We start from the raw sequence: 115,343 nt of genomic DNA, 5'->3' as shown, positions 1-115,343 counted from the left end.
GTCGGGTCCATCCGCATGCCGCCCCACATCCGCCGCTCGCCGGCCGGCTGGTCCCTGCCCGCGAGCAGGCCGCCGAGGGTCTGCTTCTGATAGTTGAAATAGCCGCCCTGCAGCTTCAGCTTGCGGAAGATCGCGTGTGGATGCAGCGGGCTGTGATCCGACAAGACGATCACGTGTTCGCGGTCCGACAGGATCGGATCGGGCCCGGCGGGATCGATCACGATCGGGCCGTAATGCCCCATCTGCTCCTGCAGCCCCGAATGGCTGTGATACCAATAGGTCCCCGCCTGGATCACCGGAAACTCGTAGGTGAAAATGGTGCGCGCCGGAATGCCGGGGAAGCTGATCCCCGGCACGCCGTCCATCTGGAACGGCACCAGCAACCCGTGCCAGTGGATCGAGGTCTCCTCGTCGAGCGCATTTGTCACTGTGAGGCGGACGGTCTGCCCCTCCTTCAACCGGATCAACGGCGCGGGGACGGTGCCGTTGATGCCGATCGCATGCGAAGGCTTGCCGTCGATCGTCATCATCTGGTGCGCGACGGTCAGCGCGATATCGGTGCCGGAGACGGTCGGGAGCGGAGCTGCGATGCCGGCCGAAACCGGTTGCGCCCAGGCCGGCAGCCAGGGCGCCGCAAGCGCGCCGCCGCCAAGCGTGGCGTCGCGCAGGAAGCGGCGGCGGGTCAGTCGGGTCATGCGGATCCTCGGGCAGGCAGCGATGGCGTGTATCGTTCATACGGCTGCGGGGCGCCAATCCCTCACGCCGGCACGGGATTTATCGCCCGCCGACGCGATCGGCGCCTGTCAGGCGCGATCCGCGTCCAGCAGCGCCCGCGCGCGCCGCACCCGGGTCTCGACCGCTTTCACGGTGATACCGAGCGCCTCTGCCGCTTCGGCATGGCTCAATTGCTCGATCGCGCAAAGTATCAGCGGATCGCGGAGAATCGCGGGCAGCCGGCGGATTCCGGCGAGCGTCCGTGCGAGGTCGTCCCGGTCGATCGCATGGGCCTGCGCGTCCGGCGCGGTATCGGCGATCCGTTCGCCCGCCTCGATGGGCAGCACGCGCGCGAGGAAATGGCGGACGCGTCGCCGCCGATGCCAGTCGCGACATTTGTTGATCGCGATGCGCGCCAGCCATGCTCGCAAGGACCGGCTCGGGTCATAGCGTCCGAGTGCCGCGTGCGCCGATACGAAGCTCTCCTGCAACAGGTCGAGCGCGTCGTCGGGGTCGCCGATTTGTGCGACGATCAGGCGGTATAGCGGTTGCTTGTGGCGTCGCATCAGGCCGGCGAACGCAGGCTGTCGTCCGGCCGGTGGCCCCGTCAGATATCGGGCGACCAGCTCGGCGTCCTCGAGGGCGTCGGAGCCGGCGCTCACCGGGCCCCTCACGGGGCGGGAGTCAGCGCCCGCACCACGACCCGGTCGAACGCCGCCGTCTGGCTGGGACGCATCAGCCGGCGCATGGCGAATACATGCGCGAGCGTCGCCTTCTGCAACGTGCCCATCGTGCGATGCGATCGATCGACCGCCGCGGCGACCGCGGGACCATAGTCATGCTCGCGCGCGATCGCGGCGGCGAGGCGCACATTGTCCGCGCGCAACTGCGCCTCGAGCGCGGTGCGCTGGGTCGCAAAGCGCGCCTCCAGCCCATCGAGCGCGACCTCCTGCTGCGCGTCGAGCGTCACGTCGCGGTGGAGCAGCGCATGCAGTTCGGTGCCATGCGAGCTCGGCGACCTGAGCCAGCCGCCGGCCAGAGCACCGGCCACCAGCACCCCGGCGATCGCCGCGAGAAACGTGCACAGGATGATCAACGCGTTGCGCCGGAATGCGGCGGTCATCGGCCGAGCAGCAATGTGGACGGCGCCAGCGCGCCATCTATGCCGATCGGACTCGCCGCCTGCGCGGGCGTCACGCCAATGCCGAAACCGGTACCGCCGACCAACCCGAGCGCTAGCGCCATCGCCACGGACCATGCGCCGATCATGCGGCCGGCTGCGCGGTCGCGGGCGTTTTCGTCGATCGTCGCGAAGACGATCGTCTCGATATCGTCGAGCGACGCGGGCACCTGCATCGTCGCCAGTCGCGCCAGTCCTTGATCGACAGAATCCTGCATCGCTCGCTCCATTCCCCTTGCAGCCATACGCATTCGGCGGGGCAATCCCTCAACGGTTTCCAGGCGCATGGACGATTGTTGCGCGCCTGCCGAAAAGGTCGGTTCAGGACCGAGCCTGAAACGCTCAGCGCGCGAGGGTTCGCAGGATCCTGCGACTGACCGCGGAATAGAGCTCGACGGCTTTCAGTCGCAGGCTGTGATGCCGGTCATAGGGCTGGAGCGTGATCGGGATGAACGGCGCGAGCTTGTCGGCGATCGTCGTCGGCGAGATCCGCGTGTTGCTCTGGATGACGGCAAACAGGCCCTGACCGTCATCGCCGAGATGCTTGGCCGCATCCCAGTTGGCCAGCCCCTGACCGTCACGACCGGCAAACCATACGCTTTCGTCGGCGTGCAGTTCGGGCATCCCGGGCAGGGGCGGCGCATGATAGGTATCGAGGAGGCCTTCGCGTTCGGCGTTGAGCCAGTAAAGCGTGTATTCGGTCCAGTCGACCATGTAGCGCGCGAGCAGAACGCGCATCCAGTCTTCGCTATATTGCTCCTCGAGCCGACGGTGCAGCGAGCGACACAGTGTCGACGACAACAAGGTTGGCGTCCACCAGAGCGCGCTGCGCTCGAGATGCGGTTCGACGCCGAGCAGCGCCCCCGATGCTTCCCAATACCGCGCTTCGCGCGCCCGGGATTGATAATGGGTGAGGGCGCGCCCGCCGGGCAACAAGGTCGCCTCGTCGAACGGGCGGAGCGCGAACACGTCGGGATCGAACACCATGAAATATTCGGTATCGACCATCTCGCCGGCCGCCAGTTTGATGATCTGCTGCCGGTGCCACGGACGGATCTGATGCGGCGCGTTGAAATCCTTGAACGCCGCAAAGCGTGTCGACTCGTCGACCACGACGACTGGAAAGTCGCTCCAGGCCTTCGCATAATGCTGGGCCGCCTCGAACTCGTCATGCGGCACGACGATCAGGATGCGATCGAACAGCGACGCCCCGGCGAAATGACGCAGCGACGAAAAGAGGATGTCGCACCGCGCGATGTTGTCGGCGTAGTGACGACCCTTGGTCTTCAACGGCAGAATGGCACTAATCGTCATGGCGTGGGGGACCGGCGTTCGATGAGCAGGCGATAGAGCAATTGCGGGATATGCTGTCGCCTGCCGAGCAACATCACGCCGAGGATGCCGGATCCCGCATTGGTGGTCTGGAGAACGAGGTCCCGCGCGACCGGCCGGCGCGTGCCTTCGGCATCGAGCACGAGCACGACCGCGTCGACCGCGGTGGACAGTTCGATACTCTCGAACGATGTCGCGGTCGGCGGGGCCGTCACGATGACATAGTCGAAGTGTGACGCCAGATCGGCGAGCAGTTTGGCATCGAGGCGCCGGTTCGAGCACGCCGCGGTGCCGATGACGCCGGTCGCCATCCCCTCCACCATGTCGATCTGCATTTCGCTCCCCGTCGAGGGCACCGGCGCGCCGTCGGCGAAGCGGACGAGCATCACGCGGCCGGGCGTCCGCCTGTTGAGCGCTGCACCAAGGCCCAAGGCAGCCTCCTGCAAGCTCCGGCGGGAATTCGGCGCGAGCAGCAATACGGTACGCGCGCTGTGCGGGCCATGGCCGTCGATGGCCGCGATCAGGCGGCCGAAGTCTCGCCGGCCCGCGCCGATTGCACCGTCGCGGCGCTGGAACGGTGCATAGAGGACGGGCAGGCCCAGCACCCGCTCCACTTCCTGCGGTGCCAGGAACGTATCGCGCAGGCTGGTGAGGACGAGCAGAACCGCGCCGGCGATCATGATCGCCGCGACGATGCTGCCCGCGACCAGCAGCATCGGCGGATTGCTTCGTTTGCTGGGCGTGGTCGGCGCCTCGATGATCCGGACGTTGGGGCTGCCGGCGCTCGTGGTCTGGTTAAGCTGGACGCGGGCCTGTTCGACCTGCGTCGACAGCGTGCGGAACGTGTCGGCAAGCACGTCGCGGTCGAGCCGCAAGCGCGAGATCGTATCCTGGATCGCGATCAGCTGGTTCAGGCGGGTGCGGGACGCCCCGATCTGGGCATTGAGCGCGGTGCTGCGCGCGGCTTCGCCGGCGATGGTTGCCTTGGCCTGGGTCAGGCGATCCTGCGACGAGTCATAATATTGATTGCGGCCGGTTCGTCGTGTCGCGACGAGGTTGCCTTTCTGGCGGGCGATCGCGGATTGCAGCCCGGCGATCTGCTTGTCGACCTGCACGACGAGCGGCGCGCCGGCCATGTAGCGCGACGCGAGATCGGCGCGGCGGCTCTGCAACTGCAGGACCTGAGCCTGCATCTCGCCGATCGTACGCGCCGATTCGGCATTGTCGGAATAGAGTTCAACCTGCGCGGGGACGCTGCGCGCACCCGATTGCAGCGTGGCGACGCTTTGCCGTCCATCGGCGAGCGATGCTTCGGCATCGAGCTTGTGCTGGCGAAGCAGGTCGTCCTGCTGGACCGCGCCGGCGATCTGCGCGGCGATATCGACGACGTTGTTCTGCTGCTGGTAGACGACGATACCGGCATTGGCGGCATCGAGCTGTGCCTTCACCTTGTCGCGCTGTCCGACCAGGAACGCGACGCGCCCTGACGTCAGGACGTTGGCCCGGGCCTCGAAATACTCGGCAAGCAGGCGACGCAGCATGTCGGCGGCTTTGGCCGGATCGCGCGCGGTGTAGCTCAGTTCGATGACGTTGGCGTCGGTCGCCTTGGTGACATGGAGGTTCGCTTCCAGCGCGTTCAGCTCCGCATTCACTTCGGCGGTCGTTGCGCCAGGCCCGAGCGCCTTGCGCACCAGCGAACGGTGAATCTCCATGCTGGCGAGCAGTTGCATCTCGACATTGACGACTTCGAGCGGATCGAGCGCCTGGTTCGGCGACGGGGCGCTGTTTGCCGACTGCATGTCGTAGATACCCGCACTGAGCGGCAGGAGGCGCGCCTCGGCTCGATAGGTCGGCGGCAGAAGAATTGCCGCGATGACGCCGAGCGCGATGATCGTGCAGAAGACGATCGCAACGACGCGGCGATGGTAGAAGGCACTGTTCAGAAGATCACGCAAGGCCGTCTGATTAGCGGTTCCCGTTCGGTCCTGCAAAGTGTTCGAGGCCGAAAAGTCCAGCATGGTTTCGCAACGCTCCAAAGCCCGCACCATCTGCGTGACACGCCAAGCTTATCTATCAGCGCGATTATTTTTCCGTTAAGCGTTCGCGCCTAGGACGACATCATAGCAACGTCGTACCGAAGGATGTATCGTGAGCGACCAAATCCACCCTCGCCGTCGGTCTGTCGCCGCCGCCAATACGCGGGCGTCGATCGCAGTCGCTGGGATCGTCCTGGCAGCGGTCGCTCCGGCCGGTGTGCCGGCACAGACGCGCGATGCCGCGGCGAACCGGTCCGTTGCAGCCGTCGCTCCCGAATATCGGATCAGTCCAGGCGACGAATTGTCGGTGACCTTTCCCTATAATGCCGAACTGAATCATGACGGTCCGGTTGGTCCCGACGGGCGTTTCACCCTGCCTCAGGTCGGCAATATCGTACTCGCCAACGCCACCGTCGACGAGGCGACCGGGACGATCAGTGCGGCACTGCGTCGGCTGGGCATCGTCGAGAATGCGCGTCCGTCGCTGACGATCCGCCAATACGGCGCCAGCGTCTTCGTCGGCGGTGAAGTGCGCAATCCGGGCGCGGTGCGGCTGGCGAGCGGGATGGATCCGTTACAGGCCGTGATCGCCGCGGGTGGCCTGCTGGATACCGCGAAGTCGAAGCGGATCGTCATCATCCGCCGGGGTGCCGACGGCACGCCGATCCTGCGCTACGTCAATCTGCGCGATTACCTCCGCCACGGCGTCGGTACGGGGATCGAGCCACTGCACGCGCAGGAGGTGGTGTTCGTGCCCAAGTCGTCGATCGCGGAGGCGAACGTCTGGGTGGACCAGTATATCAACCGCCTGCTCCCGTTCAGCCGGAGCCTGAATTACAGCATCGGCAACGGCACGGTGAACACCGTCCCTGCGCGGTGAGCCAAGCCCCGCTTGCCATCCGGTCGAATCGGGCCGTGGCTGGCCGCGTCGACGCCCGGGGCGATCTGGACGGGCGTGGTTTCCAAACGCATCGTTCCGAGTCGGCGGCGTTACGGTGGAGCCGGGTGGCCGCGCTGGTCGCGGTGCTGCCGCTGTTCGGGCAGAGCTTCCACTATGTGAAGGATCTGGCCCCGCTCTGGGCGCTGTCCAAGGTGTTTCCGATCGTTTCGCTGCCACTGGCCTTCTTTCTGCTGGCCGGCGATCGGCCGACCGCGGCGCGGCAGGTGTTGATCAGCTGCGTCTGGCTGACGCTGGTGCCGACGTTCGTCGCGATCGGGACATTCCAGCAGACGTTCTTCATCGGGCTTGCAGCACAGATAAAGCTGTTGCCGCTCCTGTATTTCTTCTCGTTCCTGGGGTTTCTCCGCTGGTTGCGGCCGACGATGCGCGAGGTGGCCGCCGGATTTCTCATCTGTGCGGCGATCACCGCGCTGATCCTGCTGCTGCTGTGGGCGGCGGCGCCGCAATCCTGGTACAAGAGCCATTACGTCACCGGTGAATCGCCGATCCTCAGCAACGACAACCGCGGCAACCGCATCCGCATGCCGATGTATTTCGGCCTGATCGGTATCTTCTACTGCTATCGGCGATTTTTCGTCACCCGGCGACCCATCTGGTTCGTGCTGGCAGGGATCGGTTTCGCCATGGCAATGGGGATCGTCCGGACACGATCGACGGTGCTCGGGCTTGCGGCGGTGGGCGCGATCACCGCGTTCGCGGCGGCATCACCGCGGGTGCGCGTGGCCCTGATCGCGCTGATCCCGGTCGCGCTCGCCGCGCTGTTCTCGGTCCCCTATGTCGCCTCCGTATTCAGCACCGACTCGAGTTCCGGGTTCGACGTCCGCTGGATCAGCACGATCAAGGCGATCAGTTTCCTCGGCACCGATCCATTGCGCTGGCTGTTTGGCGTCGGGACGATCAGTCCGGTCGATCCAGCCGGGCTGATGACTTATTTCAACCACTTCTTCTTTCTGGCCGATATCACATGGGTCGGCGTGGTGTTCGAATATGGTCTGTTCGGCGCCGCCCTGATCCTGGCGATCCCCGTCCGCGGCCTCTTCCTGGTGCGGCAGGCGCGGGGCGGTGGGGAGGATCCGTTCCTCGGCGCGTTACAGGATTACCTGCTATACGCTGTGCTGATCTCCGAACTTTATCCGATGACGCTGGCACCGGGCGAATTCACCGTGATCCTGGCGATCGCGGTGTTCGCGATCGAGCAACGCCGGCGACCGATGGTTGGTCAGTGAGCCGGCGGCGGATCACGTGCGCTGCCGCGCTTGCCACGCTGCTGGTGACGGGGTCCTGCCTGCCGGCAACCGCGACATCCGATTCGGGCGACCCGATCGCGATCACCGTCGACGTGAACGCGGAGCGCCATCCGATCAGTCCGCTGATCTACGGCGTCAGCTTCGGCGATGCCGCAACGCTCGCAGACCTCCGGGGTCCGGTGAACCGGGCGGGCGGCAATAGCGCGTCGCTGTACGACTGGCGGAGTGAGGCAAGGAACGCGGGGCGCGACTGGTATTTCGAAAGCCTGCCGATCGCGCCCGACGATCGCTCGCAATACGGCACGCGGTTCGTCGAGCGATCGCGGGCTGGCGGCGCCGCGGCGATGCTGACCGTGCCGATGACGGGTTGGGCGGCAACGCTCGGACCGGACGGCGGCAAGCGCGCCAGCTTCGCACTCTCGCGGTACGGCGCGCAGGAGACGCACGATGGCAACGGGTTCGCCGATGCCGGCAATGGTCTGCGGCCCGATGGCACGCCGATTACGGGCAACGATCCGACCGACGCCGCACGCCGCACGAACCGGGACGAGCAGCAAGATTGGGTGAGGAGCCTGGTCGCGCGCTGGGGCAGCGCGGCGGACGGCGGCGTGCGCTTCTACGCGATGGATAACGAGCCGAGCCGGTGGCACGATATCCACCGCGACGTTCGGCCGGTCGGTCTGCATGCCCGCGAGCTGGCGGCGATGGTCGTCGACTATGCCAAGGCGGTGAAGGCGGTCGATCCGTCGGCGCGGATCGTCGCGCCGGAGGAATGGGGCTGGAACGGCTATCGCTACAGCGGCTTCGACCAGCAGATCGGCGATGCGCACGGCTATGACGATCTGCCCGACCGTCGCGACCAGACCGGCGGCATGGACGTGCTGCCGTGGTTGTTGACGCAGTGGCGTGCAGCCGGGCATCCGGTCGATGTCGTCAGCGTGCATTACTATCCGCAGGGCGGCGAGTATCGCGAGAATGGCGACGATGTCTCGCCGAGAATGCAACGCCTGCGCAACCGATCCACGCGGTCGCTTTGGGACCCGGAGTACCGCGATACGAGCTGGATCGACGACAAGATCATGCTGATCCCCCGGCTCCGCGAGTGGGTGTCGCGCTATTACCGCGCAGGGACGCCGCTTGCGATCACCGAATATAACTGGGGCGGCGAGCGTCACATGAACGGCGCGACCGCACAGGCGGACATTCTCGGGATCTTCGGACGCGAGGGGCTCTACATGGCCAATCGCTGGGTCGCGCCGGCACGGGGGACGCCGACCTATCTGGCGATGAAACTCTATCGGAACTACGACGGACAGGGCGCAGGTTTCGGCGAGACGAGCGTTGCCGCACGATCGCCTGACCCAGATGCGGTCGCGACGTTCGCCGCGGTTCGCGCGCGGGACGGGGCGCTGACGATCGTCGCCATCAACAAGCGACTCGATCGCGTGACCCCGGTCGTGCTGTCGCTTGCGGGCTATGGCCTTGCGGGAACCGTCGAAGGAGCGCGGCTCGCGCGCGGGACGCTGGCACCGCTGGCCACCGCACGGTTCGAGGCCGGCCGTTTCTCCGCCACACTTCCCATGCAGAGCGTCACGATGTTTGTCCTGAAACCCACGACTCTTGGCAAAAAGCATGGTCGCTGAACGTCTTGGCCGGCTGAAAGCGCAGTATGGCGGGTCGCTGGTCACTACCGGCACGCGCCTGATCGACCTGCCGTTCCGCTACGGCATGCATCTGTTGATCGCGCTCAGGCTGCCGCTCGATCAGGTCGGTGCGTTCTATATCGTCTTCGGTACGATCACCTTTGCGGCCGGGCTTGGCCGCCTTGGGATCGACCGCGCGCTGACGCGGGAAATGGCACGCGCGCTGGCACGTGGCGATACGAACAGCGCCCGTCGGGCAATGGTCCGCGCTTTCGTTCTGGTCGCGCTGGCTTCGTTGGTTGTCAGTGCGGTGATCGCCGCGATCGCGTGGCCGCTGGCAACGATGGTGCTGCACAAGCCGGACATGGTGCCGCTGTTCATGATCGGTGCGCTGATGGTGATTCCGCAAAACCTGACCAACGTCGCGGCCGGTGCGCTGGCGGGGCTGCACCGGGTGACGTTGAGCCAGACGGTCTACACATGGCTGTGGCCGGCGGTGTTCTGCGCGACGGCCGTGCTGATGCCGATGAGCGACGCGCATGCGCTGGGCGCGATCACGTTCGGCATGACCGTGGCGATGCTGATCGGTGGCACGATCCTGCTCCGGTCGGTGCCCGCCAAGGACGATGCCAGCGACGCTGTGCCGATCCCGCCCCCCGCTCTCTTCAGGACGGGCCTGTCGCTGTTCAGCCTCGAACTGGTCCAGCTGCTGATCAGCGCTGCGCCGACGTTCGTGCTCGGTATCGTTGCGCCGACCGAGGCGGCAGGCCTGTATTCGATCGCTTGGCGCGTGGTGCTGGTGATCTACATGTTCGTCGGCGGCGTCGCGTCGATGGTATCGCCGCGGTTCGCGCGCCTGTACGCGCTCGATGACAGGGAGGGGCTGAAGCGGGAAGTCGCGCGGGCGCTCGGGTATGCACTTGCCTTGTCGCTGTTGCCGATCGCGCTGATCACGATCGAATCGTCGCGTATCCTCGCCCTGTTCGGGCCGAACTTCGTCGTCGCCACCTCGACGTTGCGGATCCTGATCGTCGGTCAGCTTGCGGCGACGATTTCGACGACGACCCCGGAATTGCTGGGGATGACCGGCTACGCGACATCGTTGTTCAAGATCAACATCCTCGCGCTGATCGCGCTGATCGTCGGGCTGGCGTTGCTGGCTCCGCCGCTCGGGGCCGACGGCGCCGCGCTGGCGGTGTCGTTGACGATGGTGGTGAACGCGATCAGCGTGACGATCGTCGCAAAGCGGCGCTTCGGCTTCGTACCGCTTGGCGCGCTCTATGCGATGGTGCGCGGTCGCGAGAGCCACGCCGCGGCACCGGCAACACCGTGATCGAGCGGCGTCCAGTCGATCTGGAAAACCGCATCGGCACGGGTAGGGTCGAGCCGGATATCCTGCGCCCATAGTCTCACCAGCGACGGCGGAATCGCGGGCGGCAGCCGGCCGGTCTTTTCGGCGAGCTTGAAGGGCACGGCCAGCAGCTTGGTTTCGAGTTTCAGGCGCCAACCCGGGACGCGCGCGACAGGGACCGCGCCGAGCGCACGCGCGAAGGCGAAGAAATAGCTGTTCCAGTCGGGTGCGCCGGGCATCGCCAGGTTGAACGCGCCCCTGTCCGCCATGCGCACCGCGGCAAGGATCGCGGCGACGACGTCGTCGATATGGACGAGGTTGCTGCAGCCATCGCCGCCGGCGCCGAGATCGCCGATCCGGCGGGCGTTGAGCAGGTCCGCGATGCGCGTCGTCCACTGGCCGCTGCCGGGACCGTAGATGCAACCGGGGCGAAGCAGCGCGAGGTTCTGGCACGCGGCGAGACACTGCTCGGCCTTCGCCTTCGCCGCGGCGTATGCGCCGGTGTCGGCAAGCAGCGGGGCGTCTTCGGCGATTCGGCCGACCGCCGAGCCGTAGACCGCCATCGAACTCAGGTGGACGATCCGGCGCGACCCGGCGGTCGCCGCAACCGCCCCGGCGTTGGCGAGGATCGTGGGCGCGGCACCGACGACCGCGTTCACCACCGCGTCGATACCGTCGAGCGCGGACGCAAGCGACGAACGATCCGTGGCATCGAGCAGGACCCGCTCGACCGATCCGCCCGATTTTACCCGGCGAACCCCCGCCACCGGGATCGCCCAGTCGGAGGCGTCGAGCGCATCGATCACGCGACGACCGACAAATCCGTCGGCACCCAGCACCAGAACCCGCATCATGCGACCAACTCTGTGAGGCGATCGGCAAGACGAAGCGCGAGCGCCACCGCGGTCAGCGTCGGATTCGCCTGGCTCGATGTCGGAAAGACGGCGGCGCCGGCCACATGCAGGTTTGCGATCCCATGGACGCGGCAGTCGGCATCGACCACGCTATGTCGCGGATCGTCGCCCATCCGGGCCGTACCGATATGATGGCCGCCATACGCGCCGTAACGGGTCATCTCGGTCTCCACATCCTGGGGATCATAGTCGAAATGCCCGCAGCCCGAGCGATCGAGATCTTGCGCCAACAAGGCGAGGGCCGTCTGGACGGTGGTCACGTCGCCTCGCGTGTAGCGCCAGTCGACCGCGAGCCGCGGCACGCCCCACGCATCGCGATCGCTGCCCAGGCGGACGCGACTGTCGCGGTTCGGCTCCTGCTCGGCATGGAAATCGAGGCTGAAGCTGCCGTTGCGGGGACGGACGATGATCGAGGGATATTTGCGGCCGGCCAGCTTGCGGCCGACGAGCATGCCGCCGGCAAAGCGCAGGACGCCCACTGGATCGCGGATGATGTTTGCCATGTGCCGAACGGTGCCCGCGGCGCCGGCGGGGTCGGCATCGTCGAGTCGTTTGCGATATTGGCGTGGGACCAGCAACCGGCCGAGATACAAGGCCGACAATATCCCGGTGCCGTGCCGCGCATCGGCGATCCGCGGGTGATGCAGCCGCGCGACGAAGTTGCCGATGCGATGCGCGCGCTGCGCCGCAGGGTCGAGCGCGAACCGGCGGCGGCAATAGGTGCCGTCGTCGGCGACGTCATAGCCGTGCCAGACCGCCGACTCACCGCCGGCGGCGACAAAGATGCCTATCGTTCCGGCGATGTGGCACATGTAATAGCGGCCGAGGACATCGTGTGCGTTGCCGATGCCGTTCGGATGAACCTTGCTGCTTGCCAACATCAATCGCGTGGTCTCGAGCCCGCCCGCGGCGAGCACGACATGGTCTGTGGCCACCGCGATTCTTGCGCCGCTCGCACTGCGGACCGCCAGACCTGTGACGACGCCGCCAGCGGTGTCGGTCTCGATATCGGTGACGGCTGCATTGAGGACCAGCGTGATTCGCGGCGAGGCGTGCAATCGCTCGCGATAGCGTCGGCCGAAGTCCGTCGGGCAGCTGAACCGTTCCAGGGTATCGGTCGAAAAATCCTTGCCGGCGAAGTCGGCGATCATCGGCCGCGTCGGTCGATCGAACGCGCTATCAACCGTGTACGCGAATTCGCCTGCTTCGCAGAGTCGGTTCGCCTGCGGGTAATAGGCGGCGAGCGCGCCTGCCTCGACCGGCCAGCCGCTGTTCGGGATCCAGTCGCGATCCTCGAAGTCGATCGGATCGAACGGCATGCAGCGGCCGCCCCAGATCGTCGACGATCCCCCCAGGCGCCGTTCGCGATATTCATCGAGCGGACTGTGCATCGCCGGATTGGCGACCGAGCCGCGGTAATGATCCTGGCTGTCGTCGGTCCTGTCGGTGCCGCCGGCCTCGAGCAGCAGGACGTCGATTCCCCGATCTGCGAGCGTGAGCGCCAGGGCGATCCCGACCGGCCCGGCCCCGACGATGCAGATCGTCGCCGACAACGCTGCCGTGTCGAGGATATCATTTGCGTCAGTGATCATGCATGGCGCCTATCGAACAAATGCTTAGCGCAGGTTAATCGGAAACACGGGACGATCATGAGGACAGTCACCGTGCGGTCGTGTCAGGAAAATATTAATTCCCCGACTCTAGCGTGCGTTGACAGTGACTTGCCGTGTCACATCCTTGCCGTAGGGATACGGCGTTACACGATTCGCTTGGGACACGACAATGGAACAACAGTCGGGCGATAGATGGGCTTCGCCTGACCAGCAGACTCCGGCGCCCTATACCGGCGTCGAGCGCAGGCGTCGGACGCCGCTGCTGAGCATGCGACTGCGGGATTTCACGGTCGACGAATGCGTCGACTATATGCTGACGACTCCCAGGTCCGCTCGAGACGGGGTCGGACTGTTCGTTACCCCGAATATCCAGCATGTCGCCGCGATGCGATCCGATCCCGAGTTCGCCGCGGCGATGCAGGGCGCGCAGATCATCGTGTGCGACGGGTTCCCGGTCTTCCGCTACGCGCAGATGCGGGGGCAGTCGCTACCTGGCCGCGTCACGGGCCGCGACGTGGTCGCGCGCATGATGGCGGACATGTCTCGCCTCGAAGGGCACCGCGTCTTCCTGATCGTCGACACGCAGGAAACGGCGACCGCAATCCGCGACTGGCTCGCCGCACTCGCGCCGACGTTGGCCGTCGAGACGCTTGTGCCACCTTTCGGCTTCGGCAACGATCCGGCCTATTGCGCGGATCTGGTCGGGCGGATCGGCGCGTTCGGAACCACGCTGCTCTTCCTGTGCGTCGGTGCGCCGCAAAGCGAAGTCTTCGTCCATCGCTATCGGGCGCTTTTGACGCCGTGCTGGGCACTGTGCGTGGGGCAGTCGTTCAAGATCGTTCTCGGGATCACCGCGATGCCGCCGGCGCTGATGGTGAAGCTCAATCTCGAATGGCTTTGGCGGATCATGCTCGAACCCAAGCGCATGATCGCGCGCTATGGGCCAAGCAGCGTCGGCTTCCTCGCGTCGGTCCTGACCGATTTGCGGCGGCGGCGATGACGGGACCGGGGTTGGGGCGAGGGCGGCATCCGCCGCCGCGCCATCGGAAGCTACATCGTTATTCCGGCGGGCCGAAACGAACGGCACGTGCGACACGACATTTATCAAGGGCGTTATGATGGAAGAACAGCTTCGCAAGATCCTCGGCGACGTCGGCGGGCTTGCAGTGCCTGCGGCGGGCCTCACGTCGGATCAGGACCTGTTCGAGGCGGGTTTGACGTCGTTCGCCACGGTGACCGTCATGCTGGCGATCGAGGAGGCCTTCGAGGTCGAATTCCCGGACGACCTGCTCAACCGGGCGACGTTCCGCAGCCTTTCCTCGCTGCGTCGGGTCATCGCCTCCCTGCAGGGCGACGATCATGCTGCATGATCCTGCGTTCCCCGCTGCCGGTGTGAACGATGCGGTCGAGCGTGTCGTCGCTGTCGCGGCGGCGCATGCGGATGCCGTGGATCGCGACGGGCGCTTCCCGGCGGAAGCGGTCGCCGCGCTCCGCGCGGAGGGTTTGCTCGGCATGATGGTGCCGGTCGAACTGGGCGGGTTCGGCGCGACGATGGCGACGATCGCCGGGCATGCGCAACGGCTCGGCGGCGCGTGCGGATCGACGGCGATGATCTTCGCGATGCATCAGATCCAGGTTGCATGCGTGCTCGAATATGGCCTGGACCACGACTGGTATCGTGATCTTGCGCGTCGCATTGCCGTGGATCAGATGCTGGTCGCGTCGATCACGTCCGAGGTCGGGACCGGCGGGGACATGCGCTCCAGCGTCTGCGCGATCGAGGTTGCGGACGGGCGGTTCACGCTTACCAAGCAGGCGCCGACGGTATCTTACGGCGCGTATGCCGATCTGTTTCTCGTCACCGCGCGCGCAGGGCCGGATGCCGCGCGATCGAACCAGGTGCTCGTCGCCGTTCCGGCGGCCGAGTGCACGATGACATCGACCAGCGGCTGGGATCCGCTCGGCATGCGCGGGACGTGCAGCACGGGCTTCACCTTCGCCTCGTCCGGGACGGCCGACCAGATCCTGCCCGCCGACTTCGCCGATATCGCGGCAGAGACGATGACGCCGGTGTCGCACATGCTCTGGGCCGGGGTGTGGACGGGGATCGCCGCCGATGCCGTGAGCCGCGCGCGGACCTTCGTGCGGGCCCAGGCCCGGAGCCAGCCGGGGACGATCCCGCCGGGTGCGGGACGGTTGATGAAGGCGGTCGGCTTGCTCGAATCGATGCACGGCCGGATCGCCGACCTGCTCGCACGCTACGACGCCAGCCATGCGCTCGGTTCGGATCGCGTGGTCGTCTCCGAGGACGAGGCTGGCTGGCCGTCTGGCATGGTCCGCGCGACGACGCTCAATATGCTGAAGCATGACGTGTCGGAAATGTGTCACGAGGCGGTGCTGCAGGCGATGCGGATCTGCGGGATGGCGGGATACAAGAACGGTACCGAATACAGCGTCGGCCGTAACCTGCGCGACGTGCTGTCGGCGCAATTGATGATCAACAACGACCGTATCGCGACCAACACCGGCGCGATGCTGTTGGCGCAGCGATCCGCGCTGGGGAGACTCTGATGGACATGCAGACCGGTTTTCGCGAGCGACTGATCGCCGAAGGGATCGTGTTTCCGACCGGGGTCGACGGGCTTTGGGGACGGAGCGCTACGTTCGAGCGTATCTATGCGGGCCTGGAAGCCAAGATCACCCGATTGGGTGCCGCCGACGGCGCGGAGACCATGCGGTTTCCGCCGGCGATGGCCCAGGCCACGTTCGAAAAGAGCGGCTATATGAAGAACTTCCCGCATCTCGCGGGCAGCGTGCACTGCTTCTGCGGCGACGATCGCGCGCATCGTGCGCTGCTCGGCCAGATGGAGCGTGGCGAGAACTGGCTGGAGGGGCAGGAACCCGCCGAGATCGTGATGACCCCGGCGGCCTGCTACCCGGTCTACCCGATCGTCGCCGGACGTGGGCCGCTCGGGGCCGACGGCCATCTCGTCGACGTCGAATCCTATTGCTTCCGACACGAGCCGTCGCTCGAACCGACCCGGTTGCAGCTTTTCCGGATGCGCGAATATGTCCGCATGGGCACCGCCGATCAGGTGCTGGCGTTCCGCGAACGATGGATCGAGCGCGCGCAGAGCTTCGTCGGCGATCTCGAACTACCGTTCACGGTCGATATCGCCAACGACGCGTTCTTCGGTCGTGCGGGCAAGTTGATGGCCGACAGCCAGCGGGCCCAGACGCTGAAGTTCGAATTGCTCATTCCGGTGAACGACGCTCTCGAACCGACCGCGTGCCTGAGCTTCAATTACCATATGACTTATTTCGGCGATACCTGGGGGATGCGGACCGCCGATGGCGACGCCGCGCAGACCGCGTGCGTCGGGTTCGGCATGGAGCGTCTCACGCTGGCGTTGTTGCGCCATCACGGCTTTGCTATCGACAGTTGGCCCGCCGGCGTGCGCGAGACGCTCTGCCTGGGTTGAGAGATGATGCTTGGGGGGGCATCGGCATATGCACAATCATCTGATGCGGTCGACCGCGTTCCGGTCGGACAGCGGCGCGTGACGCCGATCTTCTTCGAGGGTCGCTTCGGCTGGTTGCACGATGCGGCGCCCCGCGATCCGTCGCGGGTACCGCCGCTGGGTGTCGTTCTTTGTCCGGCCTTCGCGCAGGAGGAGATATGCTCGCACTACGGGCTGATGCTCCTGGCCGACCGGCTTGCCGCGGCGGGCATGCCGACGTTGCGGTTCGATTATGGCGGCACCGGTGACAGCGTCGACGACCCGGTCACGCTGGCGGGATTCGAGCACGACGTCGTCCGCGCGGTCGACTGCCTGCGCCAGCAATGCGGGGTCGGCCCCGTCGTCCTGGCCGGGCTCAGGCTGGGAGCGGCAGTCGCGGTGCGCGCGGCATCGCGGATCGAGGGCGTGCACGGCCTCGCGATGCTGGCGCCGGTGATCGCGGGGCAGGCGTTCCTGCGCGAAACACGCGCGGCGGCGAGCGTGTCCAGCCTGGCCCTGCTCGACCCCGTTCCGAAACAGGATGCGGACAAGCCACTCAACACCAATGGTTTTCACTGGAGCAGTGCGTTTCAGCGCGAGATCGCGGCGATCGACCTCGTCCAAACGCCGCCCGCCGCGCCGAACGTCCTGCTGGCGACCATCCGTTCGGATCGCCGCGGCGCCGCCTTCTGCACTCTGTTGCGCGATGCGGGGACGCACGTGACCGAACGGCCGTTCGCCGATTACGAAGCGTTCGTCCGCGATCCCACCACGCACGAAATGCCCGAGGCGACGTTCGCGGCAGTCGAAGCGTGGCTGGTCGAACTGCGCGATGCGGACCGCCGGGTTCCGGTTTCGTTGTCGACGCCAGCGCCGGTCGCGATCGGCGCGACTCTCGTCGAGCGCGGCTATGAGGAAGTGCCGATGCGGTTCGGGCCGGACTCGCGCGTCTTCGGCATGCTCTGCCGGCCACCCGCGACGTCCGGGACCGCTGCCGCACCGATTGCGGCATTGCTGCTACATGAGGGGAGCAGCCACCATATCGGCAATGGTCGCGCCTATGTCGCGCTCGCGCGGCAACTCGCTGCTGCCGGGATCGCGTCGCTGCGCGTCGATCTGACGGGCATGGGCGACAGCCCTGCCGGCGACAATACCCGCAGTCCGTATTTCGATCTCGAACGCCAGTGCGAGATCCATGCCGCGATCGATGCGCTGGAAACCGCGGGCTATCCGCACGCGTACGCGTTCGGTTTGTGCTCGGGCGCGGATGCCGCGTTCCAGATCGGCCTCGCCGATCCGCGCGTCGTCGGCATTGTGATGGTCAACCTCCAGAAATTCGTCTGGCGCTACGGCGACGACCTGCGGATCGTGGCGCGCAACAGCAAGCGGACGATCCGATCCTATGTGCGGTCGATGCGCAATCCCGCGGAATGGCGGCGGGCGTTGAGCGGCAAGGCAGATCTCATCGGGATAGCGCGCGTGCTGGCGCACCGAGGGCTCACCCGCGGTGTTCATGCCGTGCGCAGCCTCATGCCACCGAAGCCCGGCTCGGACAGTGCGCGGGTGCGCGACCAGATGCGCCAGCTGTCGGCGCGCGGCGTCGCCACGCTGCTCGTGTTCAGCGACGACGACACCGGGCTGGCCGATGTGGCCATGCATTTCGGCCGCGGCGCCCGTCGCCTGAAGACGTACGGCCCTGCGCGGATGGTGGTGTTCGACGATGCCGACCATCACTTCAATGGAAGCCGGGTGCGCGAACGGTTCCACCAGTTCGCCGAGACGATCATGCGCGATGCCGTCGCCGCGCTTCCGGGTGCCGCCCGGTGAGGCCTGCATGACCGTCGACCGACGCATTCGGGCAGTCGACGACCTGCCTGATCCGGTCGGGTCGCTCGACGATCGGCGCACTCTGCGCCTGCGCACTTATCTGCTTCTGGCGGTCCTGGACCTCGCCGCGATCGTCGGGGCGTTCGGTATCGCCAACCTGCTGCGGTTCGACGACCTGCTCGCCCGTCCTGGCGCCAATGTTCTCTTCGCACTGCTGCCGACCTATTTTGCCATCGTCGCCGAGCGCCGGCTTTACTCCGCGACGTTCTTCATCAGCTGGCGGCGCAACGCCTTTGCCGCGATACGATCGTTCGGCACCGCGCTGGTCGCGGTCCTGCTGCTCGCGTTTTACCTCCAGGCCGAATTGCAGATGTCGCGCACCGTCGTTTCGATCGGCGGCATGCTCGGTGCGGGCGCGCTCGTGCTGACCCGCGGGGGCGTCCATTACTGGATGATGCGGATCACCGGCGGCGAGACGGTGAGCACGTTGGTCGTGACCGATCGCACGCGGATCGCGACGACCGGGGCGGCCGTGGTGGTCGATGCGGAGGATCTCGGGATCCGGCCGGGTATCGGCGCTCCGCAGATGCTCAACCGGTTCGGGCTGCTCGTCCGCCGTGCCGAGCGGGTCGTCATCGCCTGTCCGCCGGATCATCGGGAGGGCTGGGCGATGCTGCTGCGCGGTGCCAATGTTCAGGGTGAGATCGTCGTCACCGAACTCGCCGCGCTGGGGACGTTGCGCGCGTCCCGCTATGCCGGACAGCCGACGCTGGTCGTTTCGGTCGGCCCGCTCGATCTGCGGAACCGGGTTCTGAAACGCGGGTTCGATCTGTCCGTTGCGCTGGTGGTGGCCATGTTCGCCAGCCCCGTTCTACTGGTGGCCGCCGTGGCGATCCGGCTCGACAGCAAGGGGTCGATACTCTTTCGCCAGCCGCGGATGGGACGCGGCAATCGACTGTTTTCGATGTACAAGTTTCGCAGCATGCACGACGATCTCTGTGACGTGGACGGCAACCAGTCGACCAGCCGAGGCGATCCGCGCGTCACGCGCGTCGGTCGGGTCATCCGGCGGTTGAGCATCGATGAACTGCCGCAGATTCTCAACGTGCTGCGTGGTGACATGAGTATCGTCGGTCCGCGTCCGCATGCGCTGGGCAGTCTCGCTGGCGAACAGCTTTTCTGGGAAGTCGATGGCCGCTACTGGGATCGCCACGCGATCAAACCGGGGATTACCGGCCTCGCCCAGATCAGCGGCTTCCGCGGCGCGACCTCGCAGGCTTCCGATCTCGAAGGGCGGCTGGACGCCGATCTCGCCTATATGCGCGGATGGACGATCTGGCGCGACCTGCGGATATTGCTGGCAACGACGCTCGTCCCGTTCCATCGCCACGCGTTCTGAAGCGTGGAGTCACGAGACGCGGCGTCAGGGAATACCGCGGCCTGCAGAGCCCGGTGCCCTAGACATGTACTACCCGATCATCTCGATCGAGGAAGAAACTGGTGCTGCCGGTGAGGATTGAACTCACGACCTCAGCCTTACCAAGGATGCGCTCTACCACTGAGCTACGGCAGCACTCGCTGGCATCGCTGCCGGCGGAGTGGGGCTAAGAGACGAGGGCGCGATGATTGTCAAGGCACGGCGCCGCAATGTAGGGCATATTTATGGATGATCGGGATCGAAAAGCGGCGGAGAAGGCCGAACGCATGGCCGCCGCGCTGCGCGAGAACCTGCGGCGCAGGAAGGCGCAGGCGCGCGCCGTCGGGGCTGCGCCTGCGACCAAGGATAAGTCTTCTAGCTGACCGCCCTTAAGACAATGGGGCGCATTTGGCGGTGAGCCAGGCGCGATCCTCCGCGTCGGTCATTTCCGGCGCCAGCACCGCCAGCACCTGCGCGTGATAATCGTCGACCCATTGGCGCTCTTCCGCGGTCAGCAACGCCGGCTCGATCAGCGTGCGCTCGATCGGGCAGAAGGTGAGCGTCTCGAAGCCCAGCATTTCGCGGTCGGCGCCGGGAATCGTGCGCGGCTCGATCAGGATCAGATTCTCGATGCGGATGCCGTATTCGCCAGCCTTGTAATAGCCCGGTTCGTTCGACAGCATCATGCCGGCGCGCAGGGGCTCCATCGCCGCGCCGCCGGGATAGTTGGGCGAGGCGATCCGCTGCGGGCCCTCGTGCACCGCGAGGTACGCGCCGATGCCGTGGCCGGTGCCGTGTGCGAAATCGAGGCCGGCTTCCCACAGCGGACGGCGCGCGAAGGCGTCGATCTGGCCACCCATCGTCCCGTCAGGAAAGACCGCGGTGGCGATGCCGATATGCCCCTTCAGGACGCGCGTGAAACGGTCGCGCATCTCTTCGGTCGGGTCGCCGATCGGCATGACGCGGGTGACGTCGGTGGTGCCGTCCGCATATTGGCCGCCGGAGTCGATCAGGTAGAGCTGGCCGGGTTCGATCGGCGCGCTCGACTCCTCGGTGACATGGTAATGGGGGCTCGCGCCGTGCGGACCGGTCGCCGAGATGGTGTCGAACGAGGTGTCCTTCAGCAGGCCGGTCTGTTCGCGGAAGTCGAGCAGCTTGGCGGCGGCACTGAGTTCGGTTTGCCCCCCCTTAACGCATTCGGTTTCGACCCAGCGCAGGAAGCGCGCGAGCGCAGCACCGTCGCGGGCGGACGCAGCGCGGTGGCCGCTTATCTCGACCGGGTTCTTGATCGCCTTGGCGAGGACGACGGGATCGCGCAGCGGCAGGATCTTCGTGCCGCCCGCTTGCAACGCCTGCGTTATCGCCGCGACCGCGCGCTCGGGATCGGCGGCGACGCGCTTGCCCGCGTAGGTGGCGAGCGCGTCGGCGAAGGCGGTGCGGTCGTGCAGGCGGACCGCGTTGCCCAGATGCTGGCGAACCGTATCGTCGAGCTTGTCGGGGGCGATGAACAGGTCGGTCGTGCCGTCCGCGCCGACGATCGCATAGGACAGCGCGACGGGCGTGTGATCGACGTCGCCGCCACGGACGTTGAGCGCCCACGCGATCGAATCTAGCGCGGAGAGAATGACCGCGTCGGCATTCTGCTCGGACAGCCAGTCGGCGATCTTCGCACGCTTTTCGGCAGACGAGGCACCGGTGAACTCGTCCGGCTGAACCGTCAGCTTCGCCGGCGAGGGGGCGGGGCGGTCGGTCCAGATCGCATCGATCGGGTTGGTCCCGACCGCGACCAGCGTGGCGCCGCGCTCGGCTAGCGCGGTGGTGGCGTCGGCGACCCAGGTGCCGGTGTGCAGCCATGGGTCATAACCGATCCGACCGCCCTCGGGGGCATGCTTGCCGAGCCACGCGGCGGGGCTGGTCTGCGGCACGGGCTCATAGTCCCACTGCGCGCCATCGACCTGCTCGCGGACCTGGATCGTGTAGCGGCCATCGGTGAAGATCGCCGCACGGTCTGCCAGCACGACCGCCGTGCCGGCGGAACCGCCGAACCCCGTGAGCCAGCCGAGGCGCTGCGCGTAGCCGCCGACATATTCGCTCATATGCTCGTCGGTGAGCGGGATCACAAAGCCGTCGAGGTTCGTGCTAGCAAGCCGGGTGCGAAGGGCGGCGAGGCGGTCGGTCAGGGTCGGCATGGGACGGATCTCTGATCTGAAATGGCGTGTGTTCGGGGCAGGCGATAGCAGAGCGGCAGGTTTCGAGCGATCCCGAACGCCGGCTTGGTTCTTGGTGGGGTCAGGGCGGAATAGCGGAAGTATCTGAAGAGAAGACGGCCACCTCGAGGATGGTCTGGGCCTTCTTTTTAGTTGTCCGTGAACAGGCATCGGCCATGATGCCAGCATGACAAGTTCCCAGCGTTCAGGCCGTGCTAGCGCTAGCCGAGTGCATTGGCTGCTTGGGGCATTGATCGCCGCCGTGCTCGCGCTGATGATCGCCATCATGCTCCACAACGCTGGACCCGATCGCCTGAGCATTCTGCAACCGAGCGGTTCGGGTGCCGACCTGTATTTCGCAAGCTCGGCGCACCGCTTGGTGCAGGTCCGCCAACCGACTTCCGCCATGTCGACCAGGACGGCATGGTGAGTGACCATGCGTCGGGTACCTACCGCGTACTGCATACCCGCGAGGATGTGTTCGGCTATTATCGCGCCGGCCTGTCGACGGGCTGGACTGACCTCGCCCGCATCGTTGGAAACGCTGATCTATTATCACGAGGCGCTTTGCAGCGGCGCGGCGATCGTGACCATTACGCCGCGGTGCGCCGGCTCGAAGTGCACCGTTTTCGCCGAGGTGACCCGCTGATGACCGATCGAAGTGGCTCGACGCCCGATGCCAGCCGCCAAGCTGGTGCGCGCGATATGATCCGTGGCGTATTCGCGATCGCGATCGCGCTCATCCTCGCCGGATGCAGCCGCAATACGGGCGGTCCTCTCGACCCCGTGGAGGCGCCAGGCGTTCAACTATCGAAGGATGCGAGGGGCAATCGGACTGCCACGGTGCAGGCAGGCGCGGTATCGGCGAAAGCATCGGCCCGCTGGTCGGATACTGGCGGACAGTCTGCAATGCTTGTCTATACGAACCACGGCGCAAGAGCCGTCCGCATCGAACTCGGTTCGTTGGCGATGTCTGGCCCGGCGGGCGAAGCTGTGGTCATGTCCGCAGCCGACGTTACGAACGTCGATCTCGTCGACACGCGAACGGACAACGACGACGCTTGCGTTATCGTGCAGCGCGACGACAAGGGCGTGGCCCGTGGCAGTTTCGACCTACCCCCAGGCGCGAAGCGACGTGTCGATGCTCAACTCAGCCCGTTCTCCAACATGAAGGCGGCCGCGACGGGGAACGAAGTGACGCTCCGAGTGCCCATGCCAAGCGCCTCGCGAACGATCGGATTCGTCGCGCGCCGTCCGTCCCTGCTGCCTTTCTGATTTCCTCTCGTTGACGTCTGGGTCTCGCGACCAATCGGCGGACGTTGGCTTCCACACCCGGCAAGGCTAACACACCGGCATGACCACGCCCCCCATCGCCGAACAGCGCCCGCACAGCTTCACCACGCACGGCGTAACGATCGAGGATCCCTACGCCTGGCTGAAGGATCCGAACTATCCGGAGGTCGATGACGCCGACGTGCTGGCGTATCTCGCCGCCGAGAACGCGTATTTCGAAGAGCAGATGGCGCCGCATACCGCGCTCACCGACACGATCTACGAAGAGATGAAGGCGCGCATCAAGGAGGATGAATCCTCGGTGCCGCAGAAGGATGGCGACTGGCTCTACTGGACTGCGTACGAGACTGGCGGTCAGTACAAGAAATGGTGGCGGAAACCCGTTGCGGGCGGTGACGACGAGCTGTTGCTCGACGAGCCGGCGTTGGCGGAGGGGCACGAGTATTTCCGGCTCGGCGCGTTCTCGGTCAGCAACGACGGGCGCTATCTCGCCTATGCGATCGACGACAATGGGAGCGAGCGGTTCGAGGTTCGGGTCAAGGACCTGGATACCGGCGAGCACCTGCCCGACGTGATTCCGGGGATGCTCAGCGAGATCGTCTGGACCGCGGACGATGCGGGGTTCCTGTACGGGCTGGCAAACGAGCAGTGGCGGACGGACAATGCGCGGTTCCACCGGTTGGGGACGCCGATCTCCGAGGACGTCGTGCTGTTCCACGAGGAGGACGAGGGCTTTCGCGTCGGCGTCGGCGAGACGAGTTCGCGCAAGTGGATCGTGATCGCGACCAGCGACCATGTCACGAGCGAACTGTATCTGCTGCCGGCGCACGAGCCTCTGGCCGTGCCGATCCTCGTTTCGGCGCGTAAGGTGGGCCGCGAATATGATGTGGACGAGCATGACGGGACGCTGTTCATCCATACCAACGACGTCGATCCGAACTTCCGGCTGTGCACTGCGCTGGTCGAGGAGCCGGATGCGTGGAGCGAGCTGATTCCGGCCTCGCCGACGTTCTATATGACCGGCGCGGAGTGTTATCAGGACTTCTTCGTGGTCGATGGGCGCGAGGACGGGTTGGATCAGATCGCGATCCACCGGTACGAGACGCCGACCGAGGGCAAGCGCATCGATTTTCCCGAGGCGAGCTATGTCGCTGGGCTGGGGGATAATCCCGAGTACGACATGACGGTGTTGCGGCTTGGGTATGAGTCGATGGTCACGCCGGGGACGGTATATGATTACGACGTCGATACCGGCGAGCGGACGATGCTCAAGGTGCAGGAGATCCCGAGCGGCTACGACGCCGCGAAATATGCGACCGAGCGGCTCAAGATCACCGCTCGGGACGGGACCGAGATTCCGGTTTCGATCGTGTATCCGGCGGGGTTCGTTCGCGATGGGTCGGCGCCTTTGTTCCTCTATGCGTATGGCGCGTACGGCTATGCGATCCCGCCGGGCTTCTCGACGGGCCGCATGAGCCTGCTCGATCGCGGGTTTGCCTATGCGATTGCGCATATCCGCGGCGGCGATGATCTGGGCCAGCAATGGTATCTCGATGGCAAGCTGGAGAAGCGCGCGAACACCTTCAACGATTTCGTCGATGTGGCGAAGGCGCTGGTCGACGCGCAGTGGACGTCGGCGGGGAAGATCGCGATCGCCGGGCGGTCTGCCGGTGGCGAGCTGATGGGGGCGGTGGTCAATTCCGATCCCGAACTGTGGGGCGCGGTAATCGCGGACGTGCCGTTCGTCGACGTGCTGAACACGATGCTCGACGAGAGCCTGCCGCTGACGCCGGGCGAGTGGCCGGAGTGGGGTAATCCGATCGAGGACGAGGCTGCGTTCAAGCTGATCCGGTCGTATTCGCCGTACGACAACGTGAAGGCGCAGGCTTATCCGCCGATGTTCATTTCTGGCGGCCTTAACGATCCGCGCGTGACCTATTGGGAGCCGGCGAAGTGGGCGGCCAAGCTGCGGCTGATGAAGACCGACGACAATGTGCTGCTCCTCAAGACCAACATGGGTGCGGGGCATGGCGGCAAGTCGGGGCGGTTCGAGTCGCTGCGCGAGGGCGCGGAGGAACACGCGTTCGTACTGTGGCAGCTGGGCGTCGCGGGGTGAGCCGGTTCACGCTCTCGATCACCGCTGAAGGTGAGGATATCGATGAACTGGGGCACGTAAACAACGCGGTCTGGGTGCAGTGGATCCAGGCCATCGCGACTGCGCATTGGGAGGCTGTGGCGCCTGCCGAGCATAAGCTGGCGTATGTGTGGGTCGTGACGCGGCATGAGATCGATTACCGCGGGAGTGTTGTCGCGGGGGAGACGGTCGTTGGCGAGACGTGGGTCGAGGGGGCGCCGAAGGGGGCTCGGTTTGATCGGCATGTTCGGTTTTTGGGCGATGATGGGAAAGTGAAGCTGGAGGCGGTTACGACCTGGGCTTTGCTGGATCGGGCGACCGGGCGGTTGATGCGGGTGCGCGAGGATGTCGCTGCGCCGTTTTACTCCTAGTCCCTCGCCCCTCCGGGGAGAGGGAGGGAGCGACGCAGGAGCGGAAGGGTGAGGGGTGTGAGGCTCGGGACGTTCATCCCAACGCCCCTCTCCCTTCCCACCGCAAGCGCGGCGGGCCCCTTCCCTCTCCCCGGAGGGGCGAGGGAGTTTTTAGCCGCTGTTTCTCAGGGCGGTGGCGATGGCGTTGATGGATAAGAGGATGCCTTCGCCTATCCGCGGGTCGTCCTCGCCGGCGCGGCGGCGTTTTATGAGTTCGATCTGGAGGAGGTTTAGCGGCTCGATATACGGCAGGCGGAGGCGGATCGAGGCGTCTAGGGCGGGGTGCTTTTCTAGCAGGCGGGACTGGCCTGTTACCGTGAGAAGCCCGTCGTGGGTCTGGTGCCAGCCGTCGCGGATCGTGGTGAAGATCTCGCGGAGCTTGTCGTCCTCGACGAGCCCGGCATAGCGTTCGGCGATGCCGATGTCGGACTTGGCGAGCACCATCTCGAGGTTCGCCAGCGCGGAGGCGAAGAGCGGCCAGCCTTGCGCCATGTCCTTCAACAGCGGCTTGTCTTCGAAATCGGCGATTGCGCGACCGACCCCGTACCAGCCGGGGAGCATGACGCGTGCCTGCGCCCAGCTGAACACCCAGGGGATCGCACGGAGGTCCTCGATCCGGTCGGACTTGGTGCGGCTGGCGGGGCGGCTGCCGATCTTGAGGCCGGCGATCTCGGCGATCGGCGTCATCTGGCGGAAGAAGGTGCGGAAGCCTTCCGTATCGTAGACCAGGTCGCGGTAGCTGTGGAATGCGGTGTCACTGAGCGCGTCCATTGCGGCGGAGAAGCTGGCGTTGTCGGCGTTGGAGAGGCGTTCGGGTTCGAGGCTCGCGAGCAGCGTGGCCGACGCGATCGCCTCTAGGTTAGTCATCGCGGCGTCGCGCGTGCCGTATTTGGCGGCGATGACTTCGCCCTGTTCGGTGATGCGGATGCGGCCCTGGACGGTGCCCGAGGGCTGCGCGCGGATCGCGCGGAACGCCGAACCGCCGCCGCGCCCGACTGCGCCGCCGCGGCCGTGGAACAGCTGCATGCCGACGCCGGCCGCGGCGAAGACGGGTTTGAGCGCGGTCGAGGCTTTCGAGAGCTGCCAGGTGGAGGTGAGGTAGCCGCCGTCCTTGTTGCTGTCGGAATAGCCGATCATCACTTCCTGATGGCCGCGCGCCTTCGAGATGGTCGCGATTTCAGGGAGTGCGAACCAGGCGGTCATGACGGCGGGGGCGGCTTCGAGATCGCCGATCGTCTCGAACAGCGGGACCGCCATGATCGCTGCCGTCGGCGTGTCGCCGGGGCGGTAGAGGCCGACTTCCTTGAGCAGGAGGTTCACTTCGAGCAGGTCGCTGACCGACTGCGCCATCGAGACGATGTAGTTGGTGATGCATGCAGGACCGTAGGCGGCGTGCGCGTCGGCGGCGGCCTGGACGATCGCGAGTTCGCCGGCAGTTTCCTCCGAATATTCGGCGAAGCGCGAGGTAAGCGGGCGGGCGTTGGCGAGCTCGCGGCGGAGCAGCGCGACGCGCGCGTCTTCGTCGAGCGACAGGTAATCATCCTCGACGCCGGCGACTTTCAGCAGTTCGGCGACGACGCGTTCGTGGACGGCGCTGTTCTGGCGGAGGTCCAAGGTGGCGAGGTGGAAGCCGAACGTCTCGACCGCGCGGATCAGCCGGCCGAGCGCGCCGCCGGTCTTCAGCGCGATGCCCAGGCCATGCGCGAGCGTGACGAGGTCGGCGCGGAAGTCAGCGGGGTTGGCATAGGGCTCGCCGACGAGACGGCCGGGGCGGGGGGCGTGCTTGCCGGTGAGTGCGTCGTGCGTCGCGGACAGGCGAGCGTAGATGCCGGAGAGCGCGCGGCGATAGGGCTCGTCGCTGCGGCTGGCGGCATCGTCGCCGCTGGCGTCGGCGAGCGCCTGCACCGCGGCATCGGCGGGGGCGTGCTCGGTCGAGATCGAGAGCTCGGCGCCGAGTGCGTGCACTGCGTCGCAGTAATAACCGAGTACGGCTTCGCTCGCCTTCGACAGCGCGGTCTTGAGCGAGTCCGCGGCGACGTACGGGTTGCCGTCGCGGTCGCCGCCGATCCAGCTGCCGGGGCGCAAGAAACTGGGGGTGCGTTCGCCGAGTGCGCGGTCCCAGCGCTGGTAGAGCGCGGGGAGCGCGGGGAGGAACACGTCGCGCAGGTAGCTGAGCGCGGTGTCGACTTCGTCGGTGACGTAGAGGCGGTCACGGCGCAGGACGCGGGTTTGCCAGAGCAAAGCGATCTGGCGGAGGATCGCGTCGTCGACGCTGTCGCCATCGGGCGTGGTGTCGCGGCCGAGATCGCGCAGGCCCATCAGCTCGGCGATGCGGTTGCGGTGGTCGATCATGCTTTTGCGGCGGACTTCGGTCGGATGCGCGGTGAGCACGGGGGCGATCAGCGCGTGGTCGAGCAGCGTACGGATCTGCGCTCGGTCGATGCCTTCGGATTCGAGTTGTGCGATCGCGGAGGCGAGGTCGGCGCCGTCCTCCGCCGCGATGCCCTGGCGGTCCTCGGCGAGATTGGCGAGCATCGAGAAGAGCATGAAGCCGCGGACGAAATCGAGCGTCTCGTCGAGGCTGAGCTTTTCGAGGCTGAGATCGACAGCAGTGTTGTCCGCGGCCTTGCCTTCGGAAACGTCACGATGGCGCTCGACGGAGGCCTTGCGGATCGTTTCGGTAGCCTCGAACAGACGCTCACCGCCATAGGCGCAGATGACGTCGCCGAGCAGTTTGCCCAGGAAACGTATGTCGGAATTGTTCGCGATTGCGGGGAGGCTTGCCATGGGGCCTTGCTGCGCTGCGGCAGGGATCAGGTCAACTGGGTTTGGTATCGTAAAGGAGTGAGTTCGAATGAAAAACGCTGATCACGTGTAATTTAATGTCGCTTATCTTCTCCCGTCATCCTGACGAAAGTCAGGATTCAGAGCCGATAAAGCTGCATGCTATTACCTTGGATCCTGACTTTCGTCACGATGACGGAGCAGTAGATGCCTAGCGCTTCCGCGACTCCGCGCGCTCTTCCGACGTGACGGTGCCGTCGTGGTTCAGGTCCATCCGGTCGAACCAGGCGAGCGTGCCTTCGCTCCACTCGATCGCGGTGATCACGCCGTCCTTGTTGCGGTCGAACGCCTTGATGCGAGCGTTGGGCGAGGGGAGTTCGTCCTTGGTGACGCGATCGTCGCCGTTGCGGTCGAGCGTGCGGAAGCGGCGTTCCATGCTGGCCCCGAAATCGAGCCGCGACGTCACCGAGGGCGGCACGAAGCCGACCGCGTTGGCGTCGGCCTGCGCCCGCTGCTCGTCCTTGTTGCCGCACGCGGACACCATAATTCCCGTCGCGGCGAGCGCCGCTACCAGTTTCACCTGCATAGAATCTCCCGTCGTATCGATGCCGTCAGGCCTCGAGTTCGATGTCCCAGTACAGCCAGTCGTGCCACGTGTCGTGCAGGTAGTTGGGCGGGAAGCTGCGGCCGTGTTCTTGCAGATGCCAGTTGGTCGGGCGGATCGCCTCGATATGGAGCGGCATCGCCGCCTGTTTCGGCGTGCGCCCGCCCTTTTTGAGGTTGCAGGGCGAGCAGGCGGTGACGACGTTCTCCCATGTGGTACGACCGCCTTGCGCGCGGGGGACGACATGGTCGAAGGTGAGATCGCGCAGCTTGCCGCAATATTGGCAGGTGAACTTGTCGCGCAGGAACAGGTTGAAGCGAGTGAAGGCGGGAAATTGCGACGGTCGGACGAACTGTTTGAGTGCGATCACCGAGGGCAGCTTCAGCGCGAAATTGGCGCTGCGGACTTCGCGTTCGTAGGTGGCGACGATATCGACACGGTCGAGGAAGACAGCCTTGACTGCGGTTTGCCACGGCCAGACGCTGAGCGGATAGTAAGAGAGCGGCGTGTAATCGGCATTCAGCACGAGCGCCGGACAGCCATCCGGGTGACGCATCAGATCGGGGTGAAACACGGCTCCTCCCACTCAGGCTTCGCAGAGCGCCCTATGGACGACAGCGATGACACGGCCATGACAGCACGCCGCGTGGCGGTCGGTCAAGCATGCTGAGCGACGGACCGGTCGTAACGCGGTTCGCGCCGAGCCCGACGGGGCGGTTGCACCTGGGTCACGCGGTGTCGGCGATCCGCGCGCACGACTACGCGCGCGAGCGGGGCGGGCGGTTCCTGCTGCGGATCGAGGATATCGACGGGACACGGAGTCGACCTGAATTCGTGGCGGGAATTCTCGCGGATCTGGCGTGGCTTGGACTGCGCTGGGACTCGCTGGTGTTTCAGTCGGAGCGGCTGGCGACGTATGATCTTGCGCTGGAGCAGTTGAAGGCACGCGCGCTCGTGTATCCGTGTTTTTGTACGCGGGCTGAGATCGCGGCGAGTGCGTCGGCGCCGCAGGGGGATGTCGGGCCGGTCTATCCGGGGATTTGTCGCGGTCTGAGCGCGGAGGAGGTCGCTGCGCGGGGGGATGTGGCGCATTGCTGGCGGCTCGACATGGCGAAGGCTGTGGCGATTACCGGCGTGCTTGCGTGGCATGACGCGATTGCCGGGACGGTTGTCGCCGATCCGATGGCGCAGGGGGACGTCGTGCTGGCGCGGAAGGATGCGCCGGCGAGCTATCATCTGGCGGTGACTCTGGACGATGCGGCGCAGGGCGTGACGGATGTCGTGCGCGGGGTGGACCTGTTCGCGGCGACGGACGTGCACCGGGTGTTACAGGCTTTGCTGGGGTTGCCGGTGCCGCGCTATCATCATCATCCGCTGGTGGTGGATGCGGCGGGGCGGCGGTTGGCTAAGCGGGATGGGGCTTTGTCGCTGGCGGAGATGCGGGCGGCGGGGGAGGATGGGGCGGTGTTGGCGGCTCGGGTACGGATTGGGTGATGGCGATTGGCTTGCGCTGCTGATCGTCAACGTCCGAGTCAGCCGCAAGGTGTGCTGAGAAACGGACGGCAGCCTATGCCTCCTTGTTCTCCCGCGAAGGCGGGAGCCCAGTCTGGGTCCCCGCCTTCGCGGGGAAACATGAGAATAGCAGGGTGTGGCGCCCGTAACGTGCCACCACCCCGGCGGAGGCCGGGGCCCAATTGGGGGACGGTGATAATGACGCTTATCGCTTCGTTACCTTGGCTTTCCCAATTGGGCCCCGGCCTGCGCCGGGGTGGTGCTCTTGCTTAGAGTGGGTGCGCTAAAGCTCGATCCCCAACCTCGGGGCCGCCCAAGTCATCGCCGAATACAGCGCGATCGTCAGCACGCACCCTGCGACCAGTGATACCCAGAACGGCGCGCCGTGGCGGAGCAGCGCCGGGATCAGCAGGAACATCGGCAGCGACGGCAGCACGTACCAGAAGGTCGCGCCGGCATGCGCAGCCATCGTCCGCGGGTCGGGCTTGTCGCGCCAGAGCCAGATCATGCCGAGCACCGATACCAACGGCAGCGAGGCGACCAGCGCGCCGAAACCGGGATAGCGCTTCGCAATCTCCGATGCAGCAGCGATAAGAATGCCCGAGATCAAGGCTTTCAACGTCAAGTATAACATGCAGCATTTGCGCGCGTTGCACAGGGGTACGCAACACTGTTCAAGCCATTGCTAGCGTCGGCGCGCGCGCTTACATTCGTTTCATGAACACATTCCTCGTCATCCTCCTGATCGCGGCCATGATCGCGACCGTCGTGGCCCTGGTGCGGGGCGTCGTGTCGTTCCTGCAGGAGGGGACGGCGCAAGTCCGCGACGGCAATGGCCCGAGCGCGGCGTCGCTGAAATCGAATCGGATGATGCAGCAGCGGATCTTCTTCCAGGCGCTGGCGATCCTGATCGTCGTCGTAATCCTGTTCGCGGCGGGACGGAACTAAGAGCTTTTCTTACGATCCTCCCCCGCCAGGGGGAGGTGGCTGGCTCTTGCCAGACGGAGGGGGCGGCCAGGAAAACGTTTGTTCCGTGTCCTCCCCCTCCGTCGCCTTTGGCGCCACCTCCCCCTGGCGGGGGAGGATTGCAAGTTGCGGGGCGTCGCGATTGACGAGGGATGCCCTGGTTTTTGCCGGGATCACGGCGTCAGAATGGCGCGCTAGCTGGAAGATCGATGGTCAAGCTCAACAAGATCTACACGCGAACGGGTGACGACGGCACGACGGGGCTGGTCGACGGCTCGCGTGTGTCGAAGGCCAGCGCGCTGATGCAGGCGATCGGCGATGTCGACGAGGCGAACTCGGCGATTGGCGTGGCTGTGGTGGCGCTCGGCGACGATCCGCTCGCCGCTGCTCTGGAGCGGATCCAGAACGACCTGTTCGATCTTGGTGCCGACCTTGCGACGCCTGCAACCGACGACGGGTTCGCGCCGTCCGAGATGGTGTTGCGGATCGTGCCGGCGCAGGTCGAGCGACTCGAGCGCGAAATCGATGCGATGAACGCGCATCTCGCGCCGTTGCGCAGTTTCATTCTGCCGGGCGGGTCGCCGCAGGCCGCCGCACTGCATCTGGCCCGCGCCATTTCGCGGCGCGCGGAGCGATCCGCGGTTGCGGCGACTCACGATATGCCGTTGAATCCCGCGGCATTAGCGTATGTTAACCGGCTATCGGATTTCCTGTTCGTGGCGTCGCGGGCGGTGAACCAAAACGGGGCCGGCGACGTTCTATGGCGACCGGGGGCTACGCGCGCAGAAGCGTGATCGGCGTTCGCGCGTTGCGGTACTGGGCGACGCATTGAAGGATAACCGATGCCGCAGCCTATTCGTCCCGAACTCACCCCCGCTCGTTCGTCGGATTTGAGCGAGCGCTTCTCGACCGTACGCGCGCTGACACTGGCGCTGGCCGCGCCGCTGTCGGATGCAGATGCGACGGTGCAATCGATGGACGACGCCTCGCCGACCAAATGGCATCTGGCGCATACGACATGGTTCTTTGAAACCTTCGTATTGCGTGATCATGTCGCCGGTTACGCTCTGCACGACGAGCGGTTCCCGTTCCTGTTCAACAGCTATTACGAGGCCGAGGGGCGGCGCCACGCGCGCGATCGGCGCGGGATGGTAACGCGGCCGTCGCTTGACGAAGTGCGGGCGTACCGCGCGCATGTCGATGCGGTGCTGCTCGATGCGCTGCCCGGCTTGTCGGCGGATGCGCAGGCGCTGGTCGCGCTTGGGTGTCATCACGAGGAGCAGCACCAGGAATTGCTGGTGACCGACATCCTCCACATGTTTTCCGAGAACCCGCTGGAGCCGGCGATGTGGCCGGCGCCGCGGAAAGTGCCGGTCGAGATGCCGGGGCCGATCGGCTGGACCGCGCGCGAGAGCGGGATCGTCGAGGTCGGGCATGACGGCGACGGGTTCGCGTTCGATTGCGAGGGGCCGCGTCACGCCGCCCTGCTGGTGCCGCATGCGATCGCGGACCGTACCGTGACGAACGGCGAATGGGCGGCGTTCATTGCCGACGGTGGCTACACCGAAGCGCGGCATTGGCTGGCGGATGGCTGGGCGTGGGTGAAGGCTGAGGGCATCGTCGCGCCGCTGTATTGGGAACAGGGCGAGGCAGGCTGGACGCGGTTCGGTCTCGATGGCCGACGCGCGATCGATCCGGCGGCGCCAGTAACGCATGTCAGCTTCTTTGAGGCGGATGCGTATGCGAGCTGGGCTGGCGCACGGTTGCCGACCGAGTTCGAATGGGAGGCTGCTGCGGCTTCGCACGACGCGAACGGCGGCAACCAGATGGACGTGGCGGGGCCGGTCGAGCCTCGGCCCGCGACGAATGGCCCGGCGTTTTTCGGCGATGTCTGGGAATGGACCGGCAGCGCATACCGCCCGTATCCCGGTTTCGTGACCGCGGCCGGCGCGGTCGGCGAATACAACGGCAAGTTCATGAGCTCGCAGTTCATCCTGCGCGGTGGCAGCTGTGCGACGCCACGCGGCCATGCACGCGCGAGCTACCGTAATTTCTTCTATCCGCACCAACGGTGGCAGTTCACCGGCGTGCGTCTCGCGAAAGATATCTGATGTTGAAGCCTGAGATCGAGGACGGCCAGCAGATGCTTGCCGACCCGCAATTCCGCGCGAACGTGCTGGATGGCCTTGCCCGGCGCCCGCGGGCGATCCCGGCGCGCTGGTTCTACGACCGGCGCGGCTCGGAACTCTTCGAGAAGATCACCGACCTGCCCGAATATTATCCGACGCGGACCGAGCGTTCGATCCTCGAGACGGCGTGCCCCGAAGTCGCGACGCTTGCAGGCGAGGGTCGTGCGGTCGTCGAGTTCGGCTCGGGATCGTCGACCAAGACGCCGATCCTGCTCGATGCCGTCGCGCCGTCTGTGTACGTGCCGATCGACATCTCGGGCGATTTCCTGCGCGAGTCTTCGAAGGTGCTGGGCGATCAGTTCCCCGACCTGCTGGTGCTGCCGTTCGAGGCGGACTTCATGCGGCCGTTGAGCTTGCCTAAGACGATCGCGGATACGCCCAAGCTCGGGTTTTTCCCGGGGTCGACGATCGGCAACATGATCCCGTTGATGGCGGTCGACCTGTTGCGCGCGATGCGGTCTTCGCTTGGCGTGGGCGCGATGCTGTTGATCGGGATGGACCGGATCAAGGGCGAGGACGTGCTGGTGCCGGCGTATGACGATGCGCAGGGCGTGACTGCGGCGTTCAACCTAAACCTGCTAGAGCGGATCAACCGCGAACTGGACGGCGACATCCCGGTCGACGCGTTCCGCCACAAGGCAGTGTGGAACGACGATCGCGCGCGGATCGAGATGCATCTCGAAGCCATGCGCGACGTCGCGTTCGAGGTCGATGGTCGGACGTTCGAGGTCGCTGCGGGCGAGACGATCCACACCGAGAACTCGCACAAATACGGCGCGCGCGATGCACGGATCCTGCTGCGGTCGGGTGGATGGACGCCGATCGCCGCGTGGACCGATCCCGAGGGACTGTTCGGAGTGTATCTGGCCGAGGCGCAGGTGGAGCGGCCTGCGCCCTGAGTGGGGGGCGATCGCTTGATGCTGGTATCGCCCATTCTCGGACATTCCAATTGAGGCTAAGGTAGCGCGCGATAACAACAGGATGCGATGGTGCTGGGACTTCTTGCTCTTGCTGCGGCGTCTGCCGGCTCTTGTCCCGTCGAGCGCGCACAATATGTGTTGCGCCACCATTCTGGTTGGACCGCTCGTTATCGACAGGTCGCCAGCAGTCCCGATTGGCCCAGCGATCTCGCTCTGGCGGTTTACAATCCCACGACTGGCGCAACGTCTTGGTGGTTACCATGGCAGGGCGGAACCGATGGGCTGCAAAACTTCGCCGGAACGGAAGATGTTACGGAGAAAAAGTGGCGGGTGCCTCATCCCGATTCGAGTCCACGTCCGAAAGGTAACAGGCAGTATCAAGGCTTTAATGCTGCCTATGATCTAATCGACGGCGTTCCACGAAAGGGTGACCCGGCACCAGCTCATATGCTTTTCCCGGACTCAGCGAGTGCGGGGGACAGTACGTTCGGCTGGAAGGACTTCTTCGACCTGGTGAGTTGCTCTGAGAAGGGCAGCTAACCTCCCATAGCGGACGTTCCGCTTACGCCCTCCGCCTTCCCAACAGCGGACGTTCCGCTTTCCTCCCTAATCAGCCATTTAGCTACTGTTGGATATACCCCCCCGGAAGGGGGAGGGGGCAAATCAGGGGCGCACGACCTTCGCGCGCCAGGTCGTGATGTAGGCGATGTTGCCGCGGCATTCGCCCATGTCGGCCTGCTCGGAAAGGCGGAAGCGGTTGGCGTCCCAGACGAAGCTCTGGCGCGAGCCGCAGTCACCGAGGCCGCGGCCCTTGGCGTAGCTGGTGAGGACGCCGTCCTCGAACGCGCCGTTGACGACGCTTTTTACAGGGGTGCCAGATTCGGCGCCGGTATCCTCCAACCCCGCGAGGGCGTCGAGTTGGGCTGGCGTGATCTTCGCGCCGTCGACGATGAAGAGCGCGCCGATAAGGTTGTAGGCGCCGGTCGAGCAGGGGAGGATGACGAGTGTCTTGCCGCCGCCCAGCGCGTACGATTCCGGGGTGGTGATCGACCCGCCCGCGCCATCGGGGAAGCTGTCGAGATCGCAGGCGGCGCGTTTGCGCAGCGTTGCGACCTGGGTGGGGATGAGCTTTGCGGCGGTGCCCGACGGGGCGATCGCGGTGATGACCGGGAGCGACGGCGTCGGCGCGCCCGACGGAGCGGGGCCTGTGGCGACGATCGCGTCGATGCTGCCGGCGCGACCCTGCTGCGCGTCGATGTAGCGAAGCGCAGCGGCGGCACCCTTGAGCGAGAGGGTGGCTAGCGTGGCGCCGTTCGCGTCGAGGATCTTGAGCGACGGGGCGTTGGTGATGGCTGCGGCGAGCGCGGCGGTGTCGCGCAGGGCTATGCGCTTGCCGTCGACCATGAAGCTGGCGGGTGGGCGCTTGGTGGCGGCGTCGTCGTTGCTGGTTTCCAGCGCCAGCGAGATCCTGCCGCCGCCGCGCGCCACGGGGCCGGGCTCGCGCGTGAGATTGAGCGTGATGGTGGTGTCGCCGCCACCTTCGGGGAGGAGCGAGCCGAGCGTGCAGCGCAAGCCGTTGTCGCAGCCGACGGTCCAGTCGGCGAAGGTCTTCAGATCCCCCGGTTTCGGGCGCGCGTGCGAGTCGGTGGTGGGCACTGACTGTGCTGCTGTCGCGGCGGCGGGAACTGGCTCGGTTTTCGTCGCCCTCTCGGACGTCGTCTCGGCCGTGGACTGGGACGCCGGCTGTCCCGACGAACAGGCTGCGAGCGGCAGCATGACGAGGGGGCCAAGGGCGGAAAAGATTGGTTTGCACAGCATTGTTGCAGCCTAGCGCTCTAGCTGCCCGGGGAAAAGCGGCTAGGGAGGGGGCAACAAATCAGGAGAGTGATGTGCAGACGATCGGCGTGATTGGTGCAGGACAGATGGGCGCGGGGATCGCGCAGGTTTCGGCGCAGGCGGGCTACCGCGTGCTGCTCGCGGACGTGTCGCTGGAGGCGGCGGAAAAGGGCAAGGCGGGGATCGCCAAGGCGCTTGGCCGGCTGGTCGAGAAGGAGAAGATTGCGGGCGAGGCGCGTGATGCGGCGCTCGCGCTGATCGAGCCGGTCGCGAGCGTGGCGGACATGGGCGACTGTGCGATCGTCGTCGAGGCGGCGACCGAGCGCGAAGCCGTCAAGCGCGCGATCTTCGCCGAGGTCGGCAAGGCGCTGGGGCCGGACGCGATCCTGGCGTCGAACACGTCGTCGATCCCGATCACGCGGCTGGCGCAGGCGGCGCCCGACGCGGCACGATTCATGGGCGTGCATTTCTTCAATCCCGTGCCCGTGATGCGGCCGATCGAGCTGATCCGGGGGCTAGCGACGTCGGACGCGACGTTGGCGGCGGTCGAGGCGTTCGCGGAGAAGCTCGGCAAGCAGGTGGTGCATGCGAACGACGCGCCGGGCTTCATCGTCAACCGCGTGCTGATGCCGATGATCAACGAGGCGTGCTTCGCGCTCGGCGAGGGCGTGGCGAGCGTGCGCGATATCGATCTCGCGTGCCAGCTCGGACTGAACCATCCGATGGGGCCGCTGACGCTCGCCGATTTCATCGGGCTGGACACGTGCCTTGAGATCACGCGCGTGCTGTTCGAGGGAACGGGCGATCCGAAGTTCCGGCCGGCGCCGGTGCTGGTGAAATATGTCGAGGCCGGGTGGTTCGGGCGCAAGACCAGGCGCGGCTTCTACGATTATTCGGGTGCGGAGCCTGTGCCCACCCGGTGATCCACCGAAAGCGCCTTATATCAGGCGGATCGACCCCATTCGCCATGCGATCCCAAGCCAGGTCAGGCCGTGATGCGGCCTCGTCATGCGGATGACGACCAGGGCTTGGTGCGACCCGGTGGCGATGACCGGCTGTTCGGACCAAAATCGGCGGTTCGGGCGGTACACGGCGACTTCGCCACGATGACGATCGGAGGGGGGCTTCGCTGCTGTTGCAGATGCTGCATGCCGCGGCGCTCGCGGGCGCGGGGGATCATCCGAACTTTCGCGCGGACATGCGCGGTGGACTGCAGCGAACCGCGGGGTTCGTCGGCGTCACGACCCGCGGATCGACCGAGGTCGCGGAGACGGCGATCTCGCGGGTGCGGTCGATCCACGACAAGGTGCGGGTACGCTGCGCGACGGCACGCCGAATTCGGCGAACGACCCGGCATTGCTGACCTGGGTCCACGGAGCCGAGAGGTACAGCTTTCTCGCGGGATACCTGCGCTGCCGACGTACCCGCGTCCCGGCACGCTGTGACGGTGTATCTGCACCGGCGCTCAACTGACCGGCGGTCTTAGAGGATCGATTTTCGCACGTCTGGGCCGGCGACAGTCTTTGCTGGCCGGGGTGCCGGGTTGTCATCGACACGGCGTATCGATCCTAGACGGCTGCGTGTTCGCTTTCGTCGAGGGCGGCAGCCAGCCAAGCCGGGATCAGCGCATTGCCCAGCGCATCGACGCGGCGGTGTTCGACTACCAGGCCGCGTTCAGGGTAGGAAGCGCGCGTTCGTGCGTTTGGTTCGCCGAAGGGAGCGACGACGAGACGCCGGTTGACCTTCGCACGGTGATGCATCCGCGCGGTGTTTTCCTGGCCGACGTAGCAACCCTTGGTAAAGCTGACGCCGTTCAGTTCGCGCGCATTGCATTCGAGCCACAGCGTCTCGCCTGCGCCAAGTTCGGCGACACCCTCGGTCACGCCCAGCGACAATCGGTGCGCATGCCAGCCTGATGCTGCGCCAGTGTCGGCTGCGAGCCAGCGATGGCCGAGGGCTGCGAGGCGAGGATCGGGAACGCCTTGCCCGTCAATGAGCGACCAGTGCACCTTGCGCGGATCGGGCTGGAGCGTGATCGCGCGACGCAACCGGTAGAGCGACAGCCGTTTCGTGAGCGCCTCCGCCTGATCGGCTTCGACATCGATCAGTACGTCGTCGCCGTCCGCCCACAGGATGAAGTCGAACAACGCCTTGCCTTGCGGCGACAGCAGCGCGCTCCAGGCTGGTGTGTCGGGCGCGAGCAACGCAGTGTCGGCCGTGACCAGCCCTTGCAGGAAGCCCCGCACGTCGTCGCCTGCGATGCGGATCACGCTGCGATCGGGGAGCATCGTGTCTGATGGCGTGACGGGAATGTGCTGGTCCATATTCGTCACCTAGTGCGTACCGGCCGATTTCCAAGCGGCGCCTTCTCGGCGACGCGCGGCTGGTATCCGCTCGCGTGCGCCGATAGGAGAGCGGGATGACCGACCGCCTCACGATCCGCCGCCCCGACGACTGGCACGTCCACCTGCGCGATGGCGCGATGCTAGGGGCGGTGGCGAGGCACACTGCGCGGCAGTTTGCGCGCGCGATCATCATGCCGAACCTGACCCCGCCGGTGACGACGATCGAGGCTGCGAAGGCGTATCGTGCGCGGATCATGGCGGCGGTCGGCGACAGCGTCGACTTCACGCCGTTGATGACATGCTACCTGACCGACGGCATCGATCCCGCGGAGATCGCGCGCGGTCATGCCGAGGGCGTGTTCACCGCGTGCAAGCTGTACCCTGCGCATGCCACGACCAATTCGGCGCAAGGCGTCACCGATATCCGCGCGCTGACCGGCGTCTTGGAAATGTTGCAGCGGATCGGCATGCCGCTGCTGATCCACGGCGAGGTGACCGACAAGTCGATCGACATCTTCGACCGCGAGGCGGTGTTCGTCGAGCGGACGCTGGCGCCGCTGGCACGAGACTATCCCGGCCTGAAGATTGTGCTCGAGCATATCACTACCGCGGAGGCGGCAGCGTTCGTTACCGAGGCGGATCACCCGATCGCCGCGACGATCACGCCGCAGCATCTGCTGATCAACCGCAACGCGCTGTTCGACGGTGGACTGCGGCCGCACGCCTATTGCCTGCCGGTGCTGAAGCGTGAGACGCATCGGCTCGCGGTCAGGCGCGCAGCAGTGTCGGGATCGCCGCGATTTTTCCTCGGCACCGACAGCGCGCCGCACGTCGTCGGCGCCAAGGAATCGGGGTGTGGATGCGCCGGGATCTTCAACGCGCCGTTCGCGCTGGAGGCGTATGCGCGGGTGTTCGACGAAGAGGGTGCGCTCGATAAGTTCGAAGGGTTCGCGTCCGAGCATGGCGCGCGGTTCTACGGCCTGCAGCTGAACGAGGGTACGGTGACGCTCGTGCGCGCCGACGTTGAAGTGCCAGCGTCGATCGGATCGGGCGAGACGGAGGTGGTGCCGTTCCTCGCGGGGACCAATGCCGGGTGGCGGTTCGAGGGGTAGCGGCTCAAATACGCGTCATCCTGACGAGAGGCAGCATCCGGAGCCAGTCAGGTTGGCGTTCGTGGCCCCCGGGGCGTGACTTTCGTCACGATGACGAAGTTTTGATCCGGTCGAGCCAGAGTCGCGCTTCCTTTTGTTCACCGACTGCGCTGGCGCTGACCGGACCCCGCGCGGCGAAGAAGTCGCGATGGAGCGCGAAGGGTTCCAGCATCAGGCGTTCGCGAATTGTCTCGATGTCCGAGCCCATCTCCATCAGCGACGTGATCGTTGGTGCGATTGCCGCGCGGACACGGCGGTCGGCGCCGCGGTCGAACAGACCGAGCGATCCGGCCGCGGTCTTTTCCAACGCTGCGATCAGAGTGTCGCGATAGTCGGTTTCGAGGTCTTCGCGCTGGGCGTCGAGCCTTGCGAGGCGGTCGGGTTTTGCCATCGGCTTGGGGTAGCGTTTGAGGGCGGCGCGTCAACTTTTACGCTGCGCTTCGAACTCGGTGGCCCGAGCATCGCCGTGTTTCAGCGCGCGCATGAACTAAGCCCGTGTCGTCGGGGGGGCTTTGCCTCGCCAGCCGGGCTTGTCATGGTCGGCTGGTTGGCTGGCCGTCCGACCTCACCTAGAACGGCAGCCACCGACTTTTGTGGGTTATGTTCATGTATCCGACGTTGACGCCCGCGCGCCAGCCGACGCCGAGGCGGATTGGGATGAGGACGACGTTGCCGCGGCGCAGATATGTCGCAGCGAAACCGCCGATCAGGTACAGGCGGCCCTCGACCGCCGGGAACCGCTTGTAGAGCTCCTCGGTGTCGTAGAGGTTGTAGACCAGCACGAAGACCTTGTTCGCGTCGCCGCCCACGTCGAAGCCGACCGACGGGCCGGTCCAGTAGACCGGCTGCTGGCCCTCGACCTTGTGGCTCATGATGCCCGAACCATAGCGGACGCCGAGTACGAACGCGCCCGACGCCTCCCGTCCGGCGATATATGCATTGGGCTGACCCTGGTCCTTGAGGATCTTCTCGAGCAGGCCGCCAAGCCCCGCCGCGCCTTTGCCGAACACGCCTTCGCCCGCCGCGAGCAGATCGTCGCGCTGGTAGGTGTCTGCGGCCTGCATGGTCGCCTCGGCACGCGTTTCCGGAGCCGGCGTGGTGCTTGGAGGCGGTGTCTGCGCAGGGTCGGCTTGTACGTCCTGATCTGCTGGCCGCGAAGGCTGGGTCGTTATCTGCGGGTTCGACGCCTGCGAGGTCGATTGGCCGGCGCGATATTGCGAGGGCCTGGCTGACAGGTCGCCGTCGATCGCCTGGTTAGGATCGATCGTACGGACCTGCGCCGAGGCGCTTCCGCACAGAGTGGCTGCAAGGGCCCCGAGGCCAAGCCAGACGCTACGCATATCAACAATTCCCCGGAACGCGGGCGGCGTCCGCTGCGCTAGGTAACCAAGATGCGCCTTGCCGCGCAATGAACGAACCACCGGCCCGTGTCGATTTCGCGACGGATTAGCGCATTACAGCCGTTGCCCCTTGCGAATACCCCCGCTATAGCCCCGCATCTGCTGCAGCCGGAGACGTGGGTGAGTGGCTGAAACCAGCGGTTTGCTAAACCGCCGTACCGGGTTTACTGGTACCGAGGGTTCGAATCCCTCCGTCTCCGCCAGCGTTCACACTAACGTGTTATAAAAGTACGGTTTTACGGCCTTGCTGCGGCTCCAACCAACAGTCCGACCAACATCGTTATCGGGTGCCTAGCGTGTCTCGTTGCCTGTCCGGAATAGGGAAGATTGGCGCTATGGAACGGATCTTGGGAGTCGGAACGATGACAAGCTTCATTTTTCCTGCGAGCCTGTACTGGATAGGGCCTGCGAACCGCCAGGGGGCTCCGTTTAATATCCCTGACGGTCCGACCGCGGGAATTATGGTAGGCGTCCTCGGTTTTCGCAATCGATCGGGGCTAACACGCGTTACCGCTACATGGCTGGTAGACAGTCCGCCCTACCCTGCCTCCTACAGAATGGAGTATCCGACACCGCGTGAGGTCTTGGATGCTGGCTGGCTGTTGGTGACGCGTAAGAGCAGGATGCCCACGATATGGCGCCCGGGGGTCGTTGCAGCCTACAGACAGCCGCCGGGTAGGGCATCCCAATTACGATTAAACGTGAGCGGTGATCGCAGACCCCCACCCGACCAGTTTGATTAAGTACTCGGTCATGATCTCAGATTAGCGTACCGATATCGTTGGTCTAGTCCGTTGGACGCAATTTCCGTTGTTGCTAACGCGATCAGAGATTTGGGGGGGGCGTCTTGAGCGAGCAGAAACGGTTAAGGCCATTCCTAAAATGGGCAGGGAGTAAGCGTTGGCTCACGCCTTACCTTCGGGCAGCGTTCGAAGGCCACACTCAAGCTTACTATGAACCGTTCCTAGGTTCAGGTACTTGATTTTTCGAGTTCGTTCCGAAGTCCGGCGTCCTGTCTGATATGAATGAGGATCTGATAGATTGCTATACGGCTATCGAACGTGACTTTCGTGGCTTGGAGGAAGAGTTGCGCGCGCTGTCAGTTTCAACCGCATAGTGGATCATGTCGTGGGGAATAATGCCCTGTTTCGGGCACTGGATCATCTCGAGGGGTAAGCCGCCGCGCTCGATCTGCAGATGATCGTACTTCCCGGTGCCTTTAGCAAACGTAAGACGCACCCATTGGTCTCCTTATGCCGAGAATCCAGCGACATCTGCCGCGCATCGGCAGATCGGCGGGTAAAAACTCCCACGATTGGACGCCTGGGTGGGCAATTCCCATTTCCAAAAGCGGACACCCGTTCAGCACGCTTATTCCCTTTCCTCCGTCTGCAACGTTAATTTCGGGCCAGCGAAAAGTCGTCGGCTGTCGGCGCCATGGGAGGGGCCGCTGCCCGCTAGAATCCCTCGGTAGGAGGGCAAATCCGCTCCTCCTGGTAAGGGGGCCGGACTACGCTTCAGCACCGTTATCGCAGCGGCGACCGTATAATTAATCATTTTGCTTCAGTCGGATTTATGGGCTGCGCGGTTACACGCCCCCCAAGGAATGAGGCAGAGCTTGTGAATCTTTCATGGTAACGTCTGGCGACAACCGCGCGCACCAGGGCATACTCATGCGCCTTGTCCGCGACCGGCGGGGCAACACGCTTGCGATGATGGCCGCGTTTCTCCTGCCGCTGCTGGGACTGGCCGGATCAGCGGTAGACGTCGCGCGTCTCTACGTCGTCAAGGCGCGCCTGCAGCAGGCGTGTGATGCAGGGGTCCTCGCCGGCCGCAAGTTCATGACGAGCACGGACAGCACGCTCGACGCGGTTGCCGTGACGCAAGCCAAAAACTTCTTTTCCAACAATTTTAAAACCGGTTGGATGGGAGGCAAAGACGTCACCTTCACGCCGACGAAAACCAGCGATAGCCAAGTCGCCGGCATTGCCGCGGCCACGGTGCCTATGACGCTGATGAAGATATTCAACATGTCCGACGTGACGATCGCGGTCAATTGTCAGGCGCGGTACGACGTTGCCGATACCGATGTCATGTTCGTGCTGGATACGACGGGCTCAATGGCGTGCCTGCCGGGCGGCCCTGACACCTGCGGGACCGGCACATATGCCTACACGCGCCCGACGAGCGGCGGCGTGCCGGGCTATGCCGGCAGCACCGGCTATGCGGTAAAGGAGCTGTTCTCCAACGGAAGCAACGCATCGCGCATTGACGCGCTTCGCAAAGCAGTCCTCAGCTTCTACGACGCATTCGCCGCCAACGCGGATCCGGCTACGAACGTCCGCTACGGTTTTGTTTCCTACAGTTCGGTCGTGAATGCGGGACAAGCGATCTTGGACGTCTCGCCAAGCTACCTTGTCGGCTCGGGGGGATCGTTTGATCAGCCAAACTACCAGTCACGGCATGTCTATGCGGACTATACGATATCGATCTCCGATACGCGCAACAACAAGACGCAAGAAAATTGCACCGCCCCACCAGTTCGTACCCCTTCAGCGGTGCTGACGTACAATCCATCGTCAAGCACCGCTACCAAAACCTACGACATATGGCGCACGCAGGGCGCGTTCAACTCGAATAGCTACTTTTGCTATACGCGTACCGAAACGCTTGGTCCGAAGTGGGAATATAAGAAGCTTCAATGGGATGTGAGCTCCTTGGTCAACGGCGCGTCGTCGATGACCGACCCCACCGCAGTCGACGGCTCCAAAACGCAGTGGCTCGGGTGCGTGGAAACGCCGGTCGAAACGCCCGGTCAGACGATTTTCGTAGCGGGCAGCCTGCCTTCCGACCTGGATCCCGACGCTAAACCGAGCGGGGCGACGCGGTGGTGGCCGCATATGCAGGACATCGAATATTGGCGAACTGCCGCCACCGATTACTCCAATGGGGACGACAACAACTCTCGTCCAAGCCTGGGTTCTCCAACATTGGCGCAGACCGGTTACTCCGCCTGCGGCAAGCCGGTGAAACGCCTAGGCGTGATGGCGCGCAGCGACGTCTACAATTATCTGTATGCGACCGATTTCGTGGCGCAGGGCGGCACCTACCACGATACGGGCATGATCTGGGGCAGTCGCCTGATTTCACCGACCGGCGCTTGGGCGAAGGACACCGCGACGTGGTCCGGTCGTAATCCGCCGAACCGGGTGATCGTGTTCCTTACCGACGGCGTCATGTCGCCAAACAGCAACTCCTATTCGATGTACGGCTATGAGGATTATGACAAGCGGGTTGCCAACGGCGACACCAGCAACCTGACGAGCTATCACAACGCCCGGTTCCTTGCCGCCTGCGCGGCCGCCAAGGCGCGCAAAGTCGATGTGTGGACGGTCGCGATCGCAACCAGCACATCGACGCCATTGCAAACCTGCGCGACGACGACGAACCAGGCGCTTTTCACCCCCACCGGCAACGGCCTGTCGGCAGCGTTTACGTCGATCGCTCAGCACCTTGCCATGCTGCGGATCACAAAGTGACGGCGCTCCTTCGCACGCGGTTGGCGAAAGATCGGCGCGGCGCGACGCTGATCGAGTTCGCTCTGGTGTGCCCGGTCATGCTGTTGATAATGATGGGCCTGGGCGATCTGCTTTACCAAGCCTATGCGCAGTCCATCCTCAACGGCGCCATTCAGAAAGCGGCACGGGATTCGACGATCGAGGGCGGCGCCAGCAACGCCGCTGCCATCGACGGACAGGTCATCACGCTGATGACGCCCTTGATGAAGAATCTAGCAAATAACTGCGCGGCTTCGGGGCCTACCGGTACGTGGTGTTCAACCCGCAAGAGCTACGACACCTTCAGCGAGGTAGCTCCCGAGCCGTTTACCGACACCAACAGCAACGGAGTTCGCGATCCGGGCGAATGCTACACCGACGTCAACGGCAACGGTGCGTGGGACGCCGATCCGGGCTTGAACGGCCAAGGCGGTGCGAGCGCGGTGACGTTGTACACTATGACGATCACCTATCCGCGGCTGTTCCCGGTAGCCGGGCTCATGAAATTGTCGCCGACGCAGACGATTACGGCAACCACGCTGCTGAAGAACCAGCCTTACGCAGGTCAAACTGTCAGCGCCAACGCAACGATATGCATATGATCAAGGGCAAATTACACAACTTCGCCTTACGGTTTCATCGCGACCGCGCTGGCTTGGCGCTGCTCGAGTTCGCTCTTTCTGCGCCGATCGTGCTACTGGTCGGATGCTACGGCGTCGAATTGGCGAATCTCGCAATAATCAACATGCGCGTCAGCCAGATCGCGTTGAATCTCGCCGACAACGCTTCCCGCGTCGGAGCCTATAGTAACCTGGCGACGCAGCAGCTTCGCGAAGTCGATGTGAACGATATCCTTCAGGCGGCGCGGTACCAGGGTGCAAACATCAGTCTGACCGCGAACGGGCGGATCACGCTGTCGAGCCTCGAAAACGTCGCGCAAAGTTATGACACGCAACCGGTACAGCGCATCCACTGGCAGCGGTGTATCGGAGCCCGAGGCGGGGCGAGCTTCAACGGTCAATTCAAAGCCAACGTCGCGACGACAGCCGGCAGTTCGGCTGACGAGGCTGACAAGGGCTACGACCTTCCGCTGGGCATCAGCGACAACGGCTCAACCCCCATCATGGCGCCGGGCGGTGCTGGCGTGATGTATGTCGAGATAAACTATCGCACGAAGCCACTGTTCGGTACGTGGCTCACGTCCCCGCAGTCGATCCACTATATCGCGTCGTTTGTGGTGCGCGACCGCCGAGATTATTCCAAAATCTGGAATCCCGAACCGGCCTCTACGCCATCGACCTGCAACCTCTATACACCGTGACCCTATGCTGTTGCGGATACCCGGATCTGGCGTGGTACGTCATGTCGAAGAGGTCGAGGCCGCCGTGCAGATCGAGGTCGATTCCAGACGGATGCCCTTACCAGCTCGGTGGCGTGGGCGAGCGGCTGCGCGATCGTTAGTCATGCAGCGACCAACGGTGCAGTGCGGAGTTCGTCAGGATAAAGCGGAGTTTCATGGCGAACGCCCGAGTTCGGGCGTGGCGGGATGGGCGAAAGGCGCATTTCGCTAGCGTCGTGGAAGCGGCAATCGCGCTATGGAATTGCTGGCGGGAGAACCGTCGGTATGTTCGCCATATCCGGGTTGGTTCTCTGCGGCCAATCGATACCAGTTGCCCTGTCGACGGACTGCTTGACCGGTATGGGCGCGCTGTCGTTCAGACGCTCCCCCGACGGTATTTCGAGTGGCAAAGTCCGAATGACGTCTGCGAGGGCGGGGTGCGGGAGACGGTCGGCGAGGATCGGCGAGCCGGCGAGCAGGCCGTTGGGGCAGTAGCGATCGTCGTCCCAGCCGGGATGGTCGAGGATGGGGTAGAGGCACACGCCCTCGACGGGTACGCCGAGCGACTGGGCGATCTTCACCTCGCGCAGGATCATGCGGAGCCAGGCGGGGCGGGCGCTGCCTTCGATGCCGGTTTCGGCGATGAAGATCGGGCGGCCGTAGCGGGCATAGGCGTCGGCAAGGATCGCGTGGAGCGGGCGGCCTAAGGGGTGATCGTACGCCAACGGCGGGCCGCCGTGGATCCACTGGTTGTTGTGGTAGAAGTTGACGCCGACGATATCCAGCAATGGCGCGCGGCCGCCGATCTGGGGCCATGCTTTCCCCGCGATCATGTCCCACGCCTGGTATTGTGCGAGGCGGTGACCTTCGGCGGCGGGGGCGTCGTTGGGGCGGGCGGGGTCGGTGATGACGTTGATGACCGGGTCGGCGTGGACGAACCTTGCGGCGGAGTCGACCGCGAGAATCGCCTCCATCGCGGCGATCGAGGCGCGGGCGAGTTGGACCTTGAGTTCGTAGCCCCGGCCGCGCGCGAACGGGTTGAGATAGGCTGCGTCGCCGCCTCCCCAGGCGAAGAACGAGATCTCGTTGACGGGGGCGTAGAAACGCGTCTCGCCGGGCGCGGCCGGGCCGATATGGCGCGCGGCGGCGGCGGCGAAGGCGGCGAAGCGCGTGACGAAGGCGGGCGTCCAGATGTCGATGTCGTCGGGCCAGCCGTAATGGAGCAGGTCCCAGATGACTTCGGTGCCTATCGACTTGGCGGCTTCCAGCTGGCGATCGAGGCTGGACCAGTCGTAGATGCCGGGTTCGCGTTCGATCAGATGCCAGCGCAGGCCTTCGCGGACGTTCAGGATGCCGAGCTTGGCGAGTTCATTGTAGTCATGCGCGGCGAGGGCGTCGTGATGGCTGGCGGCGATGACGTCGACGCGCTTGCGGTCGTGCGCGCGGCGGTGCGTAGAGGATTCGAAGCCGCCTTGCAGGAAGCTCCGGAAGAGTCCGGTCGGGCGAGGTAGGGGCGGTCGGTCGGTAAGGACTTCGGCGAATAGGGATTCCCAGCGGGGGACGACCGCGGCGACTGCATATTCGCTGTCGACCTTGGCGCGGAGGGCGGTGCCGAGGCGGGTTCGGAGTGCCGGGTCTTCGAGCAGTCTGGTGATCGCGGCGGCAACTGCGGGCGGGTGTTCGTGGGGCACGAATAGACCGCTGACCCCGTCGACTATCTGTTGTTCCGAGCCGTTGTCGCGCGTTGCTATAACGGGGAGGCGTGCGGCGCCGGCTTCGGCGATCACGTGCGGCATGCCTTCACCGCGCGAGAGCCAGACGAAGATGTCGAGTGCGGCGAGCAGGTCGGGCACGTCGTCGCGGTCGCCGAGGAAGGTCAGGGCGGTGTCGAGGCCGAGCGCATGCGCGCGGTTGCGGAGGGCGGCGGCATATTCGGGGATGAAGGCGTCCGGTCCGCCGATCACGACGAAGCGGGCGCGGGGCTGGCGGGCGTGGACGAGCGCGGCGGCTTCGATGAAGTCTTCGACGCGCTTCTTGGGGTCGAGCCTGCCTAGCCAGCCGATCAGCGGTACGTCTTCGGCGATCCCTAGCGTCGCACGGACCGGCGCGCGGCGGGCGGGGTCGAAGGCGCGCGTGTCGACCATCGAGGGGATCTCGATCGCGTGCTGTTCGCGGCCGGGCATGCGGCTGGCGGCGGCGTCGCGGATCGAGGCGCAGACGCCGACATAGCGCGCGGTGAAATGCTTGGGGCCGGCGAGCGCTTCGGAGACGAGGCCGCCATGCTCGATCAACGGCGGGCGGAGGTGCATGCGTTCGAGCGCGGGATAGATGTCCGCGACGTTCTGGCACGAGACGACGACGTCGTAGGCGGGCAGCTTGCTCGCGAGGTAGGCGACGGTTTCGTCGAAACCAAGCGCGTAGGGCGTGCGGTCGACGGGGACGTCGATCGCTTCGAGTTGCGCGTGCGTCTGCTCGGGCATGCCGTCTTTCCGGAAGCAGGCGACGACTTCGATCCGGTAGCGCGTCGGGTCGAGCGCCTGGGCGAGCAGGCGCACTTCCGTCTCCTCGCCGCCGACGACGAGCCAGGCGAAGACAAACAGGATGCGGATCGGTCGGGCGTCGGCAGTGAGTGCGGTGCTCAATCGCCGACCTTGAAGACGATCTGGAGGAATTCGGGTCGCTCGCCGACCAGCTTTGCGATGAACTTGGGAGCGTCGTCATAGGGGACGACGTGGGTGATGAGCTGCGCGCGGATCTCCGGGCCACGCGCGAGCAGCAGCTTCACCGTTTCGTTGGCGAGGCGGCGGCGGTCCCATTGGAAGCCGAGCCCGCGGGGGACGCGGTTGATCTGCGCGCAGCGGAGGGTGAGGCCGTTGTGGTGGAACTCCTCTCCGAGCCGGAGCCGGTCTGCGCCGCCCTGGTAGAAGGCGAGGTCGATTACCGTGCCTTGCGGTCTCAGCGCGCGCATCGCGGCGTGGAGGCTGGCGGCGTCGGCGCGGGTCTGGAACACGACGTCCGCGCCGCGATCGTCGCCGCCGTGGAGCCAGCGTGCCTTGACGTAGGCCCAGGCCTGGTCCTCGGTCATCGCAGTAATGCCGAGGCATTCCGCGCGCAGGCGGCGGAAGGGGGAGGGGTCGGCGATCACGACTTCGCTCGCGCCCGCAGCCTGCGCGAACAGGGCCGTTAGCATGCCGACGATGCCTGCGCCGATCACCAAAGCGGGGCGGCCGCGGATGCCGTCGCCTAGGTTGACGACGTTGGGTCCGAGTAGTTCGGCGTCTGCGTGAAGGATACCGTTGGCGGCGATCGGGCCCATCTGGCCGATATAGATGCCGAGGATCGGATCGAGCTCGGACGGGAGCTTGGTCAGCAGGTCGTTGAACGGGTCCGCGGTGTGGCCTGTCTTGTGCCCGAACACCGTGCCGACGACATCGCCGTTGGTGAAATCGTCGACCCGGCTGTCGCTGACGCGCGCGCACTCCATGTACCCGAGGAACGGCACCGGATAGTGCGCGCTCGGCTCGCCGGGGACGAACACGCCGCGGCCTGCGTCCCAGCGCGAGTGGAGATACGGGTTGCTGTTCTTGACGAAGGTGAGCTCGGTGCCGGCGGAAAACCCGGTGTAGAGCAGGTCGAGCCGGACCTGACCGTCACCCGGGGGCGCTTCGTCATAGCCGAAGAAATAGGCCTGGCCGGGACGTTCGACGCCGAGCGAGCGGACGTGGCGCCACTCAGACATGCGCCACCTCCTTGGTTGCCTCCCGCTCGCGGACGTCGATCGCGCGGCCTTCGACGGCGGAGCGTTCGATCGCCAGCGCGAGGCGGAGCGTTTCGAGCGCGGCGGGGTAGGGGCAACGGATGCGGTTCTCGCCGCCGCGGACCGCGTCGATGAAGTCGCGATCCTCGAGCACGACCGGATCGCTGCCGGTGCCGCGGACCGGGCGGCCGCGGCCGATGTCGATCATCACGTCGCGGTCGGTCAGTTCGATCGCGAGGCCTTCGCCGAACAGGTGCAGGCCGACGCGGTGGTTCCAGTTGAGCAAGCAGGTCGATGCGAAGTTGGCGATCGCACCGCTCGCGAAGGTGAGCATCGCGGTGCTGGTGGTGGCGACGTCGAGGCCGGGGAAAGCGGCGCGGTCGATGTGGCCCGACTGGCCGTAGACGCGGACGACGTCGCCGACGAGGTAGCGCGCGAGATCGACCAAGTGCGTCGTCTGTTCGAGCATCTGGCCGCCCGATGCGTCCTTCTTCCACCACCAGCGCGGCGGCGGCGTGGAGTCGAGCCAATAGCCAGAGAGGAGGCGTGCGGGGGTCGTCGAGAGCAGCGCCTTCACCTCGTCGACCGTGTCGAGGTAGCGCCAGTGATAGCCGACTGCGGTGACGAGGCCGAGCCGGTCGACTGCGGCTGCGACATCCTCCGCGGTGCCGAGGTCGAGCGCGACGGGCTTCTCGACGAAGAACGGAAGCTTGTGCTCGATCGCGAGGCGTTCGGGTTCACCATGTGCGAACGGGGGCACGCAGATGTAGAGCGCGTCGAGGTCGACCGCCGCTAGCATTGCGGCGGCATCGTCGAACGCGCGCGCACCGAAGCGGGCGGCGGCTTCGGTCGCGCGCGCCATGTCGACGTCGGCGACCGCGACGATCGCGACGTCGTCGAACTGCTCCAGCACGCCGAAATGGCGATTGGCGATGCCGCCCGCGCCGATGAACCCGATCCGTGTCCGCTCCACGCCGTCTCCCTTTGTGTTTTGGTCTTGCACGGCGGCGTAGACCGCGCGCGTTTCGGCTATCATGCGATAGGCCGAGAATAGGTCCTGCTGGCGCTCGATCGCGGCGCCGGCCATCGTTTTAAGGCTGTCGCGGTCGGCTAGCAGCGTGACGACCGCATCGGCGAAACTGGCCGGGTCCGCAGCGGTGAGGCGACCGGTGACGCCGTCCTCGATCGCTTCGGCATTGCCGGGTGCGACGGTGGCGACGACGGGCAGGCCGGCGGCCATCGCCTCGAGCGCGACCAGCGGTAGGCCTTCGAATGCGGAGGGCAGGACGAGCAGGTCGGCGAGTGTCATCAGGTCGGCGACATCGCTGCGGGTGCCGAGCATGCGGACTGTGCCGGCCAGGCCTTTCGCTGCGATCGCTCGTGCAGTCTGGGTGAGGAGGGGCCCTTCGCCGGCGAGCAGCACGATCACGTCTGGATGCGCGGCGCGGATCGCGGGCAGCGCGTCGAGCAGGAGTACGTGGCCCTTTTGCTCGGCGAAGCGTGCGACCATCAGGAGGACGGGGCCATTGCCGATGCCCCATTCGCTGCGAAGAGCTTCGCGGGAGCGTGAGGGTTTGTGTGCGCCGACGCCGTTGTGGATCGTCGCGACGAGGGCTGGATCGATACCGGCTGCGCGGTGGCTCTCGCCGACCGCGTCCGAGACGCAGATCAGGCGTGCGAGCGCGGTCGAGGAGTCGCGGTGCTCGTCGCGCTGGGCGGGGTCGGTGAGGAGGTAGGGGAGGTGTTCGGTGCGGATCACGGGGACGCCGGCGGCATGCGCGGCGCGGACGGCGGCGTGGCCTTCCCAGCCTATGCCGGCATGGACGTGGACGATGTCGGGCGCGGCGCGGTCGAGCCAGCGGGCGAGGTTTGCATCGTCGTCGAGCGCTTTGACTGCGTAACCCTTGGCGGCGGCGTGTTCGAGCAGGCCGGTGCCGGGACGCGCGGCGAGGACGATATCGTCTCCGCCCAATCCTTCGGCGAGCGTCATCATGTGCGCGCCGACGCCGGACGGGGCAAGGCTGTCGGTCAGCAGGCAGATACGGGTCATTCGGCGGCCATCACGGGGGTTTCGAGGACGGCAGATTTCGCGATCATGCGGCGGTAGGTGGCGAGCGCCTGGCCGACGACCTGGTCCATATTGTAATAGCGATACGTCGCGAGCCGGCCGACGAAGGTCACGCCCTCCTCCGCATCGGCGAGTGCCTCGTAGCGTTTGAAGAGCGCCTGGTTCTCGGGGCGGGGGATCGGGTAATACGGGTCGCCCTCCGCGCTCGGGAATTCGTAGCTGATGCTGGTCTTTGCGTGGAGTTGGCCGGTGAGGTGCTTGTATTCGGTGATGCGCGTCTGCGGCACGGCTTCGTCCGGGTAGTTGACGACCGCGACTGGCTGGAACTGCGCGACGTCGTGCGTCTCGTGGCGGAACTGGAGGCTGCGATAGGGCAGCTTGCCGAAGCGGAAGTCGAAATATTCGTCGATCGGGCCGGTGAAGACGATGTGGTCGACGTCGATGCGGTCGATCACGTCGCGATATTCCACGCCGAGATCGAGCGTGATGCCGGGGTGATCGAGCATCGCTTCGAACATCCGGGTGTAGCCGTTCGCTGGCATCGCCTGGAAGGTGTCGGTGAAATAGCGATCGTCGGTCGAGGTGCGCGTCGGCACGCGGGCGGTAACGGCGCGGTCGAGCTCGGACGGGTCGAGGCCCCATTGCTTCCGCGTGTAGCCGCGGAAGAACGTCTCGTAGAGATCGCGGCCGACCGCGGCGACGACGACGTCCTCGGAGGTGCGGATGTCCTCGACCGATTCCGCGCGGCTGGCGAGGAAGGCTGCGGCTTCCGCGTCGTCCTCGAGCGACAGGCCGTAGAGGTCGTTGAGCGTGGTCCGGTTGATCGGCATCGGCACGAGCTTGTCGTCGACGTTTGCCAGCACTCTGTGTTCGTAGGGGCGCCACTCGGTGAAGCGCGACAGATAGTCGAACACGTCGGCTGAATTGGTGTGGAAGATGTGCGGGCCGTAGCGGTGGATCAGCACGCCCGCCGCGTCGTGTTCATCATACGCGTTGCCGCCGATGTGCGGGCGGCGATCAACCATCAGGACGCGCTGACCGCTGTCGCTCGCGAGACGTTCGGCGAGGACCGCGCCGGCGAACCCTGCGCCGACGATCAGTGTGTCGTAACGTTCGCGTTTCGGCGCGGCACGGAAAGTGCGTTTCGCGCGGAGTACGCGGTCGATCTCGGTGGCCATGGCGGTTTGCGTGCGGTCCCAGGATTGCGTGGCGAGCAGGCGGTCGGCTTCATCGCGCCAGGCGCCTTCGCGGGGGAGGGCGAGCGCGGCGTCGCAGGCGGCGACGAACGCGGGCACGTCGGCGGCGATCGTCACAGCCTCTGCGTCGCCGTAATGGCGGATCACATCGACGATCGGCGTCGAGACGACGGGCAGGCCGCCGGCGAGATATTCGGGGGTCTTGGTCGGGCTGATGAAGCGCGTCGCGGCGTTGATCGCGAACGGCATCAGCGCGACGTCCCAGCCGGAGAGATAGGCGGGGAGTTCGTTGTAGCCGCGTCCGCCGAGCCAGTGGATATTGGCGCGACGTGGCAAATGCGCGGAGTCGATCTTCACGACTGGCCCGATCATCACGAACGACCAATCGGGGCGCTCAGCGGCGACGGCGTCGAGCAGCGCCAGGTCGATGCGCTCGTCGATGACGCCGAAGAAACCGAGCTTCGGGCTGGGGATGTGGCGCTGGTCTTCGGGTTCGACATTGCCGGCACGCGCCTGCGCGAAATGTGCAACGTCGACGGCCGAGGGGAAGGCGTGGACATCGCGGTGGCGGTCGCGCTTCGCTTCGTACAGGCTGTAGCCGCCAGTGAAGACGAGGTCGGCGCGCGCGAGCAAGCGGGCTTCGCGGTCGAGCAACGCGGGGTCGGCGAACCGGAACGCGGACAGTTCGTCCATGCAGTCGTAGACGATTGCGGCAGCGTCCAGATGCTCGGCGAACGGGAGCATCATCGGCGTGTAGAACCAGAGGACGGGCTTCGCGCGAATGCTCGTCGCGACCAGCATGTCGAGCAGTTGCCGCAAGCCTGCCTCGACCTGTTCGGCATTCCACCAATGCGGGAGGCGCGGGCGCAGTGCGATCACGTTGTCGGCGGGAAACGGGTGGTGTTCGAGGAATGGGAGCGGATGGTCGCAGGGAATGTGTTCTTCCCAGACGAACACGCTCTGGGTTTGCGCGAACCGCTTCATCAGATGCTGCGGGCGCTGCGTGACGAAATCCCAGCGGAGATGCGAGAAGCAGATCAGCGGCGGCGGGGCAGCATCGTCGATCGTGGCGAGGCTGGGGGTAGGTCCGATACCGTGCACGCTCTTCCAATCCGCAAGTCCGCGTTTATCCGCGTTGTTGGTCGAACCTAAGCCCGCGTCTCAACGCTGACTATGCAAATGTAATTGCTTTGCATCATGTATTTGCTCGATAATTGCCCCCAAGCGCGCAACACTGTGCGGCCAGGTCCAGCGGTCCAATACGGCTCGGCGAGGCCGGAATTCAGCGTAGGTTTCGCGCAGTGTCAGGATCGCATCGGCAAACCCGGTCGTCGAAGCGGTCATGCCGGTCTCGGGCAGGATAAACTGCAATCCGCAGCGTAATTCCGCATTGGCGAGCACGGGCAGGCCGGCGAGCATGTATTCGGTCAGGATCGCAGGGGCGCCGTCGTCGATGCCGCAGACGACGCCGAACCTGGCGCGGTTCATCAGGCGGTTGACCTCTTCGATAGGTACACCGGGCGGCCCGACAAACTCGATCGAGAGGGTCTGATCGCGCGCGCGTTGGCGGAGCGCGTTGGCATCCTCGCCGTATCCGAACACGCAGAGCGCGCGCACGTCGCGCGGCAGTTGCGCGAGCGCGTCGAACAGGATGTCATGGCGCTTATACGGCTGCGCGGCGGCGACGTAGATCAGGTCGACGTCCTGGGGCGTCCCGAGCGGGCGGAACTGGTCGATCGCGGCGAACTCTGGACCGACCGGCAGGATCGTCGTGCGCATGCCGGGGTGGCGGGCCTCGACCTCGTCCGATTGCCACTGCGCGCCGGTGAGGACGAGATCGAAATGTTGGCTGATTTCCGACGGTACGCGCAGCGAAGGCGCGTCGATCGAATTGTATAGGATGATGCTGTTCGCACAAAGCGCGAGGAGTTCGGGCGCGACGCCAAGCCCCAGCACAACGAGGATGTGCGGCGCACCGAACGTCTGCACGAAGTCGACCATTTGCAAAGAGGTGAAAGGGGCGCGTTCGTCGTCTATCCGGAATGCGCGACGCGCCATGACCGCGTTGTCCCTACGGAATGGTGGCTCGGCCTCACCGCGCCAGTGATGCCAGATCTCGGCCTGATCGACGATGCCGGCAGCGACCAGCGCGAGGGGTAGCCGCTCGAGATACCCGCCCGTCACGTCCGCGGGGGCAAGATCGCCGGTCCATGGCTGGCTGGCCGGATCGATTGCGTGCATCGGAAACAGGGAGGATGACGGGCGGTCTTGCTCGGGATGCCGGCCATCGACCCAGTCGCTGATGACGGCGACCGATCGCCGAGCCGTCAACGGTGCCGCCATCTGTGACCTCTCCCTCATCGACGGTATCAAGGACCGTTGGTTGCCTGATGCGAAGGTGAGATGGTGCCCGGTCCGATCAGGGCCGGGCACACATCGAATACTGCGGGACCGTCTGGCGGCCCGCCAATCAGTCCTTCGCGCTGCCCGGCTCGGCCATCTTCCGATGCTGTTCGGCGAGCACCGAACCCGGGATGACGTTGGCGAGCACGCCCTGGACCTTCGTCATGAAACCCGAGAAGACCGACGCCTTCCCGCTCATCAGCGCATCCCAGCCATCCTTGGCGACATCGGCCGGATCGCGCTTGTTCGGATCCGTGCCGACCGACGTGTCGTTCATGTCGGCGCGGTCGAAGAATTCGGTGTCGACCGGCCCGGGCATCAACGTCGTCAGCGTGACGCCGTCCGCGTCCTTGATCTCGTTGCGCAGGGCCTCGGTGAAGCTGTCGATGAACGCCTTCGAGCCGTTGTAGACCGCCTGGAACGCGCCAGGGATGTAGCCTGCGACGGACCCCGTCACGAGCACCTTGCCGTCGTTACGCGCGACCATCGCCGGCATCACCTTCTGAAGAAGGTACAGCGTGCCGGTGATGTTGGTGTCGATCACGTTGCGCCAGTCGTCGACATTCTGGTCGAGGAAGCCGTGGCCAAGCCCGTGGCCCGCATTGGCGCACAGCACGTCCACTTTTCGCCCGTTGGTTGCCGCGAGCAGCGCATCGACACCCTCGATCGTCGACAGGTCCGCCTCGACCGCGGCGACCTCGGTGCCGAACTGCTTGAAGTCGGCGGCGGCGGACTGGATCAGCGCTTCGTTGGCGACGACGAGGATGTCGTAGCCGTCTTTCGCCGCGAGCGTGGCGAGTTCGAAACCGATGCCCGTCGAGGCGCCGGTGATGATCGCGAATTTATCGGCCATGTCGTGTTCCTTCTTCACCACTCCCCGGAAGGGAGGGGCAGGGGTGGGTCGGTTCGGGGCGGGGGCTGCGATTTACCTGCGAGCCAACCCACCCCCAGCCCCTCCCTTTCAGGGAGGGGAGCAAAGTCAATTGAAGCCGGGCTTGAGCACGACCTTGGTCACTTCGTTCTGGTTGTTCTTGAACATGTCATAGCCCTTGGGCGCGTCCTCCAGGTCCATCCGGTGCGAGATCAGGAAGGTCGTGTCGATCTTGCCCTCCATGATCGCGTTGAGCAGCGCGGGCATGTAATGCTGGACGTGCGTCTGGCCGGTCTTGAGCGTCAGCCCCTTCTCCATCAGCGCACCGAGCGGGAACTTGTCGATGAACCCACCATAGACCGCCGGCATCGACACGCGCCCGCCCTTGCGACAGGCGATGATCGCCTGGCGGATCGAATGTGCACGATCGGTGCCGAGGAAGGTCGACGCCTTGATCTGGTCGAGCACGTTGTCGACGAAGAAGCCGTGTGCCTCGAGGCCGACGCTGTCGATCACCGCATCGGGACCGATCCCGCCGGTCATCACCATCAGCGCCTCGTAGACCGCGCTTTCCTCGTAATTGATCGTCTCGGCGCCGAACTTCTTGGCGAGGTCGAGGCGATGCGGGAAATGGTCGATCGCGATGACGCGCTCGGCGCCCATCAGGAACGCCGACTGCACCGCGAACAGCCCGACCGGGCCGCAGCCCCAGACCGCGACGGTGTCGCCGGGCTCGATCTGCGCATTCTCCGCCGCCATCCAGCCGGTCGGCAGGATGTCGGAGAGGAACAGCACCTTCTCGTCGTCGACGCCGTCCGGAATGACGATCGGCCCGACATCGCTGAACGGCACGCGGACATATTCCGCCTGACCGCCCGCATAGCCGCCGGTCATGTGGCTGTAGCCGAACAGACCCGACATCGGCTGGCCGTATAGCTCCTGTGCAATGTCCTGGTTGTCGGCGGGCAGGCCGTTGTCGCACGCCGAATATTGATGCTTGCCGCAATGATAGCAGCTGCCGCACGCGATCGTGAACGGCACGACGACCTTCTGCCCCTTCTTCAACGTCGACTTGGCGCCGACCTCGACGACTTCGCCCATGAATTCGTGGCCGAGGATGTCGCCGGCCTGCATCGTCGGGATATAGCCGTCGTACAGATGCAGGTCGGAACCGCAGATCGCGGTCGCGGTGACCTTGATGATACAGTCGCGGGGGTTGACGATCTCGGGATCGTCGACGGTATCGACGCGAACGTCGTGCTTACCGTGCCATGCCAAAGCGCGCATCAGGCCATCTCCTCTTCGCGTTGCTTGCGGTTCATCGCCGCGGTCGCGATCTCGCCGGTTTCCATCAATTGCTTGAAACGGCGCAGGTCGCGTCGTGCCTGGATCGCGGGCTCCCGCTGGAACATCTTGGCGATCAGCTTGCCGACGATACCCGCAGGGGGATCATAGGCGATGGTCGCCATGACGACGGTGCCGCGTGCACCCGCATCGCGAAACTCGACCCGACCACTGTTGGCGACATCGGCGCCGGGTTCGGACGTCCAGGCGATGACGCTGTCCTGTGTCTCCTCGGTCACGACCGCATCCCATTCGACCGTCTTGCCGGCTGGTGCCTTCACCACCCAATGCGACCGCGTGTCGCTCAGAATGTCGATCCGTTCGACGTTTTCCATGAACGTCGGCAAATTGGCGAAGTCGCGGAAATACGCGAACACCTCGGCAACAGGCCGGTTGATAGTGACCGCGCGCGCAACGATCGCATCGTCTTTACGCTCTGAAACAGCCGCCGCCCCGAGAGAATCGCCGTGTTTCCACGTGCTTGGCGGCGCGTCGTCGCTATGTGGCTTGGTATCGTCCATGTCGGATCTCCTGTCGGTTGCGTGCGGCGCCAGGTTCTGGCGGCGGCGCTGGCCGGCGTGCAGGTGCAGCTGCCGGCCGTCGCGCGTCGATCACATCGTGGAAAGTTCTGTGATGTGGGTCTGCACCACCGGCGCAATCGAGGCCGCGACAGTCTTGAGCGGCGCCGCCGTTCCGGCTTGCGCATAGGTCTGGTGCAGAGCCAGCGCACGCTGATGCGCGGCCTTCTGCTGCTCGATGTACAACCGGTCGCGTGCGGTCCCGGTGGTTGCGCGCAAGGCCGCGACGTTTTTCGTACCCATAGCGTCGAGCTTGGGCGGCGCGGGGTGCAGGCCGGCGCGCATCGCCGCAGCCTTCACATCCGCGGTCGACTTGGTGTGATCGGTGACCATCATCGTTGCGAACGACCGCAGCTTGGCGTCCTTGGTCGAGGCGAGCAGCAATCGGCTGGACTGGATTTCATACTGATCGCCGGCACCCGCCTTCGTTACATAGGTCGGCGCGGCCATCGGTGCCTGCGCGACGGCCGCGACGGTGGGCAGTGCGATCATGGCTGCGAGCGTAAGAAGCTTTGTCATGACATTCTCCTGGGGGCTGCGGCGCGTTCGACCCACCGCTACAAACCGAACCGGCACGGATGGGCAATGTTCCAGCGATCCTGGCCATCTCAATCTGGATCAATGAGTTTGCTATCTCGGCCGAGATACTGCGCGAATATCGTGATCTGGTAGCTCGGTCAGGATTTGGGGGGGAGGTCAGCTGCCGTAATTCCGCCCGGCCATTGCAATACTTTGATGCGCGGCTCGCGATAATCTGGCTCGCCCAGACCTTGCCCTTCGCCCGCGGGCCTATGACCCCAACCGCACGACCACCATGCGCTTTAGAACGTCCACATCCGGGTATTCGGTTTCAGCTCCCGTCGAAGGCCCAGCGCAACGTTTTCGCCATTTGTCGTGCACCGGACCGGACGACCGGTTTCATGAATATCGGCGAAGCCTTCAGACCATGCATCCGACGTGCCCAGTTCGGGAGAAGGTCCACCGCCGCCTGCGCGACGATCCGTTGCAGCGGTATCGCCAGAGGGTTGCTCGGTGTCTGATCAAGGACCAACTGCGCCACCTCGCGCGTGCGGCCGTCTGCGACCAGCGCCGGCTGCATGGTGCGAAGCGCCTGATGCGTGCTTGCCCGGTTCCGCGGGAGAGCGTCGGCACCCAGTGCGGCGCCTATGGTGGCAAACTGGGCATAATAGAGATCCTCCTGCGCGGGTGTGAGGGGACGATCCCCATAGTGTTGCCAGGCAGCCAGGAAGGACCACGCCTCGGATATGTGAACCCACGCCAGTAAGGTTGGGTCGTCGGCGCGGTAGGACGTACCGTCCAGAAGCGTGCCGCCGATGTGCGCGTGCACCGCGCGGACTCGCGCTATCGCTGCCTCGGCCTCGGTCCGCTCACCATAGGTAGTCGCAGCGATGAATCGGGCAGTGCGCCGCAGCCGGCCGAGCATGTCGGTTCGGAAATTCGAATGGTCCCAGACGCCTGCCAGAACTGCAGGATGCAGCATCTGAAGCAGCAGCGCGGTCACGCCGCCGACCATCATGCTGACAACATCGCCGTGCACGCGCCAGATCATCGAGTCGGGCGGAAACAACGCATCATCGCTGCGCGTCACCGGTTTTTCTCCGCGTGCCTGATCGTTAAACAGCGTCCGCACCTGTCTGACGATGCTGCTCTTGGTCTGGTCTCGGATCGATAATGGCCTGGCGTTCATGCAGCTACGAACGCCCGAGCCTGTATTAAGCAACGGCGCATGGGTCGTCGATATGCTCGGGTGAACTGCGCAGCCGCAGGCGCTGTCGAGCAAGGTCGCGGCATAGCCTCCATGGACCGGGCCGACCGGATCGAGGGCCCTGCGAGACGACGAGCCTTCGAAGACCACGCGACCGCTCTCGCGCGACCAAGGCGAACTCCAGCGTGTCGCCGATCGGTGGAGTGCGGTTGGCCGCCGTCAATACCGCCAACTGGCCGTGGCCACCGGACATCCCTGGTCGGGGTTCTCACGATGCAGCGGAGACTTCTTCGCGGTCACCGCCCGCTCAGCGGACATGGACGGTATCGGACGCATGCTGGACGGTTGCGGCACCGGCAATCGGAACGACCTGGGTATGGTGGGCATCGAGGCTTTGATCGATGGCGGTGGACAAACCGGTCCAAATATCGTGCGCGCGGCAGCCGCTCTCGGCGTCGACGCTGGTCATGCTGGCGTGGTCGTGAGTGCGAACCGGGGTAGCAACCCCGACCGTCCCAGACGACAGCGCGGTGTCGACGGCGTATGTTACCTGCAATCGGTAAAGCTGGCGGCGTAAGCCTCCGCCTGTCCCGCGGGCCGGCTCCGGTCAGCTCGTGGGGTAGTGATATCGCTGACTGTCTTGCCGCGTGTCACGCAGCGCGACGAAGCGAGCAGCGTTGGTCCTCGACAGCGGCATGACCGAGGCGGACGAGTGCGGCAAGCGTTGCGGATATACGGGGTTCGGCCTTAGATCCCTGCGAGTGGCGTCGAGCTATGTCGGCGCTCGTGAGCGCGATGCCACCGCGCAGGTCTGCCAGAACGGCGGCGGTCTGGCCGATCGGTTCGCGCGGGAAGACGGGCTTCTTCGCCAAGGCCTGCGGCAACAACGCCTCGATTTGCACGGACTTGGCGGTGACGGGCAGCGCGGTCAGGCCCGCCTTGGCGATCTGATAGTCGAGGCGCAGCCAGCGGACCTTGCCCGCCTGTTCCTCGGCATGGCGCTCGGCGTTGAGCGTGACGAGGCGCGTGACGATCTGCTCGTCGGTCAGGGCGATACCGCGAACTGAAAGATGTTCCACTTGCTCTAAGGGAACACGCGCCCGAGCCGATGCGCAGTGGCGATGAAGCATTATCTCAGATGCGCCATCTGATCGCGGGAATCTTGGCTGAACACGGTTGATCCGAACCGTGTTGCCGTTCGGGCGTCATGGCGGTCCGTCGCCATCATGGACGTGGGTCGCCGTGCAGAAGAATGACGCGGTAACGATGCGCGCAATCAGCACTTGGCAAGGTGCTCGAGAAAGTTCTTCAGCTCAAGTCTACGGCTTTCCTCGTTCGCAAAACGGTAATCGACGCCAAGTGCCCAAAGTGCCGTTGTTCGGCTCGGGTCATGCTGCAGTACATCGAGTTGATCGGCGCGGCGTTCGACATCATCCACCGTCTCGGCCAGCCCGGCATCGACGATCTCCGAGGCCTGGCGACGGAGCGCCGCCGCAATCTCACCGGGCGCCAATTCCGGATGATACTGGACACCCCAGAAGATCCCGCCGTCATGCCGTATCTCGACTGCCTGTACGTTGCTGACCGCGTTGCTGGCCAGCAGCGTTGACCCACTTGGCAGCGACTCCACCTCGTCGCCATGGATTGCGGGCGCGTCCCAGCAAGGCTCCCGCCCGCGCAGGAGTGGGTGACTGCGGCCCTCTTCGGTCGGGGCGATGCGGCGCGAAATCCCCGCCTCCATCCGCTCCATCTTGCGGACTGTCCCGCCCGCGGCGGCGACGGCGAGTTGCAACCCGGCACACGAGCCGAACGATGGCGTTCCGGAGGCAAAGACGCCCTTCATGAAGGCCAACTGCCGCCGAACTTCCGGGCTGTCGTCATACACGTGCAGGGGCGCGCCGGTGACGAACACGGCGTCGTATCGCGCCAGATCAGATGGGGTGGGCGGCGTGGCATCTGCGTCCGCCGGCGCGACGATCGTGATGTCTGCGTCCGGCCGCAGCTGCCTGAGAGTGGCGGCGTAGCTTTCGCCCGAGCTCTTGCCTGCATGCTTGCGCCGCTGGTCACGTTCGGTTGCTGTTTCGCTTTCGGCTACCAGGAATTTGGGCAAAGGACGTCCTTGTGAATTGCGCCGAGCCCAAACGCACGGGAGAGCGCATGGGCCCGCGCCCGTAACACGGTATTCGCGGCGGGCGGCAGCAGCATCAGTGCCGCGTCTTGCCGGTGTCGGCGACAGCGTTCAGGCAATCGGCAAGTGCCTCTGACTGGCGCAGTTGGATAGGATCGTCCGGCGGCGGCGTCTGCATCCCCGAAGCGACGAATTGGTATGTGCCATCTGCCCATGGTCGTCGTGACGACGCTGGAGCCGCCATTGGCTGATACTCACGAACGACGTGCCGGCGTGACGATCGGGCAACTCGGCTCTGGTGCGTTCATTTGGCGATACGATCCTCCCTGCTGGGATGCAGAAAGGACTATGGCCAGCACGTGTCCCGCCGCGGCGAGTTCGGCCCGCTGGCGGCGCCGCTCGCCGGAATCAATGGCAAGGTGCTGCTGCCGATCGGCGACACGCCCGGCGTGCGTGCGATGTTCGCCGCGTTTCACAGTACCGAGGCCAACACGTAGACAGTCGGCGCCAGGGCTGCCGTGCTCAGCTTGGTATTTCGAACGTTATTGCTCGCGCTGTCTCATTTGGAGGAGGAGCAAAGTTGATGATCCGTCATGGACCTGCACCTCGCCTAAGTGGCCTTTTCAACCTGATTTTTGGCGAGGAGGAGTAAAAGTCGTTCGATGATATCGGCGACGTCGAGTTCTACGTTCTCAAACGCTTCACGCGAACGACTCACGCCGCGGCGCTCACCAGCGCTTGCAGGCTGCCCGGTTACAAACTCCGGCGTCGGGCTGATTCCCGCCGCCCATGCGCCGGGCGTGGTAAGCGCTTTTCCGTCGAATACTGGTGACGTGTAGACAACGCCAGGCGCATCCGAAAACCAGCCTACTTTGTGTTGAGACGTGCCGAGGGGGGAGAAGTACGCATCGACCTTACTCGCCCAAAGCACGCTTTCTCCCATCGTGTTACCGACCAGGTCGACGACGCGTTCGGGTGCTCTGACGTTCGCGACAATGGTGTTCGAGATCGCACTCACTTGCGACTTGTACGATTCCCACTGCGAAATGTTTGCCTGATCCATCATCGGCAGAGAAAATGCGTCCAATAGGAACAGCGCGTTCGGGTATTGTTCGGATATGGCGTCAATTATCAGGGGAATGCCTTTGGCTTGGCTCACCCAAGACTTGTCTTTGAGGCGTATGCCAATCCAAATCACTGGATAAGCATTCTCCGTGATACTGGCTATGTCGCTAGCGGCATCGGAATAGCTTATTTTCGCCGCCGCGATCAAACGCTCGGGTAGGCTGCGAGCCATAAAATTGCTGCCCGCACCAACCAAGATTTCGGACTGGGAAAAGGGGCAGGGATCGACGATGTTGTTCCGGATCGGTCGATCGATTACGCTACGCACCTCGGGGAAGAAGTCGCCAAGCTCACCAAAAAAACGCGTGCCAGAGAAGACTACTCGTGAAATGTTGGCCTGCAAGCCCATCTCGATCATGTGGTCAAGAGAGCTATAAAAATTCCACAGGTGATGCGCGAAATTCTCGGTCTTTTCGATGTGAACAATGACCGCCTTTGCCTCTACCTTGGAAGCGCTTGATATGGCCGAGTTAAAGGCTTCGTGCATTCTAAAGGCGCGCTTCAGCAAAACGGCATTTACGTTGGAAAGCAGCTTGGTATTAAGCTGGCCTCTGGTCGTCGAGTCGAAAGCTATTGCAATATTTTCCGATGGAACGAATAATCCTAAAGCGTCATTTCCTTGGCGCCCACATATAACGAAAAATAGCTTGCTACCTAAGAACGTATAAATCGTTCTTCCGAATATTCTAAAGGAATCCCGTGCAGCTATCGCTTCGCCGGTCCAGGGATCTTCCAACATGAAATTTCCGGTTTTCAGGATTTCATACTTGTAATACCCGCGCCGTTCCACGGAGATTATCTTCTCCGTGCGCCATGTATCCAGGCCGTGCGACGTAATAATATCGGATAAATCGGAACCGATCCACGAGAAACGTTGCGCGGTAGATTTCATCACTTCGATTTTATAGCCTTTGGACTCCAACGCCAGCAGATCCTTGTTGTTGGACATGACAAAGGTCGGAATCATCGGCGCAAAAACTGCAAAGTATAGCTCGAAAATCTCATGTGGAACTGTCAGCAATCGCGCGACGGCCCCATCTGCCGTTTCGATGGATCCGCGTGAAATCTGCATCCAAGCATCTTTTATCAGTTTTAAATCTTCGCTTTCTGATAGGGCTTGGAAATTCGCGCAATAGTCGGCAACGTGCTCGGAGCCAAAGTCATCGCGCAAAGCCAGCAGCACGGATCTTATCGGCTGCGAGGCCTCAGCTTGTAGCCCTCCCAGTAGATTGCCAATCTCAACATCACTGAAGCGCGACCTGAGACTATCGTTCCATTGCGCAAGAAGAAGTCTATCGTTTGGATTGGCTATAACTGCCGCGCTGAAAGCGTTGTCGATCTCGGCTGCGGGCAAGCCGTTGGCCATCGTGAGTTGTGCGCACTCGGCTAGTTCGGATGGTGTCATTGTCAATTCGCTCCGTCTGGCCTCGGCGTACGAGTGAAGCCGCTGTTGCTGGGAACTCTTCCATCCGGAAAGCCGGGACATCCCTCGCGGTAGAAGGACCCTTCACCCCGTGATGCCCAATCCGCTGTACCAGAACTTCGCGACTGGCATCTGACCGCGCGATTGCGGTCGGCATCCAGCGTTGATGGATCTTTGGCGACAAATGTCCATTCATTTAATCCATCGGACTGGGTGCCCTCCGTGTGCGTCGGGGCGCGGGTGCCGAACTCAGTCGTAGCATGTGCGCAGCGGTATATGGCGAGACCGTTACTGCAGAAATGGGTCGGCGGTCGCTTCGTAACGCCGGCCTGCCAGGGCCGGTACGCATTGCCGTCCTGGCGAAATCCGAACTCTTTCGCGCGGTCGGATAGGCAATTCGTGAAAGTGTTGTCTTTGGCTAGGCCGCCGGCCTGAGGAATGATCCGGAAGCCCGTCTTGCAGCCGATCGCGTGGACATTTGAAATCGCGTTATTGGACCCGGAGATTGCAACAGCACTTGCCATGCCGTTTGTGAACACCGCTCCATCCAGCGTATTGAAATCACCCGACGAGGTGTAGCAGCCGTCGCGGGCATTGGCGCATTCGAGGTCAAAGGCGGCGTTATGATGACTGCTTTGGGCATATGCACAAATATCGCCACCTAAAAATCCGTCCTCTGTTCCACGCTCGCCTTGAATGAGAGCGGTAAAGCGTGGCCCATCGACCCATTTCTTCGCCGACCGAACAACGTTATGATGTGCGCCGCCATCATGGAGTATCCCGGCAAGCGCGCCGTTTCTGATCCGGATGCGTTGAATGATGTTCTTAGACGAACCCTCGCCTTGAAGCCGGATACTCGTTCCCAGCATTTCCGAAAAAGAAATGTCCTCGAGGAGGTTTGCACTGCCCTCGATGCGAATGCCGCTTTCACCGTTGATTATTGACAATTTGCTCAACCGATTGTGGCTCGCATCAGCGTTGAGGATGATGCCATACGCTCGGTTTACTTGGCGGGGTTCGAATTGCAGTCCCGTCCAAGAGCTTCCGCTACCTCCAATCTGAAGATAGCCGTTGATGTCGCCCACGTTGAGTCGCGCTCCTGGCGCACCCACAATGTTTGCACCGCCCATATCAATCAATGGTTCGGTGATTTTGTAAGCGCGGCCAGGCAGCGCCGGCACCAAAACTCGTTTCTTGCTAGCTATGGCAGCAAGAAAGGCTTTCGTATGATCAGCACCAGGCGAATGCAGATCTGCGCCAAAATCCTCGATCGATAAGACCCCAACGCCTCCCGTCGCCCCGATCGCGCTGCGTGCACTTGCCAACGATCCGGCGATCCCTAGCATAAAAGCACGGCGTTCGATCATGATGCCTCACCAAGCATGCGGAACAGTAAGTGCTGACGGATTTCGTTCAGCGTTGGGGGAAAATCTCACTTGAAATTGCGGAGGCGCGATGCGAACCTTTTTGCGTCGATCGGTATCTCGAGAACCTTGCCCCCGACCATTCCAACTTCAGTCGTGTCCACTTGGCCAGCCGATTGATACCACAACACGGCTTCGGGGCGAACGCCGACTTCTCCTCCATTGGGCAAGGCAACCGTAAAGAAATCGCGCGGGGCAATCTGGGATACGTTACCGGCGCTTTCGGCTTCCTGTTCTTCCTGCGGAGATGAAAGCACCGGGGTCAGGGGCGGGGCGGACGTCGGACGGTTGATGGTCGTAGGGCGTTTGGGTCCACGTGACATAAAATCTCCTTTAGGGTAGGTCAGGCTATAACATTTATTCCGTACCTTCCGTAAACCCTCGTTTGATCGAAGTGTGTCACGAAGCCAGCGCGCGGACTGGCATTGGACAAAAATAACCTTTCATTCTTGCCCGTCTGTTTTTCGATCGCGCCGACGGCGTGGGGAAACCGTGTCCAGCCAAATCGTCGCGGCTAGGACTACCACGAAAATTGTCACGAGGATGATCGTTTGAGGGGAACCCCAATCAAGGTGTAGTAAATTCATCAGCCATCATCTTTGGCGCCGGGGAATACGTCAATCACATTATGGCGCCGAACGTCGACCACCCAAGGCGTAACGACGGATAGGCTAGTCAATAATCTCACCTTGGCGTTCTGTGACGTTCCGCCTTGATATGCGATGCTTCTTCTTCTTGGGAGAGACCCATTCCATGCCGATTATGGTTGTGAGCAAGACAAAAAAGAAAACGACCATCGCGATGGTATCAGGGTTTCCCCAATCGAGATTAATCAGCCGCATACCCGGTCTGTATGCAACGCATTATGACGGGTGGGTGACGCCGCCGTGAAAACGCGGGAGGGCCTCTAACTGGCTGCAGCAGGTCGAAATTGCGGGTAGCATCGTCCCGTGCCTCATGCAGTTCGATGGCATGCGAAAGCCCTTGGATCTGATGACACCGGCATGCCGCGACGTCTCGATGCTTTGCTACGAACCTGTTTTGCCGACGTCCGCTGAGACCCGCGCAATCAAGTACAGTTGGAGTGTCGTGGGAAGGCTGGAAGGTGATGCCTGCTTTTCGCTTTCGACTAATTCAGCCGGTGGTTGTCATCCATTTGTCTTCAGCATCCTCCCACGCCTCCCGGTCGATGCCGCTGGCGTGGTTTGCCTGGAGCCACTCGGGTGCCGTGTCGACATCGTCCGATCGCGAGAAGATATGGTCGATCCCCGCGGCGTTGGCCGGTTGTCCGACGAAGCCGTCCGCGTTGCGCTGGGTCATCAGCCAAGCACCGGACGCAATTGCTGGAGCATCAATCGGTTGGTTGGGCGATTGCCCTGCTACCCCTGGTTCTCGTCGGTGCTCCGATAACGCAGGCTGGCTGGGCGCCAACGCGTCTACCGGCAGAGCGTGGGATGCTTCTCGTGTATTGTGTCGTTGTCGGAGCGGCCGCCGTCATCGGATTGGCGACCCTCGGATCATTGAGGAACAGCGCAGCGGGCAGCCCTGAAACAGTTGGTGCCTGCCAGACGGCAGTCATGATGGATTTAACCCCGTTCCATATTGCGAACCCTTTCGCGGGAATCACGAGCCGTAGATCGGCGTGGAAAAGGACCCCGGGAGCGGCGTGGTCGGCGTCGAAAAGGCTTCTCATCCCGATGGCCTTGGCAGTCCGCATAGGGGATGTCAGCTGTCGAGATCGGGATGTCGATGGTGGAAACGGTGTCGAGGATCCGGCGCAAGCTCGCGTCTGGTTGCGCTGCGTTGTCGTGGAAGCTGCGAGGTAGATCGTCATTCAGCGTTACGCGGCGAGCGACCAGGACTTTTCGGCGGGATCGGGACGTAGTTCGGCATCGCCCGACGATCGCGGGTAATCCCTATCGCCCGACATAGGCGGCAAGCTCGTCTGGAGTACCTTTGGGAAAGGCCTCGCGCAGGTATTCGAGAAAGGCCGACACACGCGCGCTCAGCAGTCGCCGCGTCGGATAGAGGGCCCATAGCGATGTCTGCGGCCCTTCGACGTCGCCCCAGCGCACCAGCGTGCCAGCGGCCAGATCGTGGCTGACGAGCGATAGCGGCAGGCGCGCGACGCCAACGCCCATCCGAACGGCATCGCGCACCATGACGTGAGACGACAGGCTGAGGACAGGATTAACCGCGATGTGCGTCCGTCCTGCCGACGTCGTCATCTCCCAGGACCCGGTCTGCCTGATGGATCCACGCACGACCGCCGGGACGGCTGCGCCTTCTGCCATTGTCAGGTCCGGGCGTGCCACGACGACCAGCCCATCATGGAGAAAGACGCGGCCGACCAGGCTTGCATCGGGTTCCGGATTCACGCGGATCACCAGGTCATAGGCTTCCTCGATCATATCGACTGCCCGGTCTTCGGTGGTCACCTCAAGGCGCACTTCCGGATATCTTAGCGCAAATCCGGCTGCGAGCTTGCCCATCGCCGTCTGCGAAAAGAGCAATGGTGCGCTGATCCGCAGCCTTCCCCTCGGATTGTGCCCCCCCGACGCGATCGCGGTGGCCGTTTCGTCGAGTTCGGTAAGCAGCTGCGCCGTCCGCTCGTAGAGTGCCCGTCCCTCCTCGGTCAGTTTCAGCGCACGCGCGCCGCGCTCGAACAGGCGCAGGTCGAGACTGGCCTCCAGTTCCGCGACACGTCGGGACAGCGTCGCCTTGGGGCGTCCCGTGGCACGAGACGCTTTTCCGAACCCGCCATGGCGGGCAACCAGATTGAAATCGGCAAGAGCGAGAAGATCCATGCGTTCCACCTGTGAGACAGTGTGTCTTTATATGCCGTCTATTGCCGCGAATGTGGATCGCTAAATTGAGGACAGCCAAACGGGCTAACCCCAGGAGTGACCATCATGACCATTCTCGTAACCGGCGCGACCGGCAATGTCGGCCGCAACGTCGTCGAACAGCTCATCAACCGTGGCGCCGACGTGCGCGCGCTGGTGCGCGATCCGTCTAGGGCCGACCTTCCGGCGTCCGTGGAAGTCGCCCGGGGTGATCTGCTCGACGTGGACTCGCTGCGCAGCGCCATGTCGGGCATTTCGACGCTGTTCCTGCTCAACGGGGTCGTCGCCGACGAATATACCCAAGCGCTGATCGCGCTCAACGTTGCCCGCGAAGCGGGGATCGAGCGGATCGTCTACCTCTCGGTGATCCACAGCGACGTCTATGTGAACGTGCCGCACTTCGCGGGCAAGTTCGGCGTCGAGCGCATGATCGAGCGGATGGGCATGAACGCGACCATCCTGCGTCCGGCCTACTACATGGACAATGAAATCACGATCAAGGACGTGGTCAGCGGCTACGGCATTTACCCGATGCCGATCGGCGACAAGGGCCTTGCGATGATCGATGCCCGCGATGTCGGCGAGATCGCAGCGATCGAACTGATCCGCCGCGAGCAAGCGTCCGCGCCGCTGCCGCTCGACCGCATCGACATCGTGGGCCCGGACATCCTGACCGGCGCAAGCGCCGCGGCGATATGGAGCGAGGTCCTCGGCCGCGAAATCACCTACCCGGGCGATGACACCGCCGGGTTCGAGCAGAACCTGCGCCAGTTCATGCCGAGCTGGACGGCGTTCGACATGCGCCTGATGGCGGAGCGCTTCCTGAGCGACGGCATGCTCCCGGACGCCGGCGACGTCGATCGGCTGACCACCCTGCTTGGCCGTCCGCTGCGCTCCTACCGCGATTACGTCGCGCAAATCACTGGCTGACCGCCCCCATTCTTCTTCACGCTCATAAGGACCATCGACATGATCTATTCGACCGCAACCATCCCGGTGAATCCGGCAGGTGAAACAAGGCTGACCCGCGAGCAGGTCTGGAAGGGCCTCGAACTGAAGGCGCGCGACGCACGGCTGTTTCTGCCACCCGGCCTGTGCACCCGCTGCGACGTTACGGAGGAGAGCCCGACGCATTTCGTCCGTGAAGCCACGATCGCCGGTGCCGATCTGCGTGAGATCATCACGCTCGAACCGCTCCGTAAGGTGACCTTCTTCCAGGCGACGGGCCCACGCGAAGGGGCAATCGTCAACGAGCTGTTCGAAGACGGGACGGGTGAACTGCAGCTCAAATTCTACTGCTATCTCGGGCTCCGCGGCAAGGTATCCGACGGCCCCGAGGAGCAGGCCGAGCAGGCGCAGTTCGACAGCGACACCGGCTATAAGGCTGCGCTGCTGTCCACACTGAAGCGCACCCGCGAGATGCTCGCCAATGGCACGCTCGATCGAGGATAGATGTGTCTGCAAACCCTATTGGCCGAGCCGTCACCATGCGACTCGGCCAAATTTTTAGTTCTCCATCGCTTCAGGGAAAGACCGCGCCGCGTCATGTCGCCGCGTCGACGGGGTCGGGACAGGCTCGGGACAGGCTCGGGCGAACCATAGTCCTGCGGCGCGTCACGCCGTCAGCCTTCCAACTCACGTGTTTCATCAAGCCATCACAAGCTCGATGTTTCGATGGTCGCCGATGATTTCGAGGACGATCTCGAAATAGGTTTGTCCGGTACCGTGGTCGAGCGCGTCGAGCTGGCGATCGATCGCAACCACGTTGAAAACGTCTGGTCGCTGCAACTTGTCAGTGAGGAACGCCCGGGTCGCCTCGATACCGAGCGCAGGCCGGCTTGCCGCACTGTCTTGCCAGACGATACGGACCGGTTCCCGCCCCTTGATCGCGCCGTAGCCGCCATAGAGTAGGTCGTTCAGCGCATCGAGGTTGTTGGCCAATTGCCACGCTTCGTCCGCCATGAAGACCCGGTTTATCTCGGCATAGAAGGTCGGGATATCGCGGATATTCCTGCCGATGATGGTCAACGTCTTCATCGGATCACTCACTGGCCCCGCTGAGCAACCGCAACCGGGTCAGGCATGGCCCGGCTCGGGCGTAGTATTCGCATGTCGCGCCTGGAACAGCCTTCGTCCCTCCGTGAAATAGACGACGCCCAGAACTGCGACGCCGATCGCCAAATATCCGATGGCGAGCGGATAGGTCGTGCCGTCATAGGCCTGCCCGATGATCGAGCCGACGATCACCGCCCCGACGCTGGTGATGAAGCCCTGTATCGAGGACGCGGTACCCGCGATGTGTCCTACCGGCTCCATCGCCATCGCACCGAAGTTCGACCCGCACAGTCCTATGCAGGTCATGCTGAGGGCTTGGAACAGCATGTACGTCTCCAGCGATTCCCGTCCGATGCCGATCACGACGAGGTGGAGCAGCGACAAGGCGATCAGCGCGAGCAATGCGGACTGGGAGATGAGGCGGGTGCCAAGTCGCTCGACGAGGCGGCTGTTGGCAAAGGATGCACAGCCCATCGAGAAGGCGCAGACGGCGAACAGGATCGTGAAGCGTTCGCCGGCATGGAATTCATCGACGAATATCTGCTGGGCGGAGGAGACGAAGGCGATGATGCCGCCAAACGTCATCGACGCCGCCACGGCGTAGCCGGCGGAGAAGCGGTTCGTCAGCGTCAATCGGTAGGCGCGGCCGAGTGACGCCCGCGACAAGGGAGAACGACGGTCCACCGGCAGGGATTCGCGCAGGCGGAGCGTGGACCAGGCGAGCACGACGGCCGCAAAGGTCGCCAGCGCATAGAAGATGAAGCGCCAGGGTCCAAAAGCCAGCAGGACCTGGCCGAGGCTGGGCGCCATGATCGGCACCAGGAAGAAGATCATCTGGGCGACGGAAAGCGTGCGCGCCATCTGCCGGCCCGAATAGCGGTCCCGCACGATCGCGACCGCGAGTACCCGCGTCGATGCCGACATGAGGCCTTGGAGCACGCGCGCGCCGAGAAGGGCGGGGAACGTCTGCGAACCCGCGGCGAAGATGCTGGCCGCCACGAAGCCGGCCAGGGTGATGAGCAGGATGGGCCTGCGGCCATAGCGGTCCGCAAGCGGGCCGTAGACGAGCTGCCCGGCGCCGAAGCCCAGCATGTAGACCGTGATGATCCACTGACGATGGTTGGCCGTCGTGATGGCAAGCTGATGGCCGATGTCGGCGAGCGCAGGCAGCATCAGGTCCACGCCCAAAGCGTTGACCGCCATCAGCGCGGCGACGAACGCGACGAATTCGCCGGCGCGCATGGAGGTAGAAGGCTGCTTATCGATCATCGCCGTCATCTAGGTCAGCAATCTGCGAGTGACCATGCCTGCCGGCACGCAAAAACGGCGGCTGACAAGCAGCGAATCATGGGGCGGGCGTAGCCGTTCGGCGTGCAGCGCAACGTCCGATCGATCTCGGGACAAGGCTCTGGCTGGCAGTGACCGCAAGCTTCCCGATCGAGCGTCCGAAGTCGGGTGGCGCCAAGGACAGACTGCGTGTCCGCAAACCAGTCACACGGTGCAGGTCCGGACCGCCTGCGCGAGTGCCGTCAATGGATCGCCAACCGGCACGAATTCGTGCGCGAAGAAGCCCTGGAAGCCGAGATCGGCAACGCTGCGCGCTACCGCGTGCCAGTTCACCTCCTGCGTGTCGTCGAGGTTATGGCGTCCGGGAACCCCGCCGGTATGGAAATGGCCGATCCACTGGATGTTCTTGCGGATCGTATCGATCAGATCGCCTTCCATGATCTGCATATGGTAGATGTCGTACAGCAGCTTGACCCGCGGCGAGGCGACTTCCTTGGCGACATTCACCCCCCAGGCGGTGTGATCGGCCATATAGTCGGGGTGGTTGACCTTGCTGTTCAGCAGCTCGACGCAGATCGTGACGTCATAGTCCTCGGCGATCTTCTTGACGCGGTTCAGGCCGGCGATGGCGTTGTCGGCGCCCTCCGCATCGGACATGCCGCGGCGATTTCCCGAGAAGGCGATGACATTGGGCACGCCGGCCTTGGCAGCCTGCGGGATACCGACACGAAACGCCTGTTCGATCGCCGCGTGGTTTTCACGCCGGTTCAAACCATTGGGGATCGTCATGATGTCGGCGGCGTAGCCCATCGTGCAGCGCAATCCGTGCCGGCGCGGCACCTCGTAATCCGCTGGCTGGAGAAGATCGATGCCTTCCAGCCCGATGCGCGCTGCGGCGGCGCACAACAGGTCGAGTGGGATCTTCTCGTAGCACCACCGGCTGACCGACTGCTTCAGGCGGCCACGACGCGCGGGCGCGGCCGCCATCCCCGAGGTCGCGCACATGGCGAGAGAAGAAGCGATGGCGGTGCGTCGTGTGATCATGCCCACACAGTAATCCAGAAGACAAAGGCGGCAAGGTGTATTGCGGCCTGAGGTCGCCAGCCGCCGCTGGATCCTCACCATCACGCGGATGCGAAGGGCGAGCGTACGCCGCTTCCATCGATGACGATGGGCATGCGACCAGGGCCCGGATGATTGGCGAAATTTGCCCCAGGCAGGTCACTTGGCGCAGCTCTGGCTTGCCAAAGGATCAGCGGCGAGGCCAACGTCGAACAAATGATGGAGATGCTGGCGATGTCCGACGAATACGCACGCGGGCGGCGAGACGGACTTCGTCTGGCGTTGTCGATCCTCGTGGCCGAGGAGGCGAAGTGGGAGGCTCTGCTCGGTCGGAGCCCGTCATGGCGAACGAACGCGACGCGCGCGATCCGTCACAAGGCATACCAGGTAGCGGTCAAGCGCGTGCAGACCGCGCTCAACCGTTTACTGCCGAAGTCGGCGTCTGCGTTACCCGCCGAGATCGCATCGATGATCGATCAAGCCGGATTGTAGGCCGATCATCCCGGCCAGCCTGTCACCGCAGTTGCGGACGACAGGTGGACCAGGTGCGCTGATTTCTCGACCAAGCGCGCGCTTATGCCGGCGCGACGCCGTCGGCGCTGACCAATTCGGTGCCGACGAGCGTGCCGGCTATCCTTACGCGCTTCTCGACCAAATCGACGGGCGTCCGCTGCAGTTCGAGCTGATAGCGTCCGCCCGCGTCGCGGCGCAGGTAAAAGGCGCCACCATCGCGTACCAGAATGCCGGTCTCGTCAATTCGGGCGCCAATTTTCGTCACGCGCTCCGATCCCGATGCTACGATGCAAACTGGATCAGCGATCACGTTCCTGGCGCTTGCGATCGGCTTTGCGGGCGCGGCTGACCGCCGCGGCATGCTCGCGCGCGCGCTTTTCCGACGGCTTTTCATAATGGCGACGCAGCTTCATCTCGCGATACACACCCTCGCGCTGCAGCTTCTTTTTCAAGGCGCGCAAAGCCTGATCGACATTGTTGTCACGTACGGTAATCAGCATGTGTGCCTGGCCTTAGCTATGTCGGTGATATCGGCAGCCGTCGTTACCGGCGGTCGGGGCGGCTGCCAAGAGAAAGCAGCGTGTTAGCAGCACACGATGTCGCGGCGCCGGCCTGAATGACCGTCCGAACGCGAAAATCGGGAAGATCGGCGCGAACGTCGGCACCTCGGTCGGGTGGTCCATACGGGTTTATCGAACGAACGCGTCGTCGAAAGCACGGACTTCTGGAAAATACGGGCGAGTCGCCCGTTCGTCCAGCCGCCCACTCGCAGCGGATCGCCAGTTTTGCAGGCCCTCGATTCGATTGGCAAAAGATCGCAGCCTCGTACTGCCTCGATTGCCGGAAGATACGCCGAGCGCCGATGAACGTCCGCACATGGGTCTGGCCGGACGCGTGGAGCCGGCGCGCGTTCATACCAAGCCGATGATCTAGCAAGATAATAGCCCAGCTCGATCGCGGGCGCGGGACGAACTCGCTGGGCTTGCGGCGGATGTGGCGAGCGCAGTTACATACCGTTTCTGCGATCCCGATCGCGACATCTGTCATCGTCTCTTCGCCTGCTTTTAGCCCGGCTATCGGACCGAGCAGAATACCGAGTTGATCAGCTCCCTTCAAGTTACCGCGTTAACCATAGACGCAGATGCTCGCGGTAGATGCGGGACAACACCTGGCAAGACACTGTTCGTCGCCGACTGCGCAACACGTTTTTCCAACGATGCTGCGGGATATTCAGGCGCGCGCAGCCTTTTGCTGGCGACCATGTGTTCCGCCTTGGAAACGAACTTCGACCTTACGCGTTACAGGGCCGATATCTACAAAAGGGGAAGTACGTTGGCAAACATCGTCGGAACGAACCAGGACGACGTTCTCACGGGAACAGCCTTTGCAGACGTTATAAATGGTTTGGCCGGCAATGACCAAATCGATGGTGGTGACGGCAACGATATCATCGACGGGGGCGATGGAAGCGACCAGCTTTCCGATGGCTTCGGCGACGACCAGCTTCAAGGCGGAAATGGCGACGACCTTCTCGCGTCGCAAGACGGCGGAAACGATGTGCTGCGGGGCGGGGAGGGGAATGATATTCTCTACATCATCCGCGAGAACGCCACCGTTGCCGAAACGATTGCCGCGTATGGAGGTGCAGGCAATGACGGCGTGCTCTTGTCCAATGTCAACGCGGGGACGACCGTTATCGATCTCGGCGAAGGCGATGACTCGGTTTCGTTCTACGAAGTTTCCGGTGGCAATGCGCGCGTTACACTGGGATCGGGATCCGACCAGATCTTTCTCGAATCCGGGAGTAAAATCGCGGCGGCCGTGACGGTCACCGATTTTGCGGCTGGCGACGGCGGCGACAGGTTCATGGGAGAGTTCTTCTTCAAGGACAACTTTACTGGCTGGGACCCGAGCAGCAATCCTTTCACTGGCGGTTTCTTGCGCCTCGTTTCCGATGGCGGCGCAGTGCGCATCGATATCGATCGAGATGGCGCAGCTGGGACCAGCTTTGGTTTCCAGACGATCACGATCCTGGAAGGCGTGAATGCTGCTCAGCTGACCGGTTACAATTTCGACGGTTACACGTCCGACGGCGCCATCGTGGGTCGTACCATCAACGGTTCGGCCACCGATGACGATATTCGCGGATCAATGGGAGCGGACGTGATCGTCGGCGGTAACGGCGATGATGTGATCGAAGGCAGAGGTGGCAACGATATCCTGTACGGTGGTGTCGGCAACGATTGGATCGACGGAGACGGTGGCAACGACTGGGTGAGCGCTGGAGCCGGCGACGATACCATTTCCGGCAGCGACGGCTGGGATGTGGCGGTGATCAACGATGCTTCGCGGCTAGCCGCCTTCGATACCAGCTATGCCTTGGCCATTATCGACTCGGCCGAAGGGGTCGACTGGTATTTTGACGTCGAGGAAGTCCGCTTCATCGACGGCACGTATGTGCAATCTTACGACAGCTTCGGCGCGCAGGTTTACCGGTTATACGACACGATTCTCGATCGTGCACCTGATCCGATCGGTCTCGATTCTTCCGTCGATCGATTGGAGAACGGCCTCAGCCTGACCCAACTTGCAACCTCGATCGCCGATAGCCCGGAGTTCAAGCAAGCAACCGGCGGATTGAGCAACGCAGGCTTGGTGGATTACGTATACCAGACCGCTCTGGGCCGCGAGGCGGACACCGCTGGACACGACTACTGGGTCGGACAGCTGGACCAGGGCATGTCACGCGGGTCCCTGCTTGTCGGTTTTTCGGAATCGGCAGAGCACAGGGATCAGACCCTGGCCGCCGTCGCGCCCGGCTATATCCAAAGCGATGACAACGCCCAAGCCGTTGCCCTGTTCTATGACAGCGCCGTGGGTCGCCTCCCCGACGTATCGGGTCTGGCATTCTGGACCAACGAGCTGAACAGCGGCAGCCGAAGTCTTGCTCAGGTCGCACAGGAGTTTGCCCGTTCAGGCGAATTCCAGTCGGCGATCAGCGGCAAGTCGAACGCAGCGCTGGTCGACTATATGTATCAGAATACCCTCGACCGGCCTGCCGATGCCGATGGCCGCGCCTTCTGGGTCAACCAGCTGGATACGGGCATGACGCACGATCAACTCCTGCTGTCCTTCTCGCAGTCGGCCGAGCACGCGACGCTTCTCGCGCCGCAGATCATCGGTGGTATCGCGGTCATCGGCTGATACCTGCAGGCGGATATCCCGGCGGATCCGTAATCCGTCCCGGTGATCGAACACGGATCACACGGGCGGATTACGGGCGCCGCGGTTTACCAGGCCCCCGGGTTCAAGCCGTGGGGACGTATCTTCGGCGCACGTTACCCTCGGGTTGGGCGGTTCGTTAAGTCGACGGGTAGCTGCTGCGAACGATGGGCGTCGACGCCGCGATCAGGTGGCGCAGGACCGACAAGTGGAATGCATTGACGAACTTCACCCCGGCCTGTCGATCGGCGGACCATATGATCGTGGCGCGAACGGGGGCGAACCCGGCGAAGTACAGCGTCACGACCTGACCTGCCGTCGCCGTGTAGCCGAGGTGCAGGCGACAGCCGCAGCAGGATATGTCGACGGTCGAGACTTTATAGTAACACGAACTCCCTTCGCGGAGCGCGACAGGGATCTCCGTTACGTATCGATTCAGCGTGCGATCGTCCGTGGATAACTTGGGTAACTGGCGCATGTTCGATCCGTCGTTGATAGAGCCTAGCCGACCAGCACGGGTTTGCCGCACCGTACGCCGTTGATCTGCACGTCGGCCTCGCCGACACGGACGCCCAGCAAACCGGTCAGCTCGTTGATGAATGTATCGAGCGCCGGGGCCGCGACCGAGAGCGCGCTGCCGACCGCAGCGGAGATCGCGGACAGGTTGAGCCCGAGTCCCAGAAGGTTGATCCGAAGATCGAGCCCGCGCACCAGCGACGAGGCGAGCCCTTGGGTCAAATCGTTGGTCGACACCGAACGGAGGCGCCTTTGCGCAATATCGTCCGCCGTGAAATCGACGCGCTGCGCCATCACCCCGCCGAGCTTCACATCGGCGTAGCCGGTAACGTCGACCAACGCGAGATGGGCGAGCGTCGCGCGCTGTGCGGTGATCGGCACGGTGAAATCGTTGAGCCGGTTGGTTGCGATATCGGCGACCATGACGTTACCGACGCTGGGCGTGACGTCGAGCCCGACCGTTGCCGACGACACGCCCTTCGCACAGGCGATCTGGCTCAGCGATGCCTGTGCCGACGCAAGCTCGACGAGGATCGGCAGCCTTAGAGAGACCAACCCCAGCGTCGCCGGGCCGGCAACCTGCGCGTCGATGTACAGGCGGGTCTGCGCCGTCCGCACGACGACCGCATTGTCCTTGGCGACGCCAAGCCAGGGAGAGGTCGTCGTGCGCTGGCCGCTGGCCATCATCACTTGCGCCGAGAGCAGGCCGGGCACGACCAGCCCGGTGCCGAGCGCGACGGTGCGCTGTCCGTTGGCGAGTTGCAGTATTTCGCGGAGGCCCGAATACCCGTCGAACGTGAAGACGTTCGCGGGGTCGACTTCGCGTTGCCCCGACAATGGTCCCAGATCGATCAATTTCGACAGCTGGACGGTCGTCGGCGGAAGCTTGAGCGCGATCGACCGCAGCGCCGCAGCGGCGGTCGGGTTTGTCGTCGCCGCCGCGAGCGCCTCGACGGCCTTGGGCAAGGTCACCGTGGTTGCAAGCGTCTCGCCAAAGGTCGCGGCGTCGAGGTTGAGCTGGGTCCGCAACGCGCTGGCGAACGCGAGCGCATCGACGTTCGCCGACAGAAGGGCGTTATAGTCCATCACCGACACGTTCAGCGTGGTGCCGGCAAGCCCCGACAACAGCGCACCCGGGAGTCCGCCCGAAACGCCGGCAAGACGCGTGCCGAGGGAGAATGCCGCCATGTCGGTCCGCGCCGCCGTCGCGGTTGCCGTGACGCGCGCCGTCGGGCGGCCAACGATCAGGCGCCCGAAAAACAGCGGTACGTCCTGAGCCAGCGTGACCTTCGCTGCGTTGGCACCGACCGCGTCGGACGAGGAATCGGCGACGAAGCGCACGCTGGCGTCGAGGCTCGGATCGCGGGCATATCGACCACGTACAAGGCTGGTGATCGTCGTATCGGCGGTCCCGCCTGCCGTCACCGCAGCGCGTGCGCCGGGCAAGGGGTCCGCGATGGTGTTGGTCGCGCTCAAGGCCGCGGCATCGGCGACGCCCTGCAGTTGCCGCTTGGCGACGTATACGGATCCCAGGTCGACACCGAGCGCCGCCGCACCGATCAGCATGGTCATCGCGCCCGCCATCAGGATCGTGACGTAGCCGCGCCGATCGCCGGCAATTTGCGTCATCGGCCGGATTCCGTGCCGCGCCACGCCTCAGATCCCGCCCAGCAACACGGCCGCACTTCGGCTGATGGTCTTGCTCGGTAGTGGCACCAGTCCGGTTGAAAGCAGCGGATCGGCGGCGGCGTCGTAGGACAAGCGAACGACGATCGTCTGGCCGTCATCCTCGACGAGAACGACGACTTTGGAGGCGTCGAGCGTACTGCCCCGCTGGAAACTCGTATTCACCGTCTTCAACGCGGTCGCACGACGCTCGTCCTTGGAAAGCCCGGAAAGCGTGGCGCGGGCCGCATCGTTCGCCGCCTGTTGCACGGTGTGCGACACGAAAAACCATTCGCCGTACGCCAGTATCCCGAACAGCAGCGTCAGGAGAAGCGGCAGCGTGATGGCCATCTCGATCAGTGCAACACCCCGGCGATCGCGCAAACACTCGAACAGCGAGCGAAGCTGCACTCGATTTCGCAGTCGCGAAGAGGATGATGGCCTTGCACTCATGCATCATAAGTTTGTTTAAATAGATAAAACAATTGTTAAACCGAACTGATAAGCGCCTCAATTATCTGAACAATATAGAGTGTAGTTAAAACCAATTCGGTTTAATTCTTTCTGCTTGTTCCCTCCCTGTCGTCGGGCCAACTAGTCGGATGGGTGATTCGCCGAAGCTGTCCTGTCATTGGGACGGGAGTCATCGTGAAAGGCGCCGCGTCAGGCGTCTTGCCCGATCGCGGAAATCTTGCCCGAACTGTGGCCCGGCGGAATGCAGACCGCGTGAGTGGAGATGGCGTACTTGCAGTGCCTGACGGACGACTCCGACAACCTACTGGCGCCGATCGAGCCGGAGTTCGCGACACGCGTCCGGTTTTGGCTTTGTAATGGCTGGACAATAATGGTCGGACGATGATCGCTGCGCCGTTAATGATTTTCGGCTAGTCGACCCAAATGCGCCGGATATTTGCACGATTGGGAGAGTCGCCGTTCGGCCCGGCAGTTCTCGGCCTTGTGTATTTCGCCGTAGCGACGCTGGCGCTGCTCGCGACGCGGAGCGCGCATGGGATCGCCGCGATCTGGCCGCCGAGTGGGATTCTTCTCGCGACTTTGCTCAGCGTCCCCCGCCGGGCGGTATGGCGGTTTGCGGTGGCGGCGATCGTCGCGAGCCTCGCCGCCAATATGGTCGCCGGATCCGGCTTGCGAGTGTCCGCCGGATTCTCCGCAGCCAATGGGCTCGAGGCGATGGTCGCCACGCTTGTGCTGCGGCGGCGATCGGGAAGGCGGGTTTCGTTCATCGATCCGTCGGGCCTGTCCGCGTTCTTCGGCGCGTCGTTTGTCGCTGCGTTCGTGAGCGCCGGCGTGGCGGCCTGTATCGCGCCGCAGTCGGGTGGCGGATTCATTCTATCCTGGTTTAGCACGGTGTGGCTCGGCTTGCTGCTCGTGACGCCACTGTTGTTGGCGATCTTCGAAATTTCGGCGTCGACGCGGCAGGCGGTGTCCGGGCGACAGACGCTCGACTTGATCGGCATCGTCCTGCTGACGATCCTGGCGACCGGTTCGACGTTCTGCCAGACCCAATATCCGATGCTGTTCGTGCCGATGATGGTCATCGTCATCGCGGTTCTTCGCGGCGGCATGCTCGGCGGAATCATCAGCATGATCGTTGTGGTGATCTTCGGATCGCTGGCGCTGTGGTGGGGCACGGGTCCGATCTTCCTGATCCGCACGTCGCACGAATCGCGCCTCCTGTTCTTCCAATTCTATCTGTTGTCGCTGTTCGTATCCGCGCTGCCGATGGCGACCCTCCTCGCTGCGCGCGATCGCTTGCGCGTCAATCTCTCGGAGCGGATACGTCTCCTCGATCAGGCCGAAGCTGCCGCACATATCGGCCATTGGCGCATCAACGCGGTCGATCAGGCCGTCTTGTGGTCGCCGGAGGTGTTCCGCATGCATGGCTTGCCCGAGGACGCATCACCGGCGCTCGACGATGCTACCGGCCATTATCATCCGGACGACCGCGAGCGCGTGTCGAAGGCCGTTGCCGCCGCACTCGCCGATGGGCAGCCATTCGCGTTCGAAGCACGGATCGTCCGTCCCGATGGCACCGTTCGTCATGTCGAGATACAAGGCGAGCGCGATTACTCGTCGCAGGACGATGCGATCGGACTGTTCGGTCTGATCCGGGACATCACCGAGCAGATCGAGGCGCGGCAGGTGCTGCGGGATGCCCGTGACGCCGCCGACCGGAGTGCGCAGGCCGCGATGCTGCTGGCCTCCACCGACGCGTTGACCGGCCTCGCGAACCGGCGACGGATCGTCGAATATCTGGATGCGATGCTGGCGGACGTCGATGCCGGGGAGGTGGCGATGTCGATCGTCCTTTTCGACATCGATCATTTCAAGACCGTCAACGATCGCTACGGGCATGACGTCGGCGACGAGGTTCTGCGGCGTGTCGCAGCAACGGCAACCGAGGGGCTGCGAAACACCGACTTGATCGGTCGTTATGGCGGCGAAGAGTTCGTGATCATCCTGCCTAGGACAAACGCAGACACGGCGCTGCAGATTGCCGAACGTGTCCGGGCGAGGATCGAGGCGTCCTGGCAGGACGGACAACCCAAGGTCACTGTCAGCCTCGGAATTGCGACGACCCATGGCGAGGACGCCGGCCATGGCATTTTGAAACGCGCAGATGTCGCGCTTTACGCAGCAAAAAGCGCCGGTCGTAACCGATTGCGCCTGGCCTCGTGATGTCCAGGTTTCAGCATATGCCCGCGTCAGCCAAGATGATCGGCGACGCTGCGGCGTTCATCCGCGAGTGGAGGGCGAAGTGTCTCTAACGGCGGCCCAGGTCCGTCTCGTACGGGAAACCTATACAGTGATCGGAGGTTCACCCGATCGATATTCGGAACTTTTCTACCATCGGCTCCTTCTGAACCATCCCTTCGCGCGGGCGCTGTTTCCCGATGACATGACGCATCAGATCGCAGTGTTCGAAAAGACGATCGATGTTCTCGTCGAAAACATCCACGAAATTGCGCGATTGCGTCCAAAATTGTCGGCTCTGGCAAAGCAGCATGTCAAATACGGCGTCCAAGCCTATCAGTATCAGGCCGTCGGCACGGTCTTGATCGAGACCTTTGCGGAGATGCTAGGGCGCCGCTTCACGGTTGACGCCCGCCAGGCATGGGAGGTGGTCTACGCGGAAACCGCAGGCGTGATGATAGCCGAAGCCTACCCCGTCGACGGTGCTCGCCCGCAGGATGGATCGTAGCCCTGCATGGCCTCGAGCCGAACGTGAAGGCGTCTCACGGCAGCCGATCCACTCGCGCGTGGCGAACATATGTAATTAACGATTGCATATCCTAGGATGCGGTCGCCGCAGATTTCCTGTGTCAGTCTCTGCCGATGTTCGATGAGCCGCAAGACAGCGCCGCCAAGCTTCGCGATCTCGTGCAGCGCGGGATCGAGGAAGCTGATCGCCTCGACATGATGATCGTGGCGGTCAGGTTGTTGGAGATTGCCGAACAGCTGCCGTCTGCCGGATGCGCTGGGCGGCTCTCCGAGTAAGCACGGCGGCGGTGGTTTGGCTGCCTCCATGATGCCAGCGGAGCTTGCGTGTTCAGCGGTCGATCGGTGTCGGAATTGGCAGGACCGCGTCAGGCACCCACGCCGCGTTCTCGTGCCCAGACGACGGCCGCGCTGCGGCGGTTGACCCCGATCTTGCCGTAGAGCCGCGCGACATGGTTACGCACGGTATTGCGCGACAGGCCAAGCTGCGCCGCGATCTGCGTGTCGTCCATGTCCTGGCAGATCAGTTCGAGAACCTCGCGCTCGCGCTTGCTGAGGTCGGCGGAGGGCGCGTTGCCGGCGCCGGCGAGCCGGGGGCTGCGCAACGTCGCCAGCTTGTCCATGATCGAACGGCTCAGCCAGTTGGCGTCCTTCATCACCGCTTCGATGGCCTCGACGAGGTCGCGTTCGCCGCGGCGTCGAGCCGAGACGTCCTGGTATAGCCACAGCACGCACGGCGTCCCCTCGACGCTGATCCGCTCGGCCGAGACGAGGCAGTCGAGCGTATCGCCGTTCTTGTGGAGCAGGCGCACGTCGTGGTCGCGAACCCCGCCGGCGTCGCGGATCTCGGTTTCGAGTCCCTGCCGCTGCGCTGCGTCGTTCCAGAGCTGAAGATCGTCGGCGACTTTGCCCTCCACGGCCTTGTCGGTGTAGCCGGTCAGGCGCTTGAACGCCTGGTTCACCTGGACGATGCGGTTGTCGTCGCCCCGTGTGACGACCATCGCGACGGGGGCCATCTCGAACACCGAGACGAAATGGCGTTCGCTGGCGCGCAACGCCTGCTCGGCTCTGCGTCGTGGCTCCAGATTGGCGAAGGTGAACAACAGGCAATCCTCGTTGGCCACCTCGATCGGTTGGCCTGCCAGGACGACGAGGGTCGTCTCGCCATTCGCCAGCGGCAGTTCGGCTTCGAGCTGAGGGACGGTCTTCCCGGCGGCGACGCAGTCCTTGACGAACGGCTTGCGATCCACGTCGGCGAGGAAGTCCAGGTCGAACAGCGTCCTGCCGATGATCTGCTCCCGGTCATATCGAGACAGGTCGAGAAAGCCCTGGTTGACGAGGACATATTTCTGGTCGGCGATGCGCAGGATCAGGGCGGGCGCAGGGTTCGCGTGGAACATCGCCTCGAACCGGTCCTCGGCGTCGAACCGCTCGGACACGTCGTTGATGACGAGGCCCAGGCAATCGGGCTCGCCGCCATCCTCGTCCATGACGATGTCGCGCACTTGGTGGACCCAGCGCGGTTTCTCGGTCCCGGTCGGCGCCACCTCGACGATGAGGTCGGGAAAGCTCTCGCCGGCGAGCAACCGCATCAACGGATATTCGCGCCGCGGCAGTTTGCGACGATCGCGGTAGCGAAGCCCGAACCGCGTCACGTAATCGTCGGCGGTCTCGCCCAGATCCTTGACCGCGCTGATGCCGTGCATCCTGAGCGCCGCCGGGTTCGCGCTCAGGATCACCCCGGTCGGGTCCATGAGGATCACGCCTTCCAGCAACCCCGTCATGAGCTGCTCCAGATGATGCAGCGTCGGCGCATGCAGCCGTTTGCCGGGTGATTTTTTCATACCGTGTCAGCGCAGGATGGGCATGGCTGGTTCCCCCTGCGCTGCGACAAAAGCACCAACGCCCCCGGTATGTCAGCACCTGGTGCAAACGTGGACCCCGCCGCCGCGACTGAACGGAACGGGGACCACGATAGTTGATGCACCAGGACCAATATCGGTCGGGAGCCTTATCATGAACCTCATCATTCTTCTCGTCGTCGGCGGACTCATCGGCTGGGTCGCCAGCATGATCATGCGCACCGACGCGCAACAGGGGGTGTTCCTCAACGTCGTCGTCGGGATCGTCGGCGCGTTGCTGGCCGGCTTCCTGATCACGCCGCTGATCGGCGGCGCATCGATCATGGACGGCGCGCTCAACATCCAGTCGATCCTGATCTCGCTGGTCGGCGCGGTGATCCTGCTCGCGATCGTCAACATGTTTCGTCGCGGTACCGTTCGCTGAGCGGGCAGGGGGATCGTGCGCACCGCGTCCGATCCCCCGACAGGCGTCTCGGCGTCTCAGTATAAAAGCTAGACCAGGAGAGTATCATGATCCTTCGATCCCTCGTTGCGAGCACCGCGTTGCTGATCGCATCCGGCGCCGTCGCCCAGACCGCTACGCACGCCGGCGCGCACAATCCGGCCATCAAGACCAACGATGCCGCGCACGTTGCCGCCCCCGCCAAGGGCGCGAACTCCTTCTCGGAAAGTCAGGCACGCGGTCGGTTGACCAAGGCCGGCTATCGCAACGTATCGCGCCTGACCAAGGACGAGAACGGCGTGTGGCGGGGCATGGCGGTCCGCGCCGGCAAGAAGGTCCATGTCGGGCTGGACTACAAGGGCGACGTGACCGCGCGTTGAACCCGATTTTTAGGAGAGAAACGATGACGAAGACCATTACCCGGCTGTTCGACGATTACGCCGATGCGACCAACGCGCTGCACGATCTCGAACGCCTTGGCATCCCGAACAGCCATATCAGCATCGTCGCCAGCAACGCCGACGGCGCGCATGGCGCGGCCGATACGACGCTGGGCGACGTCGACGATCACGGCGACGTCAGCCGCGGCGTCTCGACAGGTGCAGCCGTCGGCGGTGTCGGTGGCCTGCTCGCCGGACTCGGCCTGCTCGCAATTCCCGGTCTGGGGCCGATCGTCGCGGCTGGGTGGCTCGCATCGACCGTGGTCGGTGCGGGGATCGGTGCCGCGGGCGGCGCAGCGACCGGAACGATCGTCGGCGCGCTCAAGGACGCCGGCCACACCGACGACGAGGCGCATGTCTATTCGGAAGGCGTACGTCGCGGCGGAACGCTGTTGAGCGCCCGCGTCGAGGACGATCTCGTGGCGGACGCCGAAGCGTCGCTGGATCGCCATCGTTCGGTCGATGCGACGACGCGTGGCGCCGCCTATCGTCAGGACGGGTGGAGCACATTCGACGACACCGCGCCTGCGTACACGCCGAGCGAAGTCGTCGCCGAGCGCGATCGTTACCGGTCACCGACGACGACCGCCTATTGAGGGGCGCAGCGGCCTGTCGTGCGACAGGCCGCTGCCGAAAGGCGACCGCGGCGACGTCGATCGCAACATTTCTGAAATCCGGCCGTAACGGTCGCGCCACGCCCAGGCCGCCAAACCGCAACATGCGCGCTCTAGAGCCCCTCTCGTTCGGACCGAACGGTCCAAGGGGAAACACACGACATGTTGCATTATTCGCGCCTGCTCTGGGCGACGCTGCCGCTTACGCTCGCGGCGCTGGGCGCCACCCAGCCGGCCACCGCGCAGACGAGCGCGCGTGCGTCCAGCACCAGCGAGCCGACCCCCGCCGCCAACACCGACGCAAGTACCGCGGATGACATCGTCGTCACCGGTTCCTACGCGCGAAGCCTCGCCGCGGCGACCGAGACCAAGCGGCAGGCCGCCTACGGCGTCGACGCGATCAATGCGACCGACATCGGCAAATTCCCTGCGCAGAACGTCGCGGAGGCGCTCCAACTCGTGCCGGGCGTCACCATCACCCGCCCGCGCGGCGAAGGGCTGTACGTCAGCGTCCGTGGGCTGGGGCCGCAGTTCCAGAGCACGCTGCTCAACGGTCGCCCGGTCGCGATCAACGACCTCATCGAGAATGGCGGCGCGAACGGACGCCAGTTCCGGTTCGAGATGCTGCCGGCCGAGTTCGTGTCGCAGATCGACGTGGTCAAGACGCCGACCCCGGACATGACCGAGGGCGCGCTCGGCGGCAACATCGACGTGAAGACGTTCCGCCCGCTCGACGTCGGCAACAAGACCACGCTCAACCTGCGCGGCACCTACACCACGCTGACCGACAAGGTGAAGCCCAACGCCACGATATTGACCAGCGCCAAGACCGAGGACGGCACCTTCGGTATTCTCGCCGGCGCGCAATATTGGGGCAAGGAGGTCCGCAACGACCGGTCCTACAACACCGGCTGGTATCTCGATAAGTTCGCCTCGGCGCTGGGCACGGGTTTCTACACCCCGGGCCGCACCCGACCCACGGTCGAGACCGAGGATCGCAAGCGCCTGTCGGGCATGATTTCGGCACAGTGGAAACCGAGCCCGGAACTGGAGACGACGCTCGACGTGCTCGCGACCCGGCTCGACATCGCCTATGACGAATACGGGCTCGACATCTATCCGGACGATGCCAGCGTCGCGGGGCACAAGCCGGTGCTGGTACCCGGTTCGGTCAAGCTCGACGGCAACACCGTGGTCGCCGCGACGATCAACGACGTGCGCTTCATGGGTACGCGCGAGTACAGCCTCAACCGGCACGACCTGATCAGCGTCGGGCTCAAACAGGCGTGGACGCCCGAGGGGTGGCACGTCGTCGCCAACGCCAACTGGTCGTTCGCGCACAGCTATCACCCGAGCTACGCCGAGGGCACGGTACGCAGCCGCATCCAGTTCTTCGCGCCGCTGAGCTATGATTCGTCGGGCGGCTACAAGGTGGCGCCGACGCTCTCGACCCCGGGCAACGTACTCGATCCCTCCAAGTACACGCTCTACCCGTTCAACATCGCGCCCAAGAACAGCAAGGATTGGGACACCTACGGCCGCCTCGATGTCGATCACGAGATGGACGGTGTCATCACCAAACTGGCGGCGGGCGGCGAATATCACTGGCGCAAGCGGGATTACCGCCGCCGCGATTTCACCGTGAGCCCGGCCGCCGGTACGTCGCTCACCGGCTTCGCACCGAACGGCTTCGAGCAACTTCCGTTCGACAATTTCCTGTCGGGCGTCGGGGGCAACATCCCGCGCACGTGGCTCGTGCCGATCACCAGCGTCTTCTACGACAAGCTGTTCACCGACGCGGTCGCCAACAGCCCGCTTTCCGCAGGGGATCTGCGCGCATCGTACGTGGTGACGGAGAAAACCACGGGGGGCTATGTCCGGGCCGACTATGCGTTCCCGGTCGGCAGCGTCGCGGTCACCGGCAATGTCGGCGTGCGCTATGTCCATACCGACCAGGTGGCGAGCGGCACGCTGACCACTGGCACCGTCGCCACGCCGGCCAGCTTTCCGCAGACCTTCAGCAACTGGTTGCCGAGCTTCAACCTGCGCGCCGACCTGACCCGCGATCTGGTCGGTCGCCTCGCCGCCAGCCGGGTGCTGACGCGGCCGAACGTGACGCAGAGCGCGCCGCAGATCAGCGTGTCGACCGACCAGCCGACCGCGAGCGGTGGCAACCCGGCGCTGCAACCGTTCCTCGCCACGCAGTTCGACGGATCGCTCGAATGGTATTTCAACCGCTCGGGCTCGCTCACCGGCGCGCTGTTCTACAAGGCGCTGGACGATTACATCACCGCGCAGAACATCAACGTGGAGATACCGGGCCGCGGCACGGTGCTGCTCAGCACGCAGGTGAACGGCGGCAAGGCCAAGGTCTACGGCGCCGAAGCCGCCTACAACCAGGTCTTCACGTTCCTGCCCGCCCCGTTCGACGGGCTCGGCGTGCAGGCATCCTATACCCACACCTCGGTGCAGGCGAACTACACCGCTGGCGCGCGACCGATCAAGGATCAGCTGATCGGGCTGTCCAAGAACAGCTTCAACGTGGTCGGCTTCTACGACAAGGGGCCACTGTCGACGCGGATTTCCTATACGTGGCGTGACAAGTATCTCTCGGGAATCGGCAGCACTACGCAGGTGCCGACCTTTGTCGCGGCGTTCGGATCGCTCGACGGGAATATCTCGGTCCGTGCCACCGACGCGCTGACCTTCAGCGTCGAGGCGATCAATATCGCGAACGCCAACAGCTACAGCTACAATGACAAGCAGCTGCAGTTCGGCGAGATCAACAATTACGGCCGCACCATCCTGTTCGGCGTGCGGGCACAGTTCTGATGCTCCGGGCAATGCTTCTCGCCGCCGCCGCGCTGGTTTCGACCGGCGCGATGGCGCAGCGGGCGATGAACGACATCCAGGTCGTCGGCTCTCACAACAGCTTCAAGGCGCGCATACCGACCGCAGTGATGGCCAAGATCCGTGCCGCCGAGCCGAAATTGGCGGAAGGCCTGGACTATTATCACCTGCCGCTTGCGCAGCAGCTCGACCGCGGCGTGCGCCAGATCGAGATCGATATCTTCGCCGATCCCGACGGTGGGCGCTATGCGTCGCCCAAGGGCGAGGTGTGGGCGAAGGCCGCGGGCGAGACCACGCGCTTCGATCATGCGGCGATGCTCAAGCCCGGGTACAAGGTCTTCCACATTCCCGACATCGATTACATCAGCACGTGCGTGACGCTGGTGCGCTGTCTCAGCGAGGTCGATCGCTGGTCGCGGGCGCATCCGCGGCATTTGCCGCTCATGATCACGATCAATGCAGCCGATACGCCGTCGGATCGACCGGGGATCAGCCCCCCCATACCGCTCGACGACACGGGGCTGCTCGACGCGCTCGACGGCGAGATCCGGTCGGTATTGCCGGGCCGCCGCCTGATCACGCCCGACGAGGTGCGCGGCACGGCGCCGACCTTGCGCGACGCGGTACACGCGCGGGGCTGGCCGACGCTGGCGGCGGCGCGGGGGCGGATTTATATTCTGCTGGACGTGCGGAAAGCCGTGTCCGACGTCTATCGCGCCGGCCATCCCTCGCTCGCCGGCCGGGCGATGTTCGGCTGGTACCCGGACGACCAGCCTGAATCCGCGATCCAGATCGTCCAGGATCCGCTGGTCGATGGCGAGCGAATCCTGCGCTGGGTGAAGGAAGGCGTGATCGTGCGCACGCGTACCGACGCCGGCACGGTGGAAGCGCGGAGCCGCGATTATGGCAAGGCCCGTGCGGCGATGGCGAGCGGCGCACAGGCGGTGAGCACCGATTATTATCCGGGCGCGCCCGATCCGTTGCGGGCGCGTTTCGCCGTGACGTTGCCGAACACGGCGATGGCGCGGTGCAGCCCGGTTCGCGTGGTCGGCGGATGCCGTCTGCAGCCATGAGGCCGGGGGCGAGCCGTTGCGCCACAATGGGCGTGATCGGCGGCATCTGGTTCGCTACCGGGCTGCTGCTGGGGCCGGCCGCCATGGCCGCACCGAGGCAGACCCTGGTCGTCGAGCGGGCGGTGCTGGTGATGCGGCACGGTATCCGGGCGCCGCTCGATGGCGAGGTGCCGAAGGGCACCCGCACCGGTGCGCCGTGGCCGGCATGGCCGGTGGCGGAAAGCCGGATCACGCCGCATGGCATCCGCGCGATCGAGCGGGTTGCGGCCCATGATCGTCGCCTGCTGGCATCGCGCGGGCTGCTCGCGGCGAACGGGTGTCCGGGCGGTGCCGTCCGCATTCGCTCCAACAGTTCGGACCGGACGATCGCCAGTGGCGAAGCCTATGCGGCGGGCTTCGCCCCCGGCTGCCCCCTCGAGGTCGCGCATCTGCCGCTTGGTATCGCCGATCCGATCTTCGAGCCGCTACGCGCGCAGGCGACCGCGTTCGATCCGGCAGCGGCGATCGTCTCGATCAATCGCGAAACGGGCGGCATGGCGGCGCTCGTCCGGCGCCACCGTGCTGCGCTCGCGTTGCTCGATCGGGTGCTCGATTGTCCGTCTTCGTCTGGCGGATGCCTGTCCACGGGCGCGCCCTCGATCAGCGCCAGTCCCGATGGCCACGACCTCGTTCTCGCCGGGCCGATCCGCGCCGCGTCCGGGATCGCACAGGTGCTGTTGCTGCAAGAGGTCGAAGGCCTGCCCCGCGCAAGCGTCGGCTGGGGCCGGACGGATCCTGCGACAGTGCAACGGCTCGGCGCGCTCCACGCGGCGCTGTTCGCGGTGTACACGCGACCGTCGTACATGGCCGCGCACCAAGCCGCCGTCCTCGGCCGAGAGGTGGTGGCGGCCTTGTCTTCCGAGGGGCCGCGGCTGACGGTCTTCATGGGGCATGACACCAACGTCACCGCGCTCGCCGCAGCCCTCCGCGTCGATCTGAAAGCGCCGGGCTACGCGACCAACGATGTTCCCCCCGCCGGCGCGCTGCTCCTCGAACGTGTGCGCGACGTCCGCAGCGGCAAGCGGTTCGTGCGGGTGTCGTACCGCACGCAGTCGCCGGAGACGCTCCGCACGCTCGGCCGAACGGTGTCGCTGCAGGTGTTGACGATCCCCGGATGCGCTGGCCGTTCGTGTTCCGCCGCGGCGTTTTCCCGAATGCTCACCTCGCATCTGGCACCACTGAGCCCCGTCAGATGATGCTGTCACGGGATCGAAACCGCGACCGACCCAGCGAACACTATGCGTGCACTATGCGAACGCCGTCGATCGATCTCGAAACGCTATTTCGTCGACCGTAGATGATGCGGGCGGGCAGCACGCCCGTGTCACGAAAGGCAGCGAAGGCGACATGTCGTCTGAACCCATATCGGAGCCCGACCCTAGCGGGCTCGTCATCTATGTCGGCCAGGATCGCGCGGGGCATTGGCTCGTCCAGGACAGCATGCGCACGCTCGAAGGCCGCTTCATCTCCTACGCCGCGGCGTTGCATTATGCGCAGGCCGAGCGGGATATCCATCATGCGAGCGTCGAGATCGCCGACCGGCCGCTGACGCCGGTCGTGTCCTTTGCCGCCGTCGGCCGCGACGAACGCGCGCTGCCGCGGGCGGCTTGAGGGAGGCAGTGTCATGAACGTTCATACTCTGCCGGTCCGGTCGCGTACTGCTGTTACCGGGGCGAGGACGGCGGTCCACGATGCGCGCTGGCCGCAGATCGTGGCTGCCTTGACGGCATTGCGCACCGATGGCCGGCACGCGGTCCGGATCGTCGATGCCGAGTGCGGCGCGGGAACGCTGCTGTTGCAGGCGGCACACCATGCGAGGGCGCTCGGCTTCACCGCGATCGAGGCGCGCGGGATCGATCGATCGCCGCCGTCGATCGGGCGCGCGCGGGCGGCCGCAAACCGTGCTGCCGACCCGGCGATCGGCGTGTCGTTCGAGGTCGCCGACCTGGTCGTCGCGTTGCAGGCCGAGCACGACCTGCCTGCCGACATCATCCTGTGCCACGGCGTTCCCGTGCAGGATTGGCATCCGGACGCCGTCCTGGCGCTGCGGCAGGCAGGGCGGTTGGTGATCGACGACCAGACGGCGTCGTACGCGCGGGACGTCGCGGCATGACGCGACGCGATATCCTGTGGCGGACGATCGGCATTGCGCTGACCGTCGGCGCCTGCGGCGTCGCCGCGGCGCTGGATGCATTGGTGCTGGCGATGCTCCTGTTTCCGATCGCGCTGCTCGGCCTCACGCTGGCGATCAACGGCAAGCGCGTCGTCGTCGCGCTTCGGGCCGAACGGCTTGGCCATTGTCACACCGCCGAGGCGATCCACGCCGTTCGCGTGCGTCGGCGGCGCGATCCGCCGCATTCCTGAGCCCCACCGGCCTGACAGCCTGATAGCGATAGCCGAACTGCGAGTGACCATGCCCTGTTTCGTACCGCGTGATGGCGTGCTTTGCGCCGAAGATATTCCGCTGCCGGCGATCGCCGAAGCGGTGGGGACGCCCGTCCATGTCTATTCCGCCGCCGCGTTGCGCGATGCGGCGGGACGGTTCAGGGCGGCGCTGTCGATCCTGCCTCGGGTGCGCGTCGCGTTCGCAGTGAAGGCGAACCCGAACAGCGCGGTGCTGCACCTGCTCGCCGGCTGCGGGTTCGGCGCCGACATCGTCTCGGGCGGCGAGATGCGGCGTGCGCTCGACGCCGGGATCGCGGCGTCGGACATCGTGTTTTCCGGCGTCGGCAAGACCGACCGCGAACTCGCCGATGCGATTGCCGCCGGTGTCGGCCAGTTCAACCTCGAACTCGAGGAGGAGGGGCAGGTGCTCGCCGCACTGGCGCGGGCGCGAGGTCGGCGGGCGACCGCGGTGCTGCGCGTCAATCCCGACGTCGATGGCGGCACGCACGCCAAGATCTCGACCGGGCGGCGCGGCAACAAGTTCGGCGTCGCGATCGCCGATGTGCCGGCGATGTACGATCGGCTGTCGCGTCTCGACGGTCTCGACCTGGTCGGGGTCGCGCTCCACATCGGCAGCCAGTTGCGCGACCTGGGGCCGATCGAGGACGCGTACGACCGGATCGGGGCGCTGGTGGCGGACCTGCGCGCGCGGGGGCACCACATCGGCCGGGTCGATCTCGGCGGCGGGCTCGGTATCCCGTACCGCGCCGACGAGGTCGTCCCGACGCTGGACGCTTATGCCGCGATGGTCGCCAAGGTCACGCGCGACTGGGACGTCGAGCTGATTTTCGAGCCCGGCCGCGTCGTTGCGGGTCTCGCCGGCGTGCTCCTGACCCGGGTGATCTGGGTCAAGCCGGGCGCGGATTACCCGTTCGTGATCGTCGACGCGGCGATGAACGACCTCGCCCGGCCGGCGCTGTACGATGCGTTCCACCGGTTCGAGGCGGTCATCCCCGATGGCGACCGCATAACCGCCACTATCGCCGGCCCGGTCTGCGAGAGTGGCGACGTGTTCGCGGTCGCCCGCGACATCGATCGCGTCCGCCGCGGCGACCTCGCCGTGCTGCACGCGACGGGGGCCTATGGCGCGGCGATGGCGTCGACGTATAACTGCCGCGCGCTGTGCCCCCAGGTGCTGGTCGACGGCGATCGGTTCGAGATCGTCGCCGATCGCTACCTGCCCGCGGAGTTCGCCGCCTGAGGCGCCAAGCTCGCAGCCTTAAGCCCCATGGAAACTAACGGGATTGTGTTGGCCCGCTTGTCCGCTAGGCTCGAGCGAGGCTGGCTCGTTCTTGAACCCCGGGGGAAATATGGCATCGCAGGCTCGCAGGGGCATCGTCGAGCGAATGTTCGCGCGCAAATCGATCGCGCAGGTGCAACGCGAAACCGCCGCGAGCGAACTCAAGCGCACGCTCGGCAAATGGAACCTGCTGATGCTGGGCATCGGCTGCATCATCGGCGCGGGCATCTTCGTGCGCACTGGTTCGGCGGCTGCGCTGCATGCCGGACCGGCGGTGCTGTTGTCGTTCGTTGTCGCCGGTATCGTCTGCGCGTTCGCCGGGCTGTGCTATGCCGAGCTGTCGTCGACACTGCCGGTGTCGGGATCGGCCTACACCTACGGCTACACGACGCTCGGCGAGTTCGTCGCGTGGATGATGGGCGCGCTGCTGCTGCTCGAATACGGCCTGGCGGCGTCGGTGGTGGCGGTCGGCTGGTCGGGCTATGTGGTGAGCTTGCTGGCTGATTTCGGCGTGCACATTCCGCCGCAGTTCACCGGGCCGGCGGGGTATCTGCTGATGCGCGGCGGCGCGCCCGTGCTGGTCGACGGGCAGCCGGTGACGACGATCTTCAACCTGCCGGCGTGCCTGATCTGCCTCGCACTCGCCGCATTGCTGGTGCGCGGCGTCGCGGAATCGGCCAAGGTCAACACGATCATCGTCGCGATCAAGGTCGGCGTGCTGGTCGCCTTCATCGCGGTCGGCGGCGCGATCGTGCTGTCGCACTTCAACGAACTGGTCGCGCGCAACTGGACGCCGTTCATCCCCGCCAGCCAGGGCGACGGCAAGTTCGGCGTCGACGGCGTCATGCGCGCCGCATCGATCGTCTTCTTCGCCTATGTCGGCTTCGAAGCGATCTCGACGGCGGGGCAGGAGGCGAAGGATCCCAAGAAGGACATGCCGTTCGGGATCATCGGGGCGCTGGTCGTCTGCACGGTGATCTACATGCTGGTCGCGGCGATCATGACGCTGCTGGTGCCCTATACCGCGCTCAACGTGCCCGATCCGGTTGCCGTGGTGGTCGACAGTTTCGGCCCGACCTGGCGCTGGCTTGCCAAGCTCATCAAGATCGGCGCGATCATCGGCCTCACGTCGGTCGTGCTGGTGCTGATGTACGGTCAGACCCGGATCTTCTACACGATGGCGCGCGACGGCCTGCTGCCACGCGTGTTCGCGACCGTACACCCGACCTTCAGGACGCCCTATGTCAACACGGTGCTGGTCGGCGTCATCACCGCGGTGGCGGCGGGGTTCTTCGATATCAACGTGCTGGGCGACATGACCTCGGTCGGTACGCTGTCGGCGTTCTCGATCGTTTGCCTGGCGGTCATCTATCTGCGCCGCGCGGCGCCCGAACTGCCACGGGGCTTCACCGTGCCGCTGTACCCGGTGGTGCCCCTGCTGGGGATCGCGTCGTGCGTCTATCTGATCACGACCGTTCCGGTGAAGGTGTTGACGTTTTTCCTCTGGTATCTGGCAGGCGGCGTCGTGCTGTATTTTGTCTACGGCATTCGTCATTCGAACCTGCAGCGCGGCGAACCACAGGACGATGCGCCCGCCATGGGCGAATATGTCGCTCCGACCGGCGAGCAACTCTGAGCACCATAGGCGCGAGCGGCTAGCGTTTCGAGCGAATGAGGCGCGCGGACCGATCGGGTCCGGGCGCTGACACGAAGGCGGTCGCTCGCGCGCGGTCTGTCGGGATCTGTTCCGCCGGCGGAGGCGTCGACCGGAACTCTCCGTTGCCATTCATACGAGGCTGGACGGCGATCAGCCCGCCAATCCGGCGGCCAGGGCATCGAACACGGCACGGAAACGCGCACTGGTCTTGAGATCCTCGTGCATGACGATCCACAATGGCAGTGGCAACCCTACCGCGGGCAGGACGCGGACCAAATCCGGGTCGCGCCGGGCCATGCCGATCTGGCACAGGCCGATCCCGAAGCCGGCGCGGATCGCCGCGAGCTGCGCGAGGTTGCTGTCTGCCCTGAGCGCGAAGGCCTGCCGGTCCAGGGGCGGGAGCCGTTCGGTCAGGCCGCGTAGAACCGGCGTCGTCGTGTCGTATCCGATCAGGTCATGCCCCGAGAGGTGCGCCATGCTGGACGGCGTCCCGCGCCGTTCCAGATAGTCGCGGTGCGCGTGAAAGCCGATCTCGACCGGTGGCAGCCGTCTCGCCAGCAGCGCGGTCTGCGTCGGCTCGGTCATGCGGACGGCGATGTCGGACTCCCGCGCGAGAAGATCGTCGAGCCGATCCGACAACGTCAGTTCGATCACCAATGCAGAATGGTCGCGCCGCAGCCGCGCAAGGATCGGCGGCAGGTGTTCGACGCCGACCACGTCGCTTGCGCTGATCCGCACGGTGCCCGCGACCGCGCCGGGCGTGCCGCTCGCGGTGCGCAACAGCGCCGCGGCGGTGGTCGCCATGATCCGGGCCTGCGGTCGAAGCGCGTGCGCGAGATCGGTGGGATCCAGCCCGCGTTGCGATCGTACGAACAGGTCTGCGCCCAGCGCGGCCTCCAGCGCATCGACATGGCGGGCGACGGTCGGCTGGGTGAGGCCGAGGCTGCGGGCGGCGGCCGAGAGCGAGCCTTCGTCGAGCACGGCGAGCAATGTCCGGTAAAGGGCCCAGTCGGGATCGCCGCTCATCGGTTTGCGTATAGCAGGTCAACGCTATTCGGCAATTTTCGATGTGCCTGTCGTCCGGTAGCTCCGTCCTGCAGCAATGGAGACAGACGATGACTCAGCAAACCACCCGGCAGATCCCCCCGTTAATCACCGTGTTCGGATATGGCGCAGTCGGGAAGCCGATCGTGGCGCTGCTCGTCGCGCGGGGCGACCGCGTGCGGGTCGCGACCCGCACCAAGCCGCCGACTCTCCCGGCGAGCGTCGAGCATGTTCGCTGCGACGTCCTCGATGCGGGCGATGTCCGCGCGGCGCTGGACGGTGCCGCTCAAGCCGTCCTCGCGGTCGGCTTCGCCTACGACTCGCGGGTGTGGCGTACCACGTGGCCGCAGACGATGACCAACATTGTGGAAGGCTGCGCGGCGGCGGGCACCCGGCTGGTGTTCATCGACAATCTGTATCAGCTCGGACCCCAGACGGCGCCGCGCACCGAAGAGATGGCGATGACCACAATGGGCGAGAAGCCCGCCATCCTCGCCGAGGTGGCGCGCATCTGGCAGGACGCGCGCGACCGCGTACGCATCGCGACCTTGCGGTGTTCCGATTTCTACGGTCCCGGCGTCGACGTGTCGCATCTCGGCGTGAGTGCGTTCGGCGAGCTGGCCAGGAACAAGCCGGCGCAGTTGCTGGTGCCGGCCGACACGCCACACGACTTTGCGTACGTCCCCGACATCGCCCGCGCCGCGATCATCCTGCTCGATGCGCCTGACGCGGATTTCGGCCAGGCCTGGAACATGCCGTGCGCGACGACGCGCACCCCGCGTGCCTTGCTCGCGATCGGCGCCGCTGCGCTCGGCAGGCGACTGCGGGTGTTGGCCGTGCCCTTCGTGCTGCTGCGACCGATCGGGCTGGTGTATCGCTTTGCCAGGGAGGTGGTCGATGTCGGCTTCACCTGGGATCGCCCGTATGTCGTCGATGGCGGCAAGTTCACCCGCCGCTTCGGCTTCGTGCCGACCCCATTCGAACTCGGCGTGCCGGCGACTGTCGACGCCTTCGCGCAATATGGCGCATCCCAAGTCGGCGGCGGTTCGGGCTGAGCGACCTTTCCCAGCGGGGCGGGGTCCTGTTCGGGACGCTATCGGTCGGCCGTTCGACTCGCCGTCAAAGTTGCCGACCCCGCCCGCTGTCGTCGTCGCCGCATCAACTGACCGCGTGGTTGAGCGTGGCGGCGGCCGCATTCACGGGCGACGCGAGGGTTTGATAGCAATAGGCGGCGGCGGCGCAGGCGATGCCCAAGCCGATGATCGTCAGGCAGACGAACTGGAACGACGACGAAAGCCGCTTGCTCCTGTCGGCAGTTTCGGCGGGAGTCCGCGTCGACGCTCCCGGTCTCGGCTTGCGGCGGTCGGACATGCCCGGGCGCTGCTTCAGCACCGGCTCGTTCCTGAGCGCGGCGAGGCTGACCGGATCCTGCGTCCGGACGCCGAAGCGGCTGCCGCCGTTCCAGACGACGCGTCCGATGATCACCAGTGTACCGCGCCGTATGTCGACATATGTGCCCGTCGGCGGCGGGTTTACGCTGGAAAGCAGCAGGCCCTGGTCAGACACGTCATGGATACAGCCGTCGGACCAGGTGCCGGCTACGTTCATGCGGCATTGAACGGAGAGTTCTCTCAAAACCTTCAATTGCGATCCGATCAACCTTGCCATCGGTGTTGTCGGTATCGCGATCTTTTTGCCGGCCCAATCCGGGAAATATACCGAGCGCTACGGGTTCCAGGCCGTCCTGCCCGTGATCCTTTGACCGCCGGTGCGGGCGCCGCTCATCATTACCTCGACAGCGCGATCAGCTGCGCGATGCCGTTGGTGCCCGTCTTGGCGACGATCGCCGCGCGGTGGTCCTCCACCGTCTTCGGGCTGATGTCGAGGACCGCCGCGATCGCCTGGTTGTTGTGTCCCATGACCAGCAGATCGAACACCTGGCGCTGGCGGGGGGTGAGCATGGCAGTGCGCGCCAGGGCCGTGCGCTGCGTCCTCGACCAGCCGACGCCCTCCGCGATCGCGGCCAGAAGGCGGTCCTCGTCGATCGGTTTTTCGAGATAGTCGAGGCCGCCATAGCGACGGACCGAGTCGACGGCGTTGGCAGTCGTCGGCCACGCGGTCATGAATATGATCGCCACGCACGGATCGACGATCCGGATCCGATCGGCGAAATCGAACCCGTCGATGTCGCCCATCATCACGTCGGTCACGACACAGTGCGCCGGCGCCTGGCTGTAGACGTCGAGCAGCGGTACCGGGTCGAGGAACGCTTTCGCGGCGTGACCGTGCCGCACCAGCAGGCGCGCCACGGCGGCACCCAGATCCTGATCGTCGTCGACGACGTAGACCAGTCCGTGCGCAAGGTCGTCACCGCGATCGTTCATAGTGCTACCTCATGCACGGGGAGTGATATGGTTGCGCGGGTCTGGCCAAAGGCGTCACCGGCCCTGACGAGGCTGCCGCCATGAGACTCGACGATGGCGCGTGCGACCAGCAGGCCGACCCCCATGCCCGCCTGCCGCCCGGTATCTGGCCGACGTCGGTTCGCCACGATGATGCGGATGCGGTCCTCCACCCTGTCCGCGGTAAGCGAAACGCGGCCGTCGGCGCACGCCTGAACGCCGTTGCGGACGAGATTGACGATCGCCTGCGCCAGCTCGACTTCCTGCGCGAGTACGATGAGATCGGGATCGATCGCGTCGACGAACAGCTCGACGCGCTGCGCGGTGGCCTCGGGCCGCGCCAGCGCCGCGACGGTATCGATCAGCGTGACCAGCGGCAACGGCGTCGGTTCGTCGACCGCGCGGCCGCCGAACCGACGAAGCCGGCGGACCAGCGTCGACAGCGCCGCCGCCTTCCGGTCGATCAGCGCGGCCGTACGGGCGATCTCCGGATCGGCCGACACCGTGATTTCGTGAAGATGCTTCGCCTCGATCGCGAGCGTCGACAGCGGTTGGCTGATCTCGTGGATGACCGCGACCGACATGGCGCGCAACGTCTTCAACCGCTCGGCCTGGAACAGCAGGCGGTCGCGACGGCGCAGGTCCATGCCGACCCGTGCCTGCGCATCGGCGAAGCTGCCGGCGAGATACCCGACCACCATGATCGAGGCGAGGCTCATGTGCAGCGCCAGCCGTTCGGGCATCTGCAGCGGCATGGTGGTCTGCGGCAGCACCATCGCGGCGACGATGACGATCGCGAGCCAGCTCGCGGTACGGCCGAACCGCAGGCCGATCCAGGCAACCGACAGCAGCACCGGGGTGTAGGGCGTTCCCAGGCCGATCGCCACCAGCATCGCTTCGATTGCGAACGCCGCCGCCAGGACCAGGACGGCTTCCATGACGGCCGCCGCTTTGATGCGATGCGGCCGCGATGCGGTGCCCGACGACAGGTCGATCAGCCACAGCACGGGCGGCGTGAGCAGCAACACGCCGAGCAGGTCGCCGACCACGAAGCTTGTCAGCGACGCGATGATCTCGCGCATTCCCGACACCCCGGTCAGCTCGGGCCGCAGCACCGACCACGGCAACGCAGAGACCGCCGCGGCGATCGGCGCGGCGACCGAGGCCAGCCCGAGCGGCATCGGCGGTACGGTCAGGCTCGTTTCGGCGCGGTCGGTGATCCTCCGCACCAGCAAAACGACGAGGCCGTAGACAAGTGGTGGCCTGACGACGCCGATGACCTGCGTCGCAAATCCTGCGGAAGTCGGATCGATCACGCCCGTCGACACCTGCACGAGCACTTCTGCGATCGCGATCCCGATCGTCAACCGTGGTCCTCGCTGCCACAGCAATGCCATGCGCAGCCCGGCGGCGGGATAGAGCAAGGAGTAATAGCCCTGGCCACCCCATTCCGCGGCGATCTGGTGAGCCGCCCAGAACAACATTGCATAACCCGCCAGCCAGGGCAGGTCGTCGAGCCGAGGTACGAGAGTGAGGAGACGAGGTCGGCGGCGCAAGTCCATGAATGCAGAGGCTAACGAGGTCATCGCGGCCTATTGCACGATTCACGAACCTGGACCTATCCGGTCAATTCCCGGAATATCGTGGCGTGCAACGGCTTCTGGGTCAGCGTTCCACGCCGTTGCGGCAGGAGAACTGCCACCGCCCTCGCTGGACCGCCAAGCAGGCAAGGCGGCGCGTCGCCAGCGGGTGTGCGAGAAGGACGATCAGATCGCGTCGTAGCTGAACAGCCACATCGACGAGGCCTGTTTGCTGGCCCTGTCGCCGGTGCTCTGAAGGCGGCCGACCGCGGTATACCGGTTGCCGTCCTTGAGGGCACCGGACGGCATCAGGGGGGCAAGGCGCGGCGCGACGTAGAGCACGAGGTCGTGGCCGTCATCGGTGGTCATGCTGACTGCGGTGTACCCGAGTTTTCCACCCAGCAGCCGTTCGTTCGCCTGGCCAAAGCCGGTCGAGGATTTGAGGTTGGTGATGCGGCCCTTGACCCGGACCAGATTGCCGTTGGGTTGGTCGGTGGCGGCGTCGAACGGGCGCTTCGTGCGCATCCGCTCGGCGTTGATCGCGGTATAATGGTCGAGCAACTGGCCCAGGCTCTGATAGCCGATCGTCCATTTGCTGCGCTCGGCCCAGAACAACGTCCCGTCGAACACGGTGAACAGCGCGTCGGTCCAGCCGGCGCATCCGTCGGCATCCTCGCAATTGGGCCATGCCGCGTCGATCCATTGCCGGAGCTGCGCGTTCGGATCCGAGAATTCGGCTTCCTTGGCGAGACCGGGCCCGAATGCGACCCCGGCCTGATGTTGCCGAGGCGCGACGACCGCGACCGCGCCGTTGCCGACGTCGAGCTTGCCGATCCGCAACTGGCGCATCATAGCCCAGGCATAGTCGTTCGCGGACATGCCCTTCAGGTCGTCGACCACCAGGATGCTCATTTCGACGCCTGAATCCTTGGCGAGACGATAAAGCCGCTGCTCCATCCTCTTTACGCGCACTGGGTCGAGCCGTCCGGTTTCGTCGACGATGAAGCGGCCGTATTTGAACGGTATCGATCCAGGAGTAGGCAGCAGGCGGGCAGGGACAGAGGCGTTCACGATCGCAGGCGTTGCGGTCGGCTGTGGTGCTGTCGGACCTTCGGCGATCGCGCCCGTGGCCGCACCGCCCGCCATGGGCGCTTTTCCGCTCGCGCACTCAAGCCCACCCGATTGCGTGCAGGATTGCAGCCAGCCCTGGCGGATCGCATCGGCGCGCTGGTCCTTTGCAGGGTGGGTCGGCGAGCCATGGCTGCTGCCCACCGTCAGGATCATCCGCTGCGCCTCGGGGAGTGGGGCGCCCATCTTCTGCAGGACGTAGCCGCTGAACTTGTCGGCTTCCAGCTCGATTTCCGGCCGACTGCCGCCCGGTACGATCGTATGCCCCGACAGATGGTGCGCGATCTCGTGCGCCATGATGCTGATCGGACCCCAGGGGCTGCCGCCGACCTGCGCCTCGGCCGCCTTCATGAACGCGGGATTGAACGCGATCACCCGGCGCGGCACCCGCTTGTCGTCGAGCATGATGATCGCGGCGGCGTTGGGCACCGGCCCGGAGACGACGACGAAATTGGCGGGGAGGCCGGTATAGCCCATGATCCGCGTGACCGCGCTGGCGCAATCCCGCGGTGCGCCGCCGGTCAGCGCGGCGACATCGGCCTGGACCGGCTTGCCGTCGTAGGAACACGCCTGCAGCGTCGACGCGATCGCCTCGACCTTGGCCGCGCTGTACGCCGTTTTGCTGGTGTCGTCCCCCTTGCCGCATCCGCTTGTCAGGAGGGCTGCCAGCACGCTCATCGATGCCAGATGCAGGGTCCGCATGTCACCGTCTCCTCGTCAGCGGCTTACCAGCCACAGGATCGCCCATGCGTAGATGCGCAGCAGCGTCCAGTTGATCGCGGAGACCATGATGCCGGCTAAAAACAGCCTTGGCCAGTCGGTTCGCCATGTGAGGAGGAAGAACTGGCGATAGGCCACCACGACGACCAACGTCTTGAGTATGGGCACGTAAACCTGCGACGCCGCCTTGTGCGCGAGGATGAAGGCCGGGTCATGCCAGATCAGCGTCGGCAACAGGTTGATGCTGATGAACGCCAACACGATCGACTGGCAGTAGATTGCCAGCACTATCACTTCGATCAGGTTGTAGCCGAGCCGGCGCCGGAAAACGATCGCTGCCGCGGTGACGATGGCGACGATGCCAAGCGAGAAGCTCCAGTTGGAGTAAGCGAGCACCTGCGCGGCCATGCGCTTGACGACGCCATCGCGATCGACGCCTGCATAGACGCTGAAATACTGGTTGGTCGCTAGCATCAGAACCAGCAGGGCGACGGTCGCCACGAGCAGCTTCAGCGGATGCATGTAGGCCGTGCGCCGACCCATCACGTAATCGCGCGCGACCGTACCGGGCGAGACGATCAGCCGGCCTAGCGTCCGCACCGCGGGCAGCTCGAACAGGCGGAGCCGATCCCAGGTTTCCTTGCGGATATCGTGCCAGACGAACCGTTTCGCGGTTTTCTGACCGCACGCGCCGCAATAGGCCGTCGTCAACGAGGCCCCGCAATTGCGGCATTCGGGCTGGGCGAACCAATCGTCCGACACCGCGATATCGGGAACGGGCGGGGTGCGTCGCGGATCCTCGCCGAACGCGTCGGCAAGCCTGCGGCGGAGATCAGCCATCTCAACTCCCGTGGTTATCGTGCGTCGAAACCTAGCACAGGTTTACCTCGCCAAGGAACCGGCGCAGCCTTTTCAACTCGCCTTTGCGCGAGCGCACAGTGCTACCGCTATCACCCAGCGCAGCGCTGGTAAGGCAGATCTGCGTAAGATACTTCTGCCAAGGCCCTGATATGGCCGGCATCTGGTCATGCAAATCCACCTGATTTGGCCTAACAGAACTGTCTTGACTCGCCGGTCAACCTACCTAAAAGATACCGCTATCAACGGACTGCACAGACAGGCGTGATCGGGAGATGGAGGGCTTGGACGCGGACGATTTGCCAGGCCGCATACCGATTTCGCAGAGCGTTTTCCGCGCCCAGTCCTGTGCATCGTGCTTCGACTACCACCAAGAATAACGCGTCTCGTCGCAACGTCGGCAAAGTCTCAGAGGGGATCCTGACCATGGCATCTTATAAAATGGTACCGCGCATGACGCGCGCTGCGCTGTTGTGCGCGACGACGATGAGCGCGCTGTGGGCAACCGCGATTACGGCGCAGACGGCTGCGGCGCCCCCGGCGCAAACGGCCGCGCCAACACCGACGCCGGCGCCAGCGGACCCGCAGGATGCGGGGGCCGAGACCCCAGCCCGGCAAGCGCCGCTTCAGGCCCAGGATACGCAAGGCACCACCGGTGAAGACATCGTCGTTACCGGCTATCGCTCGAGCCTCGCCAAGTCGACCAACGCCAAGCGCGCGTCGACCGGGTTCACGGATTCGATCTTCGCCGAGGATATCGGCAAGTTCCCCGACACCAACATCGCCGAATCGTTCAATCGCATTCCCGGCATCACGATCACGCGCGACGTGACGGGCGAGGGCACCAACGTCGCGATCCGCGGGCTCGGGTCGAACTTCACGAACGTGACGCTGAACGGCGCGACGATCGCGGTCGCCTCCTCGGGCGCTACCGATGCGCAGGGCACCGATCGTTCGGTCGATCTCAGCTTCTTCCCGACCGACCTGTTCACCAAGCTGACCGTGAACAAGAGCTACACGGCCGACCTTCTCGAAGGGGGGGCGGCAGGCAATATCGATCTGCGGTCTGCGCGGCCGTTCGACCGGTCGACCTCGTTCCTGGCGTATAACGTGCAGGGCACGAAGCAGACGCCGGAGGACCGGATCGGGGCGCGCGGCTCTCTGATCGGCAGCTGGCGTAACGACACGTTCGGCATTCTCGCCGGCGTCTCCGCCCAGCGCCTGTTCACCGACACACGCGGGTTCGAGACGATCGGCTATACCAATCCCGCACTTACCGCCGCGCAGTGCGGCGCCGCGTCGGGCTGCAACACGACCGCTGGTGGCAACTGGACGATTCCGGCAGTGGTACCGGTCGGCGCCGGGGCCGGGCTGGTCGCGGGGACGACGATCGACTCCGCGTTCCTGCTCGCGAACAATCCCGGTGCGACGATCCAGCAGATCGACAACGCGCTGCTGCCGCGGCTGGGACGCGTCGCCAGCATTCGTGGTCCGCGCGACCGGATCAACGCGATCATCAGCGCCGAGTGGCAGCCGATCGACACGCTGCATCTCTATGTCGACGGGCTTTACGGCTACAAGAAGAACGAGTTGATCCGCGAGGATATGGCCTGGATCGTCCGCAACGGGGCGATCATCCCGACCAAGCTCACGTTCGACAAGACCGATTGCACGGTCGGCTGCGTCGTGACCGGCGGCACGTTCGCCAACGCGCAGTTCTTCGACGAATTCCGCCCGTACACCGAGACGACCAAGCTGTTCAGCATCAACCCCGGTGGCGAGTGGGAGATCTCGAACACGCTCAAGCTCAATCTTCAGGGTAATTATGCGCGCTCGACCTTCCACCGCGAAAGCCCGACTGTCGGCCTGACGACCCCGTTGGGCGTCGGCAATACGGTAACCTATACCAACACCGGCGGCGTCCCGAGCATCGTCAGCGCGCTCGACCTCAACGACCCGAAGAACTTCGGCTGGAACGCAGGCAGTCGCGTGAACCTCCAGGACGAACGCCGGCTCAACAAGAGCAAGGGCGCACGCGGCGATCTGACCTGGGGCGAGAAGGCGCTCAATCTCAAGGTCGGCGGCGCGTTCGACGACGTGTCGCGGCGCATCCGCGGCTTCGACAACGGCCAGGCCTGGCAGAATGCGGTGTGCGGCAACAACCCGAACGTGTTCGTGCCATCGCCCAATTCGCAGCCACCCTGCGCCGGCCTGAACGCGCCCGGCGTCGCGCCCGCGGGCTACCCGACCTATCCGGGCTATGGCACCGGATCGACGACCGGCCTGTCGGGGCCGATCACCTATGGCGGGTCGCTCGTGCCGAATGGAGCGGCCCCGGGCTATCTCTCGCCCGGCCCGGCGGGCTTCGTGACGGTCGACTTCCCCGCCTTCGCCGCGGCGACCAACTACCAGGCGTTCCACGACGCCGCACCCGACACCGGCGGCTCCAACACCGGGGCCAGCGGCGGCCTGATCCGCGAAATCGTAAAGTCGGCATTCGCCACGCTCAACGGCGAGCAGGAACTGGGCGGCAACTTGCTGCGCTTCAATGCCGGCGTGCGCTACGTCAACACGATCCAGACGATCTCGGGTCGCGTCTCGCTTCCCGATCCGCGCAACACGACCCCTACCGGCGTGGCGCTGCCCGACGGCAGCCGGTATGCCAACATCGTCAACATCGTGAAGACGCGGAACGAATATGCGAAGTGGCTGCCGGCGGCGACGTTCGCCTACGACGTCGGCGAACATGCGGTGGTCCGGGTCGCCGGCTCGCGGACGATGACGCGTCCCGATCCCGCGCAGCAACTGCCCGGCGTCAGCTTCGGTGCGCCGTCAGCCGACCAGGCGAACATCGGCAACCCGGCGCTGAAGCCCTATCTGTCGACCAACCTCGATCTCGGGTTCGAATATTATACCGGGCGCGAGGGCGTGATCAGCTTCAACGCCTTCCGCAAGTCGATCACGGGGTTCACCAACACCGCGATCAGCACCGTGCCGTTCTCGAACCTGGCGCAGTACGGGATCACCTACGATACGCTCAACCCGACACAGCAGATCGCGATCAATGCGCGCGGCGGCCCCGGTGCCGCACAGGTGCAGGTCACGTCGCAGGTCAACGTGCCCAACAAGCTGACGATCAACGGGCTCGAATTCCAGTGGGTCCAGCCGCTCGATTTCCTGACGCGGATGATCGGCGTCACCGGGTTCGGCGTCAACGCCAACGCGACGGTCGTCGACCAGCGTAGCGACGGGCCGGCCACCGCGTTCGGCGTCTCGCCGTTCACGTACAACATCACCGGCTATTACGAGAAGCACGGCGTGATGCTGCGCGTGTCGACGACTTCGCGCGAGGGGTCGGTCAACAGCGGGACGGCGCAGAACGGCATCCCTGCTGCGGCGCTGTTCGGCACGGACTACACGACGTATGATTTCTCGTCGTCGTTCGATCTCGACAAGATCTTTGGGATTGCCCACGCGCCGCAGCTGACGGTGAACGTGGCGAACTTCACGAACGCGACGCTGCGCTCCTACTTCCAGTTCGAGAACGCGACGTTCACGCAGTACAAGCCGGGCCGTCAGTTCCTGGTCGGACTGCGCGGGACGTTCTAGACCGGTTGGCCTAGACCGGTTGGCGGCGACGACACCATGACGATGCGCCGGGCGACGACGGGCGGCACGGTGGTCGGGAGTTTTGGTGAAACCGGGATCGATCACCGGCGCGCCCGGCGCCGGATGACACCACCCGCGGGGTACGCTATCCGCAGCACGTGCTCTTCGTTCGCCGTCTCCTGATGCATCGCTGCTTCGTCGTGCTTCTGTGCGCCGCGACGCTGATGCTCAAGCTGCTGGTGCCGACCGGATATATGGTCGGCAGCCATCATGGACGCGTGACGATCGAACTGTGTCCCGGCGTCGCGGCCCAGCCGATGGCGATGGCGACCGACATGGCAATGTCGGGGGCAATGTCGGGGGCAAGGTCGATGGCGATGCCAGGGGCGATGACGTCGGAGGCGATGTCCGAAGCGATGGCGATGCCTGGTATGCACGGCGACGTCGCGGACCACGGCAAGTCGCAGGATCACGGCAAGCGCGACATGCCGTGCGCCTTCTCCGGCCTGTCCGCCGCATCGCTGGGTGCGGTCGATCCGGTTCTGCTGGTCGCGCTGATTACCTCCGTCATGGCCCTGGGGCTATTGCCGGTCATGCTGCCGACGTTCACCCGGCGCAGCCATTTGCGACCGCCGCTGCGAGGACCGCCGGGCTTCCTTTGATCGACCCGTTGCAGGCTTCTGCGGGAGCTTGCGCCATCCACGCTCCGTGCGCACCGCGCCGGGGCGATCAAAGGCCCGTCCATGATCCGATTTCATCCGGCGGCGGGGGCGCTCATGCCCTGCCTGCTGTTCGCCATACCTGTCTCCGCGCAGGTATCTCCCCCGCCTAGCGACACGTCCGCTGACACCGACGGTGGTCGGCGTGGCGAGGCCGGGGAGATTATCGTCACTGCGCAAAAGCGGCCGCAAGCCCTTCAGGACGTTCCGGCAAGCGTCACGATCCTGTCCGCCGATCTGCTGCGCCGGCTCAACGCGCAGGACTTCTCCAGGGTCGCCGACGCGGTGCCCGGCGTGGCATTCGCGACCACCGGCCTCGGCAATTCGCAATATATCATTCGCGGGATCGGCGGGGTCGGCTTCGTCCAGTCGCCGACGACGGGCGTCTACCTCGACGAGACACCGCTCCAGACGCGCGCGCTCCGCGGCTTCTCGCAGCCCGATCCACAGCTGTTCGACGTAGCGCGGGTGGAGGTATTGCGCGGACCGCAGGGCGTGTTGTTCGGATCGTCGACGATGGGCGGCCTGGTCCGCATCGTCACCAACCAACCCGATCCGACACGGGTCGCGGCGTCGGGTCAAGCCAGTGTCTCAAGCGTGACCGATGGCGGTACGACCTGGGATGCGAAGGCGATGGTCAACCTGCCGATCGTCGCCGACACGCTGGCGCTGCGGGTCTCGGGCGGCGTCGTCCGGCAGGGCGGCTGGATCGACGACCTCCGGCCGACGACCGGCGATCTGACCGCGAACGCGGGAACGTCGGCGGTGCGGAAGGACGTCAACTGGACACGCACCGGCACCGTGCGCATGGCCCTGCGCTGGAACGCGACGCCGACGCTGACGATCACGCCGTCGTTCGTCTGGCAGGATAGCTACAGCAACGCCGATCGCCCCCATAGCGACGTGACGTTCGGCAAGCGCGCGCGGCAAAAGGCGCACTACGAAGATACGTTCGCCAAGGATCGGTTCGTCGTCGGTTCGCTTCTGGTCGAGCAACGGTTCGACATGCTGGGCGGCTTCACCCTGTCGTCCAACGCGTCGTATCTAGATCGACGGAACCGGCTGCTGTTCGATGTCACCGCGTTCGACTCTCCGATCGTCGAGAATGTCGTCGGCCCCGGCCCTGGCGGCAAACTGTTCCCGACCCCGCTCGTCGATGTCGGTCGCACCAGGCAGTTCACGCAGGAGGTTCGCGCGGTGTCCGACGGCACCGGTCGCCTGCAATACGTCGTGGGCGCATTCTACCGCGACCTGCGCCAGAATTCGGGGCGCACCATCACCGTCGCAGACCTGTTCGGCGTCGTCGCACCGCTACCACTGGGTGCGAGCACGCCGCCCGTCATCCAGGACGCCACGGTCCGCTTTCGCGAGAGCGAGCGTGCAGCGTTCGGCGAGCTGACCTATGCGGTCGTCCCGAAGGTGAAGGTTTCCGCCGGCGCGCGCGTCTTTGCCTATCGCCAGCGCGAGGCAAGCCGACGCTACGGGATCGGCGGCGTCGCGGGCGGCGACCTCGCCTACGCGTATGACGAGCGCAATCGCGAGAGCGGCGTCACGCCGCGTTTTACCGCGAGCTACGCGCCGAGCCATGCCGTCACCCTCTACACCAGCTATGCGCAGGGTTTCCGCACCGGCGGCGTCAACGCGCCGGTGACCGACGACATCTGCTTGCCTGCGGAACGGCGTGCGGCGGGCATCCCCGACGTGCCGCCGCCCTATGACAGCGACCGGACCGACAATTACGAACTCGGCGCCAAGACCAGCCTATTCGGAGGCCGGCTGCGGATCAACGGGGCGGCGTACGTGATCGACTGGAAGGACTATCAGCAGGCGTTTCAAACCGCGTGCGGGATCAATAACGCGACAACCGTCTCGTTCACCGTCAACGCCGGTCGCGTCCGCAGCCGGGGCGGCGAGCTCGAGGTGTCGACCTCGCCGATCCGGGGGCTCGACCTGGCGGCCGGCGCAGCGTTCACCGACGCGACCTATCGCAACGCGGTCCCCAATCTGCTGCTCGCCGCCGGATCGCGCGTGCTCGACGTGCCGCGGTGGACGTGGAACGCGCGCGGTGACTACCAGGTCGCGCTGACCCGCGATCTTGCCGGCACGCTGTTCGCTGCGGCCCGCCATGTCGGCGCGACCGACAGCGGATTCGGCGAAGGCGAGGTGTTGCCGCGTGCCGCCTATACGCTCGTCGACGGCGCTGCCGGCGTGCGGACGCAGGGCGGCCTGGGGATCGAACTGTTCGTCACCAACCTGTTCGATGTCGTCCCCGTCTTCGGCCAGGAGTTCACGACCTCGCCCGGCAACACCAGCGCGACGAGCTATTTTTCCTATCTCGTCGGACCACCGCGTACCGTCGGACTCCGTCTGACCAAGGGCCTGTGATGACAGGCAAGGGGGTGATGGCAGGCCACGAAGCTTCGATGACTTCGAAGGGATCTAAAACCGATGGGCGGCGATCCGGCGCGCGCTGGTACACCGCGGTGTGGCGCTGGCATTTCTACGCCGGACTATTCTGTATCCCGTTCGTCATCTGGCTGGCACTGACGGGGACGATCTACCTCTGGCGTCCGCAGCTGGAGTCGTGGCTGGATCGTCCATACGACCGCCTGCCGGTGGCGGGGTGGACGGTTACCACGAATGCCGGCGCCGATGCCGATGCCGATGCCGATGCCGATGCCGATGCCGATGCCGATGCCGAGGTCGGCGCGGCGATGCGTGCGGTGCCGGGGTCGTCGCTGCGCACATACGTGCTTCCGGACGATCCGCGACAGGCCGTGCGTGTGATCGTCACGGCGAACGGGATTGACACCCGCGTCTATGTCGATCCGCGCTCGCACGCGATCCTGAAGGTGATCGACGAGGACGAACGGCCGCTCAACGTGGTGATGCGGCTGCACGGCGAATTGCTGGCGGGGGCATCGGGCAGCTATCTCGTCGAGCTCGCGGCTTGCTGGGCGATCGTCATGCTCCTCACCGGCCTCTATCTGTGGTGGCCACGGGGACGGAATGGGCTTGCGGGCGTGCTTTATCCGCGCCTGCGGGGTGGGAGACGTGTGTTCTGGCGCGATATCCACGCCACTGTCGGTATCTGGGTGTCGGTGTTCGCGCTCGGGCTGATCGTCACGGGGCTGCCGTGGGCGACCGCTTGGGGCACGTACCTGGGCGAGGTCCGCATACTGACCGGCACCGCGCAGGGACCGGTCGATTGGACGATCGGTGGTAGGCCGGCGACACCCGACGCCGATGCGATGCCGGGTCCGCATGCCGGTCATGCGGGCATGGCGATGGATAGCACGATGCGAAAATCGCCGGTCCGTCCTGGCGAACTCGACCGGGTGATCGCGACCGTCCGTCCGCTGCGGATTGCCCCGCCGGTGCTGATTGCGCCGCCAGCGCACGACGATCGGGTGTGGACGATATCGTCGAATGCGGCCGATCGGCCGCTGCGCTTGGAGGTGCAGGTCGATGGCGGGACCGGACGCGTGCTGGGGCATGTCGACTTCGCCGATCGGCACTGGATCGATCGCGCGATCGGTTATGGCATCGCCGTCCACGAAGGCGCGCTGTTCGGCCTCGCCAACCAGCTGCTCGGGACGCTGACCGCGCTCCTGCTCGTCCTGCTCGCGGTGTCGGGGGCGATCCTGTGGTGGCGCCGCCGCCTACCGGGTTTGCTGGGCGCTCCCCTGCCGTCGACGCGCCCGCGGTTTCGGGTCGGGCTGGTCGCGGCGATCGTCACGCTCGGCGTCTGCATGCCGCTGTTCGGGGCAAGTCTGCTGGCGGTTCTCGCCGCGGAAGCGACGGTGCTGCGCCGCATCCCCGCGACGCGCCGCTGGCTGGGGCTCGAACGGGCAACGACGTCGCGACAGCCGTAAACAGCAGGACGCGTGTCGTGTCCCTGAGGCTCGCGGTGATCGCCGCTCGGCGGGATGGCCGAGCGGCGATGTCACGCGTCAGAAGCTTTTGTGGAGTCCGGCGAAGAACCCACGTCGCGCACCATATTGCGGGGCGCCGACGCCGACGCCGGAGCCATCGCGCAGCAGATAGGTCTTGTCCGCGACGTTGGTGACGTTGAAGCTGATCGACAGCCCCTTCATCATGCCCGGCCCGTCGAAGTTCTGCGCGATGCCGAGGTTGGCGGTGATGTACGAGGGCAGTTTTCCGCCATTGGGTATGATCCCCGCCGGATCGTCGGACCGCAGACCGTTGCCGTAAAGGACATCGACTGCGGGAACCAGCGTGCCGATGCCGTCGTGGATAGACACGCTGCCGCCTCCGGATCCCGTCCATCGTTGCGAGTGATCCGTGAAGATGTAGTGATTGGCGATGTAGGCGAGTTCGTCCGGCGCGAAGAAATATTGGCTGGAGACGATGTCGGTGCCCTTTTCCTGGCCCCGCGCGACGTTGGCGTACAGGTCCAGCGGTCCCCTGGTATAGTTGGTGCTCAGTTCGACGCCCCAGGCATAGCCCTTGGCATAGTTGAATGGGGAGAGGACGAGCGACGGGCCGAACTGTCCTTCGTCGAGCAGGTTGCGCTTGATCTTGTAATAGGCGTCGATCCCGATCTTGAAGCCGGGCGCGAAAGTCTGCTGAACGCCGCCATCGAAATAATGCTCGCGCTCGGCGCGCACCGGATCGGCGGTCGTGATCGCGGTCGCCTTGGTGGTACCGTTGAACAGCGCGAGGGTCGGGGACGCGACCAGTTCCTGCGGTGGCGGCGTGAAGTTCCGCGCGTAGCCGAGATGGAAGACCGTCGCGCTTGCCGCCTTCCAGACAAGGTTCGCGCGCGGGCTGACCTGCTGTTCGTTCGTGTAGGCACGCACCGCGTCGAACCGCGCGCCGTAGTTTAACGTCAGTTTCGGGGTGAGCGACCACTCATCCTGCAGATAGACGCCGTAGAGCTGTCCGGTCTTTCCGCCCATGTCCGTGATCGACAACGGCACGTCCGAGGTCTGTTGGCCGTCGTCATCGACCGAGAAGACGCGCGACGTGACGTTCGACCGGGTCCGCTCGTTCTGGAAGAACACACCGAACCGTAGCGTGTGACTGTCCGACAGCGTATAGCTGCCATCCGCCTGTACGCCCAGCGTCAGGCTCGACAATCGCGACCGATCGGCAACGCCGGCCAGGATCAGGTCCCCGCCCAGAGGATCGGGCGTGAAGCGGGTCTGTGAATAGCGTGCGAACGGCGCGATCTGCAGATTGAGCGCATCGCCCGCATATTGATAGGCGAGCACGCCGTAATGCGTGATCTCGCGCTGGTTCTGATCGAGTTTCGCGGAATCGAAGGACGATCGGCCGTTCAGCGTGAACGCTGGATCCTGCCCCGGGTTGTTCGGAATCTGGAAATATCCGATCGAGGTGCCGCCGAACGCGGTGATCCGGCTGCTGTCGGACAGGATGTCGGAGAGATAGCCGAACGCGCGGTATTGGCGTGTGTGGTCGTGGATCGCATCGCGCGACGCGGTCGGGTTCTCGACTCCGAGATCGTTTTCCAGATAACTTCCCGAGGCGAAATAGTTGAGCCGCCCGGTCGACCCGTGGATGCTGGCGGTCGGTTCGATCGTGCCGCGACTGCCGCCATAGATGCCGATATCGCCGCCATTGTCGAAATTGCCGGTGCGCGTCTTGAGGTTGATGACCCCCGACGTGCGATAGCCATATTGGGCGGGCAGCGTACCGCTCAGCAGGTCGATCGAATCGGCGATGTGCGGATCGAAGGTCGATCCGAACCCGGATATGCTTTCCGGAACGATGATCCCATTCAGGCGGTATTGCAGGTTGGCGTGTTCGTTGCGGACGTGGATCGCACCATAGCTGTCGAGCGTAACGCCCGGCGCCTGGAGCAGGACCTGGGAAAGGCTGCGATCGAGACCGCCGGGTTGCCGCTGGAGGTCCGCGCGGTCGAGCGTGTAGTCGCTTGCGCCCAGCGATGGCAGGATCGCATCGCGCGCGGCGTCGAGCCGCCGCCCGGTGACGACGATGTCCTTCGGCAAGACCTCCGTTGAGGAGGGGGCGGTTGCCGATGGTGAAGGATCGGTTGGCGGAGACGACGATATGGTCGTTGTTGCGGCGGGGGTATCGGCGGCGCGCTGGGCGGAGGCGGCGCAAGGCGCAAGCGCGGCGGTGGCCGCACCCAGCAAGAGAAGGTGTCGCATGTTGAAGAACGCTCCATGAACCTCGCGCGGAGCCGCCGATGGGCGAGTCCGACGCGGTGCGAGCGGCCGCGTCGCTGCGGCCTGCCCGGCGAGACTAGTGTCAGGCTTGGAGAGGGCGCGGCGGTGCGCGACTACGCCATGCATGCGAGCGGCTTGACCAGGACGGTCCACGGTGCGGGGTTGCACCGACCCAGATCTCGGCCTGAGGCGGTGGCGTGATGGTCGCGAGCTGCGGCACGATATACGCATCCGCATGCGCCAGCTCTTCGCAGATCGGGCAGTTGGACGGCTGGTCTTGCGGCGGGTGCCCGCGGCGAACGGCGCTGTGCGGGTCCGCCGCTGTTACGTCTTGGTAGACCGACGCCACGGCGGCATGCGGATGGACATGGGCCCGAACCAGGACCGTCTGGCACACCAGCGCAAACAGCGCGACGACCAGCGTGAGCGCCTGGCAAAGCCGTCCCATAAAGTCGGCATCGCACACCGTCGGGCGTAGCGCCGTCAGACAGTCCGAACCGCGGTGGCGCGCATTCATTCTCGGCACGCTTCCGTTTGCCGCCCGCGGATCCTGATCGATGTCTTCAACTGCAACTCTAGTCTCGACCCATCGCCAGGATTTAATGTTGTACTATATCATTGCGCGATCGGTTTGGACAGGCTGAAAAGTTGTCCGTGCCGCCGCAGGTTCGCCCGCCAGAATGTGAGCCCTAGCTCACACCCTGTTTGCGCGCGCCTGCGATCATTCTGCTCGCGACCTGGCGGACTGCTTGATCATCCTTCGTACCGTCGGTTGCCGGGTCGCCGAGATGGTCGAGGCTCCGCTCCATGAAGTCCAGCAGGCCGGGGTGTCGATCTTCGACATATTCCATCAGTTTGAACAGCAGGTGCTCGGTCGCGATCTCACGCTGGCGCGCCTGTGGAAGCGCGTTCGTGTCGGTCACTTCGCACCCTGCTCGGCGGCGTCGAACTCGCCGAACGCGTCGTGGACTTCGGCAGCGGCAACGTCGTCACTGACCTCGACCGTCACGACTACCCGGCCGTTCAATTCGGCATCGTCGCGCGCCTCCGGACTTGGCATGCCGGCCGCGTTGTCCGACCCGGCTTCTTCGGTTCCGGCGGAGTTGGCCTCGCCCTCGGGCGCCACCACGATCTTGGTGCGATCGATATCGAATTGCTGGACCAGCCGCTCGACGGCCATTTCGGCGTCGCGGCGCGTATCGAATTTCCCGATCAACTTCATAATGCCAATCCTCAAGCAAGCATGGTTGAACAGAGAACCCCCGAGATCGCCGGCGGTGCCATGCACACACGGTTTTGCTGCGCACCGGGTCAATTTGATGTAACATTTGCCGGACCACAAAACGGCGAACTCGAGTAGAGGCTCGAGAGCGCCATCGACAGGATTGGAGCGGTGCCATTCCCCAACGCGCGCTAAAACCCGATCAACGCCTTCGCGAGCATCTGGAAGACGCCCTGGCGGAAGCGGACGCACTCGGCTGGACCGTCGTCGCGGCGTTGATCGCCGAGGCGCTCGATGCCGTTGAGCAGCCGACGCGGTAACGACGGGACGCGGCGGGGCCGGTTCGCAGGATCGTGGCGAGGGCGTTTCCAGCCCGCCGTCTGAAGCAGCGCGCT

The 115,343-nt window shown here is 64.8% G+C and carries 104 protein-coding genes and 2 tRNA genes (1 of these 106 only partly in view); 52 read left to right on the top strand and 54 right to left on the bottom strand.

The genetic code is table 11. The features are described from left to right. From O6Y00_RS06765 to O6Y00_RS06740, 6 genes are all read right to left on the bottom strand, one after another. Positions 1-695 carry the 5' portion of a copper resistance system multicopper oxidase gene (locus tag O6Y00_RS06765; RefSeq protein WP_353441833.1) on the bottom strand. It extends 1,177 nt beyond the left edge of the window, so the window shows 695 of its 1,872 coding nt (coding positions 1-695); it begins with the start codon at positions 693-695; the stop codon falls past the left edge of the window. Positions 696-803: 108 nt separating this feature from the next. Then, the gene (locus O6Y00_RS06760; protein ID WP_435368593.1) at positions 804-1,376 is read right to left on the bottom strand and encodes an RNA polymerase sigma factor; all 573 of its coding nucleotides are present in this window, start codon (positions 1,374-1,376) and stop codon (positions 804-806) included. An 8-nt stretch (positions 1,377-1,384) separates the two neighbouring features. Then, positions 1,385-1,837: a periplasmic heavy metal sensor gene (locus O6Y00_RS06755; protein WP_353441832.1), complete on the bottom strand. Its 453-nt coding sequence runs from the start codon at positions 1,835-1,837 to the stop codon at positions 1,385-1,387. Continuing rightward, positions 1,834-2,112, bottom strand: coding sequence for a hypothetical protein (locus tag O6Y00_RS06750; protein ID WP_353441831.1), 279 nt, complete (start codon positions 2,110-2,112; stop codon positions 1,834-1,836). Before O6Y00_RS06750 ends, O6Y00_RS06755 begins: the two co-directional genes overlap by 4 nt. A 124-nt stretch (positions 2,113-2,236) precedes the next feature. Then, entirely contained in the window at positions 2,237-3,208 is a 972-nt protein-coding gene (locus O6Y00_RS06745) for a DUF6492 family protein (protein ID WP_353441830.1), read from the bottom strand. Further along, positions 3,205-5,181, bottom strand: a complete 1,977-nt coding sequence (locus tag O6Y00_RS06740) for a GumC family protein (protein ID WP_353441829.1) — start codon at positions 5,179-5,181, stop codon at positions 3,205-3,207. The genes O6Y00_RS06745 and O6Y00_RS06740 overlap by 4 nt, the downstream gene beginning before the upstream one ends. 193 nt (positions 5,182-5,374) lie before the next feature. Between O6Y00_RS06740 and O6Y00_RS06735 the strand changes: the two genes are divergently transcribed. The 4 genes from O6Y00_RS06735 to O6Y00_RS06720 are packed head-to-tail and all read left to right on the top strand — an operon-like array spanning position 5,375 to position 10,446. Next, positions 5,375-6,142, top strand: coding sequence for a polysaccharide biosynthesis/export family protein (locus tag O6Y00_RS06735; protein WP_353441828.1), 768 nt, complete (start codon positions 5,375-5,377; stop codon positions 6,140-6,142). 35 nt (positions 6,143-6,177) lie between these two features. Further along, positions 6,178-7,449 carry a hypothetical protein gene (locus O6Y00_RS06730; protein ID WP_353441827.1) on the top strand — a complete coding sequence of 424 codons (1,272 nt, stop codon included), beginning with the start codon at positions 6,178-6,180 and terminating at the stop codon, positions 7,447-7,449. Beyond that, a complete protein-coding gene (locus O6Y00_RS06725) occupies positions 7,446-9,113 on the top strand; it encodes a glycoside hydrolase family 44 protein (protein WP_353441826.1) in 1,668 nt (555 codons plus the stop codon). Before O6Y00_RS06730 ends, O6Y00_RS06725 begins: the two co-directional genes overlap by 4 nt. Beyond that, the gene (locus O6Y00_RS06720; RefSeq protein WP_353441825.1) at positions 9,103-10,446 is read left to right on the top strand and encodes an oligosaccharide flippase family protein; all 1,344 of its coding nucleotides are present in this window, start codon (positions 9,103-9,105) and stop codon (positions 10,444-10,446) included. Before O6Y00_RS06725 ends, O6Y00_RS06720 begins: the two co-directional genes overlap by 11 nt. Here the strand turns inward: O6Y00_RS06720 and O6Y00_RS06715 are convergent. Both O6Y00_RS06715 and O6Y00_RS06710 read right to left on the bottom strand, forming a co-directional pair. Next, positions 10,392-11,318 (bottom strand): NAD-dependent epimerase/dehydratase family protein, encoded by a 927-nt coding sequence (locus tag O6Y00_RS06715; RefSeq protein WP_353441824.1) that lies wholly within the window; start codon positions 11,316-11,318, stop codon positions 10,392-10,394. The two genes, O6Y00_RS06720 and O6Y00_RS06715, sit on opposite strands and share 55 nt — an antisense overlap. Then, positions 11,315-12,970 carry a GMC family oxidoreductase gene (locus O6Y00_RS06710; RefSeq protein WP_353441823.1) on the bottom strand — a complete coding sequence of 552 codons (1,656 nt, stop codon included), beginning with the start codon at positions 12,968-12,970 and terminating at the stop codon, positions 11,315-11,317. Before O6Y00_RS06710 ends, O6Y00_RS06715 begins: the two co-directional genes overlap by 4 nt. Before the next feature lie 190 nt (positions 12,971-13,160). Between O6Y00_RS06710 and O6Y00_RS06705 the strand changes: the two genes are divergently transcribed. From O6Y00_RS06705 to O6Y00_RS06680, 6 genes are all read left to right on the top strand, one after another. After that, positions 13,161-13,991 carry a WecB/TagA/CpsF family glycosyltransferase gene (locus tag O6Y00_RS06705; RefSeq protein ID WP_353441822.1) on the top strand — a complete coding sequence of 277 codons (831 nt, stop codon included), beginning with the start codon at positions 13,161-13,163 and terminating at the stop codon, positions 13,989-13,991. Positions 13,992-14,109: 118 nt separating this feature from the next. Continuing rightward, a complete protein-coding gene (locus tag O6Y00_RS06700) occupies positions 14,110-14,361 on the top strand; it encodes an acyl carrier protein (RefSeq protein WP_353441821.1) in 252 nt (83 codons plus the stop codon). After that, complete coding sequence (locus O6Y00_RS06695; protein ID WP_353441820.1) at positions 14,351-15,562, top strand: acyl-CoA dehydrogenase family protein; 1,212 nt, start codon at positions 14,351-14,353, stop codon at positions 15,560-15,562. The genes O6Y00_RS06700 and O6Y00_RS06695 overlap by 11 nt, the downstream gene beginning before the upstream one ends. Next, positions 15,562-16,473, top strand: a complete 912-nt coding sequence (locus O6Y00_RS06690) for an amino acid--[acyl-carrier-protein] ligase (RefSeq protein ID WP_353441819.1) — start codon at positions 15,562-15,564, stop codon at positions 16,471-16,473. Before O6Y00_RS06695 ends, O6Y00_RS06690 begins: the two co-directional genes overlap by 1 nt. Positions 16,474-16,551: 78 nt before the next feature. Then, on the top strand, positions 16,552-18,318 hold the full coding sequence (locus tag O6Y00_RS06685) for an alpha/beta fold hydrolase (RefSeq protein ID WP_353441818.1): 1,767 nt from the start codon (positions 16,552-16,554) through the stop codon (positions 18,316-18,318). A 7-nt stretch (positions 18,319-18,325) separates the two neighbouring features. Beyond that, positions 18,326-19,717, top strand: a complete 1,392-nt coding sequence (locus O6Y00_RS06680) for a sugar transferase (protein ID WP_353441817.1) — start codon at positions 18,326-18,328, stop codon at positions 19,715-19,717. Between the two features lie 99 nt (positions 19,718-19,816). Here the strand turns inward: O6Y00_RS06680 and O6Y00_RS06675 are convergent. After that, positions 19,817-19,891, bottom strand: a tRNA-Thr gene (locus O6Y00_RS06675). Positions 19,892-19,980: 89 nt separating this feature from the next. Here O6Y00_RS06675 and O6Y00_RS06670 point away from each other — a divergent pair. Continuing rightward, complete coding sequence (locus O6Y00_RS06670; protein ID WP_353441816.1) at positions 19,981-20,118, top strand: hypothetical protein; 138 nt, start codon at positions 19,981-19,983, stop codon at positions 20,116-20,118. 6 nt (positions 20,119-20,124) lie between these two features. On the opposite strand, the gene O6Y00_RS06665 is transcribed toward O6Y00_RS06670, so the two are convergent. After that, the gene (locus O6Y00_RS06665; RefSeq protein ID WP_353441815.1) at positions 20,125-21,924 is read right to left on the bottom strand and encodes an aminopeptidase P family protein; all 1,800 of its coding nucleotides are present in this window, start codon (positions 21,922-21,924) and stop codon (positions 20,125-20,127) included. 247 nt (positions 21,925-22,171) lie between these two features. Here O6Y00_RS06665 and O6Y00_RS06660 point away from each other — a divergent pair, with 247 nt between their 5' ends. The 4 genes from O6Y00_RS06660 to O6Y00_RS06645 all read left to right on the top strand — a co-directional run bounded on the left by O6Y00_RS06660 (position 22,172) and on the right by O6Y00_RS06645 (position 25,740). Then, on the top strand, positions 22,172-22,372 hold the full coding sequence (locus tag O6Y00_RS06660) for a hypothetical protein (RefSeq protein WP_353441814.1): 201 nt from the start codon (positions 22,172-22,174) through the stop codon (positions 22,370-22,372). Beyond that, a complete protein-coding gene (locus O6Y00_RS06655) occupies positions 22,369-23,217 on the top strand; it encodes a hypothetical protein (protein ID WP_353441813.1) in 849 nt (282 codons plus the stop codon). The genes O6Y00_RS06660 and O6Y00_RS06655 overlap by 4 nt, the downstream gene beginning before the upstream one ends. A gap of 79 nt (positions 23,218-23,296) precedes the next feature. Further along, entirely contained in the window at positions 23,297-25,351 is a 2,055-nt protein-coding gene (locus O6Y00_RS06650) for a S9 family peptidase (RefSeq protein WP_353441812.1), read from the top strand. Further along, entirely contained in the window at positions 25,348-25,740 is a 393-nt protein-coding gene (locus tag O6Y00_RS06645) for an acyl-CoA thioesterase (RefSeq protein WP_353441811.1), read from the top strand. Before O6Y00_RS06650 ends, O6Y00_RS06645 begins: the two co-directional genes overlap by 4 nt. 150 nt (positions 25,741-25,890) lie before the next feature. Here O6Y00_RS06645 and ppc read toward each other — a convergent pair whose 3' ends face one another. The 3 genes from ppc to O6Y00_RS06630 form a co-directional block, all read right to left on the bottom strand. Further along, entirely contained in the window at positions 25,891-28,566 is a 2,676-nt protein-coding gene (gene ppc / locus O6Y00_RS06640; RefSeq protein WP_353441809.1) for a phosphoenolpyruvate carboxylase, read from the bottom strand. Positions 28,567-28,774: 208 nt separating this feature from the next. Then, positions 28,775-29,149, bottom strand: coding sequence for a hypothetical protein (locus O6Y00_RS06635; protein WP_353441808.1), 375 nt, complete (start codon positions 29,147-29,149; stop codon positions 28,775-28,777). Positions 29,150-29,174: 25 nt separating this feature from the next. Further along, positions 29,175-29,741: an HNH endonuclease gene (locus O6Y00_RS06630; RefSeq protein ID WP_056052248.1), complete on the bottom strand. Its 567-nt coding sequence runs from the start codon at positions 29,739-29,741 to the stop codon at positions 29,175-29,177. Between the two features lie 89 nt (positions 29,742-29,830). Here O6Y00_RS06630 and gluQRS point away from each other — a divergent pair, with 89 nt between their 5' ends. Further along, positions 29,831-30,661, top strand: coding sequence for a tRNA glutamyl-Q(34) synthetase GluQRS (gene gluQRS / locus O6Y00_RS06625; protein WP_353441806.1), 831 nt, complete (start codon positions 29,831-29,833; stop codon positions 30,659-30,661). A 301-nt stretch (positions 30,662-30,962) separates the two neighbouring features. On the opposite strand, the gene O6Y00_RS06620 is transcribed toward gluQRS, so the two are convergent. After that, positions 30,963-31,313 (bottom strand): DUF3147 family protein, encoded by a 351-nt coding sequence (locus O6Y00_RS06620; protein ID WP_353441805.1) that lies wholly within the window; start codon positions 31,311-31,313, stop codon positions 30,963-30,965. 83 nt (positions 31,314-31,396) lie between these two features. Between O6Y00_RS06620 and O6Y00_RS06615 the strand changes: the two genes are divergently transcribed. The 4 genes from O6Y00_RS06615 (at position 31,397) to egtD (ending at position 34,733) form a co-directional block, all read left to right on the top strand. After that, on the top strand, positions 31,397-31,627 hold the full coding sequence (locus tag O6Y00_RS06615) for a twin transmembrane helix small protein (RefSeq protein ID WP_056052241.1): 231 nt from the start codon (positions 31,397-31,399) through the stop codon (positions 31,625-31,627). A gap of 227 nt (positions 31,628-31,854) precedes the next feature. Next, positions 31,855-32,439, top strand: a complete 585-nt coding sequence (locus tag O6Y00_RS06610; RefSeq protein WP_353441804.1) for a cob(I)yrinic acid a,c-diamide adenosyltransferase — start codon at positions 31,855-31,857, stop codon at positions 32,437-32,439. A 48-nt stretch (positions 32,440-32,487) separates the two neighbouring features. Then, on the top strand, positions 32,488-33,756 hold the full coding sequence (gene egtB, locus O6Y00_RS06605) for an ergothioneine biosynthesis protein EgtB (RefSeq protein ID WP_353441803.1): 1,269 nt from the start codon (positions 32,488-32,490) through the stop codon (positions 33,754-33,756). Further along, complete coding sequence (egtD, locus tag O6Y00_RS06600) at positions 33,756-34,733, top strand: L-histidine N(alpha)-methyltransferase (RefSeq protein ID WP_353441802.1); 978 nt, start codon at positions 33,756-33,758, stop codon at positions 34,731-34,733. The genes egtB and egtD overlap by 1 nt, the downstream gene beginning before the upstream one ends. Positions 34,734-35,417: 684 nt before the next feature. On the opposite strand, the gene O6Y00_RS06595 is transcribed toward egtD, so the two are convergent. After that, positions 35,418-36,410 carry a DUF1176 domain-containing protein gene (locus tag O6Y00_RS06595; RefSeq protein ID WP_353441801.1) on the bottom strand — a complete coding sequence of 331 codons (993 nt, stop codon included), beginning with the start codon at positions 36,408-36,410 and terminating at the stop codon, positions 35,418-35,420. Between the two features lie 233 nt (positions 36,411-36,643). On the opposite strand from O6Y00_RS06595, the gene O6Y00_RS06590 reads away from it, so the two are divergent. Both O6Y00_RS06590 and O6Y00_RS06585 read left to right on the top strand, forming a co-directional pair. After that, entirely contained in the window at positions 36,644-37,513 is an 870-nt protein-coding gene (locus O6Y00_RS06590) for a 3-hydroxyacyl-CoA dehydrogenase NAD-binding domain-containing protein (protein WP_353441800.1), read from the top strand. Between the two features lie 218 nt (positions 37,514-37,731). After that, positions 37,732-37,953, top strand: a complete 222-nt coding sequence (locus O6Y00_RS06585) for an oxygenase MpaB family protein (protein WP_353441799.1) — start codon at positions 37,732-37,734, stop codon at positions 37,951-37,953. 205 nt (positions 37,954-38,158) lie between these two features. Here O6Y00_RS06585 and O6Y00_RS06580 read toward each other — a convergent pair whose 3' ends face one another. After that, complete coding sequence (locus tag O6Y00_RS06580; RefSeq protein WP_353441798.1) at positions 38,159-38,914, bottom strand: YgfZ/GcvT domain-containing protein; 756 nt, start codon at positions 38,912-38,914, stop codon at positions 38,159-38,161. Positions 38,915-39,009: 95 nt separating this feature from the next. Between O6Y00_RS06580 and pyrC the strand changes: the two genes are divergently transcribed. Continuing rightward, complete coding sequence (gene pyrC, locus O6Y00_RS06575; protein WP_353441797.1) at positions 39,010-40,047, top strand: dihydroorotase; 1,038 nt, start codon at positions 39,010-39,012, stop codon at positions 40,045-40,047. 85 nt (positions 40,048-40,132) lie between these two features. On the opposite strand, the gene O6Y00_RS06570 is transcribed toward pyrC, so the two are convergent. Both O6Y00_RS06570 and O6Y00_RS06565 read right to left on the bottom strand, forming a co-directional pair. Continuing rightward, positions 40,133-40,477, bottom strand: a complete 345-nt coding sequence (locus tag O6Y00_RS06570; protein ID WP_353441796.1) for a hypothetical protein — start codon at positions 40,475-40,477, stop codon at positions 40,133-40,135. 178 nt (positions 40,478-40,655) lie between these two features. Beyond that, positions 40,656-41,426 (bottom strand): DUF1134 domain-containing protein, encoded by a 771-nt coding sequence (locus O6Y00_RS06565; RefSeq protein ID WP_353441795.1) that lies wholly within the window; start codon positions 41,424-41,426, stop codon positions 40,656-40,658. Between the two features lie 170 nt (positions 41,427-41,596). On the opposite strand from O6Y00_RS06565, the gene O6Y00_RS06560 reads away from it, so the two are divergent. The 4 genes from O6Y00_RS06560 to O6Y00_RS06545 all read left to right on the top strand — a co-directional run bounded on the left by O6Y00_RS06560 (position 41,597) and on the right by O6Y00_RS06545 (position 46,364). Further along, positions 41,597-41,689, top strand: a tRNA-Ser gene (locus O6Y00_RS06560). 1,470 nt (positions 41,690-43,159) lie between these two features. After that, entirely contained in the window at positions 43,160-45,025 is a 1,866-nt protein-coding gene (locus O6Y00_RS06555) for a TadE/TadG family type IV pilus assembly protein (RefSeq protein ID WP_353441794.1), read from the top strand. After that, the gene (locus O6Y00_RS06550; protein ID WP_353441793.1) at positions 45,022-45,645 is read left to right on the top strand and encodes a TadE/TadG family type IV pilus assembly protein; all 624 of its coding nucleotides are present in this window, start codon (positions 45,022-45,024) and stop codon (positions 45,643-45,645) included. The genes O6Y00_RS06555 and O6Y00_RS06550 overlap by 4 nt, the downstream gene beginning before the upstream one ends. Next, on the top strand, positions 45,642-46,364 hold the full coding sequence (locus O6Y00_RS06545; RefSeq protein WP_353441792.1) for a TadE/TadG family type IV pilus assembly protein: 723 nt from the start codon (positions 45,642-45,644) through the stop codon (positions 46,362-46,364). Before O6Y00_RS06550 ends, O6Y00_RS06545 begins: the two co-directional genes overlap by 4 nt. Before the next feature lie 272 nt (positions 46,365-46,636). Here the strand turns inward: O6Y00_RS06545 and O6Y00_RS06540 are convergent, their stop codons facing one another. From O6Y00_RS06540 to O6Y00_RS06480, 13 genes are all read right to left on the bottom strand, one after another. Further along, a complete protein-coding gene (locus tag O6Y00_RS06540) occupies positions 46,637-49,024 on the bottom strand; it encodes a glycosyltransferase family 4 protein (RefSeq protein ID WP_353441791.1) in 2,388 nt (795 codons plus the stop codon). After that, positions 49,021-50,121 (bottom strand): zinc-dependent alcohol dehydrogenase, encoded by a 1,101-nt coding sequence (locus O6Y00_RS06535; RefSeq protein ID WP_353441790.1) that lies wholly within the window; start codon positions 50,119-50,121, stop codon positions 49,021-49,023. The genes O6Y00_RS06540 and O6Y00_RS06535 overlap by 4 nt, the downstream gene beginning before the upstream one ends. After that, complete coding sequence (locus O6Y00_RS06530; protein WP_353441789.1) at positions 50,114-52,189, bottom strand: glycosyltransferase; 2,076 nt, start codon at positions 52,187-52,189, stop codon at positions 50,114-50,116. The genes O6Y00_RS06535 and O6Y00_RS06530 overlap by 8 nt, the downstream gene beginning before the upstream one ends. Further along, positions 52,186-54,387 (bottom strand): UDP-galactopyranose mutase, encoded by a 2,202-nt coding sequence (glf, locus tag O6Y00_RS06525; RefSeq protein WP_435368595.1) that lies wholly within the window; start codon positions 54,385-54,387, stop codon positions 52,186-52,188. The genes O6Y00_RS06530 and glf overlap by 4 nt, the downstream gene beginning before the upstream one ends. Positions 54,388-54,564: 177 nt before the next feature. Continuing rightward, complete coding sequence (locus O6Y00_RS06520) at positions 54,565-55,746, bottom strand: glycosyltransferase family 4 protein (protein ID WP_353441787.1); 1,182 nt, start codon at positions 55,744-55,746, stop codon at positions 54,565-54,567. Positions 55,747-55,873: 127 nt separating this feature from the next. Then, a complete protein-coding gene (locus tag O6Y00_RS06515; RefSeq protein ID WP_353441786.1) occupies positions 55,874-56,659 on the bottom strand; it encodes an SDR family NAD(P)-dependent oxidoreductase in 786 nt (261 codons plus the stop codon). Positions 56,660-56,785: 126 nt separating this feature from the next. Next, a complete protein-coding gene (locus tag O6Y00_RS06510) occupies positions 56,786-57,964 on the bottom strand; it encodes a zinc-dependent alcohol dehydrogenase (RefSeq protein WP_353441785.1) in 1,179 nt (392 codons plus the stop codon). After that, positions 57,964-58,542 (bottom strand): SRPBCC family protein, encoded by a 579-nt coding sequence (locus tag O6Y00_RS06505; protein WP_353441784.1) that lies wholly within the window; start codon positions 58,540-58,542, stop codon positions 57,964-57,966. Before O6Y00_RS06505 ends, O6Y00_RS06510 begins: the two co-directional genes overlap by 1 nt. Positions 58,543-58,632: 90 nt before the next feature. Then, positions 58,633-59,118: a DUF4142 domain-containing protein gene (locus O6Y00_RS06500; protein ID WP_353441783.1), complete on the bottom strand. Its 486-nt coding sequence runs from the start codon at positions 59,116-59,118 to the stop codon at positions 58,633-58,635. Positions 59,119-59,449: 331 nt separating this feature from the next. Then, positions 59,450-60,400: an oxygenase MpaB family protein gene (locus O6Y00_RS06495; RefSeq protein ID WP_353441782.1), complete on the bottom strand. Its 951-nt coding sequence runs from the start codon at positions 60,398-60,400 to the stop codon at positions 59,450-59,452. Between the two features lie 232 nt (positions 60,401-60,632). Further along, the gene (locus tag O6Y00_RS06490; RefSeq protein ID WP_353441781.1) at positions 60,633-60,794 is read right to left on the bottom strand and encodes a hypothetical protein; all 162 of its coding nucleotides are present in this window, start codon (positions 60,792-60,794) and stop codon (positions 60,633-60,635) included. Positions 60,795-60,975: 181 nt separating this feature from the next. Continuing rightward, on the bottom strand, positions 60,976-61,404 hold the full coding sequence (locus O6Y00_RS06485; protein ID WP_353441780.1) for a hypothetical protein: 429 nt from the start codon (positions 61,402-61,404) through the stop codon (positions 60,976-60,978). Positions 61,405-61,601: 197 nt separating this feature from the next. Next, a complete protein-coding gene (locus O6Y00_RS06480) occupies positions 61,602-62,435 on the bottom strand; it encodes a type 1 glutamine amidotransferase (RefSeq protein ID WP_353441779.1) in 834 nt (277 codons plus the stop codon). Between the two features lie 326 nt (positions 62,436-62,761). On the opposite strand from O6Y00_RS06480, the gene O6Y00_RS06475 reads away from it, so the two are divergent. Then, complete coding sequence (locus O6Y00_RS06475) at positions 62,762-62,950, top strand: hypothetical protein (RefSeq protein WP_353441778.1); 189 nt, start codon at positions 62,762-62,764, stop codon at positions 62,948-62,950. A gap of 113 nt (positions 62,951-63,063) precedes the next feature. On the opposite strand, the gene O6Y00_RS06470 is transcribed toward O6Y00_RS06475, so the two are convergent. Next, positions 63,064-64,983: a hypothetical protein gene (locus tag O6Y00_RS06470; RefSeq protein ID WP_353441777.1), complete on the bottom strand. Its 1,920-nt coding sequence runs from the start codon at positions 64,981-64,983 to the stop codon at positions 63,064-63,066. A 2-nt stretch (positions 64,984-64,985) separates the two neighbouring features. Continuing rightward, positions 64,986-66,368 (bottom strand): hypothetical protein, encoded by a 1,383-nt coding sequence (locus O6Y00_RS06465; RefSeq protein WP_353441776.1) that lies wholly within the window; start codon positions 66,366-66,368, stop codon positions 64,986-64,988. A gap of 29 nt (positions 66,369-66,397) precedes the next feature. Between O6Y00_RS06465 and O6Y00_RS06460 the strand changes: the two genes are divergently transcribed. Continuing rightward, positions 66,398-66,676 carry a hypothetical protein gene (locus O6Y00_RS06460; protein WP_353441775.1) on the top strand — a complete coding sequence of 93 codons (279 nt, stop codon included), beginning with the start codon at positions 66,398-66,400 and terminating at the stop codon, positions 66,674-66,676. 883 nt (positions 66,677-67,559) lie between these two features. Here O6Y00_RS06460 and O6Y00_RS06455 read toward each other — a convergent pair. Together O6Y00_RS06455 and O6Y00_RS06450 are read right to left on the bottom strand one after the other, a co-directional pair. Further along, positions 67,560-67,745 carry a hypothetical protein gene (locus O6Y00_RS06455; protein ID WP_353441774.1) on the bottom strand — a complete coding sequence of 62 codons (186 nt, stop codon included), beginning with the start codon at positions 67,743-67,745 and terminating at the stop codon, positions 67,560-67,562. A gap of 596 nt (positions 67,746-68,341) precedes the next feature. After that, positions 68,342-69,232 carry a LysR family transcriptional regulator gene (locus tag O6Y00_RS06450; protein ID WP_353441773.1) on the bottom strand — a complete coding sequence of 297 codons (891 nt, stop codon included), beginning with the start codon at positions 69,230-69,232 and terminating at the stop codon, positions 68,342-68,344. Positions 69,233-69,337: 105 nt separating this feature from the next. Here O6Y00_RS06450 and O6Y00_RS06445 point away from each other — a divergent pair, with 105 nt between their 5' ends. Further along, positions 69,338-70,201 (top strand): SDR family oxidoreductase, encoded by an 864-nt coding sequence (locus O6Y00_RS06445; RefSeq protein WP_353441772.1) that lies wholly within the window; start codon positions 69,338-69,340, stop codon positions 70,199-70,201. Between the two features lie 39 nt (positions 70,202-70,240). After that, positions 70,241-70,723 (top strand): AtaL-like protein, encoded by a 483-nt coding sequence (locus tag O6Y00_RS06440; protein ID WP_353441771.1) that lies wholly within the window; start codon positions 70,241-70,243, stop codon positions 70,721-70,723. Positions 70,724-70,918: 195 nt separating this feature from the next. Here O6Y00_RS06440 and O6Y00_RS06435 read toward each other — a convergent pair whose 3' ends face one another. The 3 genes from O6Y00_RS06435 to O6Y00_RS06425 form a co-directional block, all read right to left on the bottom strand. Continuing rightward, positions 70,919-71,308 carry a barstar family protein gene (locus tag O6Y00_RS06435; protein WP_353441770.1) on the bottom strand — a complete coding sequence of 130 codons (390 nt, stop codon included), beginning with the start codon at positions 71,306-71,308 and terminating at the stop codon, positions 70,919-70,921. A gap of 39 nt (positions 71,309-71,347) precedes the next feature. Then, complete coding sequence (locus tag O6Y00_RS06430) at positions 71,348-72,568, bottom strand: multidrug effflux MFS transporter (RefSeq protein ID WP_353441851.1); 1,221 nt, start codon at positions 72,566-72,568, stop codon at positions 71,348-71,350. A gap of 249 nt (positions 72,569-72,817) precedes the next feature. Then, the gene (locus O6Y00_RS06425; protein WP_353441768.1) at positions 72,818-73,657 is read right to left on the bottom strand and encodes a hydroxypyruvate isomerase family protein; all 840 of its coding nucleotides are present in this window, start codon (positions 73,655-73,657) and stop codon (positions 72,818-72,820) included. A 234-nt stretch (positions 73,658-73,891) separates the two neighbouring features. Between O6Y00_RS06425 and O6Y00_RS06420 the strand changes: the two genes are divergently transcribed. Beyond that, positions 73,892-74,167, top strand: coding sequence for a hypothetical protein (locus O6Y00_RS06420; RefSeq protein WP_353441767.1), 276 nt, complete (start codon positions 73,892-73,894; stop codon positions 74,165-74,167). Positions 74,168-74,249: 82 nt separating this feature from the next. On the opposite strand, the gene O6Y00_RS06415 is transcribed toward O6Y00_RS06420, so the two are convergent. Further along, positions 74,250-74,453 carry a DUF5818 domain-containing protein gene (locus tag O6Y00_RS06415; RefSeq protein ID WP_353441766.1) on the bottom strand — a complete coding sequence of 68 codons (204 nt, stop codon included), beginning with the start codon at positions 74,451-74,453 and terminating at the stop codon, positions 74,250-74,252. 34 nt (positions 74,454-74,487) lie between these two features. Next, positions 74,488-74,688 carry a 30S ribosomal protein S21 gene (gene rpsU, locus O6Y00_RS06410; protein WP_192092499.1) on the bottom strand — a complete coding sequence of 67 codons (201 nt, stop codon included), beginning with the start codon at positions 74,686-74,688 and terminating at the stop codon, positions 74,488-74,490. An 832-nt stretch (positions 74,689-75,520) separates the two neighbouring features. Here rpsU and O6Y00_RS06405 point away from each other — a divergent pair. Then, positions 75,521-77,392, top strand: coding sequence for a DUF4214 domain-containing protein (locus O6Y00_RS06405; RefSeq protein WP_353441765.1), 1,872 nt, complete (start codon positions 75,521-75,523; stop codon positions 77,390-77,392). Between the two features lie 157 nt (positions 77,393-77,549). On the opposite strand, the gene O6Y00_RS06400 is transcribed toward O6Y00_RS06405, so the two are convergent. Genes O6Y00_RS06400 through O6Y00_RS06390 form a run of 3 tightly spaced genes read right to left on the bottom strand, consistent with a single transcriptional unit; the run spans position 77,550 to position 80,002 of the window. After that, positions 77,550-77,888, bottom strand: a complete 339-nt coding sequence (locus tag O6Y00_RS06400; RefSeq protein ID WP_353441764.1) for a PilZ domain-containing protein — start codon at positions 77,886-77,888, stop codon at positions 77,550-77,552. A 23-nt stretch (positions 77,889-77,911) separates the two neighbouring features. Further along, entirely contained in the window at positions 77,912-79,555 is a 1,644-nt protein-coding gene (locus O6Y00_RS06395) for a pilus assembly protein TadG-related protein (RefSeq protein WP_353441763.1), read from the bottom strand. Between the two features lie 27 nt (positions 79,556-79,582). Then, complete coding sequence (locus O6Y00_RS06390) at positions 79,583-80,002, bottom strand: TadE/TadG family type IV pilus assembly protein (protein WP_353441761.1); 420 nt, start codon at positions 80,000-80,002, stop codon at positions 79,583-79,585. A 486-nt stretch (positions 80,003-80,488) separates the two neighbouring features. Between O6Y00_RS06390 and O6Y00_RS06385 the strand changes: the two genes are divergently transcribed. The 3 genes from O6Y00_RS06385 (at position 80,489) to O6Y00_RS06375 (ending at position 83,107) form a co-directional block, all read left to right on the top strand. Then, on the top strand, positions 80,489-82,288 hold the full coding sequence (locus O6Y00_RS06385) for a sensor domain-containing diguanylate cyclase (RefSeq protein ID WP_353441760.1): 1,800 nt from the start codon (positions 80,489-80,491) through the stop codon (positions 82,286-82,288). Beyond that, positions 82,230-82,811 carry a globin domain-containing protein gene (locus tag O6Y00_RS06380; protein WP_353441759.1) on the top strand — a complete coding sequence of 194 codons (582 nt, stop codon included), beginning with the start codon at positions 82,230-82,232 and terminating at the stop codon, positions 82,809-82,811. The genes O6Y00_RS06385 and O6Y00_RS06380 overlap by 59 nt, the downstream gene beginning before the upstream one ends. Positions 82,812-82,945: 134 nt before the next feature. Further along, positions 82,946-83,107 (top strand): hypothetical protein, encoded by a 162-nt coding sequence (locus O6Y00_RS06375; RefSeq protein WP_353441758.1) that lies wholly within the window; start codon positions 82,946-82,948, stop codon positions 83,105-83,107. 89 nt (positions 83,108-83,196) lie between these two features. Here O6Y00_RS06375 and O6Y00_RS06370 read toward each other — a convergent pair whose 3' ends face one another. Next, on the bottom strand, positions 83,197-84,672 hold the full coding sequence (locus tag O6Y00_RS06370) for a PAS domain S-box protein (RefSeq protein ID WP_353441757.1): 1,476 nt from the start codon (positions 84,670-84,672) through the stop codon (positions 83,197-83,199). 172 nt (positions 84,673-84,844) lie between these two features. Here O6Y00_RS06370 and O6Y00_RS06365 point away from each other — a divergent pair, with 172 nt between their 5' ends. The 11 genes from O6Y00_RS06365 to O6Y00_RS06315 all read left to right on the top strand — a co-directional run bounded on the left by O6Y00_RS06365 (position 84,845) and on the right by O6Y00_RS06315 (position 95,469). Continuing rightward, entirely contained in the window at positions 84,845-85,114 is a 270-nt protein-coding gene (locus O6Y00_RS06365) for a GlsB/YeaQ/YmgE family stress response membrane protein (RefSeq protein ID WP_093400148.1), read from the top strand. 86 nt (positions 85,115-85,200) lie between these two features. Further along, positions 85,201-85,512 carry a hypothetical protein gene (locus O6Y00_RS06360; RefSeq protein WP_353441756.1) on the top strand — a complete coding sequence of 104 codons (312 nt, stop codon included), beginning with the start codon at positions 85,201-85,203 and terminating at the stop codon, positions 85,510-85,512. Positions 85,513-85,535: 23 nt separating this feature from the next. Next, on the top strand, positions 85,536-86,168 hold the full coding sequence (locus O6Y00_RS06355) for a hypothetical protein (RefSeq protein WP_353441755.1): 633 nt from the start codon (positions 85,536-85,538) through the stop codon (positions 86,166-86,168). Positions 86,169-86,348: 180 nt separating this feature from the next. After that, entirely contained in the window at positions 86,349-89,018 is a 2,670-nt protein-coding gene (locus tag O6Y00_RS06350; protein WP_353441754.1) for a TonB-dependent receptor, read from the top strand. After that, positions 89,018-90,109, top strand: coding sequence for a Ca2+-dependent phosphoinositide-specific phospholipase C (locus O6Y00_RS06345; protein ID WP_353441753.1), 1,092 nt, complete (start codon positions 89,018-89,020; stop codon positions 90,107-90,109). Before O6Y00_RS06350 ends, O6Y00_RS06345 begins: the two co-directional genes overlap by 1 nt. Before the next feature lie 26 nt (positions 90,110-90,135). Next, complete coding sequence (locus O6Y00_RS06340; RefSeq protein ID WP_435368592.1) at positions 90,136-91,344, top strand: histidine-type phosphatase; 1,209 nt, start codon at positions 90,136-90,138, stop codon at positions 91,342-91,344. Positions 91,345-91,495: 151 nt separating this feature from the next. Beyond that, positions 91,496-91,759, top strand: a complete 264-nt coding sequence (locus O6Y00_RS06335; RefSeq protein WP_353441751.1) for a hypothetical protein — start codon at positions 91,496-91,498, stop codon at positions 91,757-91,759. A gap of 13 nt (positions 91,760-91,772) precedes the next feature. Continuing rightward, complete coding sequence (locus O6Y00_RS06330) at positions 91,773-92,261, top strand: methyltransferase domain-containing protein (protein WP_353441750.1); 489 nt, start codon at positions 91,773-91,775, stop codon at positions 92,259-92,261. Then, entirely contained in the window at positions 92,258-92,512 is a 255-nt protein-coding gene (locus O6Y00_RS06325; RefSeq protein WP_353441749.1) for a hypothetical protein, read from the top strand. The genes O6Y00_RS06330 and O6Y00_RS06325 overlap by 4 nt, the downstream gene beginning before the upstream one ends. A gap of 49 nt (positions 92,513-92,561) precedes the next feature. Beyond that, a complete protein-coding gene (lysA, locus tag O6Y00_RS06320; RefSeq protein WP_353441748.1) occupies positions 92,562-93,794 on the top strand; it encodes a diaminopimelate decarboxylase in 1,233 nt (410 codons plus the stop codon). 109 nt (positions 93,795-93,903) lie between these two features. Then, positions 93,904-95,469 carry an amino acid permease gene (locus tag O6Y00_RS06315; protein ID WP_353441747.1) on the top strand — a complete coding sequence of 522 codons (1,566 nt, stop codon included), beginning with the start codon at positions 93,904-93,906 and terminating at the stop codon, positions 95,467-95,469. Positions 95,470-95,640: 171 nt separating this feature from the next. Here O6Y00_RS06315 and O6Y00_RS06310 read toward each other — a convergent pair whose 3' ends face one another. Further along, positions 95,641-96,516, bottom strand: coding sequence for a LysR family transcriptional regulator (locus O6Y00_RS06310; protein WP_353441746.1), 876 nt, complete (start codon positions 96,514-96,516; stop codon positions 95,641-95,643). A gap of 89 nt (positions 96,517-96,605) precedes the next feature. Between O6Y00_RS06310 and O6Y00_RS06305 the strand changes: the two genes are divergently transcribed. Next, positions 96,606-97,589 carry an NAD-dependent epimerase/dehydratase family protein gene (locus O6Y00_RS06305; protein ID WP_353441745.1) on the top strand — a complete coding sequence of 328 codons (984 nt, stop codon included), beginning with the start codon at positions 96,606-96,608 and terminating at the stop codon, positions 97,587-97,589. Between the two features lie 103 nt (positions 97,590-97,692). On the opposite strand, the gene O6Y00_RS06300 is transcribed toward O6Y00_RS06305, so the two are convergent. From O6Y00_RS06300 to O6Y00_RS06280, 5 genes are all read right to left on the bottom strand, one after another. Next, positions 97,693-98,142, bottom strand: a complete 450-nt coding sequence (locus O6Y00_RS06300; protein ID WP_353441744.1) for a hypothetical protein — start codon at positions 98,140-98,142, stop codon at positions 97,693-97,695. Between the two features lie 179 nt (positions 98,143-98,321). Beyond that, on the bottom strand, positions 98,322-98,918 hold the full coding sequence (locus O6Y00_RS06295) for a response regulator transcription factor (protein WP_353441743.1): 597 nt from the start codon (positions 98,916-98,918) through the stop codon (positions 98,322-98,324). Beyond that, the gene (locus tag O6Y00_RS06290; RefSeq protein WP_435368594.1) at positions 98,915-100,420 is read right to left on the bottom strand and encodes a sensor histidine kinase; all 1,506 of its coding nucleotides are present in this window, start codon (positions 100,418-100,420) and stop codon (positions 98,915-98,917) included. Before O6Y00_RS06290 ends, O6Y00_RS06295 begins: the two co-directional genes overlap by 4 nt. A 282-nt stretch (positions 100,421-100,702) precedes the next feature. Continuing rightward, a complete protein-coding gene (locus tag O6Y00_RS06285; protein WP_353441741.1) occupies positions 100,703-102,346 on the bottom strand; it encodes a TPM domain-containing protein in 1,644 nt (547 codons plus the stop codon). A 15-nt stretch (positions 102,347-102,361) separates the two neighbouring features. After that, entirely contained in the window at positions 102,362-103,204 is an 843-nt protein-coding gene (locus O6Y00_RS06280; protein WP_353441740.1) for a DUF3667 domain-containing protein, read from the bottom strand. 444 nt (positions 103,205-103,648) lie between these two features. On the opposite strand from O6Y00_RS06280, the gene O6Y00_RS06275 reads away from it, so the two are divergent. From O6Y00_RS06275 to O6Y00_RS06260, 4 genes are all read left to right on the top strand, one after another. Continuing rightward, positions 103,649-106,831: a TonB-dependent receptor gene (locus tag O6Y00_RS06275; RefSeq protein WP_353441739.1), complete on the top strand. Its 3,183-nt coding sequence runs from the start codon at positions 103,649-103,651 to the stop codon at positions 106,829-106,831. A gap of 182 nt (positions 106,832-107,013) precedes the next feature. Continuing rightward, positions 107,014-107,493, top strand: a complete 480-nt coding sequence (locus O6Y00_RS06270; RefSeq protein WP_353441738.1) for a hypothetical protein — start codon at positions 107,014-107,016, stop codon at positions 107,491-107,493. 81 nt (positions 107,494-107,574) lie between these two features. Further along, positions 107,575-109,935, top strand: coding sequence for a TonB-dependent receptor (locus O6Y00_RS06265; RefSeq protein WP_353441737.1), 2,361 nt, complete (start codon positions 107,575-107,577; stop codon positions 109,933-109,935). A 38-nt stretch (positions 109,936-109,973) separates the two neighbouring features. Further along, a complete protein-coding gene (locus O6Y00_RS06260; RefSeq protein ID WP_353441850.1) occupies positions 109,974-111,425 on the top strand; it encodes a PepSY-associated TM helix domain-containing protein in 1,452 nt (483 codons plus the stop codon). Positions 111,426-111,503: 78 nt separating this feature from the next. Here O6Y00_RS06260 and O6Y00_RS06255 read toward each other — a convergent pair whose 3' ends face one another. The 4 genes from O6Y00_RS06255 to O6Y00_RS06240 all read right to left on the bottom strand — a co-directional run bounded on the left by O6Y00_RS06255 (position 111,504) and on the right by O6Y00_RS06240 (position 114,948). Further along, positions 111,504-113,546 (bottom strand): TonB-dependent receptor, encoded by a 2,043-nt coding sequence (locus tag O6Y00_RS06255; protein WP_353441736.1) that lies wholly within the window; start codon positions 113,544-113,546, stop codon positions 111,504-111,506. A 262-nt stretch (positions 113,547-113,808) separates the two neighbouring features. Further along, complete coding sequence (locus O6Y00_RS06250; protein WP_353441735.1) at positions 113,809-114,174, bottom strand: hypothetical protein; 366 nt, start codon at positions 114,172-114,174, stop codon at positions 113,809-113,811. A 241-nt stretch (positions 114,175-114,415) separates the two neighbouring features. Beyond that, positions 114,416-114,649, bottom strand: a complete 234-nt coding sequence (locus O6Y00_RS06245; protein WP_353441734.1) for a hypothetical protein — start codon at positions 114,647-114,649, stop codon at positions 114,416-114,418. After that, a complete protein-coding gene (locus O6Y00_RS06240) occupies positions 114,646-114,948 on the bottom strand; it encodes a hypothetical protein (RefSeq protein WP_353441733.1) in 303 nt (100 codons plus the stop codon). Before O6Y00_RS06240 ends, O6Y00_RS06245 begins: the two co-directional genes overlap by 4 nt. Positions 114,949-115,343 lie beyond the last annotated feature (395 nt).

Origin of the sequence: Sphingomonas faeni (assembly GCF_040407565.1) — a bacterium.
Taxonomy (GTDB): Bacteria; Pseudomonadota; Alphaproteobacteria; order Sphingomonadales; family Sphingomonadaceae; genus Sphingomonas; species Sphingomonas faeni_F.
Note: the sequence above shows the minus strand (reverse complement) of the source record. Positions and strands in the feature narration are given on the sequence as shown.

Excerpts from the sequence above, each read along its gene's own strand:
- O6Y00_RS06755 (WP_353441832.1), bottom strand. The coding sequence starts at position 1,837 with ATGACCGCCGCATTCCGGCGCAACGCGTTGATCATCCTGTGCACGTTT.
- O6Y00_RS06750 (WP_353441831.1), bottom strand. The coding sequence starts at position 2,112 with ATGCAGGATTCTGTCGATCAAGGACTGGCGCGACTGGCGACGATGCAG.
- O6Y00_RS06745 (WP_353441830.1), bottom strand. The coding sequence starts at position 3,208 with ATGACGATTAGTGCCATTCTGCCGTTGAAGACCAAGGGTCGTCACTAC.
- O6Y00_RS06720 (WP_353441825.1), top strand. The coding sequence starts at position 9,103 with ATGGTCGCTGAACGTCTTGGCCGGCTGAAAGCGCAGTATGGCGGGTCG.
- O6Y00_RS06715 (WP_353441824.1), bottom strand. The coding sequence starts at position 11,318 with ATGATGCGGGTTCTGGTGCTGGGTGCCGACGGATTTGTCGGTCGTCGC.
- O6Y00_RS06710 (WP_353441823.1), bottom strand. The coding sequence starts at position 12,970 with ATGATCACTGACGCAAATGATATCCTCGACACGGCAGCGTTGTCGGCG.
- O6Y00_RS06705 (WP_353441822.1), top strand. The coding sequence starts at position 13,161 with ATGGAACAACAGTCGGGCGATAGATGGGCTTCGCCTGACCAGCAGACT.
- O6Y00_RS06700 (WP_353441821.1), top strand. The coding sequence starts at position 14,110 with ATGGAAGAACAGCTTCGCAAGATCCTCGGCGACGTCGGCGGGCTTGCA.
- O6Y00_RS06695 (WP_353441820.1), top strand. The coding sequence starts at position 14,351 with ATGCTGCATGATCCTGCGTTCCCCGCTGCCGGTGTGAACGATGCGGTC.
- O6Y00_RS06690 (WP_353441819.1), top strand. The coding sequence starts at position 15,562 with ATGGACATGCAGACCGGTTTTCGCGAGCGACTGATCGCCGAAGGGATC.
- O6Y00_RS06680 (WP_353441817.1), top strand. The coding sequence starts at position 18,326 with ATGACCGTCGACCGACGCATTCGGGCAGTCGACGACCTGCCTGATCCG.
- O6Y00_RS06670 (WP_353441816.1), top strand. The coding sequence starts at position 19,981 with ATGGATGATCGGGATCGAAAAGCGGCGGAGAAGGCCGAACGCATGGCC.
- O6Y00_RS06665 (WP_353441815.1), bottom strand. The coding sequence starts at position 21,924 with ATGCCGACCCTGACCGACCGCCTCGCCGCCCTTCGCACCCGGCTTGCT.
- O6Y00_RS06650 (WP_353441812.1), top strand. The coding sequence starts at position 23,297 with ATGACCACGCCCCCCATCGCCGAACAGCGCCCGCACAGCTTCACCACG.
- ppc (WP_353441809.1), bottom strand. The coding sequence starts at position 28,566 with ATGGCAAGCCTCCCCGCAATCGCGAACAATTCCGACATACGTTTCCTG.
- O6Y00_RS06635 (WP_353441808.1), bottom strand. The coding sequence starts at position 29,149 with ATGCAGGTGAAACTGGTAGCGGCGCTCGCCGCGACGGGAATTATGGTG.
- gluQRS (WP_353441806.1), top strand. The coding sequence starts at position 29,831 with ATGCTGAGCGACGGACCGGTCGTAACGCGGTTCGCGCCGAGCCCGACG.
- O6Y00_RS06620 (WP_353441805.1), bottom strand. The coding sequence starts at position 31,313 with ATGTTATACTTGACGTTGAAAGCCTTGATCTCGGGCATTCTTATCGCT.
- O6Y00_RS06615 (WP_056052241.1), top strand. The coding sequence starts at position 31,397 with ATGAACACATTCCTCGTCATCCTCCTGATCGCGGCCATGATCGCGACC.
- O6Y00_RS06610 (WP_353441804.1), top strand. The coding sequence starts at position 31,855 with ATGGTCAAGCTCAACAAGATCTACACGCGAACGGGTGACGACGGCACG.
- egtB (WP_353441803.1), top strand. The coding sequence starts at position 32,488 with ATGCCGCAGCCTATTCGTCCCGAACTCACCCCCGCTCGTTCGTCGGAT.
- egtD (WP_353441802.1), top strand. The coding sequence starts at position 33,756 with ATGTTGAAGCCTGAGATCGAGGACGGCCAGCAGATGCTTGCCGACCCG.
- O6Y00_RS06585 (WP_353441799.1), top strand. The coding sequence starts at position 37,732 with ATGCTGCATGCCGCGGCGCTCGCGGGCGCGGGGGATCATCCGAACTTT.
- O6Y00_RS06580 (WP_353441798.1), bottom strand. The coding sequence starts at position 38,914 with ATGGACCAGCACATTCCCGTCACGCCATCAGACACGATGCTCCCCGAT.
- pyrC (WP_353441797.1), top strand. The coding sequence starts at position 39,010 with ATGACCGACCGCCTCACGATCCGCCGCCCCGACGACTGGCACGTCCAC.
- O6Y00_RS06570 (WP_353441796.1), bottom strand. The coding sequence starts at position 40,477 with ATGGCAAAACCCGACCGCCTCGCAAGGCTCGACGCCCAGCGCGAAGAC.
- O6Y00_RS06565 (WP_353441795.1), bottom strand. The coding sequence starts at position 41,426 with ATGCGTAGCGTCTGGCTTGGCCTCGGGGCCCTTGCAGCCACTCTGTGC.
- O6Y00_RS06555 (WP_353441794.1), top strand. The coding sequence starts at position 43,160 with ATGCGCCTTGTCCGCGACCGGCGGGGCAACACGCTTGCGATGATGGCC.
- O6Y00_RS06545 (WP_353441792.1), top strand. The coding sequence starts at position 45,642 with ATGATCAAGGGCAAATTACACAACTTCGCCTTACGGTTTCATCGCGAC.
- O6Y00_RS06535 (WP_353441790.1), bottom strand. The coding sequence starts at position 50,121 with ATGTCTGAGTGGCGCCACGTCCGCTCGCTCGGCGTCGAACGTCCCGGC.
- O6Y00_RS06530 (WP_353441789.1), bottom strand. The coding sequence starts at position 52,189 with ATGACCCGTATCTGCCTGCTGACCGACAGCCTTGCCCCGTCCGGCGTC.
- glf (WP_435368595.1), bottom strand. The coding sequence starts at position 54,387 with ATGAAGCGGTTCGCGCAAACCCAGAGCGTGTTCGTCTGGGAAGAACAC.
- O6Y00_RS06520 (WP_353441787.1), bottom strand. The coding sequence starts at position 55,746 with ATGGCGGCACCGTTGACGGCTCGGCGATCGGTCGCCGTCATCAGCGAC.
- O6Y00_RS06515 (WP_353441786.1), bottom strand. The coding sequence starts at position 56,659 with ATGGCCGATAAATTCGCGATCATCACCGGCGCCTCGACGGGCATCGGT.
- O6Y00_RS06510 (WP_353441785.1), bottom strand. The coding sequence starts at position 57,964 with ATGCGCGCTTTGGCATGGCACGGTAAGCACGACGTTCGCGTCGATACC.
- O6Y00_RS06505 (WP_353441784.1), bottom strand. The coding sequence starts at position 58,542 with ATGGACGATACCAAGCCACATAGCGACGACGCGCCGCCAAGCACGTGG.
- O6Y00_RS06500 (WP_353441783.1), bottom strand. The coding sequence starts at position 59,118 with ATGACAAAGCTTCTTACGCTCGCAGCCATGATCGCACTGCCCACCGTC.
- O6Y00_RS06490 (WP_353441781.1), bottom strand. The coding sequence starts at position 60,794 with ATGACCAGCGTCGACGCCGAGAGCGGCTGCCGCGCGCACGATATTTGG.
- O6Y00_RS06470 (WP_353441777.1), bottom strand. The coding sequence starts at position 64,983 with ATGACACCATCCGAACTAGCCGAGTGCGCACAACTCACGATGGCCAAC.
- O6Y00_RS06465 (WP_353441776.1), bottom strand. The coding sequence starts at position 66,368 with ATGATCGAACGCCGTGCTTTTATGCTAGGGATCGCCGGATCGTTGGCA.
- O6Y00_RS06455 (WP_353441774.1), bottom strand. The coding sequence starts at position 67,745 with ATGACCCAGCGCAACGCGGACGGCTTCGTCGGACAACCGGCCAACGCC.
- O6Y00_RS06450 (WP_353441773.1), bottom strand. The coding sequence starts at position 69,232 with ATGGATCTTCTCGCTCTTGCCGATTTCAATCTGGTTGCCCGCCATGGC.
- O6Y00_RS06445 (WP_353441772.1), top strand. The coding sequence starts at position 69,338 with ATGACCATTCTCGTAACCGGCGCGACCGGCAATGTCGGCCGCAACGTC.
- O6Y00_RS06440 (WP_353441771.1), top strand. The coding sequence starts at position 70,241 with ATGATCTATTCGACCGCAACCATCCCGGTGAATCCGGCAGGTGAAACA.
- O6Y00_RS06435 (WP_353441770.1), bottom strand. The coding sequence starts at position 71,308 with ATGAAGACGTTGACCATCATCGGCAGGAATATCCGCGATATCCCGACC.
- O6Y00_RS06430 (WP_353441851.1), bottom strand. The coding sequence starts at position 72,568 with ATGCGCGCCGGCGAATTCGTCGCGTTCGTCGCCGCGCTGATGGCGGTC.
- O6Y00_RS06425 (WP_353441768.1), bottom strand. The coding sequence starts at position 73,657 with ATGATCACACGACGCACCGCCATCGCTTCTTCTCTCGCCATGTGCGCG.
- O6Y00_RS06420 (WP_353441767.1), top strand. The coding sequence starts at position 73,892 with ATGATGGAGATGCTGGCGATGTCCGACGAATACGCACGCGGGCGGCGA.
- rpsU (WP_192092499.1), bottom strand. The coding sequence starts at position 74,688 with ATGCTGATTACCGTACGTGACAACAATGTCGATCAGGCTTTGCGCGCC.
- O6Y00_RS06400 (WP_353441764.1), bottom strand. The coding sequence starts at position 77,888 with ATGCGCCAGTTACCCAAGTTATCCACGGACGATCGCACGCTGAATCGA.
- O6Y00_RS06395 (WP_353441763.1), bottom strand. The coding sequence starts at position 79,555 with ATGACGCAAATTGCCGGCGATCGGCGCGGCTACGTCACGATCCTGATG.
- O6Y00_RS06385 (WP_353441760.1), top strand. The coding sequence starts at position 80,489 with ATGCGCCGGATATTTGCACGATTGGGAGAGTCGCCGTTCGGCCCGGCA.
- O6Y00_RS06380 (WP_353441759.1), top strand. The coding sequence starts at position 82,230 with ATGTCGCGCTTTACGCAGCAAAAAGCGCCGGTCGTAACCGATTGCGCC.
- O6Y00_RS06375 (WP_353441758.1), top strand. The coding sequence starts at position 82,946 with ATGTTCGATGAGCCGCAAGACAGCGCCGCCAAGCTTCGCGATCTCGTG.
- O6Y00_RS06370 (WP_353441757.1), bottom strand. The coding sequence starts at position 84,672 with ATGAAAAAATCACCCGGCAAACGGCTGCATGCGCCGACGCTGCATCAT.
- O6Y00_RS06365 (WP_093400148.1), top strand. The coding sequence starts at position 84,845 with ATGAACCTCATCATTCTTCTCGTCGTCGGCGGACTCATCGGCTGGGTC.
- O6Y00_RS06360 (WP_353441756.1), top strand. The coding sequence starts at position 85,201 with ATGATCCTTCGATCCCTCGTTGCGAGCACCGCGTTGCTGATCGCATCC.
- O6Y00_RS06355 (WP_353441755.1), top strand. The coding sequence starts at position 85,536 with ATGACGAAGACCATTACCCGGCTGTTCGACGATTACGCCGATGCGACC.
- O6Y00_RS06350 (WP_353441754.1), top strand. The coding sequence starts at position 86,349 with ATGTTGCATTATTCGCGCCTGCTCTGGGCGACGCTGCCGCTTACGCTC.
- O6Y00_RS06345 (WP_353441753.1), top strand. The coding sequence starts at position 89,018 with ATGCTCCGGGCAATGCTTCTCGCCGCCGCCGCGCTGGTTTCGACCGGC.
- O6Y00_RS06340 (WP_435368592.1), top strand. The coding sequence starts at position 90,136 with ATGGGCGTGATCGGCGGCATCTGGTTCGCTACCGGGCTGCTGCTGGGG.
- O6Y00_RS06335 (WP_353441751.1), top strand. The coding sequence starts at position 91,496 with ATGTCGTCTGAACCCATATCGGAGCCCGACCCTAGCGGGCTCGTCATC.
- O6Y00_RS06330 (WP_353441750.1), top strand. The coding sequence starts at position 91,773 with ATGAACGTTCATACTCTGCCGGTCCGGTCGCGTACTGCTGTTACCGGG.
- O6Y00_RS06325 (WP_353441749.1), top strand. The coding sequence starts at position 92,258 with ATGACGCGACGCGATATCCTGTGGCGGACGATCGGCATTGCGCTGACC.
- lysA (WP_353441748.1), top strand. The coding sequence starts at position 92,562 with ATGCCCTGTTTCGTACCGCGTGATGGCGTGCTTTGCGCCGAAGATATT.
- O6Y00_RS06315 (WP_353441747.1), top strand. The coding sequence starts at position 93,904 with ATGGCATCGCAGGCTCGCAGGGGCATCGTCGAGCGAATGTTCGCGCGC.
- O6Y00_RS06310 (WP_353441746.1), bottom strand. The coding sequence starts at position 96,516 with ATGAGCGGCGATCCCGACTGGGCCCTTTACCGGACATTGCTCGCCGTG.
- O6Y00_RS06305 (WP_353441745.1), top strand. The coding sequence starts at position 96,606 with ATGACTCAGCAAACCACCCGGCAGATCCCCCCGTTAATCACCGTGTTC.
- O6Y00_RS06300 (WP_353441744.1), bottom strand. The coding sequence starts at position 98,142 with ATGAACGTAGCCGGCACCTGGTCCGACGGCTGTATCCATGACGTGTCT.
- O6Y00_RS06295 (WP_353441743.1), bottom strand. The coding sequence starts at position 98,918 with ATGAACGATCGCGGTGACGACCTTGCGCACGGACTGGTCTACGTCGTC.
- O6Y00_RS06290 (WP_435368594.1), bottom strand. The coding sequence starts at position 100,420 with ATGTTGTTCTGGGCGGCTCACCAGATCGCCGCGGAATGGGGTGGCCAG.
- O6Y00_RS06285 (WP_353441741.1), bottom strand. The coding sequence starts at position 102,346 with ATGCGGACCCTGCATCTGGCATCGATGAGCGTGCTGGCAGCCCTCCTG.
- O6Y00_RS06280 (WP_353441740.1), bottom strand. The coding sequence starts at position 103,204 with ATGGCTGATCTCCGCCGCAGGCTTGCCGACGCGTTCGGCGAGGATCCG.
- O6Y00_RS06275 (WP_353441739.1), top strand. The coding sequence starts at position 103,649 with ATGGCATCTTATAAAATGGTACCGCGCATGACGCGCGCTGCGCTGTTG.
- O6Y00_RS06270 (WP_353441738.1), top strand. The coding sequence starts at position 107,014 with ATGCATCGCTGCTTCGTCGTGCTTCTGTGCGCCGCGACGCTGATGCTC.
- O6Y00_RS06265 (WP_353441737.1), top strand. The coding sequence starts at position 107,575 with ATGATCCGATTTCATCCGGCGGCGGGGGCGCTCATGCCCTGCCTGCTG.
- O6Y00_RS06260 (WP_353441850.1), top strand. The coding sequence starts at position 109,974 with ATGACTTCGAAGGGATCTAAAACCGATGGGCGGCGATCCGGCGCGCGC.
- O6Y00_RS06250 (WP_353441735.1), bottom strand. The coding sequence starts at position 114,174 with ATGGGACGGCTTTGCCAGGCGCTCACGCTGGTCGTCGCGCTGTTTGCG.
- O6Y00_RS06240 (WP_353441733.1), bottom strand. The coding sequence starts at position 114,948 with ATGAAGTTGATCGGGAAATTCGATACGCGCCGCGACGCCGAAATGGCC.